This is a genomic window from Rhodanobacteraceae bacterium (assembly GCA_016713135.1).
In the GTDB taxonomy this organism is placed as follows: Bacteria; Pseudomonadota; Gammaproteobacteria; order Xanthomonadales; family SZUA-5; genus JADKFD01.
Genome location: JADJPR010000001.1, coordinates 403,701 through 519,043, shown reverse-complemented (window position 1 = coordinate 519,043; position 115,343 = coordinate 403,701). Strand labels below are relative to the sequence as shown.

Genomic DNA, 115,343 nt, shown 5'->3' with positions numbered 1-115,343 from the left:
GCCCGCGGCCACCGCCTGCGGATCGCGATCGAATGCCACCAGCCGCCCCTCCTGGCCCAGGCGCGTGAACAGCGCCCGGCTATGCCCGCCGCGGCCGAAAGTGGCATCCACGTATCGGCCCTCCGCTTTCACCGCGAGGGCGTCCAGCGCCTGCTCCAGCATCACCGGCCGGTGGCCGGTGGCAGCGCTTCCAGCCCTCTTTGTCTCCATCAGCGTCATCTCGGCGGCCCCTTAGAAACGCAGCTGCCGCATGTCGTCGCTGATGTCCTTGTCGTCGATCGGCTGCTCCAGCCGCGCGCGCTGGGCCGATTCGCTCCACAGCTCGAAACGCGAACCGATGCCAAGCAGCACGCCTTGCTTCTGCAGCGCCGCGACCTGGCGTGCGGTGTGCGGCAGCACGAAGCGGCCGTTGCCATCCAGTTCCACGTGCGCCGCCGCACCCACCAGCTTGCGCTGCAGGTCGCGGTGCGCCGCATTGAAACTCGACAGCTGCATCACCTGGTCGCGCATCCGCTCCCACTCCGGCCGCGGAAACAGCCACAGACACTCGCGCTCGAAGGGGTTGTAGGTGACCACGAGGCAGTTGGCGCAGAGTGCCGACAGCTGCTCACGGTACGACGTCGGGATGGCAAGCCGCCCCTTGTCGTCGATCGCCACCGTGGACTCGCCGTAGAACACCCGCCACCTCTCCCCACAAAAACCCACAATTCACCATGTATCACCACTCTACGGCCGGTGCGTTGAAGGGTCAAGGAAAACCCCTTGTGGGACAAGCACTTAACGATATTGAGGTAGATTCGAGGAAAGTGCTCTAAGTGATTGAATTGGCGAAAGGACATCCCTGGGGCCGAGCTTGGTGATCTCTGCACCGGCCGATCCGTGGCGACGAATGGTAGTGGGAGCTGCCGCACAGTTCGGGCAGCGTGCGGGCAGACTCCAGCCGTCTCCCTGGCCTGGGTCGCCGTAGCCAATCCGCGGCCAGCCCGCTGCGGCTGGATCTCAGCGCGCTGCGCACACCCGATCGGCCCTAACATCCCCTCCCCCGGCACCCACAGAGAACCCCCAGGCATGCCACCCATCCGCGCCCAGGTCGCCCAGGCGCTACGCGCCGTCGCCGGCGGCCAATCGCTGGATGTGGCGCTGACCACCCTGCAGGGTGGTGAGCGCGACCTCGGATTCGCGCGTGCGCTGCTGTACCAGAGCCTGCGCCATCACTATTCCGCGAGTGCGCTGGTTGCGCGACTGTGCCAGCGCGCACCCAAGCCGGCGATCGCCGCGCTGCTGCGCGCGGCGCTGACTGAATTGCGCTTCCTGGCGACCCCGCCGCATGCCGCGGTCGGCGAGAGCGTGGCGGCGGCGCGCGCGATCGAGGCCGGCGCCGCCGGTTTCGTCAACGCGCTGCTACGGCGCTTCCTGCGCGAGCGCGAGTCTCTGGAAGCGGCCATCGCCGGCGACGACGAGGTGCGGCTGGAGCATCCGCGCTGGCTGCTGGAGCACTATCGCCGCGACTGGCCATCCTCAGTCGATGCGCTGTGTGCGGCGGGCAACCAGCCCGGCCCGATGTGGCTGCGGGTGGATCCACGCAGCGGCGCGCGCGAGGCCTACCAGGCGGAGCTGGCTGCCCTGGGGATCGCCACGAGCGCGCCGGAAGCGCCCGCATGCGCGCTGCGCCTGGAGCAACCGGTGGCGGTCGAGCGCCTGCCCGGGTTCGCCGAAGGGCGGGTCTCGGTGCAGGATGCCGCGGCGCAGTGGGTGGTCGAGGCGTTGGCCCCGCAGCCGGACATGCGCGTCCTGGATGCCTGCGCCGCGCCGGGCGGCAAGACCGCGGCGCTGGCCGAGCGCGTGGCCGGGCTCGAGGTGCTCGCGCTGGAGGTCGATGCACAGCGCGGCGAACGCCTGCGCCAGACCCTGGCGCGCTGTCGCGTGGACGCGCAGGTGCGTATCGCCGATGCCGCACGCCCGGCCGGCTGGTGGGACGCCAGGCCCTTCGAGCGCATCCTCATCGACGCGCCCTGCACCGGCACCGGGGTGATCCGGCGGCACCCGGACATCAAACTGCTCAGGCGCCCGGGCGACGTGGCCCAGCTCGCCGCGCAGCAGGCGCGGCTGCTCGATGCACTCTGGCCTTTGCTCGCCCGCGGCGGACGTCTAACCTACGCCACGTGTTCCATCCTCTCCGCCGAGAACCAGGCCCAGATCGAGGCCTTCTGCCGGCGCACGCCCGACGCGCGTGTGCTGCCGCTGGCGCTGCCCGGCTTTCGCGACACCGGGTCCGGGCTGCAACTGGCGAGCGGCGCGCAGGACTGCGACGGATTCTTCTATGCCTCGCTGGAACGCTCGGCCTGACCGCGGCCGGCGCGCTCCAGGCGCAAAACCTGTCGATCCGTCGCGCCGAGTCGGTCGCCAGCAGTGCGCCCGTGCTGCAGCTCTCAATGCAGGTGGAACTCGGCGCCCGCGCCACCGACGCGCTCGAAGCGGGCCTGGTGCTGGCCTTCGACGTCGATTGGGAACTGGCCGATGGCCGCCGCCTGCGCCAGCCGCTGGCGCTGCGCTTCTCGCCCCTGCTGCGCAGCTACCAACTGGCGCAGGGCACCGACCCGCCGCAGGCCTTCGCCCTGCGCAACTCGCTGCTCTCGGCAATGGAAAACGCGCGCCTGCGCTTTGAAGGCGACCCACCCTGCCAGGGCGACTGCGGCGGCCGCGTGCGCGTGCGCCTGAACCCCGCAGCGCTGCCGGCGCCGCTCCGGTTGCAGGCGCTGGTCGATGGGGATTGGGATTTCGATAGCGGGTGGCGGGAGCTGGAGAGCGGGGCACGGGGCAGGGGACAGGGGGTGCGGCCCACGGCGGTCGACCAGTTCGACCCGGAATTCGCCCCGGCGCGCCTCGAGACCCGGTTTTCGCACCGTGATCCATCCCCCTGCCCCCTGCCCCCTGCCCCGCTTCTCGCTTCCCCGCCATGAACCTCTGGAAACGCGCCCTGCCGCTGCTCGCGCTCGCGGTGCTCGCGATCGGCGCGGTGTACCTGTCGGGGCGCGATGCGGACGTGGGTCCGGCGATGGGCAGCGAGTGGAACTTCGTGCTGGCCGCGATGGGCATGGCGCTGGCGCTGCTGCTCGGGTCGCTGGCGTTGGAGGCCTGGCGCCTGGCGCGCGATGTGCGCAGCCGGGCACCCGGCGCGCGCCTGTCGTGGCGCTTGCTCAAGCGGCTGGCGCTGCTGGTGCTGCCGCCGCTGGGCATGCTGTTCGTGTTCGCGCTGCATTTCGTGCACGGCGCGGTGGACGGCTGGTTCCGGGTCGATGTCGCCGCGGCGTTGGATGACAGCCTGACCGTGGCGCGGCGCGCGCTGGACCTGTCGCAGGAGCAGGTGGTGGCGCGCCTGCGGCTGCACGGACGGCGCATCGAGAATGCCGAGGCCGGTGCCGACGACGCCGGCCTGGCCGAGGCGCTCGACGACCTGGACGCCCTGGAACTGGCGATCTACGACCCGCAGCGGCGCCTGCTCGCGCGCGCCACCGCGGATCCGCGCTTCCTCGCACCGAGCCAGCCCGAGGACGGGCTGTGGCGCGCCGCGCGCAATGGCGGCGAGGCCTCCAGCATCGACCGCAGCGGCGAGGTGCTGACGATCCTGGCGCTGTACGACCTGCCCGGGCGCGACGAGCTGCTGCTCGGCCGCTTCGCGCTCGACAACGAAGTGGCGACGCTGGCGCAGGCAATCGAGCGGCATTACTACGACTACCAGCAGCTCGCCTTCCTGCGCGGCGCGCTCAAGTACACCCTGTCGGTGGTGCTCTCGGTGGTCCTGATCGCCGCGGTGCTGTTCGCGCTCTACCTTGCCTTCGCGCTCGCACGCGGGCTGGTCGATCCGCTGCGGCGGCTGGTGGAAGCCACCCGCGCGGTGGCGCAGGGCGACTACCGCATCACCGTGCCGGAGCTGACCGACGACGAGCTCGGCGGGCTGGCGCGCGCCTTCAACCAGATGGCGCGCGAGCTGGACGAGGCCAACCAGCGCCTGCTGCGGGCCGCGGGCGATGCCGAAGCCGGCAGGCGCTATTTCGAGGGCGTGCTCGACCGCATCTCGTCGGGCGTGCTCAGCCTGGATGGCGCCGGGCGCCTGCGCACCTCCAATGGGTCGGCGCAGGAAATCCTCGGCGTCGATTTGTCGCCGTGGAACGGACTGCCGATCGAGCGCCTGGGCAAGGCCGATCCGCCGCTGCAGCCGCTGGTGCAGCGACTGGTCGAGGCGCTCGCGCGCGAGCCCGGCGACTGGCGCGAGGAAGTGCGGGTGCAGCGCGGCCAGGTCGAGCAGCGCCTGCTGCTGCGCGGCGCGCGGCTGCCGGGCGGCGACGGCGAGGTCGGCGGCCTGGTGCTGGTGTTCGACGACGAGTCCGAATACGCCCGCGCCACCCGCGATTCGGCCTGGTCGGAGGTCGCGCGCCGGCTGGCGCACGAGATCAAGAATCCACTGACCCCGATCCAGCTCGCCGCCGAACGCCTGCGCCGCAAGTTCCTCGAACGCCTGCCGGAGGCCGACCGCGAGGTGCTCGACCGCTCCACCCACACCATCGTCGCCCAGGTCGAGGCGCTCAAGGCGATGGTCAACGCCTTCGGCGACTACGCGCGGCCGCCGCGGCTGGAACTCAAGCCGGTACGCCTGTCCAAGGTGATCCGCGAAGTGGTCGACCTCTACAGCGGCGACACCGCGCGTGTGGACATCCGCCTGCGCACGCCTGAGGACGAGCCACCGGTGCGCGCCGACATCGGCCGCGTGCGCCAGTTGCTGCACAACCTCCTGCGCAACGCCGAGGAAGCGCAAACGGACGGCCGCGCCCAGGTGGACGTCTCTCTGCACGGCGCCGCCGAAGGCAGCCGCAACTACCTGGAACTGGACGTCCGCGACCACGGCCCCGGCATCCCCGACAGCCTGCGTGACCGCTTGTTCGAGCCCTACACCACGACCAAGACCAAGGGCACCGGCCTCGGGCTCGCGATCGTCAAGAAGATCGTCGAGGAACACGGCGGCCACATCCGCGTCGACAACATGAGCGACGGCGGCGCGAGGTTCAGGGTGCGGTTTCCGCTGTAGTGGAGAAGTGGCGGGAGGTGAAGCGGGGCAGGGGGCAGGGGACCTGCACCGGGCTTCGGTGATGGATCAAAGTGGAGCGAAGGATCCGGTGCGCACGTATTCACGCCACCGCCTGGACCCGCACCGCCTCAAGGCCCATCCGGGCCCCAGTCCATTTCCCCTGCCCCGAGGGTGAAGGGGTGAGGTGAAGCGCGGCAAGGGGCAGGGGACCTGCACTGGGCTTCGGTGATGGATCAAAGTGGGGCGAAGGATCCGGTGCGCACGTATTCACGCCACCGCCTGGACCCACACCACCTCGGGGCTTTTCAGGCGCCAGTCCATTTCCCCTGCCCCGCGGGTATAGGGGGTGAGGTGAAGCGCGGCAAGGGGCAGGGACCTGCACCACGCTTCTGTCATGGACAACAGTGGGGTGAAGGATCGCGCGCAGGTTTCGCGCCGCCGCCACCTGGATCCACACCACCTCAAGGCGCCTCAGAGCGCTAGTCCATTTCCCCTGCCCCGCTTCACTTCCCCCGCTCCACCCGCCTCACGCCTTCTTCGGCAGCCACCCGATGTCCACCCGGTTGCGCTTCGGATCGTCGGCATCCACGCGCACCGGGATGTCCTTGCGCTCGCCGATGAACTGGGTGGGGTCGTACCACAGGTTCTCGCTCTCGAAGACATGCACCGCCTGGGTCACCGGGTGCTGCCATTGCGCGCGGATGACCCAGGGCGAGCGGCCGTTGACCTTCAGGTTGTAGTTCTTGTCGACCTCGCTGATGCGCGCCTGGATGGTCATGCCGCTGTGCTCGAGCCAGGCGTACATGCGCGCGCGGCGGATCTCGGACACCAGGAAGCCGGCGGCGACGCCGCCGAAGACCAGCGCGAACAGGCTGAAGATCAGCGGCAGGAACCACTGCTCCATGAAGCTGCCGATGCGCCCCTCTTCCGGCTGCTGCGGACTGTAGTAGACGACGACCTTGTCGCCGATGTCGTAGCCGCGGCTGGAGGAATTGACGCTGCCGCGGATCTCGTGGCTGGCGGCGATGCCGCCCTCGGGCGCCGGAATGTCGTAGCGCACCCGCGGCGAGTACATCGTGCCGCCCTTGCTGCCGCGGCTGGTGACGAAGCCGACCACCGTGCCCTCGGCCTGCACCGCTTCGGCGCGGAAGGCCAGCAGGTTGCGCACGATGTAGAAATCGGCAATACCCATGCCCAGGCCGACCAAGCCGAACACCAGGATGAACAGGCGGGAGACATTCATGGTGCAGGCACGCGCCGCGGGGAAAGTCACCTTAGTCTACGAAAGCCATCGCTGCGCAGACCGGTCTGGAGTCTCATGACTGCCAAACGCGCCGAATTCGACCAGCTGGTCCGCCGACTGTCGCCGGAGCTGTACCGTTTCGCCTGGTGGCTGTGCCACAACGAGGCGCAGGCGCAGGACCTGGTGCAGGAGAGCTTCCTGCGCGCCTGGCGTTCGCTGGCCGATTTGCGCGACGAAAAGGCCGCAAAGGCCTGGCTGATGACCATCGTGCGGCGCGAACACGCGCGCCAGTTCGAACGCAAGACGCCGCCGCTGGACGATATCGCCGACGTGGTGGTGGAGGACCGCGACAATCCGAGCGCGCACGAGCTGAGCGAGATCCAGCAGATGCGCGAGGCGATCGCCGGCATCGAGGAGAAGTACCGCGAGCCGCTGCTGCTGCAGTTGGTCGGCGGTTTCAGTTGCGAGGAGATCGCACAGCAACTCGGCATCACGGCCTCGGCGGTGATGACCCAGCTGTTCCGCGCACGCGCCAAGCTTGGCGCGGTGATGCGCGGCGAGGTGCAGGGGAAGGTGCATGGATTGCTCTGAGTTCCGCCGTCAGTTGCTGATCGACCCGCGCACGCCGGGAATGGCGGATGCGGCGCAACAACGTGTGTGCGACGACGCACCGCAGCGGCTGGCCGAGGCGCTGGCGCTGGAACAGCGGATCGACGCGGCGCTGGCGGTGCCGGTGCCGGCCGGCCTGGCTGAGCGCGTGATCGCCGCGCTTCCCGCGCGATCCGCGCCATCGCCGCGGCGCTGGTGGCCGCTGGCGCTGGCGGCCTCGCTGCTGCTCAGCGCGCTGCTCGGCTGGTCCTGGCTGCGCGCGCCGGCCGGCGGGCAAGGACTGATTGGCGACAGCGTCGAACACCTGTCGCATGAGCCCTACGCACTGACCCGCACCGAACGGGTCCCGCCGGCGCTGGTGGGGCGCATGTTCGCTGAAGCCGGGCTGCGGCTTGCGCCGGATCGGCTCGCCCTGACCTACCTCAACCGCTGCCCGCTCGGCGCGCGCATGTCGGTGCACATGGTGATGTCCGGCAGCCAGGGTCCGGTGACCGTGATGTACGTGCCGGGCGAGCGCACGGAGCGCATCGACACGCGCTACGAGATGGTCGCCGTGCGCACCCTGCCCTATGCGAACGGCGCACTCGTGCTGCTGGCCGAAAGCAACCGCGACTTCGACCGCATCGAGCACGCCTGGCATGAGGCCGGCGGCGAGGCGGTGGCGGGCTTGTGAAGAGCGGTGTTGGTATGGGTTGTTGGTGGGTGTTGGTGTTGGAAGGAGCGGCGTGCGGGCCTTTCGCTTCAACCAATACCAACACCAACAACCAACACCTGCTCTCATCCCTCCAGCCACCACTCCCGCGCCAACTGTGCCTCCTCACAATTCCCCCCCGGGCCCACGCGGTCGACGATGAGGAAGTCGCCACCGGCATCGAGCGCGATCAGCGGGTGGTGCCAGCAGCCGCGGTGGTACTGCACGCCCTGGCCGCGGTCGGCGAGGAAGGCGCGCGGGATGTGCTGCGGTGATTCCGCAACCACGACCAGCCAGCGCACGGCGCCGAGCGGCACGAAGGCCTGGCTGCCGAGCGGATGGCGCTCGAGCATGCGGATCGGCAGCGGTAGCGCCTGCGGCTGGGCGCGCGCCAGGCTGATCGCGGCGACGCCGCCATCGAGGTCCACCCTGGCCAGCGCGTGGAAGCGCGTGGTGGTGCCCTGGTTGATCGGAAACACCTTGCGCGCGGCCTCGGCGTGGATCACCTCGCCGAAGGGCGCGAAGGCCTCCGGCGTCAGCGACTCGACTGCCAGCCGCGCGCTCACGCCGGCCGCCCGCGCAGGCGCAGGCGCGAAACGCCGCCATCGGGGTGGATGTTGAAGCGCACATGGCTCACGGCGCCGAGTTGCAGCAGTTCGCGACGGTAGTGGTGCTGGTGGTCGGCCTGCAGCTTGTGCTCGGGCAGCAGCGTTGGCCAGAACATCGATTGAGTCACCAGTGATTCGGGCGTGCCGCCGGCGACCATCGCGGCCTGGAGCGAGCAGCGGTCGGGGAAATTGCCCTTGAAGTGCGCGGTGTCGACCTCGACCGCCTCGATGGTGCCCGGCCGCGCCAGCGCCAGCACGCACCAGTCGTGGCCCGGCTCGCGGCGGCGGCGGGTCTCCCAGCCATCGCCCATGTTGACCCCGCGACCGGGCAGCAGCAGCGCCGAGGCGAGGCCGAAATGCTCGTTGTTGGCGGCCACCACGGTGCCGCCGTTCATCGCCGACACCAGGTCGACCAGGCCGTCGCCATCGGGGGCGGCGTCGAACTCGGGCACGCCGTACAGGCGCAGCCGCGCCAGCCCGCCATCGGGGTACAGGTTGACGCGCACATGGGTGCAGCGGCGCGCGCCGTCGAGGGAGAAGTAGTGGTGCCGGTTGCCACCCAGGTTGGCCGCGGGGAGCAAGGGGAACCAGTCGCCGTCCGCGGTGGGCTCGACGTGCTGCGCATCGCGCCCTTCGATCGACGCCGAGGGCGGGAAATTGCCGGTGAAGTGACTGGTGTCGAGATCGACTCCGACGATCACCCCGGGCCGCGCCAGGCGCACGACGCACCAGTCGTGCCCCGGACCGCGCTTGCGCCGACTCTCCCAGCCGTCCATCCACTTGCCGTTGTCGTCGTACTTGCCGGGGATGAACTGCGCCGGCTCCGGATTCAGCATGCGCTGCTTGTCGGCGAAGAAATCATCGCTGGCGATCAGCGCCTGCGCCCCGAGGCGCGCATCGGCGAGGTTGACGAAGCGACGGGTGAACGCGGGCGCATCGGGATCGACGGGGTGCAGGGCCATGGCGGTTCGTGTGGTGAGTTGACTGGCCAGTATCGCCCCGCGGGCAGGCGAATGGTGACGGGCCGGTTGTTGGTTGTTGGTTGTTGGTTGTTGGTTGTTGCGAAGCTCGCACCCCGGCAGACCTGTGCGAGTCCCAGTCTTCCTACCGATGCGCTCATTCGCGCATCAAACTGTCGCGTACCCATGCCCGCTCTTTGGTCCGCAAAGGACGCAATGAAGGCAGAAGCCTCCTGGGTTGCGCAGCATCCCCATGCCCCGCATATCCGGTAAGCGATTTGGCTCTACTTTGCGTCCTTTGCGTCCTTTGCGGATAAATGTCTTTTGTTTCATAAGCAACCGCGGCCCCGTCAGAATTCCTGCCCGAGCGGATGCACCGTCAGCTCATCCACCAGCACGCTGCCGGGCTGCAGCACGCTGTCCAGGATCAGCCGCGCGAGCGCGGCGGGATGCAGGCTGGCGGCGGGGTCGCGGCTGCCTTCGATGCCGCCGCCGAAGCCGGTGTCGATGATCCCTGGGTTGACCAGGCTGACCTTGATGCCGGCGTCCTTGACCTCGCGCAGCAGCGAGTGGCTGAAGCCGGCGAGGCCATGCTTGCTGGCCACGTACGCGGCCATGTTGGCGAGCGGCCGGCGCGCGAGGTCGGAGCCGATGTTGACGATGTACCCGGCGCCTTGCGCGCGCATCCGCGGCAGCACCGCGTGGCAGATCTGCATCACCGCGCCGAGGTTGACCTGCAGGATGGACCGCAGTTCGGCCTCGGAATGGTCGGCGAATGGCTTGTAGCTGCCGATCCCGGCGTTGTTGATCACGCCGTCGACCCGCTCCACCTGGTGTAGCGCCGCGTGCAGCGCGGGTGTCAGTGCGGCGGCGTCGCCGAGGTCCAGCGGCAACGCGCGAATGCGCCCGGAGGGGTGCGCCGCCATCCCGGCCAGCGCGGCAGCGTCCCGCGCGCAGGCGAGCACCGCGAAGCCGCGCTCGGCCAGTTGTAACGCCAGTTCGCGGCCCAGGCCGCGGCTGGCGCCGGTAACGAGCCAGGTCATTGCTTCAGGTACTCCTTCAGTTGCGCCAGCGCATGGCGCTCGGGCGGATTCAGCTCGTCGTGGGTGGCTTCGAACAGGCCGGCCGTGCGGCTGTGGATGAGTGCCTGTGCTTCGGCTGCACGCCCGACGCCACGATAGGCCAGCGCGAGGTACCAGGCGGCCATGGCCTGCGCTCGCTCGCTCTCTTCGGCGTCGGCAACGGTGGCTTCGAGCAACGGGATCGCCCGGCGATACTCGCCGGCGGCGGCCAGTGCGCGGCCGAGCAATCCCTCCGCGACAAGCGTGTCTCCGTGGTCGGGCCCGAGCAGGCGTGAGCGCTGCGCATGGGCCTCCTCGGCCAGGCGCAGCCCTTCGCTGGCCTTGCCGCGAATGATCTCGAAGTCGGCCAGGTTCAGGCCGGCGGTGTAGACATCCGGATTGTCCGGCCCGAGCGCCGCCTTGCGCCGCTCGTAGCACTCGCGCGTGATCGCGGCGGCGCCTTCGATGTCGTCCGCGTGGGCCAGGAAGGCACCGAGGTTGAGCATGCTGCGCAGGGTCTGCGGATGATCGCGCCCGAGCGAGCGGGTGCGCAGTTCGAGGACCTCGCGTGCAATCTTGATCGCCGGCGCCAACTCCCCGGTCCGCGAGAGTGTGATCGCCAGGCTGTTGCGCGCCTGCAGTGTCTGCGGGTGCTGGTCGCCCTGCACCTGCCGGCGCAGCTCGGCGGCGCGCCGGTGCAGCGGAAGCGCGCGCGCGAACTCGCCCTGCATTCCCAGGTTGTTGCCGAGCAGTTCGATCGCCGCGATGGTACGCGGACTCTGCTCGCCGAGACGCCGTTCGAGCGCAGCCATCGCGCGTTCGAACAAGGGTGTCGCGGCGGCGTGACCATCTTTGCGCGCCACCAGGGCCGCCTGCACTTGCAGCGCCGCAATCGTCTCGGGCGCATCGGCACCGAAGCGTGCCTCGTAGGCCTTCAGCAGGTCCGCACCCATGCGCACGCCGTCCGCCAGTTCGCCCATCTCCAGTGCGCGGGTTTCGGATTGCAGCATTCCCGCATCCAGCGCCACCTGGGCACCCGCTTCGCCGGCCTCGCGAGCGTCGGCGATGAGCCGAGCCAGTGCGGGCAGGTCCTCGCGCCCGCGTCCGAGTTGCTTCATCAGCTGGGCGCGCAACAAGCGCGCCGACAGGGGTTTCGGATGGTGCGGGCCGAGCAGAGGTGCGAGGTCAGCGAGGGCCAGGTCCGCGGCATCGAGTGCGGCCGCGTAGGCGCCCGCGGCAAGGTAAGCGTTGGCGATGGCGATGCGCAGCTCCGCGGCCACTTGCGGTTGATCGGCCAGCTCACTGGCGACCGCCTGCAGCCCGCGTCGCAACAGCTGCGTGTCGATCAGCTGGCGTGCGGCCTCGGTGGGGTTGGCGAGCGCCAGGGAGCGTTCGAACTCGGTCAGGCGCGCGGGCGCCTCGGGGTTGCCCTTCAGCGAGGCCGCCAGTTGCTGCTGCAAGCTGGCCTTCAGCGACAGGCCGAGCTGCGCCGGATCGAGTCCGCTCAGCATCGATTGCTGGAACTCGCTGACACGCTCCAGCTCGTGCTGGCGTGCGGCCGCCAGGTCGCGCTCCTGGCGCGCCTGCAGCAAGCCCCAGGTGGCGGTCGCGAAGCCCGCCGCCAGCGTCAGGGTCAAGGCGCTCGCTACCCCGACCTGCAGCCGGTTGCGCCGCAGGTACAGCCGCGCGCGGTGGGTGCGCGTGACCGGTCGGGCCCGCACCGGGCGGTGCTCCAGCCAGCGTTGCAGCTCGTCCACCAGCTCCGCCACCGACTCGTAGCGCGCATCGTGCTCGCGATGCATGGCGCGCGCGACGATCGCATCGAGGTCGCCGGCAACATCGCGCGCGCCGCGTGGATCGTCGGTCAGGCGCAGGCGTTCGCTCGGCGGCATCACCGGATGCTGGTCGAAGTGCCGCCGCAGCTCCTCGCTGCTGCTCTCGCTGAACTGGCTGGCGAGGAAGGGCGGCGCGCCGGCCACCAGTTGGTACAGCACCACGCCGAGCGCGTAGACATCGCTGCGCGCATCGACGTCCGCCTCGACCGGCCCATAGCGCACACCCGCCTGCTCCGGACTCATGTAGCCCGGCGTGCCGGCCAGCGCGAAACTGTTGCGTTGGCCGGGAATGCGCACGGCCGACACCGCCAGGCCAAAGTCGATGATCTTCGGATGCGGCTTGCCATCCACCTCGCTGACCAGCAGGTTGGCCGGCTTCAGGTCGAGGTGCAGGATGTGCTTCTGGTGCGCGTGCTGCACCCCGCGGGCGGCGTCGATGAACAGCCCCAGGCGCGCGCGCAGGTCCAGTCCATGGATGCGGCAATAGCTGGTGATCGGCTCGCCCGGCACGTACTCCATCGCCAGGTACGGGAAACCGTCGGCGGTGGCGCCGGCCTCGAACACCTGGGCGATCGCCGGATGGCTCATGCGCGCCAGCGCCTGGCGTTCGATCTCGAAACGCACCGCCGCGTGGTCGCTGGCGAGGCGGTGCTGCATGAACTTGAGCGCCACCTGGCGCTGCACCGGGTGCAGCTGATCGGCGAGGAACACCTGGCCCATGCCGCCCGCGCCGAGCAGGCGCTTGAGCTCGAATGGCCCGATGCGCTGGCCCACCTGCAGCTCCGCCGCGAGGGTGTCGCTGCGCTCGGCGTCCACCTGGGTCAGCGGCACGCCCGCGAGGCTGGGCAGGGGCGTCGGACGGGTCGGCGGCTGCGATTGCGATTGGGTGCTCAAGGCGCGCAGGTCCCGCGGTTGTGCGAGCGTCGGGCTCAGCGTTCGGACAGCTGCCAGCCCTGGCCGTGATCGTAGCTGGAGTCGTTGTCCGGGTGCAGCCGGTGCGGACCGAAACAGAGCAATCGCAAGACGGCGGCGGGCCGCAGGTGCCAGCTGGCCCAGGACAGGGGCGAGTCGCCGTGCGCGTCGGTACGCGCCGGATCGGCGCCGGCCGCGAGCAGGCACTCGATGGTCGACGCATCGGCGAAGGCGGCCGCGCGATGCAAGGGAGTCTCGCCGCGCGTGCGGCTATCGCGCATGAAGGCGCCAGTGTCCACGCCGGCCATCGTCGGCGCGTTCGGGTCCGCGCCCGCGGCCAGCAGCGCACGCACGATCCGCAAGCGCCGTGGGCGGTTGGCGCGCGACAGCGCGAGGTGCAGCGCGGTCTCGCCAGTCGCCGGATCGGCATGGCGCGGATCCGCGCCCTGCTCCAGCAGGAACTCGACCAGTTGCCAGTGACCGTGGAAAGCTGCACCGCCGAGATCCAGGTTGGCGCCGAGCGAATCGATGCGTGCGCCGTGCATCAGCAGCAGGCGCAGGGCGCTGACATCGCCATGGTGCGCGCACCACTGCAACAGGCTGGCGCCGCCGATCTCGATGTCGGCCGCGCCCCCGGCCGCGAGGTGCTCGTGGACCTTGTCGGTGCGTCCGTCCGGGATCATCGCCAGCATCTCGCCTCCACCGCTGCCGTGCTGCGTCGACATTGCCACGATGGTGCGCGCGCGGCCAGTGCGCGCCGCGCCGCTACTGCGCGAAATCCCCCGCGAGCGCCTTGTACAGCGCCGCCAGGGTGGTCGCGCGGCGGGTGCTGGCCTCGGCCAGGCGATCCTCGAAATCGAGCAGGGAACGCTCTGCGTCGAGCACTGCGAGGTAGTCGCTGGCACCGGCGTCAAAACGCAGGCGCGCCAGGTCCGCCGCCTTGCGGCTTTCGCTGACCGCCAGTTCCAGCGCCTGCGCCGATTCGTTCGCCGCGCGGTAGCCGGCCATCGCGTTTTCGGTCTCCTCCAGCGCCTTGAGCCAGGCTTCCTGGTAGGCGGCGATCGCGCCGTCGGCGCGTGCGCGCTGCGCCAGCACGCGCTGGCGCACCCGGCCGAAGTCGAGGAAGCTCCAGCTCAGCGACGGCCCGAAGCGCCAGCGCTGCGCCTCGCTGTCGCCGAGATTGCGCAAGGACTGCGCGGTGGCGCCGAAGCCGCCGAGCAGGGTCAGCTTGGGATAGAACTCGGCGGTTTCGACGCCGATGCGCGAGACCTCGGCAGCCAGCGTGCGATCGGCTTCGCGCACATCCGGCCGACGCGCCAGCCATTGCTCCGGCGTGCCCACCGGCACCATCGCCGGCAGTTGGGGCAGCGCCTTGGTCGGCGCCAGTTGCTTGCGCAGGCTGGCCACCGGTTGCGCCGTGAGCACCGCCAGGCGCTGCTCCTGGCGCACCACCTCGGCCCGGGTCAGCGGCACCTGCGCCGCCACCGACAGGCCGAGCGCATTGGCGCGCGCCACGTCCAGCTCGGTGCCGCGGCCGGCGTCCAGCTGCTTGCGCAGGATGTCGAGGTTTTCGCTCAGGTTGGCCAGGTTGCGCTGCTGCACCGCGAGGCGCGCCTGCGCACCGCGCCAGGCGAAGTAGGCCTGCGCGGTCTCGGCCACCACCGACAGCCGCATCGCATCCAGCGCCGCCGAGCGCGCATCCACCTCGCGGTAGATCGCCTCGCTCTGGCGCCTGAGCGAACCGAACAGATCGATCTCCCAGGAGAGGTCGAAGCCGGCGCGGTAGGTGTCGGTGCGCTGCTGGTCGGCCGGGATGAACGGGTCCTCGCCCGACGGATCGCTGCGCTCGGCATCGGCACCCGACGTGGTCGTCGGGAACAGGCTGTAGAAGCTCAGGCCGGCCAGCGAACGCGTCTCGTCCAGCCGCGCCAGCGCCTGCGCGATCGAAGTGTTGGCCGCGAGCGCCCGCGCGATCAGCGCATCCAGCTCCGGCTCGTTGAAGGACTTCCACACCTGCGTACCGACCGCCGTGTGCGGGAAGGCCTCAGCCTGCGCCTGGTCGAAGCGCGGCGCGATGTCCGCATCCGGACGCACGTATTCGGGGCCGACGTTGCAGGCGGCGAGGACGAGCGATGCAAGTCCCAGCCCCAGTGCCCGGGCCGGGCTGCTCTTTTTGTCCGCAAAGGACGCAAAGAACGCAAAGGAAAAGCGTCCCCGGCGATCGACTGGCGGACTCGGTAAGTTATCCATGCGCTGCTGCTCTCTTTGCGTCCTTTGCGTCCTTTGCGGACCCATGCTCTTCACCGGAAAGCCGTTTCCAGCGCGTAGCTCAGCCATGACCCACCTCCGCCCGCGCCGGTGCTGCGCCGCGCTCCGCCCACTTGCGCAACACCACATAAAACACCGGGGTGAAGAACAGGCCGAAGAAGGTCACGCCGAGCATGCCGGCGAACACGGTGACACCCATGACGTGACGCACTTCGGCGCCGGCGCCGCTGGCGAAGACCAATGGCAGCACGCCCATGATGAAGGCGAAGCTGGTCATCAGGATCGGGCGCAGGCGCAAATGGCAGGCTTCGATCGCGGCGTCGACGATGCCCATGCCCTCCTCTTCCAGGTCGCGCGCGAACTCGACGATCAGGATCGCGTTCTTGCACGCCAGGCCCATCAGCACGACCAGTCCTATCTGGGTGAAGATGTTGTTGTCGATGAAGGTCGGCGGCACGCTCATTGGCGGCGGCAGGATCCAGCCCATGCCGATCGAAATGCCGAACCAGGTCCCGCTGATGAAGTTCAGCAGCCAGATGCCGCCGATGGCGCTCAGCAGGCACATCGGCACGATCAGGATCACCGCCAGCGGCAGGGTCCAGCTCTCGTACAGCGCCGCCAGCACCATGTAGACCAGCAGCACGCACAAGGGGAACACCAGCAGCGCCAGCGAGCCCTGGGTGGCCTCCTGGAAGGTGAGGCCGGTCCATTCGATCTGCATGCCCTGCGGCAACATCCCGGCGGCCATGGTCTTGATCTGTGCGATGGCCTGCTGGCTCGACATCAGCGCCGGGTTGATGCCGGCCTGCAAATCGGCCGCCGGATAGCCGTTGTAGCGCACCACCGGGTCCGGACCGAAGCTCGGGGTCACCTCCACCAGCGAGCCAATCGGCACCATCTGCCCGGCCGCGTTGCGTACCTTGATCCGCGAGATGTCCTCGACCTGGTCGCGGAAGTCCGCGTCGGCCTGCGCATAGACGCTGTAGGTGCGTCCGAACAGGTTGAAGTCGTTGACGTAGGCGGAGCCGAGGTAGACCTGCAACGCGGTGTAGATCTCGGTCAGCGCCAGGCCCTGCTCCTTGGCCTTGATGCGGTCGACGCTGGCATCCAGCTGCGGCACATTCGCCTGGAAGGAGGAGAACACCGCGTAAGGATCAAAACCGGGCGTGCCGCGCAGCGCGCCGGACAGCGCCTGCACCTGGTTGTTGAGCTCGCCATAACCGGCCGCGCTGCGGTCCTGCACATAGGTTTCCACGCCCGCCGAATTGCCCAGGCCGAGCACCGGCGGCGGCAGCAGGGCGAAGGCCAGGCCGTCCTGGATCTGCGAGAACTGGCCGTTCAGCATGCCTGCGATCTCGGCCGCGCTGATGTCGCGCTCGTTCTGCGGCGTGATGCCGACGAACATCAGCCCGGCATTGCTGGTGTTGACGAAGTGCACCGCATTCAGGCCCGGAAACTGGACCACGCTCTCCACCCCCGGCGTGGCCAGCGCCATCTCGCCCATCCGGCGCATCGCCGCCTCGGTGCGCTTGAGCGTGGCGCCCTCGGGCAACTGCAGCGCGGCGAACAGGTATTGCTTGTCCTGGGTCGGGATGAAGCCGGACGGCACCAGGGTGAAGGCATAGGCGGTCAGGCCGATCAGCAAACCGTAGACCACCATCAGCCGCGGCGCACGCGCGATGGTGTGGCCGATGCGCCCGGAATAGCGCCCGCTGGCGCGCTTGAAGCGCGCGTTGAACCAGCCGAAGAAGCGGCCGAACACGCGTTCGATGAGCTTTCCGAGGGCGTCCTTGCGCGCGCCGCGCGGTTGCAACAGTACTGCCGACAACGCCGGGGACAGGGTCAACGAGTTGAAAGCGCTGATCAGCACCGAAGCGGCGATGGTGATCGCGAACTGGCTGTAGAACTGGCCGGACACGCCGCCGATGAAGGCCAGCGGCACGAACACGCTGGCGAGCACCAGCGAGATCGCGACGATCGGCCCGGAGACCTCCTGCATCGCCTTGTGCGCGGCATCGCGCGGCGTCATGCCGTCCTCGATGTGGCGCTCGACGTTCTCGACCACCACGATCGCGTCGTCGACCACGATGCCGATCGCCAGCACCAGGCCGAACAGGGTCAGCACGTTGATCGAGTAGCCGAGCAGCCAGAGTACCGCGAAGGTGCCGATCACGCTGACCGGCACCGCCAGCAGCGGGATGATCGATGCACGCCAGGTCTGCAGGAACACCACCACCACCAGCACCACCAGCGCCACCGCTTCCAGCAAGGTGGTCACGACCGACTTGATCGACTGGCGCACGAACACCGTCGGGTCGTACATCACGCTCCACTCGACGCCCTGCGGAAAGCCCTTCTGCAGTTCGGCCATCTTGGCGCGGATGGCATCCGAGAGTTCGATGGTGTTCGCGCCCGGCGCCTCGAAGATCACGATCGCCGCGGCGTTCTGGTTGTTCAGCAGCGAATTGATCGTGTAGCTGTTCGAGCCGAGCTCGATCCGCGCGACATCCCTCAGCCGCGTGATCTCGCCCTGCCGGCCCGCCTTGAGCACGATCTCGCCGAATTCCTCGACCGTGTTCAAGCGACCCTGCGCATTGATCGAGAACTGCATCGCGCTGTCCGGATGCGGCGGCCCGCCGATGGTGCCGGCGGAGACCTCCAGGTTCTGCTCGCGGATGGCGCCGATGATGTCGCCGGCGGTCAGCTCGCGCGCCGCGGCCTTGTCCGGATCGATCCACACGCGCATCGAGTAATTGCCGGCGCCGAAGGCAATCGCCTGGCCGACGCCTTCGATGCGCGCCAGCTCATCGCGCACCCGCAAGTTCGCGAAGTTCGACAGGTACAGGCCGTCGTAGCGCTGGTCCGGGCTGGTGACGTGCACCACCATGGTCAGGTTCGGCGAGGACTTCACGGTGGTCACGCCGAGCTGGCGCACGCTTTCGGGCAGGCGCGGCAAGGCCTGCGCGACGCGGTTCTGCACCTGCACCGTGGCGAGGTCGATGTCGGTGCCGCCGCGGAAGGTCACCGTCAGCAGCATGGTGCCGTCGGAGCCCGCGGTGGACTTCATGTAGATCATGCCTTCTACGCCGTTGACCGCCTCCTCGATCGGCGCGGCGACGGTCTCGGCGATGGTCTTGGGATTGGCGCCCGGGTAGATCGCGGTCACCTGCACCGACGGCGGCACCACATCCGGGTACTCGCTGATCGGCAGGTTCGGAATCGCCACCGCGCCGGCGAGAAACACCAGCAACGACAGCACCGCCGCGAGGATCGGGCGGTCGACGAAAATCTTGGAAAAGTCGGCGTGGGCCATTGGGGGACTCGATGTCGTGGGGCTCAGCGGCGCAAGAGCGGGGCGGGGGTCAGGGGGCAGGGGACCTGCTGCGCGGCCCCATCAGACCTTGAGGCGATTCGATTTCGGGCGATGCAAGCCAGCGCACCTCGCGCGCCGGGACCGAAGCCGCCCGGCAGGTCCCCTGCCCCCTGACCCCTGCCCCGCTTCTGGCACTTCACATCCCACCCGCCTGCGCACCCTGCGCCGCCGCCTGCTCCACCACCGTGTTCGGCGCGTCCATCGGCACCTCCACCGGCTGCAGCGGGGCGCCGGGGAAGAAGATTTTCTTCATGCCGTTGACCACCACTCGGTCGCCCGCGGCGAGGCCGGATTCGACAATGCGCAAGCCGTCCACGCTGCCGCCGAGGACCACATCCTTGCGCTGCGCGCTGTTGCCCTCGCCGACCACGTAGACGTACTTGCGGTCCTGGTCGGTGAGCACGGCCTGGTCGTGGATCAGCAGGGCCTGGCGCTCGGCGCCGCCGGTCAGCTGCACCCGCGCGAACAGCCCCGGCGTGTAGCGGCGTTCCGGGTTGGCCAGTTCAGCGCGCGCACGGATCGTGCCGCTGGACGGATCCAACTGGTTGTCGACGAAGTCGAGCACGCCCTCGTGCGGGTAACCTTGCTCGTTGGCCAGGCCGATGCGCACCGCGCGGCCGATCACCTTGCCCTCGCCCTGGGTGCGCAGGGAAGGGGCGTTCGTCGCCCTCGAAATAGACCTGGATCGGGTCGAGCGAGACCATCGTCGTGAGCAGCGCGCTGGGATCGACCAGGTTGCCGGTGGTGATCATCGCCGCGCCCACACGCCCGCTGATCGGCGCGGTGACCCGGGTGAAGTCGACGTTGAGGCGCGCCTGCGCCGCGGCGGCCTGCATCGCGGCGACATCGGCCTTGGCCTGCGCCAGCTCGGCCTCGCGCTGGTCCCATTCCTCGGTGGACATCGCCTTGGCCGCGACCAGCTTGCGCCCGCGCTCGATGTCGCGCTCGGCGCGCACCACGCGAGTCTGCGCGCGCTTGACCTCGGCCTCGGCGCGGGCAAGCGCGGCGCGGTACTCGCGGTCGTCGATCTCCACCAGCAGATCGCCCTTGGCCACCTCGGCGCCCTCGGTGAAGGCGATGCGCGTGATGTAGCCCTGGATGCGTGGGCGGATGTCGACCCGCTCGACGGCCACGAAGCGGCCGTTGAACTCGTCCCATTCGGTCACCGGGCGGTTGACCACCTCGGCGACATTGACCGGGGTCGGCGGCATCTGCATGCCGCCCTCGGGCGGGCCGCCGCTCCCGCCGCAGGCGGCGAGCAATGATGCGGCGATCAGGACAGCGGGTTTCAGGATCCGGGTCATGGTGTGTTCTTCGTGGTATGCGTATCGATTGGAATGGGTGACGCCGAGGTGCTCAGCGGCGTGCGCGCGCCCGTGGCGCGGGGACCGGTGCGAGCGGCGCGGGCGTGGCGGGCACCCACGCCAGGTCCACTGGCGCGCCCAGCTCCGCGATCACGCGCGGACGCTGTTCGGACGGCACTTCGCTGCAGCCGAAGAATTCACTCCAGAACATGCCCGCAGCCGCCAGCTTGAGGATGGCGACGCGGATGCCGGCCTCGTCCCAGGTGCGGCCCGCGCACTCGGCCTGATGATGGCAGCGGATCGGATCGAGCAAGCCCGGATCGTGCGCGACTGCGCTCAGCATGCCGGCAACAAAGCGCTTGCGATCGGCGTCCGGCTGGCTCCAGGCGCGGATCTGGGCGATCAGCTCGGCGGCTGGGCCGTCGCCCGCGGCAGTACGGAACCTCGCTTCCTCGGCCTTGCCCTGCTCCAGGTCGCGCTCGATCAGCGCGCGCAGCAATTCGTCCTTGGTGGCGAAGTGGTAGGTGATGCCGCCGCGCGAGATTCCGCTTTCCTGGACCAGTTCCTCGAAGGTCAGGTTGGCTGCTCCGCGCGCCTTGACGATGCGCTCGGCGGCATCGAGTACCTTCTTGCGCGCTCTCGGTGGCCTGGACATGGCTATTTCTATACAGAACGTTCTGTATCGGAATACTGCTCCGCATCGGCCTTGAGGACAAGCTGCCGAAAGTCATTCGTCGCGGCCGTTCCCCACCGGGGTGGCGACCCGTCAAGTCACACTTTCGATAGCTGGTGTGGAATCGCAAACAGGTTATGCTCGGGGCAACCGCCTGTCGCCGTACCCGGCAGGCATGCCTGATCGCCATGCGGATTCGGGGGGTTGCGCCATGCTGCAAGGTCGCGTCGCACGCTGGATGGTATTGGGCTCGCTGCTGGCGAGCACTCCGCTGCTCGCGGACGAGATCCGCATCCGCGCAGATCCCTGGCTGCCCTACAGTGGCGGCTCCGAGATGAACCCCGGCGGCTACATGGTCGACATGGCGAAGGCGATCGCCGAGGCCAACGGCCACACGATTCAGTACCGCACCATGCCCTGGGCCAATGCGCTCGACGTGGTGCGCTCCGGCAGCGCCGACTGCGTGGTCGGCGCCTACAAGTCCGATGCCGAAGGATTCGAGTTCCCCGATGTGGGCTGGGGCCCGTCGGGCAACGTGTTCTGGGGCCTGGCCGAGCAGAAATGGCGCTTCGACGGCGTCGCCAGCCTGGACACGGTCAAGATCGGCATCCTCGAGGAATACAGCTACGGCGATGAGCTGGATGCCTACATCGAGCAGCACAAGGGGGACGCGAACCGGCTCGAGGTGGTCCCGGCGGTGGGTCGCGGCATCGTGCGCCTGCTCGCCCGCCTGATCGGGCGGCGGGTGGACACCATCATCGAAGACCGCAATGTGCTCGCCTACGCGCTGGAGCAGGCCAAGATGGAACCCGGCCGGGTGATCTCGCTGGGCGAGACCGGCGAGCCCGAGGAGGTCTACATCGCCTGCACCCCGGCGGATCCGCGCGGACGCGCCTATGCCGACATGTTCGGCAAGGGCACCGCGCAACTGCGCGCCAGCGGCAAGCTCGCTGAGATCCTGAAGAACTACAACCTGAAGGATTGGGAAGGCGCGGAGCGCTAGGGAACCTCTGAAGTGTTCCCTGGGCCGCGCGCCGGGACCCACCTCAACGCAGCTCCACTCGCTTGCGATTGTCCGCAGGCACCCGGTCGATCAGCTTGTTGTAGGGGTCGATACCGGCCTCGTAGGGCAGTTCGTCGACCACCAGCTCGACCTTGAGCTCGCCCTCGCGCACGCGCCTGCGCTCGAGCAGCAGGACCTTTTCGTCGGACTCATCCGCGCCGGGCTCGCGGGCGAACACACCGATCTCGATCCAGTCATCGAGCGCGCCCGCGGTCTCCTTGCCGAGGCCGTCGGAGTACAGCTTGGAGGCCTTGAGTTCCAGGTTGAGCACGTACTTGCCATCGCCGCGTCGGCTCGCGGTCGCCGCCAGGACGCGGTTGTCGTAGAAGCTGATCTTCTCGAACAGGTCGGCGATCAGCTCCGCATGCTGCGGGCCCGCCTCGGCACGGATGTAGTCGAGCAATTCCAACGAGTTGGTGTAGGGCGGCTGCTGGAAGGCCTTGTCCCGGAGGAGGCGCGCCAGCGCCCGGTTCAGCGCGGCCTCGCCGATCTCCTCGCGCAGGCGGTAGAACACCAGCGAGCCCTTGCGGTAATGAATGTAGGGCTGGTTCTCGACGCGGTACAACGGCAGCTCCTCGACCACCTCGCCGCCGCGGTTGGACAGGTAGTTGTCGAGTTCGTAGCGCAGGAACTTGCGCATCTTCGCGCGGCCGTACTTGCGCTCCATCACCATCAGCGCCGAATACTGTGAGAGCGATTCGCTGAGCATGGTGGAGCCCTGCTGGTTGGCGCCGATCACCTGGTGCGCCCACCACTGGTGCGCGACTTCGTGTGCGGTGACGTAGTAGACGTAGTCCAGTGCCTGCGCATCGCGCAAATCGGCAATGAACCCGCTCGATTCGGAGAACGGGATGGTGTTGGCGAAGCTCTGCGCGAAGCGCGCGTAGCGCGGGAACTCGAGGATGCGCACCTGGCGGTGCTGGTAGGGCGAGAACTCAGCGGTGAAATAGTCCAGCGAGTCCTTGACCCCTTCGATCATGCGCTCCACGTTGTAGGGGTGCGCGGCGTCGTAATAGACCTCGATCGGGATGTCCTTCCAGGCATCGCGGCGCACCTGCCAACGCGCCGAGAGATATGCGAAGAAGGGCAGCATCGGCCGGTCCATCGCGTACTCGAAGCAGCGCCGGCCGTCGCGCTGGAACTCGCGCACCAGGTAGCCCGGCGCCAGCGCGATCTGGTCTGGCGCGGTGCATACGCTGGTGGCGAATTCGATCCAGTCGGCATCGTCGCTGATGTAGGTGCTGCCGCGCGCAGCGACGTCCTCCAGCTTCGGCATGCGCCGGGGTTCGCCCAGGCCGCGCTTGCGCCGTTCGTTGCGGTCCACGATCTGCCGCCGGTGATCGTAGCCGAAGCCCGGGAACACGCTGGAGTTGAAGAAGCTGCCGTTGTCGACGATGGCGGTCTGCAGGATGTTGTTGCCGAAGCCGCGCTCGCCCCCGGCGATGGTGAAGCCCATCGCGAGTTCCGCGCCCGGCTGCAGAGGATCGGCGAGGCGGTAGATGCGATAGCCGAGCGGCTGGTCGAACTTGAGCAGCTGCGCGCCAGGCAGCCGCAGCTCGGTCAGCCTGATCTGTTCGGGCAGCACGATGTGCAACTCGGCGATCGGCGCGGCATGCGGGTTATGCAAGCGGTATTCGCCACGAATGGTCGCCTGGCGCGACTCGGGGCGCAGGTCGACATCCGCGCGGACCGCACGGATGCGCGGTTGCGCCAAGTCCTGGAACTGCGCGTACTCGCGCTCATAGCGCGCCTGCAGGTCGAGCGCTTCATCGCCCGGGCGATAGGTGTTCAGGACGTTGGTGTTGTAGCCGATCCAGGTGCCGCTGGCGGCCCACGCGACGCCGGTCAGGGCCAGCGCAACCCCCAACGGCCCGCGCAACTGGCGTCCGGCCAGGCGCAGGCGTTCGCGCCAGGTCGCCACCTGTCCGCGGGTCCACAGCGCCGCAGCCAGCCACAGCAACATCAGGGTGAACAGCACCCAGTAGCCCGAGAACCAGGCCCAGCCGGTCAGGTAATGACCCCAGCCGTTCATCGCCGAGTACGGTGTGCCTGGGGCACCTGCGAAGTTGTACAGATTGTGGTCGTAGTTGAGCAGGCCGAGCACGGTCTGCGCCAGGAACACCAGGATCACCACCAGGTAGCCGACGAACTTGTGCTGGGTGTAGACCATCAGCGCCAGCGAGAGCAGCCCGATGAGCACGAACGGCACCACGCCAATCGCCAGCGCCGAGAGGTACAGGCCTGGCTCCAGCCGGGTGTAGCCATTGACCAGTTGGAACAGCATGCCGCAGGCCGCGTTGACCAGCGCGAACACCAGCACCACGGCCAGCAAGGCGCCGCACTTGGCGGCCAGTGGCACGAAGTTGGGCACCGGCATGGCATCGACCACGTCCGCCAACCGCGCCTGGCGTTCCTTGAAGATCAGCTCGCCGGCATAGAACACGACGATCAGGAACAGGAACAGGCTCATGTTGCCGCGCATCACGTCGAGCATGATGTAGGTGACCGGGTACACCTCGGTCTCGAACATGCGCTCGGTGAAGCGGGCGTTGTTGAGGAACAGGATCACCGCGAACAGCAACATCACCAGGAAAGGCACGCTGCGCAGCACGCCGAGGGTGTCGAACACCAGTTGCTGGCGGAACATCGCGAAGGCGCTGCGGGCATCGAAACGTGGCGCCGCTGAGGACATGGCCGGCAGAGCCGCCATTAGCGCCGGCGAAGCTGCCACCGGGGCGACGGGCCTGGTGGGCTTGCGCGCGGGCCCGGTGCCGCTGCGGGTGGGCGAGAACAGGCGCAGCATGGCGTACACCATGGCCAGCGCGAGCGCGCCCCACAGCGCGCGGTTGGCGAGCACGAATCCAAGCAGCTCCGGCAACCGCGTGTTGCGCTCCTCGGTGCTCCAGTAGCGCATCGCGCGGCCCATCGCGCGCAGGCCGAAGGGATCCACCAGCGCCGCCATCCAGACATTGTCCAGCCCCTGGGTCAGTGCACCGGCCATGATCCACAGCACGAAAAAGGCCAGCAGGCCGAGGTAGACCGCCAGCAGGCTGCGCGTCAGCGCCGCCAGCAAGGCCAGCAGTGCGCCGGCGAACAGCAGGTTCGGCAGCACGATGACGCCCAGCGCCCAGGCATAGGGCTGCAGCGAGAAGGGGCCGAGCCGCTGCGGGTCGATCCAGGGCATCGCCTGGCCGAGCATCATGCCGGCCGCGACCGCGAGGTAGATCAGCAGGCAGGCCGCGCTGCCCGCCACGAAGCGCCCGAGCAGGTAGTCGCGCGCCTTGACCGGGCTGGCGAAGAACAGGTCAGCGGTGCCGAGTTCGTAATCGCGCAGCATCGCCCCGGCGATGAACATCGCGATCAGGAACATGCCGAGCAGCGAGAACACGCCCATCGTGGTGACGATGGTGGACGGCGCATTGCGCCAGACATTGCCGATGGCGCCACCGACCTGCACCGCATCGGACGCGGTGGCGCCGAAGGCCAGCAGGCCGAAGACGCCGGCGACCACCCACAGCAGCGGCTGGCGCAACTGGAAGCGCAGCTCGAAGCGGAAGAACTCTGCGAACATGCCTCAGGCTGCCTTCTGGTGGGCGCGCAGCCGCTGGAAATAGACGTCTTCCAGGTCGGGCTCGATCTGCTCGAAGCCTTCCTCCGGCTGGGACTCGCTGTAGACATGGATCACCGGGCGTCCGCCAACCAGCCGGGTGGACAGCACGTTGTGCGCGGCCTGGTAGCCTGCCAGTGCGTCCTTCGCGACCACCTTGCGCCAGACCCGCGCCCGCAAGGCCTCGATCGCCTTCAGCGGCTCGCCGGTCTGCAGCACCTCGCCGCGCGAGATGATCGCCATGCGCGGGCAGAGGTCGGTGACATCCTCCACGATATGGGTGGACAGGATCACCACCACCTGCTCGCCGATTTCGGCGAGGAGGTTGAGGAAGCGGTTGCGCTCCTCCGGATCGAGACCGGCGGTCGGCTCGTCGACGATGACCAGCCTGGGCTGCCCGAGCAGCGCCTGGGCGATGCCGAAACGCTGGCGCATGCCGCCCGAGAAGGTCCCGAGCTTGCGCTTGCGCGCCTCGTACAGGTTCACCTGGCGCAGCAGCGCGTCCACCACTTCGCGACGCTCGCGCCGGTTGGGGTAGCCCTTGAGCACTGCGAAATGGTCCAGCAGATCCTCGGCGCTGACTTTCGGGTAGACCCCGAAATCCTGCGGCAGGTAACCGAGCAGGCGGCGCACCTCGTCCTTCTGCTTGAGGACATCCAGGGTGCCCAACTGCACGCTGCCGCTGTCCGCCTCCTGCAACGTCGCCAGCGTACGCATCAGCGAGGACTTGCCGGCACCGTTCGGTCCGAGCAGCCCGAACATGCCGGTGGGAATATCCAGGCTGACCTGCTTGAGTGCCTGCACACCGTTCGGGTAGGTCTTGCAGAGTTCGCGGATCCGGAGCACGCGGATTCCTTGGCGGTTTCACATCCGGCCAAGACTGCGCCGGTCCGGCGCCGGGCAAATGGGCATCAAGTCATGACCTGCCGGAGGTCATGCCGTGGATTGCGGGCGCCGGTTCTGGCGCCACCTCGGCAAGCCGATTCAGCCAAGCTGGCAGGACCCTGGGAACCTCTGAACAAGTCTCGCGGCTCGCGATACTGGTTCAGAGGTTCCCTTGGCGAATACGCACACCTGATTCGTACCAATCCTCATCGCCGATGGACCGGCGATGCGAAAAGCGTTCGGACAAGGTCCGGACCCACAGATGCCGCGAGCTTGCTGTGCGTGGGTTTGGACCTAGTCCGAACGCTGTTGCTCTTGGGGCGCTCCCGCGATGAGGATTGGTACGAATCAGGTACGCACGAAACCGGATCGCAGAAACGACAAGGCCCGCGGTTGCGGGCCTTGTCGCTTGCAGCGTTGACGCGGGCGATCAGATCGCCATCGATTCCAGCGACTTGCCGGCGGCAATCGCGTCGCGCACCCACACCGGCTGCTTGCCACGACCGGTCCAGGTCTGGCTGGCATTCTCCGGGTTGCGATACTTCGGGGCCACCGCCTTCTTGTCGCCGCCCGCAGCGCGCGGCGCACGCGCGCCGCCAGCGAACAGTTCGTAGATATCGAAGCCGGCATCGCGCGCCTGCGCTTCGAGGGTGCGGCGCAGTTCGGCGAACTGCTGCTTCTTCACCACTTCGATACGCGCCTTCGCGTCGACGATCAGCTTTTCGAGTTCGGCGACGTTGAGGCCGCTCAGATCAATTGCCATGTTTCACCTCGTATTCGAGAAATTGGTTGGGGCTCACGCCGGAGCGGATATTGCGCCTGATTAATCCGAATGAAAAGGGTATTTACAATGAGTCACTCCAAGTCCCCTGGGCATCGATTCAGATTCGCCCGCCGAGGACCGTACGGACTTCCAGAAGTTCCGGGAAGAATGTGAGATCCAGTGCGCGCTTGAGGAAAGCCACGCCGGAGGAACCACCGGTTCCGCGCTTATAGCCAATCACGCGCTCCACCGTTTTCATGTGGCGGAAACGCCAGAGCTGGAAGCTCTCCTCGACATCGACCAGCTGCTCGCACAGGTGATACTCGGACCAGAACTGGTCCGGGTCCTGGTAGATCCGCTGGAGCACCGGGATCAGCATCGGCTCGCGCTGGTGCGGGCGCGCGACATCGCGCTCGATGCAATGTGCCGGGATCGCATGGCCCGCACGCGCGAGGTGGCGCAGGAATTCATCGTACAGGCTGGGCGATTGCAAAACCGCGCGCAGGCGTTCGCGCTGGGCCGGGGCGTAATCGAATACCGGCAGCATGTCCGCATTCTTGTTTCCCAGCAGGAATTCGATGATGCGGTACTGCAAGGACTGGAAGCCGCTCGCCGGGCCCAGCACGTGGCGGAACTGCATGTACTCCGAAGGCGTGAGCGTCTCCAGCACGGCCCATTGTTCGAACAACTGCTTCTGGATGTGCTTGACCCGCGCGAGGATCTTGAGGCAGGGGCCGAGATCGTCGCCGCGCAGGCGCGCGATCGCCTCCTCGAGTTCGTGAATGACCAGTTTCATCCACAATTCGGAGGTCTGGTGCTGGATGATGAACAGCATTTCGTCGTGGTGCGGCGGTTGCGACAGGGGCTGCTGTGCATCCAGCAGGCGATCGAGCAGCAGGTAGCCGTCGTAGGTCACGCGATTGGTCAGGTCGCGGGTGATCCCGCTTTCCAGCGGGCGCAGGTTGTCGGAAGCGCTCATGGCAGGGGCCGGGTAATGGGGTGGCGCGAGGCTGCGCTCGCGCCAGCGGCGCGTCAACGAATCTCGCGGATCAGGCGGAATCCACGATCGACCGCGGCGCTCTCTTCGCTTTCAACGCTGGCAGCGCGATCCAGTTCGCCATCGCGCCAGCCGCTGCCCAGCGCCAGCCGGCCGACACAAACCAGCTTGCTGGCGTCCTTGTCGTCCTTGCGGAACAGGTTGCCGATCGAAGTGCCGAGGCGTTTGACCGCACCGACTTTCTGGTATTCGCAATCGCTGGTCCATTCGCGGACATTTCCGGCGAGGTCCGCCGGCATTCCCGGCGCACTGGCGAAATGCCCGCCCGGCGCGGTATGCCGATAGCTGTCGCCGCAGTTCGGATTCTCGCCGCGCAGGTTGGCGCAGTTGTCCACCCGTGCCGCTGCATTCAGACCGCGCCACTCGGCGGCCGTCGGCAGGCGATATCGACGGCCCGTGCGCTGGCTCAGCCAGGCTGCAAAGGCCACCGCGTCCGCGTGGCTGACGCAGACCACCGGATCATTGCCTGCCTGCTGAAATCCCGGCTCGCGCCAGTTCACGTTGCGCCCGCCCTCGCGACAACTGGCGGGGCGACGTCCGCTGGACTCGACGAACTTCAGATAATCGCTGCGCGCGATCTCGAAACGAGTCACGGCGAAGGGGTCAGCGATTCCAGCCACGCGCCCCCCCGGAATCAGCAGCAGTTCCGGCCCGTCGCCGTCGCGGAAGGGCACGCCACTGGCGGGAAAGCCAGCGACCAGATCGACCACTTCGGCGAAAGCCGGCGAGCGCACCGGCAGCATCGCCGCCAGCTCCACCTCGTGCGCCGCACGCGCGCGATCGCGCGCGGCGCGCGCCGCCTCCAGCGCCGGCTTCCAGCGCGCCTCGAGTGTTGCCATCAGCGCCTGCACCGGCGGCAGCTGGGTCGCCTGGCTGCCGCGCACGAAAGCGCTCCAGTGCGGCAGTTGCGCCGCCAGGCTCGCGTCGTCAACCGCGCCGAGCGCGGCACTCGCCTGCTCCAGCAGGCGATCGCGCAGGTCCACGGCCGCAGCGTCCACCGGTTCGCTGGCGAATAGCGGCAACAGCAGGGCGTCGGCACTGTCCGCGCTACCGTCGAACCAGCGGCGTGCGGCGATCGCTGCGTCTGCGCGACCCAGTGCCGTGTCCGCATCCAGCGCGACCACTCCGTCGACTGCCTGCACCGGCAGGGTCTCCTGCGGAGTGCGCAAGATCCACCAAACGCCGACGCCGAGCGCCACCAGCAGCGCCGCCGCAATCCCCAGCAATGCCGGCGAAGGGGCGGCCAGACGCGGGGTGGATCGTGCCGGGGCCTGTGCGATCTGTTCCAGGGCCGCACTCATCGCCGCGGCGTCGGCGTAGCGCTGTTCCGGCGCCTTCGCCAGCGCGCGATCGATGAGTGCCTGCCAGTGCGACAGCCGCGGAGGCAGCCGCGGCACCGGTTCCTGCTGGTGGCGCAGCGCCACCTGGAGGAAATCGTCGCCAGTGAACGGCGGGTAGCCGGTCAGCAGTTCGTAGGCCAGGCAGCCCACGCTGTAAAGGTCGCTGCGGCCATCGACCGGATCGCCGCGCGCTTGCTCCGGGCTCATGGTTTCCGAGCTGCCGACGGTGCGCCCGTGCGAGGTCAGGCGCTCGCGATTCGCGACCTTCAGGGCTACGCCGAAATCGGCCAGCAGTGGCTTGCCGCGCGCATCGAACAGCACATTCGCCGGCTTGACGTCGCGGTGCACCACGCCCTTGGCATGCGCGTGGCCGAGCGCATCCAGCACCGCCGCCAGCACCCGGCGGATCTCGCTCTCGGCCATCGGCTTTGGCCGGCTGGCCAGATCGCCGTGCTCGAACAGCGGCATCACGTAGCAGGCATCGCCCTCTTCGGTTCGCGTGACCTCGTAGATCGCGACGATATTGGGGTGGTCGAGCGCCGCGATCAGCTTGGCTTCCTGCTCGAAGCGCTGCATCAGCTCGGGCGCCTCGCGGCCGTAGGCGCGCAGCACCTTGATCGCCACCGGACGATCGAGCGCCAGCTGGCGCGCACGGTACACGGTGGCCATGCCGCCGGAGCCCAGCGCCGCCTCGACGGCGTATCCGGGGATGCGCGGGAGATCGGGATGTTGCGTCGTCGACATGCGGGATTCCGGACCCTGCAGCGGCTGGCGACCGCGCCCTTGGGGGAACCAAGCATAGGCGCAGGCGGTCGCTTGCGGTGCGCGGCGGCGGCGCCGCCGCATTCCGGCTAGACTTTTCGCATGCTCCGATACCTCTACCCCGTCTTCGCGCTGTGCCTTTGGGCCACTCCGGCACTCGGCGCGACCATCTACAAGTGCCGCCAGGCCGGCGGCGTGGTGAGCTATCAGGATTCCCCCTGCCCCGGCCGGCAGATCGGTGTGCTGCGCACGCCGACGACCGCCGCCCAGGCGCGTGCCGCCGCGACGCCCGCACCTGCGGCGACGGCCGCATCCCCGGGCACCAGCCGGGCCCGCCCGGCAGCCACTGGCCGCGCACCGCGGCCCTCGTTCAAGTGCGTGCGGCCCGACGGCAGCATCTATTTCACCGGCGACGCGCGCCCGCGGCGTACCCTGATCGACCTCGACCGGGCGCGCCAACTGCTGCCGTTGGCGAATGCGCCGGCGGCGCCGCCGGGCAAGGCCTGGGCCGAGGACCAGTGCGCGGCGGCGACGCGCGCCGACACCTGCCAGTACTACCGCGAGCAGATCGCGGCGAACGACGCGGCGCAACTGAAGGCGCGCAGCGACGAGCTGCGCAAGCTCACCCGCGAGGGCCAGCGCCTGAAGGCGATCTTCAACCACCGCTGCGGATGAAAGACCTGGTCGACCGCCTGTTCGCCCTGCCGTGGGCCAGCTTCGCAGCCGAGGTCGCGCTGCGCCTGGCACTCGCGGCGCTGGTGCTGATCGGCGGGCTGTGGCTGTCGCGGCTGGCGCTGCGGGTACTCGCGCGCGTGCTCGAACGCATGAACGTGGACGCCATGCTGCGCGAATTCCTGCGCAACCTGGCCTCGGGCGCGATGGTGGTCGTGGTGGTGGTCGGCGCGCTCGACCAGGCCGGCGTGCCGATGACCTCGATCCTCGCCGCGCTCGGCGCCGCGGGCCTGGCGATCGCGCTGGCACTGCGTGACTCGCTGTCGAACCTCGCCGCCGGGGTCATGCTGATCCTGCTGAAGCCCTTCCGCGCAGGCGATCTGATCGGCATCGGCGGCCAGACCGGCAAGGTGGAGAGTCTGCGCCTGATGCACACCGTGCTGCTGACCCCGGACAACTGCGAGCTGATCCTGCCGAACAACAAGGTCGCCAGCGAGGCGATCCTCAACTACACCGCGCGAGATACCCGGCGCATCGACCTGGTGGTTGGCATCGCCTACCGCGACGACATCGGCCGCGCCTTCCGCATCATCCGCGGGGTGCTCGACACCGACCCGCGCGTGCTGCGCGATCCGCCGCCGCAACTGCTGGTCGACAAGCTCGCCGAGAGCAGCGTGGACCTCGCCATCCGCCCCTGGGTCGCCACCGGCGACTACCTCGACGCCCGCGCCAGCCTGCTGCGCCAGCTCAAGGAAACGCTCTCCGCCGCCGGCATCGACGTGCCCTTCCCACAACGCGAGTTGCGCGTGGTCCACGAGAACGCGCCCACGCCAGCGGAGCAACTGGGGGCAGCGGCGGACTAGTGTGGTGTTCCGTAATTAAGTTGAAGAAATTTCCGATGCATTTTGGCTCGAGGCCAGGCGATAGGAGGGTGAAAGCCGGCGGCTTGCGCGGCATGCCGCGCGCCGGCTTGGACGCCCGCAACTGGTTGCGGGCGGGAACCGGCGGTCATGGCAGGGCTATGGCGACGACGAACAACGACGCATTCGGGGCAAACGGCGCGGAAATAATTCATCGAATCAATGGCAGGGGACACTAGGGGCGGGTGTGGGCCAGTTGTTGGTTGGTCCTGATTCGTACCAATCCTCATCGCGGGAGCGCCCCAAGCGCAACAGCGTTTGGACATGGTCCAAACCCACGCACAGCAAGCTCGCGGCATCTGTGGGTTCGGACCTTGTCCGAACGCTTTTCGCATCGCCGGTCCATCGGCGATGAGGATTGGTACGAATCAGGTGGTTGGTTGTTGGCGGCAAGACCCGCAAGCCGTCAACCCGTGGGAGCCGACGCTGTCGGCGATCGTTCCGGCGGCCGCCAGGAAAGGATCGCGGCTGAAGCCGCTCCCACAAGTTCTCCGGCCGCCAGCTCCTGCCGCCGGCAACCGACCACCAGCAAGCGATGACCGGCGTCGATCGGCGGCCTCCGGCCGATCAGCCGGGGCCCTCGACCAAAATCCTGCCCTCGGCTTGACCTGAGCCCACCCGCTGCCCCTGCTTCGACCCTATCATCGGGCACCTTTTCGAGGAGGAACCCCATGAGCACAGGAGCCCCCGTAGTCCCCGCTGACGGCGCCAAGATCACCATCGACGACGCCGGCAAGTTGACCGTCCCGAACAACCCGATCATCCCGTTCATCGAGGGCGATGGCACCGGCCGCGACATCTGGCGCGCCAGCGTGCGCGTGTTCGATGCGGCGGTGGCGAAGTGCTACGGCGGCGCGCGCAAGATCCACTGGATGGAGGTCTACGCCGGCCAGAAGTCGAACGACGAGTTCGGCACCTGGCTGCCGGAAGCCACCGTGCAAGCCTGCCGCGACTACCTGGTCTCGATCAAGGGCCCGCTGACCACGCCGATCGGCGGCGGCATCCGCTCGCTGAACGTCGCGCTGCGCCAGATGCTCGACCTGTACGTCTGCCTGCGCCCGGTGCGCTGGTTCAAGGGCGTGCCGAGCCCGGTCAAGAACCCGGGCAAGGTCGACATGGTGATCTTCCGCGAGAACTGCGAGGACATCTACGCCGGCATCGAGTTCGAACAGGGCACCGAGGCCAACAAGAAGATCCTCGCGCTGCTGAAGGAACACTTCCCGAAGGAATACGGCAAGATCCGCTTCCCGGAATCCTCCGGCATCGGCATCAAGCCGGTCTCCAGGGACGGCTCCGAGCGCCTGATCCGCGCCGCCATCGAATACGCCATCACCAATGGCCGCAAGTCGGTGACCCTGGTGCACAAGGGCAACATCATGAAGTTCACCGAAGGCGCGTTCCGCAACTGGGGCTATGCCCTGGCCGAGCGCGAATTCGCCGACAAGGTCTACACCTGGGACCAGTGGGAGCGGACCAAGGCCAAGCAGGGCGAGGCCGCCGCGAACGCCGAGCAGAAGGCCGCGATCGCCGCCGGCAAGGTGGTGATCAAGGACGCAATCGCCGACATCACGCTGCAGCAGGTGTTGACCCGCCCCGAGGAGTTCGACGTGATCGCCACGCTGAACCTGAACGGCGACTACCTCTCCGACGCGCTCGCCGCGCAGGTCGGCGGCATCGGCATCGCGCCGGGCGGCAACATCAACTACATGACCGGCCACGCGGTGTTCGAGGCCACCCACGGCACCGCGCCGAAGTACGCCGACCTGGACAAGGTCAACCCGGGCTCGGTGATCCTGTCGGGCGAGATGATGCTGCGCTACATGGGCTGGACCGAAGCCGCCGACGCGCTGATCCACGCGATGGACGTGGCCATCGGCAACAAGGAAGTCACCTACGACTTCGCGCGCTTGATGGAAGGCGCCACCGAGGTCAAGTGCTCCGAGTTCGCCGATCGCCTGATCGCGGCGATGTGATGCATTGAAGGGCCGGCGGCGCTGATGGCGCTGCCGGTCTTTGTGGAACAGATGGCTGGTTGTTGGTTGCTGGTTGTTGGTTGTCGGCAGCAACGGCCGGCGACCCTGGATCCCGTGGCGGCTTGTGCCGCGATCTGTTGCGGCGAGCCGTCGGGATGATCGTGGTCAGGGTCCGCCGCGACAGTTCCGCGAGAATGGAGTCCCTCCGGCTGGAACCGACAGCCGATCACTGACAACCGGATTCACTGCCATGCCCAAGTCCCTCAGAATCATCGTCCTCGGCGGCACCGGCTTCGTCGGCCGCTCGCTGGTGCATGCGCTGCAGGCCGCCGGCCACCGGGTCGACGTGCTCAGCCGCAACCGCGAGCTGCAGCGCGAGCTGGGGGTCTACCCGAATGTGCGCACGCTCTCGGCCAAGGTCTACGACAGCGCAGCGCTGGCGCGGCATTTCGCCGGTGCGGATGCGGTGGTCAACCTGGTCGGGGTGCTGCAGAACAACGGCTTTGGCGGCAAGGACTTCGAGCGCGCGCACCTGACGCTGACCGAGACGGTGATCGCGGCGATGAAGCAGGCGGGCGTGGCGCGCCTGCTGCAGATGTCTTCATTGCGGGCCGGCGAGGGCGACAGCCATTACCTGCGCTCGCGCGGGCAGGCGGAGGCGAAGGTCAAGGCCTCGGGCCTGGCGTGGACGATCTTCCAGCCCTCGGTGATCTTCGGGCCGGGCGACGGGCTGTTCTGCCGCTTCGCGCCGCTGCTGAAGATCGCCCCGGTGCTGCCGCTGGCGCGCGCCGGCGCGCGCTTCCAGCCGGTCTACGTCAAGGATGTCGCCCAGGCCTTCGTGCGCGCGCCGGAGCGGACCGACAGCGTCGGCAAGAGCTATCCGCTGGTCGGGCCGAAGACCATGACGCTGGCCGAACTGGTGCGCTGGACCGCGCAGATCCTCGGCGTGCGCCGGCTGGTGCTGCCGCTGCCCGGTCCCCTCGGCTATCTGCAGGGGCTGGCCTTCGATCCGCTGCCGGCGGGCTTGAAGCCCTTCTCCAGCGACAACTACAAGTCGCTGGCGCTGGACAGTGTCAGCGAGCGCAACGGACTGGCCGAACTCGGCATCCGCCCGACCCCGATGGAACTGGTGGTGCCCGAGTACATCGGTCGCAGCGAACACCAGCGCGATCTCGACCGCTACCGCGCGGTGCGCTGAGGGGGTCCTGTCGCCCCTGCCGGCGAGTTTGTTCGCGTATCGCTCTGTGACCTGCGCAAGATTGCGGTCTGTATTTCTGGACGCGAAGGACGCAAAGGACGCAAAGGAGATCAAATGCGTATCATCGCTTTGATATCCGCGGCATTCGCTCTCTTTGCGTCCTTTGCGTCCTTTGCGCCCTTTGCGTACTCAGTCACAGGGTCGTCTTTCTCTCAGCATAAATACCCTAGATCCAAATACTTAGGACATTTCTGATGAGGTGCGCCTGCGGCGCGCGCCGCGGCGTATGCTTGGGCTTTCCGCCACGGAGCAGCGCCATGGGCATCCTCGATTTCGTCAAGTCGGCCGGTGAGAAGGTGTTCACCGCCGCCACCGCGGGCAACACCGCCGGCGCGCTGGCCGACCACCTCAAGTCCAAGGGCCTGATGAGCTCCGATGTGATGGTGGAGTACGACCCGGACCACGCCACGGTCAAGGTCAAGGGCAAGGCCGCGACCCAGGCGGACAAGGAAAAGCTGCTGCTCGCGCTGGGCAACGTCGAAGGCGTGGAGAAGGTCGACGACGGCGTGGTCGCGGAGCAGGAAGACGGGGCCGCGACCTTCTACACGGTCAAGAAGGGCGACACCCTGGGCGCCATCGCCAAGGCGCATTACGGCAAGGCGGGCGCCTACATGAAGATCTTCGAAGCCAACCAGCCGCTGCTGAAGGATCCGGACCGGATCTACCCGGGACAGGTGCTGCGCATCCCGGCGGCCTGAGGACTCCATGGTCTTGCGCTGCTTGCTCGCCGCGTGCCTGCTCGCGTTTGCCGGCGCGGCGCAGGCCGAGGCGGAGTGGGAGCCCTTCGTCGAGCCCTACAACCAGGTGTTCCCCAGCCTGGAACTGGCCACCGCGACGATGGAGCCGGATCCGGAGGAGGACGATCCCGCGGTGGTCGGCGACGAGCAAGGGCTGATCGGTGTACAGATCGATGGCGCGCGCGCCGGCGCGCGTTTCGCGCTGACCGTGCGCGTCCCCGGCCTGGCGCGTGACAGTCGCCTGAGCGGGCGCATCCCGGAGGTCGCCGAGAGCGTGGTGCTGGCGCCGACCATCGCCTGGGACTACGCCCTGCTGGCCGGCATCCGCCAGTCGCGGCCGGCGACGGTGGAGTTCGAACTGTCGCTGGATGGCGCGCCCGCCGAGACCCGCACCCAGCGCGTGCGCGTGCGCTCGGTCAACGACGCGCTGTACTTCATCGACGAGGAGGCCGACGAGGACGACCTCGACTTCAACTGGCTGTTCGCCGCCTACGTCAACGAGGAACACCCGGCGGTGCAGCAGATCCTCAAGGAAGCGCTCGACGCTGGGGTAGTCGACAACTTCAGCGGCTACCAGGAAGGCGATCCAGACGACGTACTCAAGCAGGTCTACGCGGTCTGGCACGTGCTCCAGTCGCGCGGCATCCGCTATTCCAACATCACGCGCACCGCCAGCGAGCACGCCAATGTGATGAGCCAGCACGTGCGTTTCATCGACGAGTCGCTGGCGATGACCCAGGCCAATTGCGTCGATGGCAGCGTGCTGATCGCCTCGGTGCTGCGCAAGATCGACATCACGCCGGTGCTGGTGCTGGTGCCGGGCCACATGTTCCTCGGCTTCGCGCTGGACGAGGAAGGCGAGGAATGGGCTTACCTCGAGACCACCATGCTCGGCGACACCAGCGCCAGGCGCGTGGGCGGCGGCGGCGGCGGCCGGCCCAAGCCCGGAGGGCCGCAGCGCGCGCCGGTGGCGAGCAACGTGGACGCGTCGCTGGCGAGCTTCGAGGCGGCCATCGCCGAGGGCCAGCGCCAGGTGGATGAGGCCGGCGACGCCTTTGCCGACGAGAACGACCTCGACCACCAGATGATCGACATCCAGGCCGCCCGCGCGCTCGGGGTGATGCCGATCACACGGTGAGCCGGGAGCGGAAGAGCGGGGAAAGGGGCAGGGGGCGGGGGATGGGGACCGTCGCCCCGTCCAGGCGGTTTCGTATCCTTGCGATCGGGGGTTTCCGGATTCCAGTCCGCGGCGTTGAACGGGCGGGCGGATAGGTCTGGGCCCTTGCCCCGCCTTACCCAAGTCCGCCACACCGTCTGGGCTTGGATCGAAGTCGGTCCCCTGCCCCTTGCCCCCTGCCCCGCTCTTCCGAACCCGCCGCATCGAAAGGTCCGGAGCCAGAGCTCGTCCCCGCCCGCACAACCCCCATCCCGGTCCTGCGCAGCGCTAACATCGCCACACCCACCGCTGCTGGAGTCCTGCCATGTTGCGTCGTCGTGTCACCCGGGTCGACCCGGTCTCGGCTTCCCGCGTATTCGCGCTGCTGCTGTTCGTGCAGGGCTTCGTTCTGGGCGCGCTGGCGTTGGGGCTGCGGCTGGCGGGCATCGACCTGCCGCTGCCGCTGACACCGCCGGCCGGGGGCAACACGATCACGCTGCTGCTGTGGACACCATTGACCTTCGGCGCGGTCGGGGCGATCTCCGGCGGCATCCTGGCGATCATCTACAACTGGGTGGCCAAGCGCTTCGGCGGCATCGAGTACGAAATGGAAAAGAGCCTCTGAGCGCCGCGCGATGGTCGACCGCCAGCGCCTGATCGAATCGCTGTTCGCCGCCGCGGCGCTCAGCTTCCTCGCGATCGGCTGTTTCCTGGTGCTGCGCCCTTTCCTGTCGGCGCTGATGTGGGCGGTGATCCTGTGTTACGCCAGCTGGCCTGCCTACCACTGGCTGGAGCGACGCCTCGGCGGCCGGCGCTCGCTGACCGCGGTGCTGATGACGGTGGCGGTCGCGGCAATCCTGGTGCTGCCCTTCGTCATCGTCGGCTTCACCCTGGCGGACAACGTCAGCGACTGGGTGACCGCGGTGAAGGCCTGGGCGGCCGACGGCCTGCCACCGCCGCCGGCCTGGGTGGCCAACCTGCCGATGGTCGGCGACGAACTGGCGGAAAAGTGGAACGCGCTGGACACCGGCGCAGGAATGGCCGAAGCCGCGCGCCTGGTGCTGAACCCGGTACGCGAGGCGGTGATCGCCGGCGGCGCGGTGCTCGGCCGCGGCACCGTCGAGATGGGTCTCTCGGTGTTCATCGCCTTCTTCGTGTTCCGCCGTGGCGACGAGCTGGCACTGGGCTTGCAGCAGGCGCTGACACGGCTGATCGGCCCGCGCGCGCGGCAGTTCATCGCGGTCGCCGGCGGCACCATCCAGGGCGTGGTTTACGGCATCCTCGGCACCGCGCTGGCGCAGGGTCTGCTGGCCGGCATCGGTTTCCTGATCGTCGGCGTGCCAGGCGCGATGTTCCTCGGCCTGCTGACCTTCTTCATGTCCCTGATCCCGATGGGCCCGCCCTTCGTCTGGGTGCCGGTGGTGGTCTGGCTGGTCTCTGGCCAGCACTGGGCGGCCGCGGTGTTCATGGCGATCTGGGGCATGTTCGTCATCAGCGGGATCGACAACATCATCAAGCCCTATCTGATCAGCCGCGGCTCGCAGATGCCCTTCGTGCTGGTGTTCCTCGGCGTCATCGGCGGCATCGTCGCCTTCGGCTTCCTCGGCGTGTTCCTGGGTCCGGTGCTGCTGGCTGTGGGCTACACCCTGCTGCTCGCGTGGAATCGCGGCGAGCGCATCGAGGGCGAGGGCGGCGCGGAGGTCGCGAGCGCCGACATCACGATCGATCGCAGCGACGCGACCTGAGCCGCGATCAGTTTCCGAGTGCAGCGCGCGCTGCCGGCAAGGCTGCCTGCGCCCAGCGCCGGTAGTCGATGCCGGACGGGTGCAGGCCGTCGCCCGCCAGCAGTTCCGGGCGCTCCCCAGCCTCGCGCGTCAGCGGGGTGATGTCGACATAGGCGACGCCGGCACTTGCGCACACCTCGCGTGCGGCGGCGTTGTAGGCATCGATCTCACGCGCCACGGTCGCCGCATCGCGGCCCATCCCCGCGGCGAACGGAGTCACGCCCCAGTCCGGGATCGACAGCATCACGACGCGCCGCGGCTGCCCGCCGGCGTAGCCGATGGCAAGGGCGAGGAGCGCGCGCAGCTGAGTGCGGTACTCGTCCAGCGGGCGGCCGCGGTACTGGTTGTTGACCCCGATGAGGAGAGTGACCAGCTGGTATGGCGGCGCCGGACGCGGCGCGTGCTCACCGGCGGCCATTTCCACCGCTTCGTCGCGTTCGACCGCGTCCAGCGCCGCCGACAGTTCGTCGGTGGTCCATCCGGTGCGCGCGACGATGTCCGGGTTGGCGAGGTCCGCGCCCTGCCCTCGCAGCAGCTGCGCCAGCTGGTTCGGCCAGCGCTCAGCCGCCGGCACCGACTCGCCGATGGTGTACGAGTCCCCGAGCGCAAGGTAGCGCGCCGGCAGCGCGGGTCCGGCGGCGAGCATCGAGAGCAGGGAGAGGGTGGCGAGGGTCATGGGGCGACGAGCCGAGCCGCCCGCGCCCTTGAACACCGCGCGGCATGGATTGGAGGGCACGAGGGCATGAGGGCACGAGGGCACGTCAAAGCCGGGCTGGAACCGACAGGCCTCGCGCCCTCGTGCCATTCCCCTGCCCTTGAGCCCTGCCCGTCGCGCTCGCACCGCTACAAGGACTGCCGCAGGATTCAGCGCCTCAAGCCACCCGCAGCCGCGACTTCTCGGCCAGCTCGGCGACAAAGCCGTCGATCTGGTCGATCACGCGTTCCATCACTGCCGCCTCGGGGAGCAGGGTGATGCGGAAGTGGTCGTGATAGGAAACATTGAAGGATGACCCGGGGACGATCAGCACCTGGCGCTGGTCGAGCAAATCGTAGGCGAACTGCTGGTCGTCGAAGCCCGGCAGCTCGCGCGTATCGACACCGACGAAGCCGTACATCGCGCCCATCGGGGCAACCACCTTGAGGTAGCGGCTGCGCGCCACCGCGCGCAGCAGCGCGGCGCGGGTCTCGTACAGGCGCCCGCCCGGCTGGCACAGCGCGGTGTGGGTGTCCGGGCCGCGCAGCGCCGCGGGAATGGCCCATTGGCCCTGCACATTGCTGCACAGGCGCAGCGCGGCCAGCAGGTCCAGGCTCTTGAGGTAGTCGCGCGCGGCCTGCACCTTGCCGCTGGTGACCATCCAGCCGACGCGATAACCGCAGGCGCGGTGCATCTTGGACAGCCCGCTCATGGTCACGCACAGGGTCTCGCGCACCAGCGGTGCCATCGCGTGGAACTGCGCGCCATCGTACAGCAGGCCTTCGTAGATTTCGTCGCTGAACACCACCAGGCGGTGCTTCTCGGCCAGCGCCGCGATGCGCTGCAGCAGCGCCTGCGGATACACGGCCCCGTTCGGGTTGTTCGGGTTGATGATCACGATGGCGCGCGTGCGCGGCGAGATCATGCGCTCGATCTCGACCGGGTCCGGCAATCCCTGGCGCTCCGGCGGGCACGGGTAGTGCACCGGCTGACCGTCGTTCAGGATCACCGCGGCGGTCCACAGCGGGTAGTCGGGCGCCGGCACCAGCACTTCGTCGCCCGGATTCAACAGCCCGCGCAGCGCCATGTCGATCAGCTCGCTGACGCCGTTGCCGACGAACACATGGGTCTGGTCGACCTCGCGCACGCCGCGCGCGTGCATCACCTCGACGATCGCCTCGCGCGCCTCGGTCAATCCGCCCTGGTGGCAGTAGGCCTCACTGTCCTTCAGGTGGGTGGCGATCGCCTCGCGCACATGCGCCGGGGCCTCGAAGCCGAAGCGCCCCGGGTTGCCGATGTTCAGGCGGATGATCGATTTCCCCTGCTGCTCCAGATCGAGCGCGCGGGCGTGCAGCGGGCCGCGGATGTCATAGCGGACATCGGCGAGACGCTCGTTGTGCGGAATCGGACGGAGCACGGCGGTTAGATTTTCGTGAAGATGAGTATCAGCGTACTCCGGCGGCGCTGGAATGCTCAAGGCAAAAACCGGGCGTTCGCGAGCAATTCCGCGGCATGCGAGCATCCGCGGATGTTCGAGATCATCCTTTTCCAGCCAGAAATCCCGCCGAATACCGGCAACGTCATCCGCCTGGCCGCCAATACCGGGGCCCGGCTGCACCTGATCGAGCCGCTTGGATTCGCGCTGGACGACAAGCGATTGCGCCGCGCGGGCCTGGACTACCACGAGTACGCCAGCCTCAAGACCTGGCCGGACCTCTACCAGTGCCTGGCCGCGCTGGGGCAGCCTCGCTGCTTCGCGCTGACCACGCGCGGCACACGCAGCCCCTACCAGGTGGCGTTCGCGCCGGGCGATGCGCTGCTGTTCGGCTGCGAAACCCGCGGCCTGCCGGATTCGATCCGTGCCGATTTCCCTCCCGAGCGCCTGCTGCGCCTGCCGATGGTGCCGCACTCGCGCAGCCTGAACCTGTCGAATGCGGTCGCGGTGGTGGTGTTCGAAGCCTGGCGCCAACTCGGCTTTCCAGGCACCGCCGAATGAAGGACCCCGCGCGCTTGCCCCGTTGCAGCGCGCGGGGCCTTCCCCCACAGCTAGACCCCCAGGCCCGGACTGCGAGGTGCAGCATCGCAAGGTGCGTGCCAGCAGGACGCCGGGCGACGTGCAGTGACTAATTCATTGAAATGACATGGTTTTCAAACAAGGGCGCAGGCAACATGGGCATGTTGCGCTGCACAATCCGCGTGCATCGGGGCCGGGCGTGCGCCATCCGGGCGCACGCGATGCCCGGGAGCGGGTCCACCCGGCCGCCGAAGCGAAAGGAGCCCCGCCTGCAGGTGAGTGCACGCCAGATCGGCCCGCGCGTCAGCTCAGGCGACCCTTGCGCGGGCTCAGCTCTGGCGCTTCATCGACTGGAAGAACTCGTCGTTGGACTTGGTGTTCTTCATCTTGTCGAGCATGAATTCGATCGCCGCGATCTCGTCCATCGAGTGCAGCAGCTTGCGCAGGATCCAGATCTTCTGCAGCGCCTCGGGCGGCAGCAGCAGTTCCTCGCGGCGGGTTCCGGAGCGGTTGATGTTGATCGCCGGGTAGACGCGCTTCTCGGCGATGCGGCGTTCCAGGTGCACTTCCATGTTGCCGGTGCCCTTGAACTCCTCGTAGATCACCTCGTCCATCTTCGAGCCGGTCTCGATCAGCGCAGTCGCCAGGATGGTCAGCGAGCCGCCCTCCTCGACCTTGCGCGCGGCGCCGAAGAAGCGCTTCGGGCGCTGCAGCGCGTTGGCGTCGACACCGCCGGTGAGCACCTTGCCGGAGGCCGGGACCACGGTGTTGTAGGCACGCGCGAGGCGGGTGATCGAATCCAGCAGGATGATCACGTCGCGCTTGTGCTCGACCAGGCGCTTGGCGCGCTCGATCACCATCTCGGCCACCTGCACATGGCGCGCGGCGGGCTCGTCGAAGGTGGAACTGATCACCTCGCCGGTGCGCACCATGCGCTGCATCTCGGTGACTTCTTCCGGGCGCTCGTCGATCAGCAGCACGATCAGGTGGCTTTCCGGGTGATTCGCCATCAGCGCCTGGGCGACGTTCTGCAGCATCATCGTCTTGCCGGCCTTCGGCGGCGAAACGATCAGCCCGCGCTGGCCCTTGCCGACCGGGCTCATCAGGTCCATCACGCGCCCGGTGATGTCCTCGGCCGAACCATTGCCACGCTCGAGCACGAACTTCTGGGTCGGGTAGTAGGGCGTCAGGTTCTCGAACAGGACCTGGTTCTTCTTCGACTCCGGCGGCTCGTCGTTGATGTCGTCGACTTTGAGCAGCGCGAAGTAGCGCTCGCCTTCCTTCGGCGGGCGCACCTTGCCGCGGATGTAGTCGCCGGTGCGCAGGTTGAAGCGGCGGATCTGGCTGGGGCTGATGTAGACGTCGTCCGGGCCGGCCAGGAAGGAGCAGTCCGGTGCGCGCAGAAAGCCGAATCCATCCTGCAGGATTTCCAGCACGCCCTCGCCGCCGATCGATTCACCGGTTTTCGCATGGGCTTTCAGGATCGCGAAGATCACTTCCTGCTTGCGTGCCCGGGCGACGCCCTCGAGCTGCATGGCATCGGCGATTTCCAGGAGTTCTTCGACAGTCTTGCGCTTCAGTTCGGTCAGATGCATAGGAGTTGTAGCGATGCGCCTTGAGGCTGGGCGTGGAGGAGGGAGTTGCGCATTGCACGGAACGCGCGATCGGGCAATCGCCAGCGACGCGGGCGCGTCGATCGGAATGCACGGGATTACGGAGCAGGCGGCGCTCAAACCATGCCGGCGAGCGCGATGACCTTCAAGCTAGCACGATGTTTGCGGCGAGGTCTAGCTTGGGGAGGCGGGAGATTGGCGTAGGCCGGTGTATCGCGCAGCGATTCACCGGCGGGGCAGCGCCGGGGAACGCTGCGCGTACCCCGGCCTACCGCTTCGCCGCTCAGATCGCCTTGGCGACAAACTGCGCCAGCTGGCTCTTGCTGATCGCGCCGATCTGGGTGGAATGCACCTGGCCGTTCTTGAACAGCATGAAGGTGGGCAGCCCGCGGACGCGGAACTGATTGGCGATGGCCGGGTGCGCCTCGACGTTGACCTTGGCCACCTTCAGCTTGCCGGAGAGTTCGCCGGCGAGTTCCTTGAGCAGCGGTTCCATGCGTTTGCAGGGCTCGCACCATTCGGCCCAGAAATCGACCAGCACGGGCGTCTCGGACTTCAGGACCGAGGCTTCGAAATCGCTGCTGCCGAGTTGGGAAATCGCGTCGCTCACTTGCGGTGCTCCAGCTATACAGAGTGTTATTGAGATAAACTCGCGCCCGCCAGCGAGCGTCGAATGCGGCCTCACCGTCGCATGCGGCAATCCGCCGGCAGCGTCGGGACCACCCAAGTGTGGTGACTCCGGCGCCGCTTTTCAACCCGTTGTGTACCGCCCCGGCGCCGCCCTGCGGCCAGGAGGACAGGCTCAAAGTGTTGATCGAAAAGGATTTCCCGGTGCTCTGCGCAGCTACTGACAGACTCCGGACATTGCCGCGCCGCAAGGTGCCCACGGGCGCCGGGTGCCGGCGTCACGACATGGATCGTATGGATAGATGACCGAGCGCACACTCACAGATCTCGATTTCGACAGTTTCGGGCTGCACCCGAGCCTGTCCCAGGGCCTGCACCAGGCAGGTTTCACCCGACTCACCCCGATCCAGGCGCTGACCCTGCCTGAGACCCTGCAGCATCACGATGTCGCCGGCCAGGCGCAGACCGGCACCGGCAAGACCGCTGCCTTCCTGGTCACCCTGATGCAGCGGCTGCTGACCACCGAGGCCAAGCCCGACCGCCGGATCCAGGATCCGCGCTCGGTGATCCTCGCCCCCACCCGTGAACTGGCGATCCAGATCCACAAGGACGCGATGCAGCTGGGTGGCCTGACCGGCTTGCGCATCGGCCTGGTCTATGGCGGCGTCGACTACGAGAAGCAGCGCGCCCAGTTCGCCGAAGGCTGCGATGTGCTGATCGGCACGCCGGGCCGGCTGATGGACTACCTCAAGCAGCACGTGTTCAGCCTGCGCTCGGTGGAGGTGGTGGTGCTGGACGAGGCCGATCGCATGTTCGACCTCGGCTTCATCAAGGACATCCGCTACCTGCTGCGCAAGATGCCGCCGCCGGGCGAGCGCCAGGGCCTGCTGTTCTCGGCGACGCTGTCGCACCGCGTGCTGGAACTCGCCTACGAGCACATGAACGAACCGAAGACGCTCAAGGTGGAGACCGACTCGGTCACCACCGCGCGCGTCTCGCAGCGGGTCTATTTCCCCGCCAGCGACGAGAAACTGCCACTGCTGATCGGCCTGCTGTCGCGGATGGACGCGCCGCGCACGATCATCTTCGTCAACACCAAGGCGGCCGCCGAGCAGGTGCACCTGCGCCTGGAGAAGCACGGCTGGCCGAGCGCGATCCTCTCCGGCGACGTGCCGCAGCAGAAGCGCCAGTCGCTGCTCGGGCGCTTCCAGCGCAGCGAGGTGGCGATCCTGGTCGCCACCGATGTCGCCGCGCGCGGGCTGCACATCCCCGACGTCAGCCACGTGTTCAACTACGATCTGCCGCAGGATTGCGAGGACTACGTGCATCGCATCGGCCGTACTGCGCGCTTCGGCGCCAGCGGCGATGCGATCAGCTTCGCCTGCGAGCGCTACGCGATCAGCCTGCCGGATATCGAGACCTACATCGGCCAGCGCATCCCGGTGGAACCGATCACCAACGATTTGCTCGCCGATGTCGCCCCGCTGCGCATCAGTCGCTCGCGCGACGGTGGCGGCAAGGGCCGTGGCGGCCCCGGTCGCGGCGGTCCGGGCGGCGGTCGCCGTGATGGCGGGCGCAGCGGCGGTGGCAGCAGCGGTAGCGGTGGACGTCGCGGTGGTGGCGGCGGTGGCCGCGGCCCGCGCCCGCCGCGCAGCGAAGGCAGCGCCGACGCAGCCGCCACGCCAGCGGCCGCGCCGCCGCCGGCCGCATCCGGCGAAGGCTGACTCCGATGAGCGCCGCCGCCAGCCTGCCACGCCTGACCCAGAGCCGGTGGTTGCCGGCACTGGCGATCGCGTTGTCGCTGCTGTGGATGGCGCAGAGCCTGACCCGGCTGCTGTGGCAATGGCTGGCGCCGGCGGAGGACATCGAGGTGGTCGATGCGCCGGTGGCGGCCCAGGCGCCGCTGCTGCAGAGCCTGCCACTCGGCCAGTTCCATCTGTTCGGCACCTCGGTGGATCCGGCCAGCGGCGCCTACGCCGATGCGCCGGACACGGCGCTGAACCTGACGCTCAAGGGCACCAATTCGAACCACGAGCAGCGCCTGGCGCGCGCGGTGATCGCCGACGAGCAGCAGGCGGAGAAGGTCTACAAGGTGGGCGACACCTTCCCCAACGGCGTGCGCGTCGAGGCGATCTACCCGGACCGCGTGGTGCTGAATGCCGCCGGGCGCATCGAGGTGCTGCGCCTGCGTCAGCTGCAGGGCGGCGGCGTGCGCGGCGGCAATGGCGCAGCGCCCGCACCATCGGTCGCCACGCCCGGCGCCTCCGGGCTGGTCGGCCTGAACGAGATGGCGCCCTCGGCCCCGGGCAGCGTCAACCCGATGGTCGCAGCTGCGCCGATCGACTGGGAAGCGGTGCGCCAGCAGGCGATCGCCGATCCCGGCAGCATCGCCAAGGCCTTCAGCGTGCTGCCGGTGATGGTCGACGGCAAGCTCGCCGGCGTGCGCGTCAGCTCCAACACCTACGGCGAGCAGCTCGCCCAGGCGGGCCTCAAGCCCGAAGACGTCGTCACCGCGGTCAACGGCCGCAAGCTCGACAGCATCGAGTCCGGCTACGCCGCACTCGAATCCCTCAAGACCGCCGGCTCGGTGACCCTCACGGTCAGCCGCGACGGTGCCGAAAAGACGCTTCCTGCGATACGGATGCCGCAATGACAAGCCGTGAAAAGTCAAACGTCAAACGTCAACTGGACGTCGCCATGCCGCAGCCCATCGCCCGCCCGTTGACCTTTCGCGTTTCACGTTTCACTGAAGCGGGTCAAACGTCAAACGTCAAACGTCAATTGGACTCCCCCCCCCGCCGCCGCCCCCCCCCCGCCCTTTGACGTTTCACCTTTCACGTTTGACCCAGGCGTTGATGCTATCGCTGGCCCTTGCCGCAACGCCCGCACTTGCCCAGTCACCGGCCTACGATGCCGGCGAGCCGGCGCCTGCGCTGCCCGGCCAGCAGGTGCTGAACCTCAAGGACGCGGACATCAACAGCTTCATCGGGCTGGTGTCGGAAGCCACCGGCAAGAACTTCGTGGTCGACCCGCGGGTCACCGGCAAGGTCACGGTGATCTCGCAGTCGCCGCTCGGCGAGGACGAGTTGTACGAGGTGTTCCTGTCGGTGCTGCGGGTCAATGGCTTTGCCGCGGTGCCGGCGGGCAAGATCGTCAAGATCGTGCCGGAGCAGGCGGCCGGGCAGGATGGCGGGATCGACTCGGGCAACAGCGACGCGCTGGTCACCCGCATCATCACGCTCAAGCACGTGACCCCGGCGGACATGTCGCAGGCGCTGCGCCCGCTGCTGCCGCAGGGCGCCAACCTGATCCCGCATCCCTCCTCCTCCAGCCTGATCATCACCGACCGCGCCGGCAACGTGGCGCGCATCGAATCGATCATCCAGCGCCTGGACAAGGCCAGCGAGAGCGAGATCGACGTGGTGCCGCTGACCCATGCGAACGCGTCCGAGGTGGTGCGCACGCTGGTCGCGCTGCAGCCGGCCAACGACGCCGCCGGCAACAAGATCGCCGCCGACGAGCGCACCAACTCGGTGCTGATCGCGGGCGACAAGGGCCGCCGGCTGCGCCTGCGCGCGCTGGTGACCAACCTCGATACGCCGCTCGGCGAGGGCGACTCCACCCAGGTGGTCTACATCCGCTATGCCGATGCCGAGCAACTGGTGCCGATCCTCGAAGCCTCGCTGCAGAGCCTGCTCGGGCAGGACGCGGCGACCGCCGGCAAGGAAGGCCAGACCACCAGCTTCATCCGCGCGCACAAGGACACCAATGCGCTGGTGATCACCGCGCCGCCGGCGGTCACGCGCGAGTTGCGCAACGTGATCCGCCAGCTCGACATCCGCCGCGCCCAGGTGCTGATCGAGGTGATCGTCGCCGAGGTCAACGACCAGACCGCGCGCGAGCTCGGCATCCAGTGGCAGGCCACCGACGACGATTTCACCGACCGCGGCTTCATCGGCGGCACCAATTTCCCGGGGTCCAGCGGTAATGGCGGCATTTTCGGCGTAGCCCAGAACCCCGGGCTGCTGGCCGGCGCCAGCGGCCTCAACATCGGCTACATCCTCGGCACGGCGCAATTGCCGGGCAGCGACACCGAATTCATCCGCATCGGCGCGCTGGCCAAGGCGCTGACTGGCGACTCCAGCACCAACGTGCTGTCGACCCCGTCGACGATCACCCTGGATCACCAGGAAGCGATCCTCAGCGTCGGCCAGGAAGTGCCATTCCTGACCGGCCAGTACGCGTCTACCGGCACCACCACCTCGGGGCGGCGGCGGCTCGCGGGCAACCAGGCCGGCGTGGTCAACCCGTTCCAGACCATCGACCGCAAGGAAGTGGGCCTGAAGCTGCGCGTCACCCCGCACATCAACGAGGGCGACGCGGTGATCATGGACATCGACCTGGAAGCCTCCAGCCTGGCGCCGAACACCGCCGGCGCAGTGGACCTGATCACCAACACGCGCAAGCTGACCACCCGCGCGCTGGTGCCCGACGGCGGCCTGCTGGTGCTCGGCGGCCTGACCAGCGAGGAGTTGCGCGAATCGGTGCAGAAGGTACCGGGTCTGGGTTCGATCCCGGTGCTCGGGAATCTGTTCAAGAACCGCAGCACCACCAAGGAGCGCCGCAACCTGCTGGTCTTCCTCAAGCCCACCATCGCGCGCGACGGCATCACCGAGGCGGCGATCAGCAGCGAGAAGTACAACTACATCCGCAGCGAACAGCTCCGCGCGCGCGAGCAGAGCGACGGCCTGCTCGGCGAGGAACACATGCCGGTGCTGCCGGAGTACGAGGACTTCCTCAAGCAGGGGGTGCCGGCGGAGCCGCCGAAGCACTAGTGGGGTGGCGAGCTGCGCGGCACCATCCGGGCGACGGAATCGGGTCGGAGATTTCTGACACGGATCCACGCAAGACGCTGACTGCGGCCGGTGCCGGCCTTGGCCAATGCTGCGGCATCCGGTCGACGCAGTCTCTCAACCCGCGCGGTCCCCGGCGCCGCTCATTCGCTCCAGCCTCCGCTCCAGATGCGCGAACCTCTCCAGCATGTGGGTGTAGATCTGGTCGGTCTTTTCGTGCAGGTGCGCCACTTCGAGCTCGGCCTTGACGTTGACCTCGTACTCGATGTCGGAGCGCACACGGTCCTTCGCGCTCTGGCGGGTCTGGCTGATCAGCACGAAGCAAGACAGGAAAATGGCCTCCAGCGAAACGATCATCGTCAGCAGGCCGAAGGGATAAGGATCGAAGGCCGGGATGCCGAGCGGCAGGGTATTGATGCCGATCCACACGGCGAACCATGTCGCGTTGAGCAGCAGGAAGGCGAAGCTGCCGCTGAAGGCGCTGATCGCATCGGAGGCCCGCTGGAACAGCGTCAGGTTCTCCTCGGCCTCCACGTTGGCATTGCGCGAGACGCGCGAGCGCAGCAACTCGTCGGCCTTGCGCGTCATGTGGCTCATCGCCGCGAGCAGGCTGAGCGCGGCCTTGGGCGTGGTCTGGAACAAGCGGAGCAGGCTTTCGCGGTTCAGCGCCAGGAGTTGGCAGTCGGTCAGCGCGCAGGCGGTGGCGGTGCGCGGACCGTGGTCCAGCAGAGCCATCTCGCCAAACACCTGGCCCGGGCCAGCGGTTGCCAGCGCGATCTTCTGTCCGGCGCGGTCCTTGATGTAGAGCTCGATCTCGCCGCGCTTGATCACGTACATCGCCTCGCCCGGCTGGCCAGCGCGGAACAACTCGGTGCCGGCAGCAAGTTCGCGCCCGTCGATGAACTGCGCCAGGCGCGTCCGCTCCTCGTCGTCGAGGTGCTCGAACAGTTCCACATCCGCCAGCAGTTCCGGGGTGCAGGCCATGGCTGTCTCCGCGCGTGTCCCCGCAGTCTATGCCGAGCACGCGGCGGATCGCGAGCGCCGTCCGCCCGCGCAACACGCTGTGCGCATCCGGACAATGGCGCGCGACTGCGACAGCGGAATCCGCGTCAGCGCGGGCCTGCAACCGCTGGCACGTCGCGTGCATCCATCGCCACGACAATCGCCGACGGCAACCCGCCATGCACCTGCTGAACCTGCTGCTCCATGCCCTGCGCCAATGGACCCGCCGCCCCTGGCTCGGCACGCTGGCGGTGCTGCCGCTGGCACTGGCGATCGCCGCGCTGACTGCGCTGTTCACCGTGGTCAATGTGAGCCTGCTGCGTCCGCTGCCCGGAATCGCCGCGCCTGACGGGCTGGTCGAGATCGGGCGGCCAGGGGGCGGTTTCGGCTCCCTCTCCTATCCGGATTTCCGCGACATTGCGGCGCAGTCGCAGTCGCTGACCCAGGTCTATGCGTGGAGCATGGCGCCGCTCTCGGTGCGCCCGGATGGCGCGGCGAATGCGGGCAACAGTTTCGCCTTCCTCGTCAGCGACAGTTACTTCAGCGCGCTGGGTGTGCGCGCCGAGGCCGGCCGGTTGCTGCAGCCGGGCGACATGACCCAGTCCGGCGACACCCCGGCGGCAGTGATCTCGCACGCCGCCTGGCAGCGGCTGTACGGCGGCGACCGCGAGATCGTCGGGCGCACGCTCACGATCAACGGCAGCGCCTTCGCCATCGTCGGCATCGCCGCTCCCGGTTTCCGCGGCCATATCGCCGGCATCGCGCCGGAATTCTTCCTGCCGCTGACCCGGCGCAGCCTGATCCGTCCGAGCGGCGAGAACCTGGTCGACAGCCGTCTGGCGCAGTGGCTGATGACCGGTGGCCGACTGGCCGAGGGACGCACCCTGGGCGAGGCGCAGGCGGAGCTCGCCACCATCGGCGAACGCCTGACCAAGGTGCGCCTGGAACTGGGTGAGGACGAGCGCTTCCCGCTGCGCCTGACCGCTACGCCGCTGCGTCCGCTGCCGGCCGCGGCGATGCGCGGCGTGCTGATCTTTGCGGGTGTGCTCGGCGTGCTGGTCACCACCCTGCTGCTGGTGGCCTGCATCAATGTCGCCGGGCTGAGCCTGGCGCGCGCCGAGGAACGTCGTGCCGAGCTGGCGGTGCGCCTCTCGCTCGGCGCCTCGCGCTGGCAGCTCTCGGCGATGATGCTGGCGGAATCCCTGCTGCTGGCGCTGGCGGCCAGCGGGCTGGGCGTGGCGCTCGCCTGGGCCGGCCTCAGGCTGCTGCTTGCGGTGCCGCTGCCCATCCCGTTGCCGCTGCATTTCGACCTCACCCCGGACGCGCGCGTGCTCGGCTTCGCCGCGCTGCTGACGCTCGTCACCGCCGGTGCCTGCGGCCTGCTGCCGGCCTGGCGCGCGGCCAGCAGTCGCCTCGCCGGTGAGATGAAGCGCTTCCGCGGCCAGCGCGCGCAGCAGATCCTGTCGGTGCTGCAGGTCACCGCTACGCTGGTATTGCTGGTCGGCGGCGGCGCGATCCTGCGCGCCACCCAGCAAAGCGAGGTGACCGATCCCGGCATTCGGGTGAGCGGCGTGCTGACGCTCGAATTCGACCTCGCCACCAGCGGCTATGCCAGCGAGCGCGCGGTGCCGACCGCCGAGCGCCTGCTCGAAGCGGCGCGCGGCCTGCCCGGCGTCAGCGATGGCACGCTGGCGGCGGTGGTGCCGCTGACCCTGTCGAGCATGTCGCTCGGCAACATCCAGGGCGAGGGCTTGCCGCCGGACGGGCTGTGGCCGGATACCAACGTGGTCTCGCCGGGCTTCACCCGCGTGCTCGACATCCCGCTGCGCGGTCGCGACTTCGACAGCGGCGATGTCGCCGGGCGTCCGGCGGTGGCGATCATCAACCGCTACCTCGCCGGACAGATCTTCGGCGAGGCCGATCCGGTCGGCCGCCGCTTCTCTTACGGCGAGGACGACGATCGCCGCGAGCTGACCGTGGTCGGCGTGATCGAAGACAGCCAGTACGCCTCGATCGGCGAGGCGCAGCGCGGCTACCTGCTGCTGCCGCTGGCGCAGCAGCCGATGAACGGACTGAACCTGCTGCTGCGCAGCGACCTGGCGCCAGCGCAGGCCGCCGCCGCGCTGGCCACGGCGATCCGCCGCATCGATCCAAATCTGCCGCCGCCGCAGGTCTTCCGGCTGGCCGACCAGGCCGCCATCGCGTTGCTGCCGCAGCGCATCGCGAGTCTGGTGATCGGCAGCCTGAGTGCAATCGGTCTGCTGCTGGTGTCGCTCGGCCTGTATGGGCTGCTGAGCCAGTTCGTGCATGCCCGGCTGCGCGAGTTTGGAGTGCGCCAGGCCTTGGGCGCGGCGCCGGCGCAGATCGCGCGCGAGGTCCGCAGCCGTGGCTTGCGCCTCGTCGGCGTCGGCGTCCTGCTGGCGCTGCCCCTGTCACTGCTGGTGCTGCAACTGGTCGCCGGGCTGTTCGTGGGCGTGAACGCGCTCGATGTGCCGCTGCTGCTCGCCGCCGGTGCACTGCTGCTCGGCATTGCCAGCGTCGCCTGCCTGCTCCCGGCCCGCCGCGCCGCGCGCATCGCGCCGTCCGCGGCGCTCAGGTACGAGTAGACGCCCCCACGCCAGGAAAGGAGCGTGGAACGCAAAGGACGCAAAGGGAAAAGAAAGGACGCAAAGAAGAGCCAGCGATTACCTGACTGGATCTGGGGCGTGATTCGGGCTGCCGCAATCCTTGAGCTTTCCTTTGCGTCCTTTGCGTCTTTTGCGTTCCACGCTCTTCTGGGTCTCTGACGCGTCGGCGTCGGCCGGGTCCCGGCGTCACCCGGCCAGCGGGTTCTTCCAGCGCAGCCCCGGCATGCGCGCGAAGTCGGTGTCCGCGCTGTGCAGCGTGGCGCGGTATTCCAGCGCCAGCGCAGCGATTTGCAGGTCGGTGGTCAGCCGCCCGGCAACACCGAGCGCGGCGGCCAGGCCGAGCGCGTGGCGCACACTGCCCGGCGTGCCGTAGAGCACGCGCACACGCGGCCAGTCCAGCCAGCCACGGACGATGGCCAGCGCGTCTGCGGTAGCCAGCGGCGCCGACAGGATCCCGCGCTGGGTGGTCACCCGCAGGAAGCCGAACAGCACCGGCTCGGGCAAACCAATCTCGACCGGCCCGTTCATCAGCCCTTCCCACCATGCGCGCGCGGCCGCGTGCTGCGGCACCGCCGCGTTGTAGGCGTACAGCAGCAGGTTGAGGTCGACCGCGATCATCCGATATCGCCGGTGGCCGGCAGCGGCAGTTCCTCGTCCAGCAGCTGGTTGACCTTGGTCAGGTCCACACCTGGCGCAACCGGCGCGTGGAAGGTCTTCACCACGTACGGTACCGGCGCCTCGCGCACGCAGGATTCGAACCCGCGCCGCAACGTCTCGTTGAGGACCTGCTTGAACCCCTTGCCTTCGGCCGACATCCGCAGCTCCAGCAGGCGCGCGAGGTCCGGGTCGATGGTGACGGTGGTTCGCATCGTGATGTCGTCGCCAGTACTACTTGTGATGACTTGATGCTAGGTGTCGAGGATCATGAGTGCAAGTGGACGCGGGAGAGGGAGTGGGGAACGGGGAATCGGGAATGTCGAAGGTGGCTGCCGGCCGGGCTGGATGCCTTCACGGAAAGGCGCGCGGAGCGTCAGGTCGCCCGTTCCCTGCAAGTCGTCTCTTGTTCACCATTCCGGGTTCCCCGCCCTCCCATCGCCGCCGGAAATCCACGACAATGCGGCGGATGGACGAGACCGAACAGCCGACCGAAGAAATCACCCTGCTGCTGGGCGATGCGCGCAAGGGCAGCGCGCTGGCGCAGGAACGGCTGTACGCGCATGTCTACCGCGAGTTGCACCGCCTGGCGGAGCGCCAGTTGCGTGGCGACCGTGAACATGGCGGCGCCACCTCGCTGGTGCACGAGGCCTTCTTCAAGCTCTCGCGCGCGGCGACCGAGTTCAACGACCGCCAGCATTTCTTCGCCACCGCGGCGCGCGCGATGCGCCAGATCCTGATCGACCGCGCGCGCGAGCGCCAGGCCGAGCGGCGCGGCGGCGGGGTGCGCGCGCAGACCCTCGAAGGCATTGCGCTGGAAGTCTCCGCCGGCGGCCACGACGAAGAGCTGCTGGCGCTGAACCAGGCGCTGGACCAGTTGGCGGAACTCGACCAGCGCCTCGCGCAGGTGGTCGAGATGCGCTTCTTCGGCGGCCTGGAGCTGAGCGAGATCGCGCCTTTGCTGGATGTTTCCGAGCGCACCCTCAAGCGCGACTGGCGCCGCGCTCGCGCCTTCCTCTACCAGGTCCTGAACCAGGGCAGCGAGTTGCCGCCCGAGCCATGAGCGAGGATCCGCGCGCACAGCGCTGGGCCGAGGTTTCGCGCCACTTCGATCAACTGATCGATCTGTCCGCGGCGGCCCAGGAGCTGGCGCTGCACGAACTCGCCGAGCGCGATGCCGAGTTGGCCGCGGAAGTGCGCGCGATGCTCATCGCGGACGCGCGCACCCAGGGCCTGCTGGAACAGCGCGAGGATGTGCTGGCGCCGATTGCCGCCGATGCGCAGCCGGATTTCGGCACCAGCTGGCGGGTACAGAAGCTGCTCGGCCGCGGCGGCATGGGCGAGGTCTGGCTGGCCGAACGGCGCCACGGCGATGCGGTGCAGACCGCGGCGCTCAAGCTGCTCAAGCGCGGCATGGATTCCGAGGCCCTGCTGCAGCGCTTCCTGCAGGAGCGGCGGATCCTCGCCAAGCTCAACCATCCGGCCATCGCGAGCCTGCTGGACGCGGGCGTTACCGCGGACGGACGGCCCTTCCTGGCGATGGACTACATCGCCGGCATTCCGCTGACCCTGCATGTGCGCCAACAGGCGCTCGGCCTGGAGGCGCGCCTCAAGCTGCTGGCCGAGGTCGCGCGGGTGGTCGATTACGCGCACCGCCAGCTGGTGGTGCACCGCGACCTCAAGCCGAGCAATGTGCTGGTCGACAGCGAGGGCCGTCCGCACCTGCTGGACTTCGGAATCGCCAAGGTGCTTGGCGACGACACCGATGTGCTGGTGCAGACCGCCACCGGCGTGCGCGTGCTGTCGCCCGCCTACGCCGCGCCCGAGCAGGTGCGCGGCGAGGAGGTCGGGGTCGCCGCGGATGTCTACGGTCTCGGCGTGCTGTTGTACGAGCTGGCCGTGGGCCGGCTGCCGCATCGGCGCAGCGGGCGCATGGAGATGCTCGCGCAGGAGGTCACCGGCGAGCGCGCAACCCGCCCGAGCATCGCCGCGGCGGAGCTGGAAGCGAGCGTCGAACTGCCGCCGCTGTGCGAGCGCGTGGGCTGGAGCCGGCGATTGCGCGGCGATCTCGACACCCTGATCCTCAAGGCGATCCACCCGGAGGCCGAGCGCCGCTATGCCTCCGCTGCGGGACTTGCCGACGACATCGACCGCTTCCTCACCGGGCGCCCGATCCGCGCGCTGCCGGACAGCCGCGGCTACCGCTTGCGCAAGTTCGTCGCGCGCCACCGGGTCGGCGTGGTCGCCTCCGCGCTCGGGCTCGCCGGCCTGCTGCTCGGCTTCGCGGTGGCGGTCTGGCACGCCAACCGCGCGCAGCAGATCGCCAGCGCGGCGCAGGCGGCGCAGGCACAGCTGGCCGGGCAACTGGCGCATTCGGAGCGCATGCGCGGCTTCCTGCTGCGCCACCTTATCCGCGCGGGCGAAACCTCAGCGCCACAGGCGCGCATCGGCGCGCTGAACGCGCTCGCCGCGCGGCTGGACGCGGAGCTGGCCGACGACGCAGCGGCCCAGGGCGAGTTGCGCGTGGCGATCGGCGAGGCGCTGGCGGCGCTTGGCGAACGCGAAGCGGGCGAGGCGATGATCGCCCGCGGTCGCGGTCAGCTGCGCACCGAACCGCGCTGAGCCGAGCGATGCAGCGTAGCCCGGTGTGTGCGCGGAGCGCATTCACCGGGTGCTTGCCGCAAGTACCCGGAGAACGCGCCATGCGCGTACTCCGGGCTACGCACGCGCTCAACCCACCGGCTGGCAGGCTGTGCGCCCGAGGATCGACGCGGTGGCGATCAGTTCCTCCAGCAGCGCCATCGACACCCGCCCGGACACCGCGTAGGGATCCAGCACGGCGCGCTCGGAGTACTTCAGCAGCAGCGACGGGTTGACCTTCGCCAGGTTGACCTGGCCCATGGTCCAGCCGGCAAAGCGGCGCTCCGTGACTTCCTCGTAGTGCAGGATCACCACATCCCGGTGCCGCGGATCGCGCGCGATCTGGTTGTACAGCGCGTTCACCGCCTCGCGGCCGCCTTCCAGCACCTGCAGGAAGACCTCGCCGCCGTGGCACAGGATGCCGGTGATGCCGCTTTCCGGATTGTGCCGGCGCGAGGATTCGAGGATCGCCTCGATCGCCTTCGGCGTCGGCGTGCCCTGGGTGCGCGATGCGTAGAGAAGTCGGACGAGCATGGGGTGGGGCCTTGGAGGGGTCGTCGGGGCGTCAGTTGCAGCTAAAAGGCGGGGCAAGGGGCAAGGGGCAGGGGAAATAGACCGGCGCACGCTCGCGGCAGAATCGCAACGACAGGCGACCGAGCGCGAGGAAGCCTGCCCATGCGACGGTCTCCACCCCCTGCCCCCTGACCCCTGCCCCGCTTCATCACGCCCCCCGCTGCCGGTTCAGCAAGCTCAGGAATTCGCGCCGCAGCGCGGCGTCCTTGAGGAAGGAGCCGCGCATGACGCTGTTGATCATCTTCGAATCGGTGTCCTTGACGCCGCGCCAGTGCATGCAGAAGTGGTCGGCTTCCATCACCAGCGCCAGGCCGTCGGGCTGCATCATGTCGTACAGCAGGCTGGAGAGCTGGGTCACCGCCTCTTCCTGGATCTGCGGGCGGCTCATCACCCACTCGGTCAGGCGCGCGTACTTGCTGAGGCCGATCAGGTTGGAGTGTTCGTTCGGCATCACACCGATCCAGACCTTGCCCATGATCGGGCACAGGTGATGCGAGCAGGCGCTGCGCACCGTCACCGGACCCACGATCATCAGCTCGTTGAGCTGCTCGACATTCGGGAACTCGGTGACCGGCGGCGCCGGCACATAGCGGCCGCGGAAGATCTCGTTCAGGTACATCTTGGCGACGCGGCGCGCGGTGTCCTGGGTGTTGTGATCGCTCTCGGTGTCGATCACCAACGCGCGCAGCACGCCTGACAGGTGGGCCTGGACCTCGTCCTGCAGTTCGTCAAGTTCGCCGGGCTGGATGTAGGCGGCGATATTGTCGTTGGCGTGGAAACGCTGGCCGGCCGCCTTGATCCGTGCGCGGATGCGCTCGGACGCCGGTACGCCGACGTCGGCCGGCGAATCGCTGAGCTGGTTCTTCTTGGCCATGCCGGAATCCGCATTGGGCTGGACGGGAATGCTGGCAGATTGCGCGATCGGGTGCGAACGGCCGGTGAGGGAAGCCCTATGCTCGGCGGTTGTCGCCGAGCCGCACGCACGCCCCTCCGATGCCCGCATTCGAATACCAGGCCCTGGACGCCGCCGGACGCACCCACAAGGGCGTGTTGCAGGGCGATACGCCCAAGGCCGTGCGCCAGTCGCTGCGCGACCAGGGGCTGATGCCGCTGGAGGTGGCGGAAGTCCGCGAGCAGGCGCCGCGGCGCGAGTTCAAGGATTTGTTCGGGCGCGGCGTGTCGGCAGCCGACCTGTCGATCCTGACGCGCCAGTGGGCCACCCTGGTGCGCGCCGGGCTGCCGCTGGACGAGGCGCTGTCCGCGCTGGCCGAGCAGAGTGGCGACGTGCGCGCGCGGCGCATGCTGGTGGCGGTGCGCAGCAAGCTGATGGAGGGTCGCACCCTGGCTGACAGCCTGGGCGAGTTCCCGGAAAGTTTCCCCGAGCTGTACCGTTCCGCGGTGGCGGCGGGCGAGCAGTCGGGCAAGCTCGACCGGGTGCTCGAACGCCTGGCGGGCTTCCTCGAAGAACGCCGCGAACTCGGCCAGCGGGTGGTGGCGGCGCTGATCTACCCGGCGCTGCTGTCGCTGGTGGCGTTCGCGATCATCGCCGGCCTGCTCGGCTACGTGGTGCCGCAGGTGGTTGGGGTGTTCGAGCAACTGCAGCAGACCCTGCCTTGGCCCACGCGCATGCTGCTGGCGCTGAGCGCCTTCGTGCGCGTCGCCGGACCCTGGCTGCTGCTGGCGCTGGTCGCCGGTGCAATCGCCTTCCGCGCGGCGCTTGCCCGGCCGGCCTTCCGCAGCCGCTGGCACGCGTTGCTGATGCGCCTGCCGCTGGTCGGCGCGCTGCTGAAGGCGCAGGACACCGCGCGTTTCGCGCGCACGCTGTCGATCGCCACCGCGGCCTCGGTGCCGCTGCTGGAAGCATTGCGCCTGGGCGGTTCCACCCTGACCCTGCTACCACTGCGCGAGTCGATCGCAGCCGCAGCGGCGCGAGTGCGCGAGGGCGGCAGCTTGAGCCGCGCGCTGGCCGAGAGCGGCCGCTTCCCGCCGTTGTTGACGCGCCTGGTCGGCAGTGGCGAGAAGAGTGGCGAACTGGAGCCGATGCTGGACCACGCCGCGGACCTGCAGGAGAAGCAGGTGCAGGGCGCGCTCGGCGCCTTCGTCGCCATCCTCGAACCACTTCTGATCGTCGCCATGGGCGGCATCGTGCTGTTCATGGTGCTGGCGATCCTGCTGCCGATCTTCGAAATGAACCAGATCATTCGCTGAGCCCGGACGAGGCGCGGCAGCGCGCGCTATCCTCGGACCGTCTTTGTTTTCCGGATGCGCCCGATGGCGGCTCCCAAGCGACCCATCCGCCCCGCGCCGGCAGAGCGCAAGAGCGGGCCTCCGATCTGGGTCAAGATCCTTGGCGGCAGCCTGCTGCTCCTGGTGGGTGCGCATTTCTATCTGCTGTACCAGATCAATCAATTCGCCGACGGCATCGTGAACACGGCCAACATGTTCGCCAATGCCAGCCACCAGGGCGGCTACTACACCTGGGACGGCAACCTCGGCATCAAGCGGCTGCGGATCGAGTCCAGCACCGGCGAACGAGCAGCGCTGACGATGCAGGCACTCGAGCTGGAAACCCCCGGCTGGTGGTGGATCCTGCAACTGGCCAATCCGCTGGAAGGACGCGCTGGTCGCCTTTCGCGGGCGACCAGCCTGCTCGGAGACCGCAGCGGCTCGCTGCTCCCCGCGACCGATCACCTGCACCTGCACCTGCGCGGCTTCGAGCTGGACATCAACGATTTCCTGCCGCCTGGATTACCGGATGTCGGATTCTCCACGGGTGCCTTGTTCGAAACCGAGGGCTGCACCAACCTGCGCTATTTCGTGCCACTGCAGCTGACAAGCGACCTGCGCCTGCCCTACGCCGGCGCCAATCTCAGCTTGGGCTACCATGCCGCCGGGCCGGAACAGGTGGTGATCGAGTTCGTCCACGACGTGCCCGGTGTCTCGCAGCTGCGCGTCGAAATGGACTGGAAGACCGGCGATCCACGGCATTTCCTCGAAACCGACGGGGAAAACGAGAGCCCCACGGCATTGCGCCTCAGTGTCAGCGACAACGGCTTCGTCGCCGCACGCAACCGCTGGTGCGCCGAACAGGCACAGGTGGATCCCGAGGAATTCCAGCGCCGCCACATCACCACCGTGCGCCGCATCCTCGAGGTCTACGGCCTGCGCCTGAGTCCGGAGGCCGAGACAATCTACTCCTCCTACGCGAGAGAGGGCGGCTCGTTGGGACTGCAGGCCACTTGGCCGAACTCGGTTTCAGCGGCCACTCTTGCCGCGTATTCGCCGCAGCAACAATGGGAAATGATGCAGCCGAAAATCTGGCGGAATGGAGGCGTACGCAAACCCCTCGTACTGGAATTCGTGCCATCGCGCCCGTTGCCCGCTGCCTACAGCGGCAGCGTTTACGATCTGCTCGCTCGCAATGCGGACATCGCCGACGCAGCGTCGGCGACGTCGCTGGCGGACTTGGGCGCGCGGATCAGTGCGCTGGCTCCCGCGACCACCGAAGCTCCCACCGAGGCTGCGTCGGAACCGGCCGCCACGGAAGCGGCACCGCGGCCACGACCGCGGTCGCAGGAACCCCAGCCCACGCCCATCGGGCTGGCGACCGAAAACCTGATCGCTGCGATCGGCGAACGGGTGGCAATCGAAACCGACGACGGCCGTTCGCGCATCGGCACCTTGGTGGCGGTGGAGCCGAAAACCCTGACGATCCGCATGAGCGTCAGCGGTGGCAAGGCGGATCTCTCCTTCAGTCGCGAGCGAATCCGCGCGGTGATCGCGAATCCGTCAGCACGTCGCTGAGGATTTGTGAAACCCGGCATAACGCGAAATCGCGACGCTTGACGCGGACACACCGGCGGGAGTAACAAGGAGGCGCTTCACGATCACCACGTCGAGGAGTCCGCCATGAAATGTCGCACAGTCATCATCATCGCAGGCGTCGCGATGGCGCTTGCCCGGTGTGCCAGCACCAGCAGCCAATACGCGCAGCAATCGCGCCACGCCCCCACCAGCGTCGATAGCGACATGCAGTACATCGCCGACGTCGAAGCCGAAGCAAGCCGGCGCGGCGTCGATGTCTACTGGGTGCACCCACCGAAGAGACGAGCGCCGATCGACCAGTAAGCGCTCCGCGCCAGCAGGTCAAACGCAAGGACGCAGAGAGCGCGGAACACCACGCTAGGGCCGGTGCTCGCGCTGGAGATATTCCTGGCTCTGCATCTCGATCAGCCGGGAAGCGGTGCGCTCGAACTCGTGGCGCAGGCGCTCGCCACGGTACAGCTCGGTGGGCAGCGCGGCAGCGCTCAGGATCAGCTTCACGCCGCGGTCGTAGAGTTCGTCGACCAGGTGCACGAAGCGCCGGGCTTCGTTCTCGTCGTTGCTGCCGAACTGCGGCACATCGCCGACGATTACCGTCGGGAAGCTCTGCGCGATCTCGATGTAGTCGGCGGCTGCGCGCGCGCCGCGGCAGATCGCGTCGAAATCGAACCAGATCAGATCGCCGGCGCGCCGGCGCACCGGGATCTCGCGGTCGTTGACGAGTACGCTGCCGCGCTTGTCGCAGGCGGCAGTCGCCAGTCGCGCGTAGGCACTTTCGAGCTGTCGCGCGGCCGCTTCGCCGAGCGGCTGGTGGTACACCGGTGCCTGGTTCAGCGCGCGCAGTCGGTAGTCCTGCGGGCTGGTCAGTTCCATCACCTTGCAGTGCTGCTCGATGGCGGCGATTGCCGGCAGGAAACGAGCGCGCTGCAGACCCTCGCGGTAGAGGTTCTTGGGCGCGGTGTTGCTGGTCGCGACCAGGGTCAGGCCGCGCGCGAACAGGTGCTCCAGCAGGCGCCCGAGGAGCATCGCGTCACCGATGTCGCTGACGAAAAACTCGTCGAAGCAGAGCACCCGCGCGCGCTCGGCGAAGTGCTCGGCGACGATCGCCAGTGGGTCCTCCTGGTCCTTCAGCTGCGCCAGTTCCGCGTGCACCCGGCCCATGAAGCGATGGAAGTGCAAGCGCTGCTTGCGCGGCGTGGCGAGGCCATCGAAGAACAGGTCCATGATGAAGGTCTTGCCGCGGCCCACCCCGCCGTGCAGGTACAGCCCGCGCACCGGCGGGGGCTTGCGGAAGCGGTCCACCAGGCGCTGCCAGCCGCTGCGCGCGCCGTCTTCGCGCAGTTCCTCGTGGATGCGGTTGAGTTCCGCCAGCGCCTTGCGTTGGTGTGCATCGTCCTGCCAGTGGCCGTCGGCCACGCCGGCCTGGTAACGCGCCAGCGGGGAATCGGCGGCCACGCGCATGGCCTCAGGCCCGCGCCAGTTCAGCGCCGAGGCGTTCGCGCATCTCGACCAGCCTGGTGTGGAAGAAGTGACCAGTGGCCGGGAAGCGCAGCATCCGCACCGGCGGCTGCACCTGCTCGAAATGCTCGAACACCAGCGCCGGATCGACGATCTCGTCGGCCTCGCCCTGGAGCACGATCCACGCGCACGGCGGACGCGGCAACGCGCGGAAGGCGAAACGCCCAACCGGCGGCGCCACGCTGATCAGCAGTTCCGCACCGAGTGCTCCGGCCATGCGTGTCGAGACATAGCTGCCGAAGGAGAAGCCTGCCAGCCACAGCGGCGCGCGCGGCGCCCAGCGGCGCGCCAGCGCCACCACCGCCGCCAAATCATCGCCCTCGCCATGGCCGTCGTCGAACTGTCCGATGGAGGCACCGACCCCGCGGAAGTTGAAGCGCAGCGTCGCCGCGCCCGCATCCTTCAGCGTGCGCTCGAGCATCGTCACCACCTTGTTGTCCATGGTGCCGCCGTGCAGCGGATGCGGATGGCAAATCACCGCGATCCGCGCGGGGTCGGCGCTGCCATGGCTCGCCACCACCTCCAGAGTGCCGGCGGGACCGTCGATGTGCAGCTTTTGCGGGGTTTCGGGCCAGTGGGTGGGCGTCATGGATTGCAGGTGTCTACGTAAAATCAGCGCCCGCCATGGCTCGGCGCTGTCCGAGGAATCGATCAATGTGTCCGCAAAGGACGCGAAGGACGCAAAGGAGAGCGAACCCGGTCAATCGCGGCATTTGCTCTCTTTGCGTTTTTTGCGTCCTTTGCGGACAAAAGACAGTTCGTCCGAAGTGCGGATGGGCAATCCGGTGTCAGGTCCCCTCCACCACCACCTCCACGCGCCGGTTGCGCGCGCGGCCTTCGGTGGTGGCGTTGTCGGCGATCGGCCTGGCCTCGCCCTGGCCGACGGCCTTGAGCCGGGCCGGGTCGGCGCCGAGGGCGACCAGCGCATCGCGCACGGAAGCCGCGCGGCGTTCGGACAGGGCCAGATTGGTGGCGTCGGCGCCGCGGTCGTCGGTATGCCCTTCGATCTGCACCGGCTTGCCCGGATAACGATTGATGAAGTCGAGCACCGGCTTCAAGTTGCCGCGCGCCTCGGCCTTGAGGTCGGCCTGCCCGGAGGAGAAGAACACGTCGCCCAAGGTCAGCACCTGGCCGCGCTCGGTGGCGACCGGGCGCAGCAGCGCGAGTTGCTGCTGCAGGCTCTGCGCCTGCGCGGAAGCCAGCTCGGCCTCCTGGCGCGCGAGATTCGCCTCGCGTGCGCGCGCCTCGGCCAGACGCCGGGCCGCTTCGGCTTCCTGGCGCGCCAATTCGGCGTCGGCGCTGACCTCCAGGCTGCGTTCGCGTTCGGCCTCGGCTTCCTCACGCAGGCGGTCCGCCTCCTCGGCACGCGCCAGCGACTGCAGGCGCAGCTTCTCGGCCTCCAGGCGCGCCAGTTCGGCATCGCGGCGGCTGGCTTCGAGCATGATCGACTTGTGCTCGTCGTCGAGCGCGGCGAGGCGCTCGCGATCGCGCGCGGCGGCCACCGCGGCGGTGTAGATCGCAATGCGCAACTCGGCCATGTCGGCCAGGTGCTTGCGCATCTCGCGATCGCTCTTCGGCAGTGCCTGGATCGCCGCGATGGCGTCATCGACGCGCGCCGATTCCAGGGGCGCACGGGCGCGATCGTCGGCCGAATCGAGGGCCCGCCAGTCGGCCTGCAGGCGTTCGAAATCGAGGTCCCGCTTGGGCTGCGCGGCGCAACCGGCCAGGGCAATGGCGACCGCCAGGGGCAGAAGTGCGCGCATCACGGCACCTGCCCTTCGCCGAGCAGCTCGCGGCGCAAGTTGGCGTTGTCGGTTTCCTTCTGCTGCACCTCGGTGCGCAGACGCGCCGCGGTACTCTTCACTGTCGCCAGCTCGGCGCGCACCTCGGCTTTCTGCAGCGTGAGGCGCGCGATGCTGTGGTCGCGCGTCTCGATCAACGCTCGCCCGCCGTCCACGCCCTCGCGCGCCATCTTGTAATCCACTGGCGCATAGTCGGCGGCACCCGCCTTCTCGGCTCGCGCCAGCGCATCGCGTGCGCGGTCCAGCTCCAGGGTGGGTACCGGCGCGCTGGCGCATGCACCCAGCAGCGCGGCCAGCAGGAGGAGCGCGAGGCGGCGCATGGCCGTCACGTAAACAGGCGTAGCATCTGGCATTGCATTTGCACCACGATCAGACTGGCTCGGTATTGTGGGCAGCCGCACCGGGCATCGCAACCGATCCGCGAGGAGTCACGCATGGATATCGGCTACTTCCTGAAGTTGATGACCGAGAAGAACGCGTCGGACATGTTCCTGACGACAGGCGCGCCGGTGAACATCAAGGTGGAAGGCAAGCTGTACCCGCTCGGTAACACCGGTCTGCCCAGCGGCATGGTGAAGAAGATCGCCTACTCACTGATGGATGAGGGCCAGGTGCCGGCCTTCGAGCGCGACCTGGAGCTGAACCTCGCGATCGCGGTGAAGGACGCTGGCCGCTTCCGCATCAACGTGTTCAAGCAGCGCGGCGAGATCGGCATGGTGATCCGCGCGATCAAGAGCGAGATCCCGAGCTTTGAGCAGCTCAAGCTGCCACCGATCCTGAAGGACCTGATCGTCGAGCCGCGCGGCCTGATCCTGATGGTCGGCGCCACCGGTTCGGGCAAGTCGTCCACGCTCGCCTCGATGCTGGACTACCGCAACAGCACCACTGCCGGGCACATCCTGACCATCGAGGACCCGATCGAATTCCTGCACAAGCACAAGAAGTCGATCGTCAACCAGCGCGAAGTGGGTCTGGACACGCGGACGTACCACAACGCGCTCAAGAACGCGATGCGCGAGGCGCCGGACGTGATCATGATCGGCGAGATCCTCGACACCGAGACCATGGAGGCGGCGATCGCCTTCTCCGAGACCGGTCACCTGTGCCTGTCGACGCTGCACTCCAACAACGCCGACCAGACGATGGAGCGCATCCTCAACTTCTTCCCGGAAAGCGCGCACAAGAACGTGCTGATGAACCTGTCGCTGAACCTCAAGGCGATCGTGTCACAGCGCCTGGTGATCGGCAAGGACGGCCGTCGCCTGCCGGCGGTGGAGATCCTGCTGAACACCCCGCTGATCCGCGACATGATCCGCCGCGGCCAGGTGCACGAGCTCAAGGAGGCGATGGACCGCTCGCTCGCCGAGGGCATGCAGACCTTCGACCAGGCCCTGTTCCGGCTGTACAAGGAAGGCAAGATCGAACTGGAAGAAGCCCTGCGCAAAGCGGATTCCCGCGACGGCCTGGCGCTCAAGATCCGCCTCTCCGAAGGCGGCAGCAGCGACAACCCGGATCCGTATTTCGATCATTCGCAGTTCTGAAGAGCGGTGAGTAGGCCGCGCGGCTGCGCCGCGCTCAGTAGTGAGTGGTGAGTGGCAAAAGCCGCCGTTCGCAAGCCGCGAGCCCTCGCTCCAGACTTTCGCCCGGCACGTTTCACCCGTCCGGCGCATCCTCGCGGCCGACCGCTTCTGCCACTCACTACTCACTACTCACTACTTACTGCTTCCCACCATGTACGTCTTCGCCGCCCCACCCACTCCCTCCGTCCCCATCGCCGGCCGCGCCGAGCGCTTTCCGGTGCACCGGATCTACTGCATCGGGCGCAACTATGCCGAGCATGCGAAGGAGATGGGGGCGGTACCGGAGAAGGGCACGCCGGTGTTCTTCATGAAGCCGGCCGATGCGGTGGTGACCGACGGGCGCGATCCGCGCTTTCCGCCGGCCACCTCGAACCTGCACTTCGAGGTGGAAATGGTCGCAGCGCTGCACAGCGGTGGGCGCGACATCGCAGTGGCCGATGCGCTGACGCATGTGTACGGCTACGCGGTGGGCGTCGACCTGACCCGGCGCGACCTGCAGGCCGCGGCCAAAGCCAAGGGCAATCCCTGGGATACCGCCAAGGGCTTCGACGACAGCGCGCCGGTGTCGCCGCTGGTCCCGGCTGATGGGCGCCACCCGGTGGCCGTGCGCCTGCGCCTCGCCGTGAATGGTGACCCGAAGCAGGACACCAGCGTCGCCGACATGCTGTGGCCGCTGCCGGAGATCATTGCCGAACTGTCGAAACTGTATGAACTGCAGGCCGGCGACCTGATCTTCACCGGCACACCGGCCGGCGTGGGCCCGCTGCAGCCGAGCGACCGTGTCCAGTGCAGTTTGGATGGCTGGGCCACACTGGAGTTCGGGTTCAGCGCCTGATGGGCAGCTGGCTGCTCGCGCACGAAGGCCCGCTGCGCCTCGGCATCTTCCTCGGGCTGTTCGCCCTGCTGGCCGCATTGCAGGCCTGGCGCCCGCTGCGCGGGGTACGCGCGCCGTGGCGCCGCTTTGGGCGACACCTGTGGCTGGCGCTGTTGGGCTCCGCGCTGGTGCGCCTGGCCTTTCCGGTGGTTGCCGTGGCAACAGCCGCCTGGGCACAGGCGCGCGGCATCGGGCTGCTGCAGGTGGTGGCGCTGCCGGCTTGGGCGCAGATCGTCGCCGGGGTGGTCCTGCTGGACCTGGCGATCTACTGGCAGCACCGCGTGTTCCACCGGGTGCCGCTGCTGTGGCGGCTGCACCGCATGCACCACAGCGACACCGAGTTCGAGGTGTCCACGGCGATCCGCTTCCATCCGCTGGAGATCGCGCTGTCCATGCTGATCAAGATCGGCGTGGTCGCGGCGATCGGGGTGCCGGCGGTGGGCGTGCTGCTGTTCGAGATCCTGCTCAACGCCACGGCGCTGTTCAGCCACGCCGACCTGCGCCTGCCGCCCGCCCTGGACCGCGCCGTGCGCAGCGTGCTGGTCACCCCGGACATGCACCGTATCCACCATTCCGTCGTGCAGGCCGAGACCAACAGCAACTATGGCTTCTGCCTCTCGCTGTGGGACCGGATGTTCGCCAGCTACCGCGCCCGCGCGACTGGCGACGACCGCCTGATGCCGATCGGCATCGAACGCTTCCGCGACGCCCGCGAGCAATCCTGGTGGCAGTTGCTGGGTCAGCCCTTCCGCTGATGCGGGCAGTGGGTCGGATCGCGACGCGTAGCCCGGTGGTACGCGCGCAGCGCGTTCCCCGGGTACTTGCGACAAGTACCCGCTGAGCGGCTGGCGCCGCACAACGGGCTACACCTCCCGACGCTTCCGCGGGGATCCGCGTCCCCCCGCCTGTCAACGTGTCGTGGTCTGGTGCGTTGAAGCTATCGATCTGATCGCCTGGGGAGGGCAGACAATGGGGCGGACTTGCCGGATGGGGTTGCTGCTGCTGGCAATGCATGGCGCAGCGAACGCGGCCACCGATTGCGACAGCGCCGTCGGGTTTCCGATTTACCAGAACATCGAGTGGACGACCCTGTACGACACGCTGACTACCGAATCCTCGTGCACCCAGAACTGCCACAACGGGACTTCGCCCGCTGGCGATCTGAACCTCTCCAGCCAGAACCTGGCGATCTACTTCCTGGTCGGCCAGCCGAGCAGCCAGAATCCGAATGTGCAGCGCGTGATTCCCGGTGATCCACAGAACAGCCTGTTGTTCCAGAAGGTCGCTTGCGCGGGGCCGGATGTAGGCAGCCGGATGCCGCCGGGCGGCCATTTGCCGCTGCAGTGGCAGGCGATGGTGTATGACTGGATCGAGCAGGGGGCTTACGGGGAGAACCCCGAGGACCCGATCCCGCGCGACTATATTTTCCGCGATTCGCTGGAGTTCTTGCGGCGCTGACCCAGCTCAGACAGCCCCGAGGTTGCGCAGGCGCGTCAGTTCCGCGGCGTCGATCGCGAGCACTTCACCGAGCACGTCGGCGGTGTCCGCCCCCAGCAGCGGCGGCGCCTGCCGGTACTCGACCGGCGTGGCCGAGAAGCGCAGAGGATTGGCGACTTGCGGCACCTGCCGGCCGCTGGCATGTGCCAGGTCGAAACGCATGCCGCGATGCTGGACTTGCGGATCGGCGAACACCTGATTGAGCGTGTTGACCGGCGCACAGGGGACGCCGGCGGCTTCCAGTTGCCTGAGCCAATGCGCCACCGGCTGCGCGCGCAAGAGGGCATCGAGGTCGGCGATCAGCGCCTCGCGATGAGCCACGCGCGCGGCGTTGGTGAGGTAGCGCGGGTCGTCGGCCAACGCGGCGGCGCCGACGATCTCGCACAACTTGCGGAACTGGCCATCGTTGCCGACCGCCAGCATGAAATGACCGTCGGCGGCGGCCATCACCTGGTAGGGCACGATGTTCGGATGCGCGGTACCGCGCCGCTGCGGCACCGCGCCGCCGACCAGGAAGTTCAGCGCCTGGTTGGCAAGCCAGCCGACCTGGGTGTCGAGCAAGGCCAGATCGATGTGCTGGCCCTGTCCGGTGGCCTGCGCGTGCCGCAGCGCGGCGAGGATGCCGCTGGCGGCGTACATGCCGGTCATCAGGTCCGCGACCGCCACGCCGACTTTCTGCGGCCCGCCGCCGGGCGCGCCGTCCGGCTCGCCGGTCAGGCTCATCAGCCCGCCCTGCGCCTGGATCGCGGCGTCGTAGCCAGCGCGCTGCGCGTAGGGCCCGGTCTGGCCGTAGCCGGTGATCGAGCAATACACGAGGCGCGGATTCAGCGCCTGCAGCGAGGGCCAGTCGAGGCCGTACTTCGCCAGCCCGCCCACCTTGAAGTTCTCGACCAGCACATCGGCCTTGCGCGCGAGCGCGCGCACCAGTTCGGCCCCGGCCGGCTGCGTGAAGTCGATCGCCAGCGAGCGCTTGCCGCGGTTGGCCGACAGAAAATACGCCGACTCGCCACCCTCCCCGCCCAGCCACGGCGGGCCCCAGCTGCGCGTGTCGTCGCCGCTGCCCGGCTTCTCGATCTTCCATACCTCCGCGCCGAGGTCCGCCAGCAATTGCGTGGCCCAGGGCCCGGCGAGGATGCGCGAGAGATCGAGGATGCGGATTCCGGCGAGGGGTGGCATTGGAATGGTCGCGACAAAAGCGTAATAGTCCGCAAAGGACGCAAAGGACGCAAAGGAAAGCGGAAGGTGATGGGTGGAATGCGGAGCACGGGCAGCGATCGCCAGCATCTGCTGGCAGCTCTTCTTTGCGTCCTTTGCGTCCTTTGCGGACAAAATGAACTCTGATCCTGCCCCATGTCCCGTCTGCTGGTCTTCCAACACGTCGCCGCCGAGCCGCTCGGAACGCTGGATCCGCTGATCCGGGCGCGCGGGCATCGCATCCGCTTCGTCAATTTCGAACGCGATCCGGATGCGCAGCCGGAGGTGGAGCGTTATCGCGGGCTGGTGGTGCTCGGCGGGCCGATGAATGTGGAAGACCGCCAGCACCGCGCGCACCTGCTGACCGAGCTGCGTGCGATCGAGCGCGCGCTGCGGCTCGGCCGTCCGGTGTTCGGCATCTGCCTCGGGGCGCAGTTGCTGGCGCATGTGCTCGGGGCGCCGGTGCGCCGGCATGTGCAGCCGGAGATCGGCTGGTACCAGCTGCATTCGACCGACCTGGGACGCAGCGACCCGGTGTTTTCACCGCTCGGCGAGGCGCATCCGGTGTTCCAGTGGCACTCCTACACCTTCGATCTGCCCTCGGGCGCGCAGCAACTCGCACGCACGCAGAGCTGCGAGCAACAGGCCTTCCGCTATGGCGAGTCGGCCTACGGGGTGCAGTTCCATCCTGAGGTCGACCAGGCGCTGATCGAGCGCTGGCTGGCCAACGCGGCCTATTGTCGCGAACTGGAATGCGCGGGTCTGCCGCACGATGTCGCCACCATCCGCGAGCACACGGCCGCCCATGCCGAGTCCCTGCGCGCGCGCGCCGAGCCACTGTTCAACCGCTTCCTCGACCTGGTCGGGCGGCCGGCCGGGCGGACCGTGCTGCCATCGCGCTGAGCAGCCAGGCCGTCGTCACCAGCGCGACGATCAGCCAGTAGGCGAAGGCATAGCCGCCATCCGCGCCCGCGTGCAGCGCATTGGTCGCCCAGGCGCCGAGGCCGCCGAGGCTGGCGTCGACCAGGGTGATCACGCCCATCAGCTTGCCCGCATGTGCCAGCCCGAACTGGTCCACCGCGCGCAGCTGCACCAGCGTGAACAGGCCGCCCCAGCCTAGCCCGAGCAACGTCGTCGCCAGACTGGTTCCCGTGGCGTCCATCCGCGCCAGCAGCACGCAGCCGGCCAGCATCACCGTCAGGTTCAACAGCAGCGCACGCGGTCCGGGGACATGGTCCGCCACCAGGCCGAACAGGAACTTGCCCGCCAGCGCCATGCTCATCAGCCAGGCGAAGCCGGCGCTCGCCTGCTGCGGCGTGGCGCCGAGGTCGATCAGGTGCAGCCGCAGGCTCGCGATCACCCCGAGCATTGCGTAGAAACACAGTCCGGCGATGGCCGCCAGGGTCCAGAAGGCCGATGTGGCCAGCGCGCGCCGCCAGTGCGGATCGGCCGTGGCAGTCGTCTCACCAAGCAGATCGCGACCGGTGCCCGCAGGTGCGCGCGCCAGCCAGATGGCGATCGGCCACAGGGCCAGTGGCGTGAGCGCAGCCCACTGGAAGGCGCGGGACCAGCCCTGCGCGGCGATCAGATCGCTGAACAAGGGCGTCAGCAACATGCCGCCGACGCTGGTGCCGACCACCACGATGCCCAGCGCCAGCCCGCGGCGCGCGTGGAACCAGCGCGAGACCATGATCACCGCGACGTTGACGCCGCAGCAGACCAGGGCCAGCGCAAACCCGGCGTGGATCAGGTACACCTGCCACAGCGCGGCAACCTGCGAGTAGGCCAGGTAGCCGGCCGACAGCAGCAGGCTGCCCACCGCCAACAGGGGCCGCGGGCCGAAGCGGTCCACCAGCGCGCCGGCGAAAGGCGCGGCGAGGCCGGTGCCGACCAGCGTGATCAGATCGCGCAGCTTGAGCTCGCCGCGGGCCCAGCCGAATTGCCCCAGCAACGATTCGTCGAAAGCGGTGATCCCGGAAATCACCAGCCCATTGGACACGCACAGCACGCCCAGGCCGCCAAATGCGACCAGCCAGGGCCACCACCTTCCCGCGCGCGAGCTCACCAGGCCTGGTACCCGGCTTCCGGCTCGCGAACCGAAGGTGGATCGAACGCAAGCCCGGCGTACACCGCGTCCAGGGTCAAGGGACGCGCGGTGCAGGGCAGCGCGATGTCCCGCCCGTCGCTGATCGCCTCATAGGTCCACAGCTCACCCGCCCGGCGGTAGACCTCGATCAGCGGTTCGTCCTGCGAGACCAGCACATAGGCCTGCAGGCTGGCGATCTCTCGGTAGGCGCGCAGCTTGGCACCGCGGTCGATCGCCTCGGTGGTGGGGCTCAGGACCTCGGCGACCAGGCAGGGCGCGGATTCGATCGATTCGTCGGTCTGTCCTGCGCAGCTCAACATCACGTCCGGGTAGTAGTAGGCACGGCGAGTCCGCAACTTCACGTCCGCGATCGTCACCCGGCAGTCGCTCTTCTGCCGCCACAGCAAGTAGAGGTTGCCGGCGATCCGGTTATGCCGGATCGACGCCCCCGACATCGCATACACCTGCCCATCCACGTACTCGTGCTTCATCGGTGCCTGCGCTTCCTGCGCCAGGTACTCGGCCTCGCTCAAGTGTTCGTGCTTTACGCTGTGCATGTCGGCGCCGTCCAGGCTCACACTGCGAGAGTGTATCCCTGCCCACCGGAAACGACGAAGGGCGCCTCGCGGCGCCCTTCGCTTTCACTTTTCACCTTTTACTTTTGACCGCTCTCGACTCAGTACACGTCCTTCACGGTGTTGTGCACGTTGAACTTGCCGGTTGGCGTGATCATCCCCGGACCCTTGATGACCTTCTTCAGCTTCAGGGTCTTGTCGTCGATGACCACGATCGCGCTCTCTTCCTTGGCGCCGCTCCACACCGAGAACCACACCTCGTCGCCAGCCGCGTTGTACTCGGGCTGCACCACGCGCTTCGGTCCCGGGCCGAGCTTGGCCCACTGCGCGATCGGCAGCACCTGGTAGCCCTTGGCCAGATTCTTGACGTCGAACACCGCGATGGTCTGGCTGATCTTCGGATCGGGGTTCAGCGGGGTGTCCACATACAAGTGGTTGCTCTTCGGATGGGTCTTGACGAACAGCGATCCACCGCCCTGTCCCTTGAGCACGCCCACGCGTTTCCAGGCGTTCTGCGGGAATTTCTCCGGATCGGTGCCGATCAGCGTGATCTGGTCGTCGCCGAGCGCGCTGGTGACCCAGACCGGGCCGAACTCGGGATGCATGAAATTGGCGCCGCGGCCTGGATGCGGGATCTTCTCCGCGTCGACCAGGTTGACCATCTTGCGTTCCTTGGAGTCCACCACCGCAATCTTGTTCGACTGGTTGGCCGCCGTCAGGAAGTAGCGGTGGGTGCTGTCCCAGCCGCCGTCATGCAGGAAGCGCGCAGCGTTCAGCGTGGTGATCGAAAGGTTCTCGATGTCCGAGTAATCGACCAGCAGGATGCGCCCGGTTTCCTTGACGTTGACGATGAACTCCGGGTGTTCGTGGCTGGCGAGGATCGCAGCCACGCGCGGCTCCGGGTGGTACTCCTGGGTGTCCACGGTCATGCCGCGGGTGGACACGATCTTCAGCGGCTCCATCGTCGGGCCGTCCATGATCACGAACTGCGGCGGCCAGTAGGCACCGGCGATCGCGTACTTGTCCTCATAGCCCTTGAACTTGCTGGTCTCGACCGAGCGCGCCTCCAGGCCCACCTTGATCTCGGCGACGATCGCCGGCGGATTCATCCACAGATCGATCAGATCGATCTTGGCGTCGCGGCCGATGGTGTAGACGTAGCGCGAGGAATTGGACATGCGCGAGATGTGCACCGCGTAGCCGGTCTTCAGGGTGACCACCGTTTCCTTGGTGTCGCCGTCGATCAGGGCCACCTCGCCGGAATCGCGCAGGGTCACCGCAAAGAAGTTGTCGATGTTGCGCTCGTGCATCTTCTGCGTCGGGCGCTCGGCCACCGGGACCAGCACCTTCCAGCTGTCGCGCATCTCCTTCATGCCGAATTCCGGCGGGCTCGGCGGATCGTGCTGCAGGAAGCGGGCCATGATGTTGACCTCTTCCTTGGTCAGCTCACCGCTGGTGCCCCAGTTGGGCATGCCGGCCGGGGAGCCGTAGTTGATCAGCGCTTCCAGGTACTGGGTGCCCTTGGCGCGGGTGATGTCCGGGGTCAGCGGCTTGCCGGTGGCGCCCTTGCGCAGCACGCCGTGGCAACCGGCGCAGCGCTGGAAGAAGATCTCGGTGGCGCGCGCGAATTCCTGCTTGCTGATCGGCGGCGCATCCGGATTGACCACCATCTCGATGCCGGCGGTAGGCACTGCCGAGGCGCCGGCCTGGTACTTCATCTCGCCTTCCTTGGTACCCGGATGGCGCGAGCCCTGCGACGGATCGGTCGACACCGCAAGCGTCTTGCGCGCGGCGGCGACATCGGCTGCGCTGACCTTCGGTCCCGAGTTGCCCCAGGCGGTGTAGACATAGCTGACGATGTTGGCAATGTCGCCATCGGCGATGTGGCTCATTGCCGGCATCACGTTGTTGTACTCGACGCCATTGACCACCAGCTTGCCGCTGATGCCCTGCAGAATCGAGGACAGCACCTTGGTCTTGTCGTTCTTCTGGAGGAAATCCGAACCCGCCAGCGGCGGGAAGGCACCCGGCAGTCCGGTGCCGGTCGGCTGGTGGCAGGCGGCGCAGTTGGCCAGATAAGCAGCCTCGCCGGCCTGGTTGCCCTGCTTGGGCAGGCGTTCGTTGACGACGTCGTTGGCGGCCATGGCGGTTCCGCCAATGGCCAGTGCCAGCAGGACGAACAAGGGCTTGCGCGTTCGCATGTGAAGACCTCCGGTGAGTTTCAAAAAGTAATAACTTGAGTGTAAGGCTGCGCCCGCTGACGCTGGCGAAGAATGACATGAGTCAAGCGTCAGTCTCATTGTTCTTGCTCAACCAAGCTCGGTCGCGCTTGTCCCCTCCACCGCACCCGCGCGAGACTCGGACAGTCGACCTGCCGGATGCACCGATGTCCACTCCACTTCCAGCGCGCACGCTTTCGGACGCCGATCTCGCCGATGCCTGTGCCACCGATTTGCGCGATGCCTTCGCCGACTACAACGCCCGCTTCCGTTCGATCACGCAGCGCGCCAAGCGGCGCTTCGAGCGGCGCGAATGGACCGCGGCGCGGCTCGACGCGATCGAGCGCATCGAGCTGTACGACGTCTGCGTGGCGGAAACCTCGCGACGACTGGAGTCGGAGCTTGGCGGGCGTGTCGGCGACCGCGGCCTGTGGTCGCTGGTGCGCAACCGCTGCGCCGCGCTGATCGCACCGCTGGTCGACCAGGAACTCAACAAGACCTTCTTCAACACGCTGACGCGGCGCTTCTTCAAGACCCGCGGCGTGGACGCGGCGATCGAGTTCGTCGCGCTCGACATCGAGCCCACCGACCGCCTGACCCATCCGGTGCCGCGCCTGACCTACAGCGCCACGATCTCTCCGGCGGAACTCGGCCAGCGGGTGCTCGCGGGCTTCCGCTTTGAGGTGCCCTATGCCGATCTCGCTGGCTGCGGGGCGCGCATCGCCGAGGCGATCGCGGCGCAGTTGCCACGCTGGGAAGGCGAGCCGAAGCTGCGCGCGGTGGAGATGCTGCAGACCGTGTTCTACCGCGAGCGCCGGGCCTACCTGGTCGGCCGGGTGTTTGGCGAGCGCGAGTTCGCGCCGCTGGTGATTGCGCTGGTGCACGAGGACGGCGGCCTGCGCGCCGACGCGGTGATGGTGCAACGCGACGATGTCTCGGCGCTGTTCGGCATCACCCGCAGCTATTTCCAGGCGGACCTGGAAACCGTGGGCGATGCCGTGGTGTTCCTGCGCACCCTGCTGCCGAAGAAGCCGGTCAACGAGATCTACACCGTGCTCGGCCGCGCCAAGCAGGGCAAGACCGAGCGCTACCGCCACTTCTATCGCCATTTCGAGGCCACGGACGAATTACTGACCCTGGCGGATGGCGAGAAGGGCCTGGTGATGGCGGTGTTCAACCTGCCGAGCTACCCGCTGGTGTTCAAGATCATCCGCGACCGCTTTGCGCCGTCCAAGCTGATGACGCGCCAGGATGTGGTCGACAAGTACCAACTGGTGTTCAAGCACGACCGCGCCGGACGCCTGATCGATGCGCAGGAGTTCCGCTTCCTGCGCTTCCCGCGCGCACGCTTCGCGCCCGAGGTGCTGGAAGACCTGTTCGACACCTGTCGCTCCAGCGTGATCGAGGACGGCGACGACCTGATCATCACCCACATGTACGTCGAGCGCCGGCTGCGCCCGCTGAACCTGTTCCTCAAGGAGTCGCCGCCGGAACTGGTCGAGCGCGCGGTACTCGACTATGGCCTGGCGATCAAGGAACTGGCGGCCAGCAACATCTTCCCCGGCGATCTGCTGCTGAAGAACTTCGGCGTCACCCGCCACGGCCGCGCGATCTTCTACGACTACGACGAACTCTGCCTGGTCACCGAGTGTCAGTTCCGCGAGCTGCCGACCCCGCGCGACGAGGACGAGGAGATGCACCACGGCGCCTGGTACTACGTAGGCGACGACGATGTCTTCCCCGAACAGTTTACCGAGTTCCTCGGCCTGCCGCGCCGATTGCGCGAAGCCCTGATCGCACGCCACGGCGAGATCTTCACCGTCCCGTGGTGGCACGCGACCCAGGCCAAGCTCAATGCCGGGCAGTTCTTCGACATCCCGCCGTACCGCGACGAGGTGCGGTTGCGCTGAGGCGGGTTTGGGGGATGCTCCGCTGCATGCGGGCTTAGCTGCTAGCCTGCGCACCCCGATAACGCCGACTCACCGCATGCCGCTGGACCGCTCCCGTGTTGCCCAGGCCTTCTCGCGCGCTGCGGGCGACTATGAGCAGACCGCCGTGCTGCAACGACTGGTCGGCGACGAACTGTTGTCACGGCTGGCAGTGGCGGCGACCGAACCCGCCCGCGTGCTCGACATCGGCGCCGGCAGCGGCCGGTTGAGCGGGCTGCTCAAGAAGCGCTGGCCCAAGGCCGAGGTGGTTGCGGTCGACCTGGCACTCGGGATGCTGCGCGAGGCGCGCCGGCACATCGGCTGGTTCCGGCCATTCCGCCGGGTGGCCGGTGACGCGCAGGCGCTGCCCTTTGCCGACGCCTCGGTGGATCTGGTGGTCTCCAACCTGTGCCTGCAGTGGTGCGATCTGAAGGCTGCAGTCCACGAATTCCGGCGCGTGCTCCGGCCGGCCGGGTGGCTGCTGTTCACCAGCTTCGGCCCGGACACATTGAAGGAATTGCGCGAAGCCTGGCGCGCGGCCGACGAGCGCCCGCATGTGCATGTGTTCCTCGACATGCACGATGTCGGCGACGCCGTGCTCGCGCAGGGCTTCGTCGACCCGATGTTCGATGTCGAGCGTTACACCCTGACCTATCCCGACGCGCGCGCCCTGATGCGCGAGCTGAAGACCATCGGTGCCGGCAATGCACTCGGCGAGCGCAGGCGCGGTTTGACCGGCCGTGCGGCATTCGCGCGAATGCTGGATGCTTACGAGGCCTTCCGCAGCGACGGCCGCCTGCCGGCAAGCTACGAGGTGATCTTCGGCCAGGCGCAGGCGCCGCAGGCGGGCGCGCCCCTGCGGGGGCCACGCGGCGACCTGGCGAGTTTCAGCGTCGAAGCGATGCGCGCGCGGCTACGCCATCGGTGAAGCCAGAAGCGGTGTTGGTGTGGGTTGTTGGTGTTGGAAAAAGCCGGCCGCCGGAAGTCCGTCGAATTGAACGCCACGGAAACGTCTCTGGCCGGAAGCCCTGAATTCGCCTCGAATTCGCTGCTACCAACACCAACAACCAACACCAACACCGCTTCACTGACACTAGTTGACCATCTCGTCCTGGTCGAACATCAGGTTTTCCAGCCAGGAATAGGCGGCTTCCTGGTCAGGCTGGTTGAACAGCACCATCAGGATGATCCATTTCAGCTCGTGTTCGTCGACTTCACCGACATCGAGCGCGATGACGCGGTCGAGGACCAGCTCGCGCTGGGCGGGTGAGAGCACGCCCTGCTGTTCCAGGAACATCAGAAAGCCCTGCGCCTCGACGTCCAGCCGTTCCAGCTCCTGCGGGGCAAGCACGCGGATCGGACCGCCGGCGTCGAGGGTCTGCGGATCGCAGGCCGGACGCAACTCGGCGAGTTCGTCCAGCCAGTCGAAGGCCTTGCTGATTTCCTGCGGGGAGAAACCGACTTCGAGCAGTGAGCTCTGCAGCGAGTCGCGATCCTGGTCGGCTTCAGGATCCTCGATCATGAGGTTTTCGAAGAGATACAGCAGCACGTCCAGAATGTTCTCTTTCATCATCCTCATCCGGCGCAGCGGCTGTAGGTACCGCCGGGATTCGCGACCACTTCCCCCTCCAACTCCATGCGCAGCAGCATGCTGGAAAGGGCAGGGACGGTCAATCCAGTGCGCTCGGCGAGCGCATCGATGCCCACCGGGTCGTAGCCCAGGGCCGCGTGCAGGCGGCGATAGTCCGCGTCTTGCGACAGCGCACCCACGCGCATCCTGGCGGGCACGGGCGATTCGCTCACCGGATCGGCAGGCAGGGCGGCGCGCAACTGGCCGAGCATCGGCGCCAGTTCGTCGACCACTTCCTGCGCGGTCTCGACCAGCTTGGCGCCATCGCGGATCAGCTGGTGGCAGCCCTTGGCCAACGGGTTGTGGATCGAGCCGGGGATCGCGAACACCTCCCGGCCCTGCTCACTGGCCACTCGCGCGGTGATCAGCGAACCGCTGCCGAGGCTGGCCTCGACCACCAGGGTACCCAGCGACAGGCCACTGATGATGCGGTTGCGCCGCGGAAAGTTCTCGCGCCTGGCGGGCGTGCGCGGCGGAAACTCGCTGACCAGCGCGCCGTGTTCCACGATCCGCCGCGCCAGCGCGACATGCCGAGCCGGATAGATGCGGTCCAGTCCGGTACCGAGCACCGCGATGGTCTGGCCGCCGGCATCCAGCGCACCCTGGTGCGCGGCTGCGTCGATACCGGCGGCGAGCCCGCTGGTCACCGCGAAGCCGCGACTGGCCAAGGTCGCCGCAAAATCGCGCGCGGTGGCGAGGCCACCCGCGGTGCCTTGGCGGCTGCCGACCACCGCCAGCTGGGGCAGCCATAGCGCATCGACGTCACCGCGCACGAACAGCAGCAGCGGGGCCCCCGGGATACCGCGCAACAATGGCGGATAGCGCTCGTCGGAGCAGGTCAGCAGCGCGACATCGTTGGCCGTGAGCCATTGCAGGTCGAGCATGGCCTCGTCCCGCGCTCGCGCCACCGCCTGTGCCCCCAGCGCGTCGACCGCCATCCGCTGCACGGCCAGCACGATGTCGCCGCTGACCGCGGTCAGTGCCCGCCAGGCTTGCGCGGCGCCGGTCGCGCAGGCGCGGTGCAGGGTCAGCCAGTCGAGCCGGGTGTCAGGCACGGAATCCTCGGGCCATTGGGTGGAGCGGCGGATTCTCGCATCTGCACCGCCCGAAACGACGACGCCGCCCATCCGGGCGGCGTCGGGGCGAGACTGGCGTGATGCGGCGTCAGAGCTGCGTTGGTGCGTCCAGTCGGGCGCCGAGGAACACTGGCCTGACGCCGTTGACCACAAGGCCGTAGCTGATGCGGTCAAAGGAACGGAAGATCATCACGTGCCCGATGAACTCGTCGGGTAGCGTGACTTTCTTGTCGCGCGGATTGACCAGTGCGCGCAAGGTGCCCTGCGGGTAGGCCACCTCGTCCTGGACGGTTTCGCCCGGCTGGTAGATCGAATAGACCTCGCCCACCTCGACGCCATCCTGCGCACCGCGCGACAGGACGATGACATCGTTGGGGCCCGCATAGTCGAAGGTGCCGGCGACGCCAATGACACGCGCGCCGATGTCGGCATTGGCGGGTGCACGCGGGTAGAAATTCAGCGGGAATGGCGACTCTTCCACCGGCAACAGCAAATCGCCCTTCCGGATCTCCATGTCGGTGTACGTCACGTACAGGGTAGCCGGATCGCCAAGGCGGGACACCGTGGCGGTGCCGATTTCCATGACCTCATAACCCAGCTTCTCTGCGCCGCGCTCGGAGACCCATTCGCGCAGGCTCCAGTGCCATTGGTCGGACGTGCTCCAGGACATGCGCTCCACCTTGCGCTTGTCCTTCTGCCAGAACCAGCCGGCGGGGACGTCGGTATAGACCACCGTCGGGCGCACCACGGTGTACTTCTGGCCCATCGCCAGGTCGCCATCGAAGCGGCGCGCGTAGACCAACTGCTCGTCGGCACCAACTACCCGATTCTCCTCGACCGCGGCGACGTATGGCGCGGACTGGTACTCGTCCTCGCTCAGCACCCGCGGGCGCGCCAGGAAGCTGCGGATCGACGCCAGGGGCAAAGGCGGGATCGCCTCGGTCTCGCCCTCGTCGCGCACCTTCGGCCCGACATCCGCGGGTTCGCTCGCGGGGGGCTCGCCATTGACCATCAGTCGTGGCTTGCCGTCAATGTAGACCAGGCTGATCACATCACCCGGATAGATCAGGTGCGGATTGGCGATCTGCGGATTGGCCTGCCAGATTTCCGGCCAATACCAAGGGTTTTTCAGGAACAAGCCTGAAATGTCCCACAGCGTATCGCCCTTCTTCACCGTATAGGTGTCGGGATGGTCAGTACGAACTTCCGGGCCGGTTGCAGCAACCGAAGCGGAGAACAGCAGTGCGGCAACAACTGAAAGTGCTTTTTTAAGCATGGCAGCCATCTGCCTGATTCCCGAGGGCTTCGAGGAGTTTAGCCGAAGAATGCGTCGGTGGAAACGAGCTTTGCTGCACAAATACGAGAAAGAGGCGCGGAGGCATGCAGCCGGTGGCTTCGGAGGGGAGCGAAGGGTCGCGGGGAACCCCTGAACCAGCATGGCGAGCCGGGTTGCGAGTCGTTTGCCGCCACGCGCAGTCTGAAGTTCGTAGCCTGATCACGAAGCAAAGAGCCGGAACGACGCAGCGGATGATCCTGGCCGCAGCCCGTCGGGACCGGGCTGAATCGGCCGCGAGACTGGTTCGGAGCTTCCGTTCCGGCAGGGGTTGGCATGCGCCGCGCCCGCCACTCCAGCAGCCGGGGCCCTGCGATTGCGCATGACGTCGACCGCATTCCCGCCGGCGAAAGCTTCAACCTACGAACTATTTCGTATTGCATGGACTGCATGACTGCTGGTCCTTTTCCATTGTGCACGAAATTGGCTACGATGCACGTCGTCGATGCAGGACCCGGCCGCATTGGTGCGGCCTGCGGGCGTGGGATTCGATGACGATCCGTGGGAACGCAGTGCAAAGAGAGGAAGGAAGTGGCCAGGAACGACGTCCAGAAGCCCACGGAAGCAGAGATCGAGTTGCTCAAGGTGATGTGGGAACGTGGCCCGTGCAGCGTGCGCGACATCCACGAGGCGCTGCAGACGGCGGAACGCCAGACGGCCTACACCACGACCCTCAAACTGCTGCAGGTGATGCACGCCAAGGGGCTGGTCATCCGCGACGAATCCCAGCGCGCGCACCGCTTCGCCGCGACCGTGTCACGCGAAGCGACCGAACGCGCCTTCGTCGGCGCGTTGATCTCCAAGCTATTCGATGGCTCAGCCACCCGGCTGGTCATGCAAGCGCTCGGCAACGACCCACGCGCCAACGAAAGCGAACTGGCCGAGATCCGCCGGCTGCTGTACAAGATCGAACAGGAACGCGTGTGAGGGACCGCGGGAGATCGCGGCTGAAGCCGCTCCCACAGCCTCGCAGACCGCAGACTTGTGGGAGTTCCGGTCGCCCCTGCCGGTGCGCTTATTCGCGCATCGAACTGTCGCGGACCAGTGCCCGTTTTTTGTCCGCAAAGGACGCAAAGGACGCCAAGAAGGCAAGAGCGTCTTGGGTTGCGCAGAGTCCCCATGCGCCCGCAACCGCCTATGGATTCGGCTCTGCTTAGCGTCCTTTGCGGAAAATGTCATGTATTTCAGAAACTTGAATCATGTTCGGCGGGAGCCGCCGCAACGTCTCGCAGACCGCGGGCCGACTCTGTCGGCGATCGTTGCGGCAAGCCGTGGCGGGCCCCGCCCTGCACTGCCGTCCACCCACCATCCACCGCTACAATGGGATAACTTGAATCCCGCGCGGCGCGCCCCCAACACCGCACCATGGCCCTGCTCCCCATCCTCGAGTTCCCCGATCCCCGCTTGCGCACCGTCGCCAAGCCGGTGGAGACCTTCGACGCCGATCTGCAGAAGCGGATCGACGACATGTTCGAAACCATGTACGCGGCGCCGGGCGTCGGTCTCGCAGCGACCCAGATCGACTGGCATCGCCAGCTGATCGTGATCGACGTCAGCGAGGAAAAGGACCGTCCATTGGTGCTGATCAATCCGCGCATCGTCGAGAGCGAGGGCAGCCAGTCCTGCCAGGAAGGTTGCCTGTCGGTGCCGACGGTGTTCGCCGACGTGACCCGCGCCGAGCGTGTGGTGGTGGAATTCCTCGACCGCCACGCGCAGACCCAGCGTGTCGACGCCAGCGGCTTGCTGGCGATCTGTATCCAGCACGAGATGGACCACCTGGCCGGCAAGGTCTTCGTGGATTACCTGTCGCCGCTCAAGAAGCAGATGGTGCAGCGCAAGCTGGACAAGCGCCGCCGCCAGCAATCCGCCGCCTGAGCGCGCGGCCAGTATTCCCGCCGAGGCGCTCATGACCCTGCGCGTGGTATTCGCCGGCACGCCGGACTTCGCCGTGCCCTGCCTCGACGCCGTGCTGGCCTCGGGTGCGGAGTGCGTCGCGGTCTACACCCAGCCGGACCGCCCGGCCGGACGCGGGCGCCAGTTGCAGGCCAGCCCGGTCAAGCAGCGCGCGCGCGCCGCCGGGATCCCGGTGGAGCAGCCGGAAACCGTGAAGGACGCCGCGGTCCAGGCGCACCTGGCGGACTACCGCCCGGACCTGATGATCGTGGTCGCCTACGGCCTGATCCTGCCGCGCGCGGTGCTGGCGATTCCGCCGCACGGCTGCTGGAATGTGCACGCCAGCCTGCTGCCGCGCTGGCGCGGCGCGGCGCCGATCCAGCGCGCGATCCTGGCCGGGGACACCGAGACCGGCGTCGACCTGATGCAGATGGAAGCCGGCCTCGACACCGGCCCGGTACTGCTGGAGCGGCGCACACCGATCCACCCCGACGACAACGCGCAGCGCCTGCACGACCGCCTCGCGGCGCTCGGCGCCGAGGTGCTCGCGGAGGGTCTGGCGCGGCTGCAGGCGGGTCAGTCGCTGGTGCCGCACCCGCAGCCCGCCGATGGCATCACCTACGCCCACAAGCTGGACAAGGCCGAAGCCTTGCTCGACTGGCGCGAGCCGGCCGCGGTGCTCGACCGCAAGATCCGCGCGTTCAACCCCTGGCCGGTCGCGGAGGCCGACATCGGCGGCGAGCGGGTGCGTATCCACGCCGCCGAACCGGTCGATGCCCAAGGCGAGCCCGGACAGCCAGTGCGCGCCTCGCGCAGCCGCCTGGCGATCGCGTGTGGCGAGGGCGCACTCGCCATCCTCAAGCTGCAGCGCGCCGGCGGGCGGGTCATCGACGCGGCGGACTATGTCAACGGCCGGCCGGAACTGAAGCGCTGAGACGCCCTTTTCACGGCGTGGGAACGACCCGCGCAGCGATCTTCAGGTGCACCCGGTCCGCCAGGGTGCGCCGATACCCGGTCATGCCGAAGCGCGAGCGCTGCAGGTTGCCAGCCACGACCACCGTGCACGCCGATGGCAGGCGCAAATCGCAGAGTCCGCGATCAAGGTCGAAGCGCACGCGCCGGGTGGTCCCGCGCAAGCTCAGGTCGCCCGGTAACGCACCGTGCCGACCGCCGTCGATCGCGAAAGGATCGGAACGGAATTCGATCCACGGATGTCGATCCGCGTCGAAGAATTCGGGCGAGAGCAGCAGGCGCACATGCTCTGGATCCTGCATGCGCACACTGGCGGCGCGAATACGCACGCTGATCACCGCGCTGCCCGCCTCCGGGTCGATGTCGATGCGGCCATCGACATCGGCGAACTCACCATGCCGCCGCAGCAGCCACAGCGCCACAATCTCGAATTCGACCCGGGTATGGGCGCGATCCAGTTGCAGCAGGGCCGGAGGAACTAGGCCGCCGTCAACGATTTCCGCGGACCATCCGTTGGCGCAGATCGCCGCCCCACACAACCAGAGCAGGAGGCGCGGCATCGAACACTATGGCCACCAGAACTCGACGAGCTCGGCGCAACCTGGCTCCAACGGCCCACTGCTGCGCAGGCGCAAACGCGCGATCGCGCCGGTCGGCATGCCGCGGCCGTCGGTGCTGCGGCCATCTGCGAGCAACGTCACCAGCGTCTCGAGCCCAGGATTGTGACCCACGACGACCAGCGGCGAAGCCGGACGATGGCGGTCGATCAGGGTAATCAATTCGCCAGGCGTCGCTTCGTAGATGCCGGGCTCGTCGATCAACTCAAGGTCGGGTTGCTGCATCTGCAGCGCAGACAGGGTCTGGCGCGTGCGCAACGAGGGTGAGCAAAGCACCTTCGCCGGGCGCATCTGGCGCTCCCTCATCCAGCCTGCGGCCGCCTGCGCCTGGGAGAACCCGAGCGTGGACAGCGGCCGGTCTACATCGCGTCCGCTGGCCGCGTCGCGCTCCGCGTGCGCGTGTCGCACCAGGATCAATTCCTCACTGCCCATGGCGCATGTTCCTTGTGGTTGCACTCAGAGTCTGGCGCGCCACCGGAGCGCGAACAAGGGGCGATTGTGATCGATGGTCACCGAGGGCGGAATCGTGCCCGAGGCTCGCGCTCACGGAACTTGCAGGGACGTAGCCCGGAGTACCGCGCAGCGGTTCTCCGGGTGCTTGCCGCAACTTCCCGGAGAGCGCGCGGGGCGCGTACTCCGGGCTACCCGACCGCGCTTCCCTGGATCAGCCGACACCGTTGCGGACGGGCGAGCCTGCGCTTCTTCCAACACCAACAACCCACACCAACACCCGCCGATTCCCCGCCCACCGTCACTCCGCTCCTGGCTGTACCGGCGTCAGGATCGAGATCGGGATTTCGGTACGGTTCCAGTTGCCGCTCATCGGCGCCGGCAGTGTGAAGCCGGTGCTGAGGGTGCCGGAGTTGGGCGCCACCCAACTGCGGCGCATGGTCCCGGCAGACTGCTCGGAGTCGAAGAAGTCGAACCATCCGCAGCTGGGGCAATGCACGCGGAAGGACTTGGTCGGCAACGCCGCGGTGTCGCTGGCGAGACCGTCGGTCAACACCCAGCGCGGCTGGCCCGCCGCGTCGTACAGGTAGGTGGTGATGAAGTCGCGCGCGACACCGCCGGTGACGTAGCTGTCGTAGGTCTGGCCCCAGCCGTCCTCCAGTGCGTAGAACCAGGTGCCGGTACGATTCGGCGAGGCCGCAACGAGACCCTGGAAACCGTGGCTGAGGATCTCGGTGCCGCCTTCCAGGGTGCTGTCGAGGAAATAGTTGAAGACGATCTTCTCGGCCGAGACGAACTGCACCGTGGCGTTGCCGACGGCCTCGCGCTGGACGCTGAAACCCGTGGCCGAGGTGTCGCGGGTGACGCGCAGGATCGGCGCCACCACCTGGTTGTCCTGCACCCGGCCCTGCACGATGTACCAGATCGGCGTGCGATCGGCCGCACCGGTGTACCAGGCGGCGAAGAACACCGGCAGCTGGCCTTGCACTGGGACCACGTGCGAGACCAGGCCGTTGCCGGGGCGGCGCGGATTGAAGAAGGCGCCCGGGCGCAGGTTGACGTTCGGCGGCACGCTGACGGCGCAGTTGCTGCTGACATTGCAATTGCCGTCGGCGCCGACCAGGAATTCTCGCGTGCTGTTGAGGAAATTGCCGGACTGGTCGTCCACGCTGCCGGCCAGGCCAATGCGGTAGCGGCTGCCGCAGCTGGTGGTGGGGTCGATGGCGAAGAAGGTCGAGACCTGCTGGGTCGCACCCGGCGCCAGCGCGCCAACCGCGATCAGCGGGTTCTCCATCCGCAGCTTGCCGAGGTCGGCGGAGGCCGGTGGCAGGTTTTGCGGATGGTAGAAGCACACCGCGCGTGGCGCGCTGACCTCGGGCTGGTCGCAGCTCGCGTTCAGCCGCCGGCCACTGGCGGATGGATCGGCGATACCCACGGTGGCGCCGTCGCCATTTCCGGGAATCTGGTTGCGGTACTGGTAGACGATCTGCCAGGTCTGCGGATACACCACCGCCTGAAAGTCGAAGTCGCCGGTCGGCGTGGCGCCGCTGCCGGAGTAAAGGCCCATGTCGTTCCACTGGAATACCAGGCAGCGCTGGTTGGCCGGGGACACCTCCGACGGCCGCGGGCACTGCGCGTAGCTGGCCCAGCGCAGGCTGCCGGCGACCAGGTCATCGTGCAGAACAGCGAGGCGACTGCCGTTGTCGTCATTGGCGAAGTTGCCATCGCAGCGGTTCTGGAAATCGCCACCGGTGGTCGCCGCCGAGGTGCCGATATAGCCATTGGTGCTCATGACCAGCTGCGACACGGTCTGGCCGTAGAAGTTGAAACTGCCATTGACAGCGGCGAGGTCGAGCACGCCGGTGCGGCCATCGTCATCGGCGGACACGCTGCTGGCCGCCGTCAGTTGCAGCGCCGGCACCTGGTTGGTGATGTCGATGAACTGGTATCCGCACTGCGCACCGAGGGTGCTGTCGGTCACGCGATAGCCGAAGCTATCGCTGGGCGCGCTGGACACGCTGTCGCTGGTGCTCTTGGTGAACAGCGACAGCGCCTCGGCACCGCTGGCGCGCTGACCGGCATTGGTCAGGTCCGCCGTCAGGCGCCAGCGCTCGCCTGGCTCGATGGTGGCATCGCCATCACCGCAGACTTCGGCTGGCTGGCCGAGCGAGGACGCCAGGCGGATGCGGTGCCCGATCACGCTCACGGCGCGCTGCGCAGTGGTGGTGCAGCCGCTGCTGTCGCTGACGCGCACGCTGGCATTGAACTGGGTCTCGCGGTTGTAGCGCGCCACCAGGGTGTTCGCGGTGGCGTCCTGCTTGTCGTAGACGCCATCACCGTCGATATCCCAGGCATAGCGATAGCCGCCGCTGCCGCCGGTGGCGGTCGCGGTATAGGTCAGGTCACTCCCGGCCGCCACCGGGTCGGCGCTGGTGGCAAGGGTGACGACGGGCGCATCGCAGGTTCCCCGGCCATCCAGGGTTTCCAGGTTCGCCGCCGCCGGGTCCAGGTGGTCGGACAGGCGCGAGCCGGCGCTGCCGCCGCCGGCCCACGAGGTGAACAGCCGGCCGTAGTAATCGGCGTCGTTGTTGCCGCAGGCAGCGAAGCCGCCATGCAGGGTGCCGACCAGGCGCTTGTCCGCGTTCCAGATGCCGCTGCCCGACGAGCCGCCCTCAGTGGTGCCGGCATCCCAGTCGAACACTTTCAGGTGGGTCGTGGCATTGCCGCCGGGGGTCGGCTCGTAATCGCTGATGGTCAGCGGATCGTTCTCGAAACTGATGCGCTTCTCGTGCCCCTGCGGGTGGTGGATCGCCACTGCCGAGGACGGCGCGGCATTGCGCCGGTCCCAGCCGGACCAGTAGGCGTCGGCTGCTGCCGGCGGTGCCTGGCTGAGCCGCAACAAGGTCATGTCCGAGGGCGCATAGGTTGCCACCAGGCTGGCGCCGCTTTGCGAGGCAGTCGCCAGCGAGAGCGGCAGCGAGCTGCCGTTGGCGCCGGTGTTGACGACACGGCAGGTGGGACTTTCGTATTTCCAGTACACCACCAGGGTGGACGCCTCCGCCGCGGTGGCGAGGCAGTGGTTGGCCGTGAGGAACAGGGGATCGCGGTCGCCATTGCCGCGGTTCACCAGCTGCCCGGTGCACAGGAAGCTGCTGCCGCCGCTGCTGAAGGTGTAACGCCCCACCGAGCGGATCTGCTCGCGCCAGGCATCGCCCTCGGTGCAGATGGTGTCGATGTTGCAGCTGCCGGATTTCACCGCGTCCGCAGCGGTGCGGTAGCCATGACTGACATGGCCGAGCTCCAGCGCCAGCAACGCGCGCTTGTCGGCCGGCAGCACCAGTTCGACCAACGCGTCGGCGCCCGGTACCAGCGGCAGCGCGAGGCCGCCCTCGCGCGGATTGTGGGCGTCGGTGTAGGGCCCGTGCACCACGCTGCGCTTGGCGTCGCTGAACCAGAGTTCGGCGCCTTGCGGCAGGCGCCAGCGCTTGAAGTAGACGTCGACGCTGACCGCGGCGTCGGCGCGGATCGGCAGGCGCCACAGCCAGCGTCCATCGGGCAGCTGGCTCCAGTGGCCACCCACATTGCCCTCTGCGCCGAGCTTCACCGAGTCCACCGGATGCGCCAGCGCGTAACGGAATGGCGCCGGACGGTCCTGCGCGCGCAAGTCCTCGAGATCGATCTTGGCGCGGTCGAGCGCATCGAAGCGCAGCACCGCGGTCTGCGGCACCGGCGGCAGATCGAGCCCGGCCGGCGGCGTCGCCGCGGAGGCGGCACCACTGAAGAGCAGGGCGAGGAACAGCTTCGACAGACGCATGCGAAACTCCGACGGCGGAACGGCCAGGCGCGAAGGTTAGCGCTCAAGCGCGCGGCAAACCATGCGTTGCGTCTGAACGCCGCCGATCAGCCGTCCCGGTGCGCCTGAGGCGCCGCGGACGTCGCGGCGCCAATACCCGCGCAGGCCGCGCAGTGCAGCTGGCCGCGCAATGGCTGCTCCACCCCGTTGCTGACCATCCCGCGCGCCTGGCCAGGCCATGGCGGTGCAGCACGCGCTCGTACAGCGCCTCGCGGTAGTCGAACAGCTCGTCCGAGATCACCAGTGATGCGGCGGCCACGACGACGAGCATCCGCGCCGGCTGGCGCACCTATACTCGGGCCATGCCCGTCCTTTCCCCACAGCGCCGCCTGCACGGCGCGGTCGCGGTCCTCGCGGCCCTCGCCTGCGTGGCCGGCGCCGTGCGCCTGGCGCCGCCGGCGGCGTGGCTGCTGTGGCTGGCGCTGCCGCTGCTGGCCTATGCGCGGAGCGCCAGCGACGCCGTGGCGCTGGCGCGCTGGCGGGGCGCCGATGGCCGGCGCCGCGTCGCACTCGCGCTGGCCCTGCCCCTGGCCGGCGGCCTGCTGTGCGATTTGCTGCTCGGTCCGCTGCTGGGTGCGCTGCGCGCCCCAGACCGGCTGTACCCGATCCTCGGCCTGAGTGCGCTGCTGGTGGGGATGCTGGTCGCGCAGTGGCGCAGTTGGCCGTGGTTCGGACTGCTGTTCCAGGCCGATCTGCCCGCCGCGGCGGACGACGCGAGCCTGTGGCGCCGCCTTCGCGAACGCGCCCGCGAGCTGACGGTGGTGCCGGATGCCTTTTTCAGCGATGGTTTGCCGGTGGCGGCGGCGCTGCTGCTGGTGCTGGCCGCGCCGGCGCTGCTGCCGCTGTGGCCGGCGGACTGGCCGCGTTGGCTGCTCGCACTTGGCCTGCTGGCGCTGCTGGCCACCGCGGTGGAGCTCGTGCTGCGTTGCACCGCGAGGGCATTGGCGCGGCCGCAACCCACGGCGCACCTGCCCTCCTTCCTGCTCGTCGGCAACCGTGGCAGCGACGAGATCACCGATCCCGATCCCTGGTACGGGCCGCCACCCGAACCCACCCTGCCGCCGGGGCCGGATCACGACTTGCTGCTGGCGGCACGCCGCGGCGATGGCGAGGGCGTGCGCGCCGCGCTCGCCCGCGGTGCCGATCCGAACGCCGCGCCGCCGCCGGAATCGGTCGATCAGCGCAGCGCCCTGATCGCGGCCGCGACCGCCGCCGACCGTGGCGCGCTGCGCGCGCTGATCGCCGCCGGAGCGCAGATCGACCGCGTCTGCGGCGGACTCACCGCACTGCTTGCCGCCACCCGCGACAGCTACGCCGGGCGCATCGACGCGGTGATGACGTTGCTGGCCAACGGCGCCAACCCGAACCTCACCGACGACGCCGGCAACACCCCGCTGCACCTGGCCGCGCTCACCCGCGATGCCGGCGTGGCGCAGAGCCTGCTGGATGCCGGCGCGCGGCTGGATGCGATCAACCGCGACGACATGACCCCGCTGGCGCTGGCCAGCGAGGCGGGCAACTGGGTGGTGGTCGAGTTCCTGCTGAAACGCGGGGCGCATGTCGATGTCGACGGCGCCACGCCGGCGCTGCTGTTCGCCGCCGCGGTGGATGGAGACGATCCCAAGGGCGTCAAGCTGCTGCTGAAGGCGCGCGCCAAGGTCAACGCACGCGGGCCGCAGGGACGCAGCGCGCTGATGGTCGCGGCACTGGCGGACAATGCCGAGATCGCCGAGGCGCTGCTCACCGCCGGTGCGGACCTGGCCGCGCGCGACGACGCCGGGCGCGACGCGCTGCTCGAGGCGGCGCGCGCCGGCGCCCGCCGCGTGCTGCAGCGGCTGGTATTCCACCGCCCCGATGCGCACGCCCAGGACGCCGACGGGCGCGGTGCGCTGCACCTAGCCGCGCAGGCCGGCAATGCCGACGGCGAGACCCTGAAGGTGCTGCTGGCGCTCGGCTGCCCGGCCGACGCGCGCGACGCGCGCGGCATGAACGCAGCCGACATCGCCGCAGCGGCCGGGCGCTGGCCGCTGGTGCGCATCCTCGACCCGGCCTATCCGCTGCCAAGTGCGCACATCGCAGACGAGCACGAGGATCCACCGGCGGAGCCGGAGCGTATCGAACCCGATCCACCCGGCCGCCTGTTGGTGCGCGCGGCGATGCAGGGGCGCTTCCCGCTGTACCAGGAATTGCTCGAGATCCCCGGCATCAGCGGCGCCGAACTGGCCGAGGCGCTGCGCGCGGCGCTGCCGCACCAGGATCGGCGCTACGTCGAGGCGGTGGTCGACAGCGGCCACGATCCCTTCGCGCGCGATGCCAGCGGCTGGTCGCTGTGGGAGCGGCTGTGCGCCGAGGCCCCGGCGCCGCTGGAGCTGCTGCAGGCGCTGCTCGACCGCGCGCCGCGCCACCCCGCTGCGGCTGGCGTATTGCTGCCCGGCCTGTGCCTGATCCCGCAGATCGGCGAGGGCGAGGAATGGATCCAGCTGCGCGAGACCGCGCTGGCAACCGGCGATGTGCACGCCAGCGATGTGCACGGCAGGCCGCTGCTGCTGGCCGCGCTGGCGCAGCTGCCGCTGGCCTGGATCGAGCGCCTGATCGCCGCCGGCGCCGAAGCGCGGGTGCAGGATGCCGACGGCCACAACGCGCTGACTGCGCTGGCCTGGGCGCGGCGCGACGACGCGCGCGAGATCGCGCCGCTGCTGGTGCGCGCCGGCGCCGACCCGGCGCGCCGCGCGCGCGACGGCACCACCGCCGCCGGGATTGCCCAGCTGACCGGCCAGGACGAACTGGCGCGGCTGCTCGACTGGCCGCCCGGCGCCCACCCGGGCGTGGCGCTCGACGGCCGCGCGGTGGCCGCCGCCGGCAAGCGTGGCGACCTGGCCACACTGGACCGCCTGCTGACCCTGGGACTGGACATCGACGGAGTGGACGAACAGGGCGCCACTGCGCTGCTGCACGCCGTCGGCACCGGGCAACTGGAGTTGTGCAAGGCGCTCGCCGAGCGCGGCGCCGACTTGCGCCGGGCCAATCGCGCGGGCGTGTCGCCACTGGCGGCGGCGATCCTGGCGAACAAGCCCGCGCTGATCGACTGGCTGCTCACGCGCGGGGTGGAAGTGGAGAGCGTGGTCCTCGGCCGCATGACCCCGCTGGGACTCGCCGCCGCCTGCCTGCGCCAGCCGCTGGTCGACAGCCTGCTGCAGCGCGGCGCCGATGCGGAAGGCCGCGCCGCGCCGGAGTCGCCGCTGCAGGCGGTCCTGGCGCTCATCGAGGACCCCGCGCGGCCACTGGCAGCGATCCAGGCGGTGGTCACGCGCCTGCTCGAAGCCGGCGCGAACCCCGACCGCCCCGACCGCGACGGCCGCACGCCGCTGCACCGCATGCTCGGCGCCGGTCGCGTCGAGCCCGTGCTGCGCGACGAAGCCCGGCTGCAACCGCTGCTGCAGACCCTGCTGCAGGGCGGCGCCAATCCCAATGTGCAGGACGCCGACGGGCGCACCCCGCTGCACTGGTGCTGCCGCCACGGCCTGGTGCTGTGCGGCGGCTGCCTGCTGGAACTCGGCGCCGACCCGCGCGTGGCCGACGCCAACCGCCAGCTGCCGATCGATCTGCTGTCCCCGCGCTACCGTATCCACCTCGGCCCCGCCCTGCGCCAGGCGGCCGAGGCGTGGAACCGGCAGCGCGGACCGCGTTGAAAGCAGTATTGGTGTGGGTTGTTGGTGTTGGTAGGAGCGGGTTGTTGGTTGTTGGTTGTCGGTTGTTGGCAGCGAAGCTCGCACGCCGCAAGCCTGTGGGAGCCGACTCTGTCGGCGATCTTTCCCGGCGGCTGCCATGGAAGCTCGTGGCTGGAGACACTCCCACCAACAGCAGGGTTACCGGCTCCTACCAACACCAACGACCCACACCAACACCCGCCTTCAAGGCCAACACCAACTCCCAACGCCAACGCGGCCCAATCCACCCACCCCGGAACCCCAGCCATGCCCCTGCCTCCCAAACGCCGCGGTCCGCGGCCACCGCAGCGCGACAGTGCACCGAAGGAATCGGGCGTGTACCGCCATCCGGATGCAGTTCGCGCATCGCCGCCGGCGCCGAAGCGCGAGGAGCGCGGGGGCAGCGAGCGTGGGCCCGCACGGCGGGATGATCGCGCGCCGGCGCGCCGCGACGAGCGCGGTCCAGCGCGGCGCGATGAGCCGCGCGCCTCGCCCTGGGGCGGGTTGCGCACTGATTCGGCGCCAGCGCGCGCGCGACCGGCGCCACGGCCGGCGCCTGCCGCCATCGAAGAATCCGCTGCACCGCCGCACCCACGCCAGGAGCAGCGCAAGCGCGAAGTGCGGATCCATGGCCGCGCAGCCTGTCTCGCAGTGGCCGAGGACCGCTTCGAGGCGATCCGCAAGCTGCACTGCAATTTGCAGCGCTCGAAGGAGCTGGCGCCGCTGTTGTCGCGGCTGGCGCAGGCGCGGATCGGCTACAACGTGGTCGACGATGCGGACCTGGAGCGCCTCGCCGACAGCCAGCACCACGAGGGGATCGTGCTCGACATCGAGCGCATGCCGCAGCCCAGCCTGCAGCGATTGCTCGACCAGCTCGGCCGCCAGAGCGGCCCGGCCTGCCTGGTGGCACTCGACGGCGTGGGCAACCCGCACAACTTCGGCGCGATCCTGCGCAGCGCGGTGCACTTCGGCGCGCGCGCGGTGCTGGTGCCCTCGGGCAGCTCGCTGACCCTGGCCGGCGCGGTCTACCGCGTGGCCGAGGGCGCCGCCGAGCGCGTGCCGGTGGTGCGCTACGACGACCTCGCGCAGCTCAAGGGCCACGGCTTCAGCCTGGTCGCCACCAGCGGCCACGGCGAGCGCCGGCTGTATCGCGACGACCTGCCGGCACGTTCGGTCCTGCTGTTCGGCGCCGAAGGCCCGGGCCTCGCCCGTCCAGCGATGGAGATCGCCGACGCCCGCTGGCAGATCCCGGGCAGCGGTCGCGTGGAAAGCCTCAACGTCGCCCAGGCCGTGGCCGTGGTTCTCGGCGAGTGGTGGCGCGCCGCGCGCGGGTGATTGGTCGTTGGTGTTGGTTGTTGGTGTTGGTGTTGGTGTTGGTGTTGGTTGTTGGCAGCGAAGCAGAAGCAGCGCCGCGGGAGGGGCGCCCTCCAAGGGTCGGCGGCCGCGGGCTCCTGGACGGCGCCGCTCCTGCGGCGCCGCTGTTGCCGTCGACAACCGACAACCGGCTCCGGCACCTCAGCCCAGCGTCGCCACCACCTCGCGCGCCCACACTGCGCAAGCTGCGGCATTCGGGTGGTAGCCATCCTCGGCGAAGGCGGACGGATCGTCCGGCACCGGCGTCGGCACATGCACCGCGGCGTGTGCGACCGCGACTTCACGCCCCACGGCGTCCAGTCGCGCGGCGCGCCAGCCGAAGGCCTGGCGCAGCGGAACCGGGAGCGCAGGAAAGCGGTCCATCGGTGGCACCCCCGCGAGCACGAGTGTGGCCTGTGGCGAGTGCGCCCGCAGCCCGGCCAGCAGCGCCCCAAGCTGCGCGCGCCAGGCGCGGGCGGTGGTCAGCCGGGTGACGTCGTTGACGCCTACCGAGACGAACACAACGTCGGCTGGCTGAGCCGGCAGTGCCTTCAGTTGCCGCAGCAAGTCGCGACTGCTGGCGCCGTTGTCGCCGAGCGCCTGCCAGGCGACCCGCGACCCGCGCGCCGCGAGCGCGCACGCGAGCTGGCCCGGCATCGCATCGGCCAGCTGCGCCACGCCCACCCCGGCGATGATCGAGTCGCCCACCAGCAACAGCCGCAACGGCCTGCCATCACCCACCTCGCCCGAGGTCGCGCCCGCCGCCGGCGGCAGGCGCCGCGCGGTGCGCTTGAGCCACAGGCCCTGCGGCAGCAGCAGCGGCAGGGAGAGCCAGAAGAGGGGGCGTTTGAGCATGGTGGCGGGGGTTGTGGGCTGGCCGGTGGGTCTGTGGCCGGTTGTTGGTTGTTGGTTGTTGGTTGTTGGCGGCAAGAGCTCGCACTCCGCGGGCCTGTGGGAGCCGACTCCGTCGGCGATCTCACCGTCGGCAGGCTACAGAAGATCGCGGCTGAAGCCGCTCCCACTGGCTTCCGGATCACCGGCTCGCGCTGCCAACAACCGACAACCGACAACCGGCGACTCGCTCGCCCGGGAGCCGAGCTCCAGAACCCCGCCGCTAGCCGCCAGACAACCCGAACAGCCGCCGCTTCACCCGGATCAGCGACGAGATCTCGTCGTCGCCGCGGCCTTCGGCCATCAGCGTGGAGTAGTCGCGGTGCGCCGCATCGACGGTCGGCAAACGGGTGCCGAGGGCGGCGGCCATCTGCTGCACGATGCCGAGGTCCTTGTGCAGCAGGCCGAGCTTGAAGCCGATGTCGAAGCGGCCTTCGAGCATGCTCGCCCCGCGCTTTTCGAGGAACCAGCTGTTGGCCGCGCCAGCGGTGAGCACCGCGAGCAGTTGCTCGCGCGGCAGCCCGAGCGCCTCGCCGAAGGCCAGCGCCTCGCATACGGCCTCGGCGATGCCGCCGATCATGACCTGGTTGACGGCCTTGGTGGCCTGGCCCGCGCCGACCGCGCCCATCCGGGTGACGCGCAGCGAAAACGCCTCGAAAGCCGGCAGCGCGCGCGCCAGCACCGCCTCGTCGCCACCGACCATCACGCTCAAGCGACCGTTTTTCGCACCCTCGACGCCGCCGGTCAGCGGCGCGTCGAGGAAGTCGACGCCGATCGCCTTGAGTTCGGCGGCCAGGTCGGTAGCGGTCTGCATCGACACCGTCGAAGTGTCGACCACGATGCTGCCCGGCCGCAGCCCGGGCTTCAGCGCTGCGACCACCGCGCGCACATCGGCATCCGCCGACACGCAGACGAACACCAAGTCCGACATGGCGGCGACTTCCGCCAGCGATTCCGGCGCGGCGACCGACAATTCCGCAGCCAGCGCGGTGGCGCGCTCGCGGGTGCGGTTCCACACCGCGGCGAGTAGCGCGCGGGCGGCCAAATGACGCGCCATCGGCGCGCCCATGGCGCCGAGGCCGGTGAAGGAGCAGCGGAGCATGGTGGGGTCCTTGGATGTTCGAAGAGCGTCAGCTGAAGCGGGGCAAGGGTCAGGGGGCGGGGGATGGAGATGTTCGCATCATCCGACCAAGTCGCTGACTACCAGCACCAGCAGCAACGGTGCGCCGAGGGTTAACGACAGTCTCGAAAAGGTTGGCCCCCCTGCCCCTTGCCCGCTGCCCCGCTTCAATCGCCTCACTCATCATGCAAATACGTGTACCCCACCAAGCCCGACTCCAGCGCCTCGGCGACGCGCTTGGCGTCGACCGGGTCGAGGCTGGCGGCGGCGATCTTGGCGCGGTAGGCCATGCGCAGATGGTCGATGTCGTAGCCGACATAGCGCAGGATCTCGTCGGTGGTGTCGCCCTGGCGCGCGGACTCGAGCTCGAAGCCGGATTCGCCCACGCGGACGCTGACGCTGTCGGTGTCGCCGAACAGGTTGTGCATGTCGCCGAGGGTCTCCTGGTAGGCGCCGACCATGAACACCCCGAGGTGGTAGCGCGCCTCGCCCGGCGCGTGCACCGGCAGGGTGGCCGCGAGGTGCTCGCTGTCGACGTACTGGTCGATGCGGCCGTCGGAGTCGCAGGTCAGGTCCTCGAGCACGGCGCGGCGCGTCGGGCGCTGGTCGAGCCCGCCGAGCGGCATGATCGGGAAGATCTGCTCCAGCGCCCAGATGTCCGGCATCGACTGGAACACCGACAGGTTGACGAAGAACTTGTCGGCCAGCTTCTCGGTCAGCTCGTCGATCGCCTGCTGCTGGCCGCGGCCGTCGTGCTGCAGGCGCGCCAGCACCGCGTGCACGATGGCGTAATAGACATCGTCCAGCGCAGCGCGCTCGGCCAGCGACATCGCGCCGAGCGCGAACAGGGTCTGGCCTTCCTGCTGGTAGTGCTGCGCCTCGTGGTAGACCTCCAGCAGCGGGCGCCGGTCGAGGTCGCCGTAGAGCTCGTGCAAATGGCGCAGCGCGCTCGAATGCGCGTGCGCGCCAGCCGCCGGGTTGCCTTCCGGCATGCGCTCGACCTCGTTGACGTCGGTGACCAGCACCGCGTGGTGCGCGGTCATCGCGCGGCCGGATTCGGTCAGCACCCGCGGCGCGGCCAGGCCGTGCTCGGCGCAGGCTTCGGCCAGCGGCGCGACGATGCTCTGCGCGTACTGGTCGAGGCCGTAGTTGATCGAGCAGAAGCTGCGCGAGCGGGTGCCCTCGTAGTCCACGCCGAGGCCGCCGCCGACATCGACATGCGTGATCTGGTGGCCGAGCTTGGACAGTTCGACGAAATAGCGCACCGCCTCGCGCATGCCGTTGGCGATGTCGCGCACATTCGAGATCTGGCTTCCCATGTGGAAGTGCAGCAGCTTGAGCGCGTCGCCGAAGCCGGCTTCCTTGAGCGCAGCTCGACAGTTCCAGCACCTGGCGCGGCATCAGGCCGAACTTGGCCTTGTCGCCGCCGGTGTTCTGCCATTTGCCGGCGCCGATCGACACCAGGCGCATGCGCACGCCGAGCAGCGGCTCGACGCCCAGGCGACGCGCCTCCTCGATCACCAGCTGCAGCTCGTTGGCCTTCTCGATGACGATGTAGACATCCAGGCCCAGCTTGCGCCCGATCAGCGCCAGGCGGATGTACTCGCGGTCCTTGTAGCCATTGCACACCACGGTGCCGCCGCGGCTCATCGCCAGCACGGTCATCAGTTCCGGCTTGCTGCCCGCCTCCAGACCGAAACCGGCATCGCCGCTCTTCACCAGCTCGGCGACCACATCGCGCTGCTGGTTGACCTTGATCGGGAAGATCGCGGTGTAGCCGCCGGCGTAGTGGCGCTCGTCCATCGCGCGCTGGAACGCCGCCTGCAGCCGGTGCAGCCGGTGCCCGAGGATCTGCGGGAAACGCACCAGCAGCGGGATCCGCAGGCCCTGGCGCTGCGCCTGCGCGATCACCGCGGGAAACGACACCGCCGGACCGTCGGCGCCAAGTGGCCGCACCACCACGTTGCCGGCCTCATCCACATCCACATAGCCCTCCGACCAGTGCGGCACGCTATAGGTGCGGCGCGCGTCGGCAATCGTCCAGGCAGCGGTCATTGGCGGGGCCCGTGGGGAATTTGAGGGGCGCGCAGTCTACTAGGTGTGGGTTGTGGGTTGTGGGTTGTGGGCAGCGAAGCTCGCACGCCGCGGCTCTTGTCGGGCCGCCGCGCCAAGAGATCGCGGGCGAAGCCGCTCCCACGGGCTGGCGGCATGCAGTCTTTGCCCGCAACCCACAATCAGGCACGTCAGCCCGGCGCCTTGGGCTCCGGCTCAGCGTCCGACTCGGGATCCGGCTCCGGAAGGACTTCCGGCTCGTCCACCAGGTCCAGCCCCAGGATGAGGGGGTCGTGGTCCGAGGAGCGGAATGGGTCGGAGCGGAACATGCGGGCGTCAACGGCGCGCGGGCGGTCCTCGCGGTTGTAGTCGAAATCCGGCATCTCGTCGGCGTTGATGTGCCAGACTGCGGCCGCGCGAACCTGGGCAGCGAGGGTGGCGCTGGCCAGCGCGTGGTCGAGGCTGCCGGACAGGCCGTCATAGACGAAACTGTAGTGCCCGGCGCCATCGGCATGGCCCAACTGTGCATAGCCTGCCTCGCGCAACAGGCGGATCGGGTCTTCCTGCGAATAGCTGTTGAGATCGCCGATCACCAGCATGTCGGGGTCGCCGCTGGCGGTGGGGTCGGTCGCCAGCCAGTCGGCGAGCGTGCGCGCGGCCTCGATGCGCGCGCCGTTCCAGCAGCCCTGGCCGTCGCCGCGGTCCTGGTTGGAAGAGTCGGCGTCCTGGCAGCCGCCCTTGCTCTTCCAGTGGTTGACCACCACGGTGAAGCGCGCGCCCAGCTTGGCGACCTCGAAGGTCTGCGCCAGCGGCGCGCGGCTGCCGCGTTCGAAGGGGCCGCTCGTCAGGGTGGCCGCCGGACCTGCCGGGGTGAGCTTGCGCGGTCGGTAAATGATGCCGACGCTGATCTGGTCGCCGCCGAGGCGCTCGCCGGGGGCGCGGATGTAGTCGTACTCGCGCGGACGGCCGCGCGCCTGGTTCAGGCGGAAGGTCAGTTCCTCGATGGCCGAGCGCTTCTCGTAGCCGTCGTTCTCGATTTCGAGCAGGGTGTAGAGATCGGCATCCATCGCCTTCAGCGCCGACAGGATCTTGGCGCGCTGGCGGCTGAGTTCCTCGGCGTCGCTGGCGCCGCGCTGGGTGGGAAAGCCGCCGCCCTTGCCGTCGCCATTGAAGTAGTTGAGGACGTTGAAACTGGCGATGCGCACGCCGCCGGCCACTTCCGGCGCGCTCTCGGGGCGTGCCGCCTGGACCGCCTCGATGCGCTCGGTGGGGTGCAGGCGGTAGCTGCCGCCGCGCTGGTCAAGTACGCCGGTGATGCCGGAGATCTGGGTGCCCACGCGGAAGGGTGCATCGATGCTCGGCTGCCCCGGCAGCCAGGACACGCGCTCGGGCGCGGTGTTCGCGATGCTGCCGTCGTCCAGCAACAGCCGCGCACGTTCGTTGTCCATCGCCAGCGCACGCGCCTGCTCGCCTGGCGGGAAGCGCTCGGTGGGCACCCACTGGCGACCGGTCAGGCCGATCAGCATCTCGCCACGCGACAGCAGCGCGTAGTTGGAGAGCACCGTGGCAATCGGCTCGATCACGATGGCCATGCTTTCCAGCGCTTCCCAGTCCTCCGCCACCAGCGGCGGCTCCTCGATCAGCGAGGGCTGCGGCAACTCATCGACCTTGCCGCAAAACTGGAAGGAGCTGAGCTCGACCAGCGCGGTCAGGATGGCCTCGCCGTCGCCGATCTCCGCGACGCGTCCGTGCACGCGCACGATGTCGCCGCGCTCCACGTTGGGCCGCGCGCCGTCGATCTGCACGAACAGGCCTTCACTGGTCATCGGATCGCCGTCGCGGTCCGGCTGCTGTGCCTGCAGAAACACCCCGCCGAGACCATCGATGGCGTCGGCGATCACCACCGCTTCCACGGTGGCCATCTGGCCGGCCTGCGGGCTTTTCAGCGCCGGCCCCTGGATGCTGCTGATCGCGTCGGCCGGAGCACCGCAGACGGCTGGCTGCACCAACGTCTCGGTGCCGATCGGCGTGCCGTGGCGATCGCAGGCGGCACCTGCGCCGGCGGTGAGGATCGCAGTTGCCAGCACACGCGTGAAGTTCATCGATTTCCCCTGGCTGGAAACCAGAACGCCGCCTCGCGGGCGGCGTTCCGGACTTGCGTTGCTTGCCTGCGGCTTACTGCACCTGGCCGACCATGTGCTCGACCGCGGCGCGCACCTGCTCGTCGGTCAGCGACGGGTTGCCGCCCTTGGCCGGCATCACGCCCGCGGCGCCCTGGAAGCCCTCGACGGCGTGCTTGACCAGCGTGTCGACACCCTGCGCCATGCGCGGCGCCCAGGCGTCCTTGGTCATCATCGGCGCGCCACCGGCGCCCGAGTTGTGGCAGGCGCCGCAGAGGTTCTGGTAGATCACCGCGCCATCCAGGGTGCCGCCGTAGGCCACCTGGCTGGCCAGCGCCTTCTGTCGCGCTTCCTCGGCGGCGGCGATGGCCGCGCGGCCGGTGTCGCCGGCATTGACGCCACCGATGGGTGCGAGGCGTGCATTGGTCTCGGCGCGCTGGGCCGCAACGCGCTCGCGCTGGATCGGATTCAGGTCTTCGTCTGCCACCCCGGACGCGGCGGCGCTGTAGCCGTAGAAGCGGTCATTGATGTAGTGCGCGACGATGATCAGCAACAGTGCGAACACCATCAGCCCGATGATCAGTTGCGCGAAATGCTTCAGGAAGACCGCATCGTACTTGGTCACGGAGTTTGCCCCTTGGAATCCGAATGCAATGGGCCGGGCACCTCGCGGGGCGCTGGCCAAGGGCGCGGAGTATACGAGGCGGCGCGCCCGCTTGCAGCCCGGCGAGTGTGCCAGCCCTTCGCGGCTCTCCCCGAAGCGCCTATCCTGTCGTGATCGGTCAGGAAGCGCATATGGCAGCCAGTCATATCTTGGTGGTGGACGACGAGCCGGACATTCGCTCGCTGGTGCAGGACATCCTGGCGGACGAGGGCTATCAGGTGGAAAGTGCCGCCGGGGCCAGCGCCGCGCGTGCGGCGCTGCGCACCCGCCGCCCTGATCTCGTGCTGCTGGACGTGTGGATGCCGGACACCGACGGCATCTCGCTGCTGCGCGAATGGAGCCAGGGCGGCCGCCCGCCGATGCCGGTGGTGATGATGAGCGGCCACGGCACCATCGAGACCGCGGTCGAAGCCACTCGCCTCGGCGCCTACGACTTCATCGAGAAGCCGATCTCGCTGGCCAAGCTGCTGCTGACCGTGGAGCGCGCGCTCGAGGCCACCCGGCTGCAGCAGGAGAACGAAGGGCTCCGGCGGCGCCTGCCGGAGCTGCAGGAGCCGATCGGCCAGAGCCGCGCGATGCAGGATCTGCGCAGCCAGATCGAACGCGCGGCGCAGACTGAGGCTTGCGTGCTGTTCGAGGGCGAGCCCGGCACCGGCAAGCAGGTGCTCGCGCGCTTCCTGCACGAGCGCTCCACCCGCCGCGACCGCCCCTTCGTGGTGGTCAGTGGCGGCGCATTGATGAAGCCGGATGCCGCGCGCGATCTGTTCGGCGTCGAAGAAGGCGGCGAGCTGCGCTACGGCCTGATCGAGCAGGCGCAGGGCGGCACGCTCTACCTCGACGAGATCGCCGCGCTCGGCAGCGAGCTGCAGACGCGCCTGGCGGCGGCGCTGGCCGAGCGCCAGTTCACCCGCGTCGGCGGCCAGGACCAGGTGCCATTGCAGGCGCGCATCGTCTCCGGCAGCAGCAAGGACCTCGCGCGCGAGGTGGCCGAAGGCCGCTTCCAGGAGGCGCTGCTGTACCAGTTGCGCGTGCTGCCGATGCGCGTGACCCCGCTGCGCGAGCGCCCGGAGGACATCCCGGAACTGGTGCGCATGCTGGCCGAGACCTTCGCCGACCGCGACCAGTTGCCCTACCGCCGCTTCACCGTCGCCGCGCAGAACCGCCTGCGCCAGTACCCCTGGCCCGGCAATGTGCGCGAGCTCTCGAATTTGGTGCAGCGATTGCTCATCCTCGGCCAAGGCGACGAGGTCGACCAGGCCGAAGTGGAAGTCGCGCTCGGCCCGCAGCGCGGCGAGCGCCCGCGCGGCGACAGCGGCCTGGCCATCGACCTCGGCCTGCCCCTGCGCGAGGCGCGCGAGCAGTTCGAACGCGAATACCTGGTGCACCAGCTCAAGCTCGCCGGCGGCAGCGTCGGCAAGCTGGCCAAGGCGGTCGGCCTGGAGCGCACCCATTTGTACCGCAAGCTGCGGGCGCTGGGCGTGGAGTTGAAGGATGGGGATTAGCACTGCGAGGGCACGGCGGCCATTCGCGAGGGCACGAGGGCACGAGGGCACGAGGGCACGTGAAGGCAGTGACGTCGCGAGGTCGCCCTCCTCGGGCTCCGCGTGGGTCAGCGCGTACGCTGCTTTGCGCCTTTTCGTGCCCTCGTGCCCTCGTGCCCTCGTGCCCTCGTCGTCGCGGAGCGGCACATGAACATCCTCATCCTCGGCGCGGGCCAGGTCGGCACCTCGGTCGCCGCGGCGCTGGCGCGCGAGAACAACGACATCACGGTGGTCGATACCGACACCGAGAAGCTGCGCGAACTGTCGGAGAAGATCGACCTCAGGGTGGTCTCGGGCTTTGCCGCGCACCCCTCGGTGCTGGCGCGCGCGGGGATCGAGGATGCCGATGTGCTGGTCGCGGTGACCTCCTCCGATGAGGTCAACATGATGGCCTGCAAGGTTGCGGCGACGCTCTACCGCACGCCGATGAAGATCGCGCGGGTGCGCTCGCTCGAATACCTGCGGCACCCCGAGCTGTTCGCCAGCGGCTCGGTGGCGATCGACCACCTGATCAGTCCCAGCCAGCGCGTCTGCGATTACATCGAGCGGCTGATCGAGTACCCCGGCTCGCTGCAGGTGCTGGATTTCGCCAATGGTCGCGCCCAGTTGGCGGCGATGCGCGCGGACCAGGACGGCGCGCTGGTGGGCCACCAGGTGCGCGATCTCGCAATGCACCTGCCGGCCGGCAGCCCGGTGCGCATCGCCGCGGTGTTCCGCCACAAGCGCGCCATCGCGGTGGACGGCGACACCGTGATCGAGCTGGGCGACGAGGTCTTCTTCCTGGCCGACAAGAAATCCATCCGCGCGATGATGGCCGAGTTCCACCGCATCGAGCGCCCGGCGCGCCGGATCATCCTGGCGGGCGGCGGCAACATCGGCCTGGACCTCGCGCGCCAGTTGGAGAGCCGCTACAGCGTCAAGGTGATCGAGCGCGGGCGCGAGCGCTCGCGCCAGATCGCCGAGTCGCTGGAAAACGCCATCGTGCTCACCGGCGACTGCGCCGACGAGGATTTGCTGCGCGAGGAGAACATCGACCAGACCGATGTGTTCTGCGCGCTGACCAACGATGATGAGGCCAACATCCTCTCGGCAATGCTGGCGAAGAAGCTCGGCGCGCACCGCGTGATCTCGCTGATCAACCGCCCCGCCTACGCGGAACTGGTCGAGAGCGGGATGATCGACACCGCGGTCTCGCCGCAGCAGATCACCCTCGGCGCGCTGCTGTCCTTCGTGCGCCAGGGCAATCTGGTGCGGGTGCATTCGCTGCGCGGCGGCACCACCGAGGCGCTGGAAGCAGTGGCGGTGGGATCCTCGGCCACCTCGCGCGTGATCGGGCGCACCATCGAGCAGATCCCGCTGCCGAAGGGCGCGGTGATCGCCGGCATCGTGCGCGGCGACCGCGTGCTCGCCGCGCACCACGACACGATCATCGAGACCGACGACCACGTGATCCTGTTCGTCACCGACAAGCGCAGCGTGCGCCAGGTGGAGTTACTGTTCCGCGCGGGGGCGCTGAGCGTGTGATCGCCGCGAGGGCACGAGGGCATGAGGGCAAGAGGGCACGTCAGAGCCGGAGCTCGCGCCGATCGGCTTTGGCGGGCCCTCGTGCCTTCGTGCCCTCGTGCCCTCGATGCAAATACGTAGGCTCCGCATGACCGCCGCCACCGGCCTCGACTACCGCGGCACCAGTGCCGCACGCCTGGCCACTGCGCTTCGCGCGATCGGCAATGTGCAATTGATCGTCGCGCTGACTCTGCTGCCGTCGATCCTGCTCGCCTGGTGGGACGGCGACGACACCGCCAAGTACTTCACCGAGGTATTCGCGCTGATGCTGGGCCTCGGCGGCGGCCTGATCCTGATGACCCGCGGCAAGCGTGCGGAACTGCGCCTGCGCGATGGCTTCCTGGTGACGACTGCGGTGTGGCTGATCTCGGCACTGCTGACGCCGCTGCCGCTGATCCTGGGCCCGCCGCACCTGGACCTCGCGGATGCTTTCTTCGAAGTCGTCTCCGGTCTGACCACTACCGGGGCCACCACCATCGTCGGCATCGATGAACTGCCGCGCAGTGTGCTGCTGTATCGCCAGTCGCTGCATTTCCTCGGCGGCATGGGCATCGTGGTGCTGGCGGTGGCGATCCTGCCGACGCTGCGCATCGGCGGCGCGCAGCTGACCAAAGGGCGAAACCAGCGGGCCGAACAAGGATTCCAAGCTGACGCCGCGCATTCGCCAGACCGCGGCGGCGCTGTGGCTGATCTATTGCGGTCTCAACGTGCTCTGCGCCTTGGCCTACTGGCTCGCCGGAATGAACTGGTTCGACGCCATCACCCATTCCTTCGCGACCATTTCCACCGGCGGCTTCGCCAACTATGACGCGAGCATTGCCGCCTTCGACAGCCCGCTGATCGAAGCCATCGCGATGGTGTTCATGATCCTCGGCGCAACCAATTTCGCGCTGCACTTCCTGGCGTGGAATCGCGGCAGCTTCACGGTTTACGGACAGGATCCGGAATTCCGCGCCTTCCTCTGGATCATCGGCATCTGCACCCTGATCGTGACCGCCGGGATTTTTTCCGCGCAGGTCTACGGCTCGCTGCTGGAACACCTGCGCCACGCGGCTTTCCACGTGATATCGATGTTCACCTCAACCGGATTCACCACCACCGGATTCGCGCACTGGCCTGGCTTCGTCCCCGCCTTCATCATCCTCATCACCTTCCTTGGCGCCTGCGCGGGCTCCACCGCCGGAGGGCTCAAGACCATCCGGGTGATGATCATCGGCCGCCTCGCCTGGCGCGAGCTGATGCGCGTGATCCATCCGCGCGGCCAGTTCGTGGTCAAGGTGGGCGACCAGGTGATCGGCGAGCCGATCCTCGCGGCGATCGCCGGCTTCGTGACGGTCTACGTGCTGTGCTACGCGCTGCTGTCGCTCGCGGTCGCCGCGACTGGCGTGGACCTGCTCACCGCGTTCTCGATCGTCGCCTCGAGCATGCATAACGTCGGTCCGGCGCTTGGCCTGGCCACGTCCACGGTGCGCGATCTCAGCGACACCGCCATCTGGCTGTGTTCGCTCGCGATGCTGCTGGGGCGCCTGGAAGTGTTCACCGTGCTGGTACTGCTGACGCCGGCCTTCTGGCGCGAGTGAGATGAGCTCGCGCACCGGGCCGATCATCCGCGCCATCGGCCACGTGCAGTTGCTGTCCGCGCTGCTGGTGCTGCCTTCGCTGGGCCTGAGCCTGTGGGACAAGGACGGCGCGGCGCTGGCCTTTCTCGAGAGTTTCCTGGTGCTGTTCGGCGTCGGCCTTCTGATGTACCTGCCGACCCGCCGCTCGCGCGCGGACCTGCGCCTGCGCGACGGCTTCCTCGTCACCAGCGCCGTGTGGGCCATCATGTCACTGGTGATGGCGTTGCCGCTGATGCTGGCGCCGCCCTACCTGGATTACTTCGACGCACTGTTCGAGGTGGTCAGCGGCCTGACCACCACCGGCTCCACGGTCATCCTGGGGCTCGACCACCTGCCGCGCAGCGTGTTGCTTTACCGCGCGATGCTGCAGTTCTACGGGGGTCTGGGAATCGTGGTGCTTGCGGTGGCGGTGCTGCCTTCCCTGCGGGTCGGCGGCATGCAACTGACCAAGGGCGAGATCACCGGCCCGGTCAAGGACACCAAGCTGACCCCGCGCATCCGCGAGACCGCGGCGGCGCTGTGGACCATCTACCTCGGCCTGAACATCGCCTGCATCCTCGCCTACTGGGCCTGCGGCATGAGCTTTTTCGACGCCGTCTGCCACGGCTTCACCACCGTGGCGACCAGCGGCTTCGCCAATTACGACGCCAGCCTGGGCTACTTCGACAACCCGGTGATCGAGGTGGTCGCGATCATCTTCATGTTGCTGGGCAGCGCCAGTTTTGCGCTGCACTACGTGGCCTGGCGCCGCGGCAGCGCCAGCGTGTATGCCGCCGACGGCGAATTCCGCCTGATGATCCGCATCGCCGTCGTACTGTCACTGGTCGTGGCCCTCGAACTCCTGCTGCGCGGGGTTTACTCCAGCAGCGGCGAGACCCTGCGCCACGCGGCCTTCCAGGTCGTCTCCGGCCTGACCACCACCGGCTACACCACCAGCGGATTCGCCCACTGGCCGGGCATGGCGCCGGCGCTGGTGGTATTGGCCGCCTTCATTGGCGGCTGCGCCGGATCCACCGCCGGCGGCATCAAGCTGGTGCGGGTGCAGATCGTCGCCCGCCTCGCGCTGCGCGAACTGATGAAACTGGTCCATCCGCACGGGCGCTTCCCGGTCAAACTCAACCACAGCATCGTCCCCGACGAAATGATCAACACCGTCGCCGCGTTCGTCACCGTGTTCTTCGTCAGCCTGATCGTGTCCGGACTGGCGATCGCAGCAACCGGTGTCGACCTGTTCACCGCCTTCGCCGCCGCCGCCTCCTGCATCACCAACCTCGGCCCCGGCCTCGGCGGCGTCGCCATGCACTTCCAGGACATGAACGACGCCGCCCTGGTGATCTCCTCGCTGACCATGCTCATCGGCCGCCTGGAAGTGTTCACCGTGCTGGTGCTGCTGACGCCGGCGCTGTGGCGCGAGTGAAGGGAGAGCAGTCAAAAGTAAAATGTGAAAAGTGAAAGGTGAGAAGCCGGGCGGCGGCTCTTCTTTTCACTTTTCACTTTTCACTTTTCACTTTTCACTTTTCACCCACGCACAAACTTCCCCTGCAAGGACCCGCCCCATGTACACCCTCTACTATGCCCCCGGTGCAGCCAGCCTGGTCGTCCACTGGCTGCTGATCGAAATCGGCGCGCCGCATGAACTGGTCAAGCTGGACCTGGCCGCGAAGGAGCAGAAATCCGCCGAGTACCTGAAGCTCAACCCGGCCGGCGTGGTGCCTACGCTGATCGTCGATGGTTCCCCGGTGATCGAGTGCGCGGCGCTGACGCTGCTGCTGGCCGAGCGCCACCCGGAGGCGGGCCTGGAGCCCGCGCGCGGCACGCGCGAGCGCGCCGCCTACCTGCAGTGGGCGGTCACGCTTGCGAATACCCTGCAGCCCGCGTTCCGCCTGTGGTGGTACCCCGCCGAGGGCGCCGGCGAAGGCCACGAGGACGCCACCCAGGCGCTCGCCGGCGCGCGCATCGCCGCGGTGTTCGACCGCCTCGACGCGCACCTCGCCGCGAACGGCCCGTACATCTGCGGCGAAAAGATCAGCGCCGTCGATTTCTACGCGACCATGCTGATGCGCTGGTCGCGCAACATGCCCAAACCCGGTCACACCTGGCCGGCACTCGGCGAATACGCCGCACGCATGAAGGCAAGGCCGAGCTTCACGACCCTGTATGAGCGCGAAGGGCTGAGCGAGTGGGCGTGAACCGGACTTCGCGGCCGACACCAAGCCCATTTCGGCCGCAGAGCGACCCGCGAGGAACACTGCTGGGTGCTGCGTCTTTCAGCGATCTGTTTCTGGTAGCCCGCGGAGAGGATCGCGGCTGAAGCCGCTCCCACAGGCCTGCAGCAACCCGGATCGACGAGTAAATCCGACAAAGCTTGCTTGGAACTGCGATAGCCCGCTTGCCATGCCGAGCTTGCTCGGCACCGGATGCCATCAAGCCAGGATTCCCCGCGCGAGCATCACCCGCACCAATGCCGCGCTGGCCTGCGCGGTGACCTGGTCGGCGTCGCCGCTGGCGTCGACCAGGCGCGCGTAGGGCTCGTCGGCGAAGCTGCGGTAGACCTCGCGGCAGTGCTGCAGGGTAGCGATGGCCTCGAAGGCATTCGGTCGGTCGCCGCGCGCGCCGATGCGTGCGAGGCCGACGTCGACCGGCAGGTCGAGGATCAGCAAAAGGTCCGGCGGCGGCGCGAAGGCTTCGTTGTCGGCGCGGATTTGCTCGGCCGACAGACCCGGGCCGGCCTGGTAGGCGATGCTGCTGAAGTAGTAGCGGTCGAGCAGCACCACAGCTCCGCGGGCGAGCGCCGGCAGCACCAGGGTGTCGAGGTGTTCGCGGCGGTCGAGCAGCAGCAGCTGGTGCTCCTCGTGGCGGCTCAGCCGACCGCTGGCCGCGCTGTCGCGCAGGCGCTTGCCGTACTGGCCGTAGGTCGGCTCGCGGCTGGCCACGCATTCAAACCCGAGCGCCTGCGCCAGCAGTTGCAGGCGCCGGATCTGGGTGGACTTGCCGGCACCGTCGATGCCTTCGAGCACGACCAGCAGGCCGCGGTGGGAGTCGGTCATGGCTTTCATCGGGATCGTGATCGCGCGGATTCTACGGCCTCGGTCCCCGCCACCCGCACGTGGGCTGCAGGCGGCGGTCGGAGCCCGCTCCGGACGGCCGCCCCTCACCCGTCGCCTGCGGCGCCACCCTCTCCCCGCGCGCGGGGAGAGGGAACCATCGTCGCGACTCCCGCGTCCCGACTCCCGTGCTCCGTGCCGTGCCCCGTGCCCCGTGCCCCGTGCCCCGTGCCCCGGCTGCTACGCCACCGGCGTCGCCTTGTCCAACTCCTCGATCTCGCGCGTCAGCGCTTCGGGGCTGCGGGTGAAGCCGGCCAGCAGCTTGTAGAAGGCCGGCACGACGAACAGGGTCAGCAGGGTCGCCAGCGACACGCCGGCGACGATGACGAGGCCGATGGTGAAGCGGCTGTTGGAACCGGCGCCGGTAGCGAGCGCCAGCGGCAGCGCGCCGATCGCGGTGGCGATGGATGTCATCAGGATCGGGCGCAGGCGCAGCACCGAGGCCTCGATCACCGCCTCGCGCACGCTGCGCCCGTGGTCGCGCAACTGGTTGGCGAATTCGACGATCAGGATGCCGTTCTTGGTGGCGATGCCGATCAGGATCACGATGCCGACCTGGCTGTAGAGGTTGAGCGTGGCGCCGAGGCCAGTGCCGCCGAACAGCGGCGCCAACTGGCCCCAGCCGAACAGCGCCAGCAGCGCGCCGAGCACCGCGAGCGGCACGGTCAGCATGATCACGAAGGGGTGCACGAAGCTCTCGAACTGCGCCGCGAGCACCAGGAACACCACCAGCATGGCCATCGCGAAGGTCAGCAGCACGGTGGTGCCGGCGGTGCGGTAGTCGCGCGATTCGCCGCGGTAGTCGATCTGCGCGGTCGGCGGCAGCTCCTCGCGCGCGATCTGCTCGAGGTCGGCCAATGCCTGACCCAGCGAGTAGCCTGGCGCCAGGCGCGCCTGGATCGTGATCGAGCGGATCCGGTTGAAGCGGTCGAGTTCGCCGGAGTCGGCGATCTCGCGCAGGGTCACCACGTTGCCCAGCGGGATCAGCTCGCCGCTGCGGTCCGAACGCACATAGAGGTTGGTGAGGTCAGCCGGGTCCGAGCGGTCCTCGCGACTGGCCTGGAGCATCACGTCGTACTCCTCGCCGTCGCGCTCGAAAGTGGTCACGCGGCGCGAGCCGAGCATGGTCTCCAGGGTGCTGCCGATTTCCTGCACCGAGACGCCAAGATCGGCGGCGCGCTGGCGGTCGACCACCACGCGCAACTGCGGGCGGGTTTCCTTGTAGTCGCTGTCCACACCGATCAGCCCCGGCAACTGCTCGGCACGGCGCAGCACCTTGTCCTGCCACTGCGCCAGGGTGGCGTAATCCGGCCCGCCGATGACGAACTGCACCGGCTGGTTGCCGCCACCGCCGCGCGCCAGCCCGGTGCGCATGGTCACCTGCGCGCGCACGCCGGGAATCTCGTCCATCTTCGCCTGCAACCGGCGCTGGATCTCGAAGGCCGGCGGGCGCTCGCCCCAGGGCGCCAGGAACAGGATCGCCATCGCCGTATGCATGTCCTCGCTGGTGGCGCCGCCCATGCCGCGCGGCGCGCGCACCAGCACGCGCGAGGCCACGCCCTCGTCGATCAGCTGCATCAGCGGCGCCTCGATCTTGAGCGCCTGCTCGACGGTGTAGTCGAAGCCCGCCCCCTCGGGTCCGTTCACCGTGATGAAGAAATTGCCCTGGTCCTCGGGCGGCGTGAGTTCCTTCGGAATCGCGGTGTACAGCCAGGCGCTGGCGGCCACTGCGCCCAGCACCAACGCGCCGAGCAGCCCGGAGCGGCCGACGCTGCCTTCGAGCATCCGCCGGTAGCCGGCCTCGATGCCGCGGAAGCGGTTGTCCACCCACAGCGCCAGGCCACGGTGGCCGTCGCTCTTGACCAGCAGCTTGCTGCACAGCATCGCCGACAGCGACAGCGCGACGAAGGAGGACACCGCCACCGAAGTGGACAGTGCCACGCCGAGTTCGCGGAAGAGCACGCCGAGGTTGCCCTTCAGGAAGGCGATCGGCAGGAACACCGCGATCAGCACCGCGGTGGTCGCGATCACCGCGAAGGCCACCTGGCGCGTGCCGCGCTGCGCCGCAATCAGCGGTGGCTCGCCGAGGTCGACGCGTCTCTGGCAGTTCTCCAGCACCACGATGGCGTCGTCGACCACCAGGCCGATGCACAGCACCAGCGCCAGCAGCGTGATCAAATTGATCGAGAAGTCGAAGGCATACAGGCCGATGAAGGTGGCCACCACGCACACCGGGATGGTCACCGCCGGAATCAGTGCCGCGCGCCAGCTGCCGAGGAAGAGGTAGATCACGCCAATCACCAGCGCGACGGTGATGGTCAACGTGAACCAGACCTCGTGGATCGAGCGGTCGATGAACACCGAGGAATCGAAGGCCGTGACCAGCTGCATCCCGGCCGGCAGGTTGCCCTGGATCCGCTCGGCCTCGGCGCGCACCGCCTGGGCCACGGTCACGGTGTTCGCGGTGGACTGCTTGACGATGCCGAGGCCCACCTGCTGCTTGCCGTTGCCGCGGAACAGGTTGCGCCGGTCCATCGAGCCGAGTTCGACCTTGGCGACCTCGCCGAGGCGCACGATATGACCGTCGCGGCCCTTGGCCATCGGCAACTGGGCGAACTGTTCCGGGCTGCGGTAGCTGCGGTTGATGCGCACGCTGAAATCGCGCTGCGCCGCCTCGACCACACCGGCCGGCAGTTCGACGTTCTCGCGCCGCAGCGCGGCAGCCACATCGGTCACCGTCAGCCCGCGCGCGGCGAGCGCCTCGCGATCCAGCCAGACGCGCATCGCGTAGCGCTGGCGCCCGCCGACGATCACGCTGGCGACGCCCGGCATGGTCGACAGGCGGTCGACCAGGTAGCGCTCGGCGTAGTCCGAGAGCTGCATCGCGTCCATCCGGTCGGATGCGAAATTGAGCCACAGGATCGGCTGCGCGTCGGCGTCGATCTTGGCAACCTGCGGCGGATCGATCTCCTGCGGCAGATTGCCGAGCACGCGGCTGACCGCGTCGCGCACGTCGTTGGTGGCGGCCTCCAGGTCACGCCCGAGCACGAACTGCACGGTGACCGAGGAGCGCCCGTTGTCTGACGAGGACTGGATGGTCTCGATGCCCTCGATGCCGCTGATCGCGTCCTCGACGATCTGGGTGATGCGCGACTCGACGATCGAAGCCGCCGCGCCGCGGTAAGTGGTGCTGACCGAAACCACCGGCGGATCCACGTCCGGCAGCTCGCGCAGCGGCAAGTTGAGGAAGGCGGCGATGCCGCAGACGATCAGCAGCAGGCTGGAGACGATGGCCAGCACCGGCCGGCGGATCGAGAGGTCGGACAGCACCATGGCCTCAGCCCTCCGTCGGCGCGACGATGTTCACCGCGATGCCATCACGCATGCGCACCAGGCCATCGGTGACCACCCGATCGCCCGCGGCCAGGCCCTCGACGATCTCGACCTCGCCGGTGCGGCGCGAGCCGATGCGCACCTCGATCTCGTGCGCGATGTTCTGCGCGTCGACGCGGTAGACGAACATGCGCTCGCGCAGCGCCGACAGCGAGACCTCCGGCACCGACAGCGAGTTGCGCGGGCGGTTGATCACTTCCACGCTCATCAGCATGCCGGGCTTGAGCAGACGCTCCGGGTTCGGGATCTGGGCGCGCACCACGATGGCGCGGGTCAGCGGATCCACGCGCGAATCGAGCGAGGTGACCACGCCCTTGAACACCTGCCCGGGGTAGGCGGCGCTCTTCGCGTCGATCGCCTGACCCGGCGCGAGGGCGGCGAGGAAGGTCTCGGGCACCGAGAAATCGAGTTTGATGGTGGTGATGTCGTCCAGCGTGGTGATCACCGTGCCGGGTTGCACCAGGGTGCCCGGGCTGACCGTGCGGAAGCCGAGCACGCCGGCGAAGGGCGCGGTCACCACGCGGTCGGACAGGCGCACGCGGATGGCTTCCATGCGGGCCCGCGCAGAGTCGCGCGCCGCCAGCTGCTGGTCCACCTGCGACTGGGTGACCGTTCCCTGCTTGACCAGCCCGCGCAGGCGTTCGTACTGCTTTTCCGCCTCGGAGTAGGCCGCCTGGGCTTCCTTGAGCTGCGCCACCTCGGTGCGATCGGTCATCTCGACCAGCACGGCGCCGGCCTCGACCTGCTGGCCGTCACTGAAATTCACGCGGGCAACGGTCTCGGCGGTCTTCGCCGTCAGCGTCACCGATTCGTTGGCGCGCGCGGTACCCAGCGCCTGGATGCGGTCGACCCACTCCGACGCCGCGACGGTGTGGACCAGCACCGGCTGCGGTTTCTGCGCCTGCGCGCCTGCAGGGGCCTGTGGTTGCCCGCCGCACGCCGCCAGCAGGGCCAGCATCCCGATCGCGCCCGACCACCCCACAAAATGCTTCGCCATTGCGTCCATGCCCGCCCGTCTTCACGTCCGTGAAAGAGGGCGCGAGTGTAGCCGCGGCAAGCGTGAAGGGGGTGCAAGCGGATTCGCTTCGGCGCGCGCGGGAGGCGGGTGGGCGCGGCGCGCGGCGCTGCCGCGGACCACTGAACGATTCCGGTTGTGGGTTGTGGGTTCTGGGTTGTGGGCGGCGAGAGCCGGCGGCCGGGCAGCCATCGGCGAAGTCGTCGACCTGACCTTGGACCGCGGCGCGCAGCTTCGCTGCCCACAACTCAGAACCCACAACCCACAACCGACGCGAGCAATTTGTTGGCGAGGATTCTGCGAACTGCCAGCCCGCTCGATCGGCACGCACCCGACCGGCGGCGGCGCAGCCCGCGGGCTGCTGCCAGCCGTCGATCGATGTCCGGTTCTGGCCCGGGGGATCCGGGCTGGGGTGACCGCTTCGGGCCTGGGTCAGGCGCGGTGTTCCCAGAGGAAGGTCAGGCGATCTTTCGCCCTGAGTTTTTCTTTCTTCAGCGTGTGCAGCGTCATGTCATCCATCGGACGCACGCCGAGTTCCGCATCGAGCACCTGTTTGTCGAGATCCTTGTGGCGGTGGTACAGGCGCTTGAACTCGTCGCTGCGTTCGATCATTGCCTGAACATCGTCGGGGTTCTGGTTTTCGAACATCTCCAACCCTCCTCCTGCGTGATGAAACATGGAACGGAATGCGCGCACGGCCGCGCGCCGCGGGTGCGGTGCGTGTGAGCCGTCGGGGAGTGCGGACCGATGCTCGTCGGGTGCGCGCGGGCGGCCTTCGTTGCGAAGGAATCCACCTGCTGTCGCGCGTTGCATCGGACCATGAAGCCCTCGGATTGCCGTGGGGCGCAGGGCCACATTACTCCCGTTGCCGGGGCAGGGCAAGCCGCAGCCGTGATGGCTGTCAAGGCCCCGTGATCCGCGTCCGACGGCGCTCTCGGGGCGCGACTGCTAAGATCGCGGCCAACTTTCCGCGGCACTTCCCATGTCCGATTCCACGCCCCGCTGGCCGACTCCGCTGCTGCGCCTGCTCGATGGCGCACTGAACCGCCTGTTGTCGCTCGACAGCTCCGCTGCGGGCGCCATCGCCGCGTTGGAGGGCCGCAAGGTGGCGCTGCAGCTCAAGCCCTGGCCGGCGCCGATGCAGATCGCGGTGAGCGGCGGGCGGTTGGTGGCCAGCGATGCGCAGGCGCCGGACCTGTCGATCAGCGCCACGCCCGGCGCGCTGCTGGCGCTGGCGGCCGAGCGCGGTGGCTTCGAGCTGCCGGCCGGGCGCATCGACATCTCCGGCGACGCCGACCTGGCGCGCCGGGTGCAGAAACTGGTCGGCCAGCTGGACCCGGACTGGGACCGTCCCTTCGCGCAATTCTTCGGCGAAGTCGCCGGCCACCAGATCGCCAAGGGCCTGCGAGGCGCGCTCGCCTGGGGCCGCGCAACGGCCAGGGCGATGGTGCAGAACAGCGCCGAATACCTGCGCGAGGAATCGCGCGACCTGGTCGCGCCGGGCGAGATGGCGGACTTCGTCGACGATGTGGACCGCACGCGCGACGACGTGGAACGCCTGGAGGCGCGCATCGAGCGCCTGGCACGGGTGAAGCGATGAGGCACGAGGGCACGCGGGCGAAGGCGGTGGAGGGCACGAGGGCGAAGGCTTTGGAGGGCACGAGGGCACGAGGGCACGAGGGCACGCGAAAGCGCGCCCGAGGAATGCCGTTGGCCACCCGCAGGTCCGGCACGATCGCGTCGCGAGCACCCGCCTTCACGTGCCCTCGTGCCCTCGTGCCCTCGTGCCCTCCAGACCATTTCGCGGCAATGGCGGCATCGCCATGAAGCTCTCCGCCTTCCGCCGTCTGCTGCGCATCAGCCGCGTGCTGGTGCGTTATCGTCTGGACGAGGTGACGCCGGCGGCGCGCCTGTTCCGTCCGCTGTCCTGGGTGCGCGTGTTCACCGGGGTTGCACCGGGCGCGGCGCAGATGGGGCGCGGCGAACGCCTGCGCCGCGCGCTGGAGGAACTCGGGCCGATCTTCGTCAAGTTCGGCCAGATCCTGTCGACCCGGCGGGACCTGTTGCCGCCGGATGTCGCCGACGAACTGGAGAAGCTGCAGGACCGCGTGGCGCCCTTCCCGGGTGCGCAGGCACGGGCGCTGATCGAATCCGAACTGGGCGCGCCGATCGCCACCCACTACGCCAGTTTCGACGAAACCCCGCTGGCCTCCGCCTCGATCGCACAAGTGCATGCGGCGACCCTGCACGACGGCCGCGAAGTGGTGATCAAGGTGCTGCGCCCGGAGATCGGCAAGCGCATCGACGAGGACCTGGCGCTGCTGCGCGCGGTCGCGGGCATTGCCGAGAAGCGCCTGACCCACGCCGAGCGGATCCGCCCGAAGGACGTGGTCGCCGAGATCGAGCGCACCCTGCGGCTGGAGCTGGACCTGATGCGCGAGGCAGCCAATGGCAGCCTGCTGCGGCGCAACTGGCTGGGCTCGCCGGAGATGTACGTGCCGGAGATGATCTGGTCGCTGACGCGCACGCGCATGATCACGATGGAGCGGGTTTACGGCATCGCGCTGAATGACCTCGACGCGCTGCGCGCGGCGGGCGTCGACTTCGAGAAGCTCGCCGAACGCGCGGTGCGCCTGTTCTACACCATGGTGTTCCGCGACAACTTCTTCCACGCCGATCTGCATCCCGGCAATGTGCTGATCTCGCGCGAGCACCCGGCCGACCCGCAGTTCATCGCGCTCGACTTCGGCATCATGGGTACGCTGCCGCCGGCGGACCAGCGCTACCTCGCCGAAAACTTCATGGCGATGTTCACCCAGAACTACCGGCGGATCGCAGAGCTGCACCTGGAAGCCGGCTGGATGCCCGCGCACATCCGCATCGACGACCTCGAAGGCGCGGTGCGCGGGGTTTGCGAGCCCTACTTCACCCGCCCGTTGTCCGAGATCTCGCTCGGAGAGGTGCTGCTGAAGATCTTCGCGGTGGCGCAGACCTACCAGCTGACCATCCAGCCGCAGCTGATCCTGCTGCAGAAGACCCTGCTGAACATCGAGGGACTGGCGCGCAACCTGTTCCCGAAGCTGGACCTGTGGGCGGTGGCCAAGCCGGTGCTGGCCGGGATCATGGCGCAGAAATACGGCTTCAACGCCGCCGCGCGCGAAGTGCGCGAGCGGCTGCCTGGCTGGATCCAGAACGCGCCGGAGATCCCGCGCCTGCTGCACGAATACCTCAAGCAGTCGGTCGCCGGCGAGCACCAGCTGCGCATGCGCTCTCCGGATATCCAGCGCCTGATCACGGTGACCCGCCAGGGCCAGCGTCAGACCGTGCTGGCGATCCTCGGCAGCGGGTTGATGATCGTCGCCGGCATCCTGTTCGCCTTCGAGGCCGGCGGCCCCAGGGTGCTCGGCGTGCCTGGCGCTGCGGGCCTGGCGGCGCTCGGCGCCGTATGGGCCTTCCTCGCCGCCTGGCCGCGCCGGGTGGGCAAGTAGCCGGCCGGCGCTCGCTGGTGGCTCGAGATCAGCCCCCGCTCTTCCACGAGTCGACGTACCCACCCCACTCGATGGTCTCCGCGACCTCGCTGACCACCAGCTCGTCGCGGGTGTCGATCATCACCGCATACTCGTCGGTGGCGTCCTTGGTCTGCTTGAACGCGCGGGTCAGCGCCTTCGGGTGCGGGCCGTGGGTGAAGCCGCAGGGGTGCAGGGTGATCATCCCGGGGTGGATGTTGTCGCGGCTGAAGAACTCGCCGCGGTGGTAGAAGATCACTTCGTCGTAATCGTCGTTGTTGTGGAAGAACGGGATCTTCAGCGCACCGGGATCGGTCTCGAAGGGGCGCGGGACGAAGGTGCAGACGACGAATCGATTCGCCACGAAGGTGGTGTGGGCACTCGGCGGCAGGTGGTAGCGGTGGCTCATCAGCGGACGGATGTCCTTGACGTTGATGCGCACCGGGAACAAATCGCCGTGCCAGCCGACGGCATCCAGCGGATTGAAGGGGAAGGTCATCGTGGTCAGCGCATTGCGGCGCTTGATCACCACGCGCCACTCGCCCTGCACCTGGCGCTTGAACAGGTTGTCGATCGAGGGCGCGTCCAGCATCGCCTGGTCGAAGATCGCGTGCGGGCCGACCAGTCCCTTGTCGGGCAGCATGTAGCTGGAATTGGTGGCTTCGATCAGCAACAGGTCGAGCGGGCTGGTCACTTCCAGGCGCCAGGTGGTCGAACGCGGCAGCACGATGTAGTCGCCGGCCTCGATGGCCAGGTGGCCGTAGTCGCAGAACAGGTGACCGGAGCCGTTGTGCACGAACAACAGTTCGTCGCCGTCCGCGTTGCGCACCAGGTGGTCCATCGACGACTCGCAGCGCCAGGCGCGCAAGCGGCAGTGGGCGTT

The 115,343-nt window shown here is 68.4% G+C and carries 93 protein-coding genes and 2 pseudogenes (2 of these 95 cut by a window edge); 44 read left to right on the top strand and 51 right to left on the bottom strand.

Features of this window, described 5'->3' with window-relative positions; genetic code table 11:
* Together rsmH and mraZ are read right to left on the bottom strand one after the other, a co-directional pair.
* A protein-coding gene (rsmH, locus tag IPK27_01940) for a 16S rRNA (cytosine(1402)-N(4))-methyltransferase RsmH (GenBank protein ID MBK8066416.1) crosses the window boundary here: on the bottom strand, positions 1-219 show its beginning. 726 nt of this gene lie to the left of the window's left edge; the window shows 219 of its 945 coding nt (coding positions 1-219); the start codon lies at positions 217-219; its stop codon lies beyond the left edge, outside the window.
* Between the two features lie 12 nt (positions 220-231).
* Positions 232-678, bottom strand: coding sequence for a division/cell wall cluster transcriptional repressor MraZ (mraZ, locus tag IPK27_01935; GenBank protein ID MBK8066415.1), 447 nt, complete (start codon positions 676-678; stop codon positions 232-234).
* Between the two features lie 390 nt (positions 679-1,068).
* Here mraZ and rsmB point away from each other — a divergent pair, with 390 nt between their 5' ends.
* From rsmB to IPK27_01920, 3 genes are all read left to right on the top strand, one after another.
* On the top strand, positions 1,069-2,346 hold the full coding sequence (gene rsmB, locus IPK27_01930; GenBank protein ID MBK8066414.1) for a 16S rRNA (cytosine(967)-C(5))-methyltransferase RsmB: 1,278 nt from the start codon (positions 1,069-1,071) through the stop codon (positions 2,344-2,346).
* 71 nt (positions 2,347-2,417) lie between these two features.
* Positions 2,418-2,960 carry a DUF4390 domain-containing protein gene (locus IPK27_01925; protein ID MBK8066413.1) on the top strand — a complete coding sequence of 181 codons (543 nt, stop codon included), beginning with the start codon at positions 2,418-2,420 and terminating at the stop codon, positions 2,958-2,960.
* Positions 2,957-5,083: a HAMP domain-containing protein gene (locus IPK27_01920; GenBank protein ID MBK8066412.1), complete on the top strand. Its 2,127-nt coding sequence runs from the start codon at positions 2,957-2,959 to the stop codon at positions 5,081-5,083. The genes IPK27_01925 and IPK27_01920 overlap by 4 nt, the downstream gene beginning before the upstream one ends.
* 526 nt (positions 5,084-5,609) lie before the next feature.
* Here the strand turns inward: IPK27_01920 and IPK27_01915 are convergent.
* Positions 5,610-6,326, bottom strand: a complete 717-nt coding sequence (locus IPK27_01915) for a DUF3592 domain-containing protein (GenBank protein MBK8066411.1) — start codon at positions 6,324-6,326, stop codon at positions 5,610-5,612.
* A 75-nt stretch (positions 6,327-6,401) separates the two neighbouring features.
* Here IPK27_01915 and IPK27_01910 point away from each other — a divergent pair, with 75 nt between their 5' ends.
* Complete coding sequence (locus IPK27_01910) at positions 6,402-6,917, top strand: sigma-70 family RNA polymerase sigma factor (protein MBK8066410.1); 516 nt, start codon at positions 6,402-6,404, stop codon at positions 6,915-6,917.
* Entirely contained in the window at positions 6,904-7,608 is a 705-nt protein-coding gene (locus tag IPK27_01905; GenBank protein ID MBK8066409.1) for a DUF3379 family protein, read from the top strand. Before IPK27_01910 ends, IPK27_01905 begins: the two co-directional genes overlap by 14 nt.
* Before the next feature lie 104 nt (positions 7,609-7,712).
* On the opposite strand, the gene IPK27_01900 is transcribed toward IPK27_01905, so the two are convergent.
* The 9 genes and pseudogenes from IPK27_01900 to IPK27_01860 all read right to left on the bottom strand — a co-directional run bounded on the left by IPK27_01900 (position 7,713) and on the right by IPK27_01860 (position 20,601).
* Positions 7,713-8,192 carry an ureidoglycolate lyase gene (locus IPK27_01900; protein MBK8066408.1) on the bottom strand — a complete coding sequence of 160 codons (480 nt, stop codon included), beginning with the start codon at positions 8,190-8,192 and terminating at the stop codon, positions 7,713-7,715.
* The gene (gene alc, locus IPK27_01895; protein ID MBK8066407.1) at positions 8,189-9,196 is read right to left on the bottom strand and encodes an allantoicase; all 1,008 of its coding nucleotides are present in this window, start codon (positions 9,194-9,196) and stop codon (positions 8,189-8,191) included. The genes IPK27_01900 and alc overlap by 4 nt, the downstream gene beginning before the upstream one ends.
* Before the next feature lie 347 nt (positions 9,197-9,543).
* Positions 9,544-10,236 (bottom strand): SDR family NAD(P)-dependent oxidoreductase, encoded by a 693-nt coding sequence (locus IPK27_01890; protein ID MBK8066406.1) that lies wholly within the window; start codon positions 10,234-10,236, stop codon positions 9,544-9,546.
* Positions 10,233-12,983, bottom strand: coding sequence for a serine/threonine protein kinase (locus tag IPK27_01885; protein MBK8066405.1), 2,751 nt, complete (start codon positions 12,981-12,983; stop codon positions 10,233-10,235). Before IPK27_01885 ends, IPK27_01890 begins: the two co-directional genes overlap by 4 nt.
* 35 nt (positions 12,984-13,018) lie before the next feature.
* Positions 13,019-13,726 (bottom strand): ankyrin repeat domain-containing protein, encoded by a 708-nt coding sequence (locus IPK27_01880; protein ID MBK8066404.1) that lies wholly within the window; start codon positions 13,724-13,726, stop codon positions 13,019-13,021.
* A gap of 40 nt (positions 13,727-13,766) precedes the next feature.
* Positions 13,767-15,251 carry an efflux transporter outer membrane subunit gene (locus tag IPK27_01875; GenBank protein ID MBK8066403.1) on the bottom strand — a complete coding sequence of 495 codons (1,485 nt, stop codon included), beginning with the start codon at positions 15,249-15,251 and terminating at the stop codon, positions 13,767-13,769.
* Positions 15,252-15,330: 79 nt separating this feature from the next.
* Positions 15,331-18,582, bottom strand: a complete 3,252-nt coding sequence (locus tag IPK27_01870; protein ID MBK8066402.1) for an efflux RND transporter permease subunit — start codon at positions 18,580-18,582, stop codon at positions 15,331-15,333.
* Positions 18,583-18,778: 196 nt separating this feature from the next.
* Positions 18,779-19,946 (bottom strand): annotated as a pseudogene (locus IPK27_01865) (efflux RND transporter periplasmic adaptor subunit).
* 52 nt (positions 19,947-19,998) lie between these two features.
* A complete protein-coding gene (locus tag IPK27_01860; GenBank protein MBK8066401.1) occupies positions 19,999-20,601 on the bottom strand; it encodes a TetR/AcrR family transcriptional regulator in 603 nt (200 codons plus the stop codon).
* Positions 20,602-20,830: 229 nt separating this feature from the next.
* On the opposite strand from IPK27_01860, the gene IPK27_01855 reads away from it, so the two are divergent.
* Complete coding sequence (locus IPK27_01855) at positions 20,831-21,622, top strand: transporter substrate-binding domain-containing protein (protein MBK8066400.1); 792 nt, start codon at positions 20,831-20,833, stop codon at positions 21,620-21,622.
* 43 nt (positions 21,623-21,665) lie between these two features.
* On the opposite strand, the gene IPK27_01850 is transcribed toward IPK27_01855, so the two are convergent.
* From IPK27_01850 to IPK27_01830, 5 genes are all read right to left on the bottom strand, one after another.
* On the bottom strand, positions 21,666-25,253 hold the full coding sequence (locus IPK27_01850; GenBank protein ID MBK8066399.1) for an ABC transporter permease subunit: 3,588 nt from the start codon (positions 25,251-25,253) through the stop codon (positions 21,666-21,668).
* A gap of 3 nt (positions 25,254-25,256) precedes the next feature.
* Complete coding sequence (locus IPK27_01845; GenBank protein ID MBK8066398.1) at positions 25,257-26,135, bottom strand: ABC transporter ATP-binding protein; 879 nt, start codon at positions 26,133-26,135, stop codon at positions 25,257-25,259.
* A 469-nt stretch (positions 26,136-26,604) separates the two neighbouring features.
* Entirely contained in the window at positions 26,605-26,937 is a 333-nt protein-coding gene (locus IPK27_01840) for an H-NS histone family protein (GenBank protein MBK8066397.1), read from the bottom strand.
* 118 nt (positions 26,938-27,055) lie between these two features.
* Positions 27,056-27,916: a tryptophan 2,3-dioxygenase gene (locus tag IPK27_01835; GenBank protein ID MBK8066396.1), complete on the bottom strand. Its 861-nt coding sequence runs from the start codon at positions 27,914-27,916 to the stop codon at positions 27,056-27,058.
* 53 nt (positions 27,917-27,969) lie between these two features.
* Complete coding sequence (locus tag IPK27_01830; GenBank protein MBK8066395.1) at positions 27,970-30,078, bottom strand: SUMF1/EgtB/PvdO family nonheme iron enzyme; 2,109 nt, start codon at positions 30,076-30,078, stop codon at positions 27,970-27,972.
* Between the two features lie 120 nt (positions 30,079-30,198).
* Here IPK27_01830 and IPK27_01825 point away from each other — a divergent pair, with 120 nt between their 5' ends.
* From IPK27_01825 to IPK27_01790, 8 genes are all read left to right on the top strand, one after another.
* Positions 30,199-30,771: a DUF4124 domain-containing protein gene (locus IPK27_01825; protein ID MBK8066394.1), complete on the top strand. Its 573-nt coding sequence runs from the start codon at positions 30,199-30,201 to the stop codon at positions 30,769-30,771.
* Entirely contained in the window at positions 30,768-31,631 is an 864-nt protein-coding gene (locus IPK27_01820; protein ID MBK8066393.1) for a mechanosensitive ion channel family protein, read from the top strand. Before IPK27_01825 ends, IPK27_01820 begins: the two co-directional genes overlap by 4 nt.
* Before the next feature lie 728 nt (positions 31,632-32,359).
* Positions 32,360-33,661: an NADP-dependent isocitrate dehydrogenase gene (gene icd, locus IPK27_01815; GenBank protein ID MBK8066392.1), complete on the top strand. Its 1,302-nt coding sequence runs from the start codon at positions 32,360-32,362 to the stop codon at positions 33,659-33,661.
* Between the two features lie 250 nt (positions 33,662-33,911).
* Positions 33,912-34,859 (top strand): complex I NDUFA9 subunit family protein, encoded by a 948-nt coding sequence (locus tag IPK27_01810; GenBank protein ID MBK8066391.1) that lies wholly within the window; start codon positions 33,912-33,914, stop codon positions 34,857-34,859.
* 317 nt (positions 34,860-35,176) lie between these two features.
* Positions 35,177-35,617, top strand: coding sequence for a peptidoglycan-binding protein LysM (gene lysM / locus IPK27_01805; GenBank protein MBK8066390.1), 441 nt, complete (start codon positions 35,177-35,179; stop codon positions 35,615-35,617).
* A gap of 7 nt (positions 35,618-35,624) precedes the next feature.
* Positions 35,625-36,794, top strand: a complete 1,170-nt coding sequence (locus IPK27_01800) for a hypothetical protein (GenBank protein MBK8066389.1) — start codon at positions 35,625-35,627, stop codon at positions 36,792-36,794.
* Positions 36,795-37,137: 343 nt separating this feature from the next.
* On the top strand, positions 37,138-37,437 hold the full coding sequence (locus IPK27_01795; protein MBK8066388.1) for a hypothetical protein: 300 nt from the start codon (positions 37,138-37,140) through the stop codon (positions 37,435-37,437).
* Between the two features lie 10 nt (positions 37,438-37,447).
* Positions 37,448-38,557 carry an AI-2E family transporter gene (locus IPK27_01790; protein MBK8066387.1) on the top strand — a complete coding sequence of 370 codons (1,110 nt, stop codon included), beginning with the start codon at positions 37,448-37,450 and terminating at the stop codon, positions 38,555-38,557.
* A gap of 7 nt (positions 38,558-38,564) precedes the next feature.
* On the opposite strand, the gene IPK27_01785 is transcribed toward IPK27_01790, so the two are convergent.
* Positions 38,565-39,242, bottom strand: a complete 678-nt coding sequence (locus IPK27_01785; protein ID MBK8066386.1) for an SGNH/GDSL hydrolase family protein — start codon at positions 39,240-39,242, stop codon at positions 38,565-38,567.
* A gap of 226 nt (positions 39,243-39,468) precedes the next feature.
* Entirely contained in the window at positions 39,469-40,812 is a 1,344-nt protein-coding gene (locus tag IPK27_01780; GenBank protein MBK8066385.1) for an aminotransferase class I/II-fold pyridoxal phosphate-dependent enzyme, read from the bottom strand.
* 6 nt (positions 40,813-40,818) lie between these two features.
* On the opposite strand from IPK27_01780, the gene IPK27_01775 reads away from it, so the two are divergent.
* Positions 40,819-41,286 carry a tRNA (cytidine(34)-2'-O)-methyltransferase gene (locus IPK27_01775; protein ID MBK8066384.1) on the top strand — a complete coding sequence of 156 codons (468 nt, stop codon included), beginning with the start codon at positions 40,819-40,821 and terminating at the stop codon, positions 41,284-41,286.
* A gap of 347 nt (positions 41,287-41,633) precedes the next feature.
* Here IPK27_01775 and rho read toward each other — a convergent pair whose 3' ends face one another.
* Complete coding sequence (rho, locus tag IPK27_01770; GenBank protein ID MBK8066383.1) at positions 41,634-42,899, bottom strand: transcription termination factor Rho; 1,266 nt, start codon at positions 42,897-42,899, stop codon at positions 41,634-41,636.
* Between the two features lie 301 nt (positions 42,900-43,200).
* The gene (gene trxA / locus IPK27_01765) at positions 43,201-43,527 is read right to left on the bottom strand and encodes a thioredoxin (GenBank protein MBK8066382.1); all 327 of its coding nucleotides are present in this window, start codon (positions 43,525-43,527) and stop codon (positions 43,201-43,203) included.
* Positions 43,528-43,846: 319 nt separating this feature from the next.
* Between trxA and IPK27_01760 the strand changes: the two genes are divergently transcribed.
* The 3 genes from IPK27_01760 (at position 43,847) to gspD (ending at position 48,379) form a co-directional block, all read left to right on the top strand.
* The gene (locus IPK27_01760; GenBank protein MBK8066381.1) at positions 43,847-45,268 is read left to right on the top strand and encodes a DEAD/DEAH box helicase; all 1,422 of its coding nucleotides are present in this window, start codon (positions 43,847-43,849) and stop codon (positions 45,266-45,268) included.
* A 5-nt stretch (positions 45,269-45,273) separates the two neighbouring features.
* Positions 45,274-46,197, top strand: coding sequence for a PDZ domain-containing protein (locus IPK27_01755; GenBank protein ID MBK8066380.1), 924 nt, complete (start codon positions 45,274-45,276; stop codon positions 46,195-46,197).
* Positions 46,198-46,399: 202 nt separating this feature from the next.
* Positions 46,400-48,379: a type II secretion system secretin GspD gene (gene gspD, locus IPK27_01750; GenBank protein ID MBK8066379.1), complete on the top strand. Its 1,980-nt coding sequence runs from the start codon at positions 46,400-46,402 to the stop codon at positions 48,377-48,379.
* Positions 48,380-48,514: 135 nt separating this feature from the next.
* Here the strand turns inward: gspD and IPK27_01745 are convergent, their stop codons facing one another.
* A complete protein-coding gene (locus tag IPK27_01745) occupies positions 48,515-49,381 on the bottom strand; it encodes a DUF1003 domain-containing protein (GenBank protein ID MBK8066378.1) in 867 nt (288 codons plus the stop codon).
* 197 nt (positions 49,382-49,578) lie between these two features.
* On the opposite strand from IPK27_01745, the gene IPK27_01740 reads away from it, so the two are divergent.
* On the top strand, positions 49,579-52,005 hold the full coding sequence (locus IPK27_01740; protein ID MBK8066377.1) for an ABC transporter permease: 2,427 nt from the start codon (positions 49,579-49,581) through the stop codon (positions 52,003-52,005).
* A 207-nt stretch (positions 52,006-52,212) separates the two neighbouring features.
* On the opposite strand, the gene IPK27_01735 is transcribed toward IPK27_01740, so the two are convergent.
* Both IPK27_01735 and IPK27_01730 read right to left on the bottom strand, forming a co-directional pair.
* The gene (locus IPK27_01735) at positions 52,213-52,644 is read right to left on the bottom strand and encodes a PIN domain-containing protein (GenBank protein ID MBK8066376.1); all 432 of its coding nucleotides are present in this window, start codon (positions 52,642-52,644) and stop codon (positions 52,213-52,215) included.
* Complete coding sequence (locus tag IPK27_01730) at positions 52,641-52,895, bottom strand: antitoxin (protein ID MBK8066375.1); 255 nt, start codon at positions 52,893-52,895, stop codon at positions 52,641-52,643. The genes IPK27_01735 and IPK27_01730 overlap by 4 nt, the downstream gene beginning before the upstream one ends.
* Positions 52,896-53,149: 254 nt before the next feature.
* Between IPK27_01730 and IPK27_01725 the strand changes: the two genes are divergently transcribed.
* Together IPK27_01725 and IPK27_01720 are read left to right on the top strand one after the other, a co-directional pair.
* Positions 53,150-53,743, top strand: coding sequence for a sigma-70 family RNA polymerase sigma factor (locus tag IPK27_01725; GenBank protein ID MBK8066374.1), 594 nt, complete (start codon positions 53,150-53,152; stop codon positions 53,741-53,743).
* On the top strand, positions 53,740-55,302 hold the full coding sequence (locus tag IPK27_01720) for a serine/threonine protein kinase (GenBank protein MBK8066373.1): 1,563 nt from the start codon (positions 53,740-53,742) through the stop codon (positions 55,300-55,302). The genes IPK27_01725 and IPK27_01720 overlap by 4 nt, the downstream gene beginning before the upstream one ends.
* Positions 55,303-55,410: 108 nt before the next feature.
* Here the strand turns inward: IPK27_01720 and IPK27_01715 are convergent, their stop codons facing one another.
* Positions 55,411-55,854 (bottom strand): BLUF domain-containing protein, encoded by a 444-nt coding sequence (locus IPK27_01715; GenBank protein MBK8066372.1) that lies wholly within the window; start codon positions 55,852-55,854, stop codon positions 55,411-55,413.
* A 187-nt stretch (positions 55,855-56,041) separates the two neighbouring features.
* A complete protein-coding gene (locus IPK27_01710; protein MBK8066371.1) occupies positions 56,042-56,767 on the bottom strand; it encodes a GTP cyclohydrolase I in 726 nt (241 codons plus the stop codon).
* A 119-nt stretch (positions 56,768-56,886) separates the two neighbouring features.
* On the opposite strand from IPK27_01710, the gene gspF reads away from it, so the two are divergent.
* The 3 genes from gspF (at position 56,887) to IPK27_01695 (ending at position 60,021) form a co-directional block, all read left to right on the top strand.
* Entirely contained in the window at positions 56,887-58,101 is a 1,215-nt protein-coding gene (gene gspF / locus IPK27_01705; GenBank protein MBK8066370.1) for a type II secretion system inner membrane protein GspF, read from the top strand.
* A 63-nt stretch (positions 58,102-58,164) separates the two neighbouring features.
* Positions 58,165-59,697: a hypothetical protein gene (locus tag IPK27_01700; GenBank protein MBK8066369.1), complete on the top strand. Its 1,533-nt coding sequence runs from the start codon at positions 58,165-58,167 to the stop codon at positions 59,695-59,697.
* Between the two features lie 105 nt (positions 59,698-59,802).
* A complete protein-coding gene (locus IPK27_01695) occupies positions 59,803-60,021 on the top strand; it encodes a hypothetical protein (GenBank protein ID MBK8066368.1) in 219 nt (72 codons plus the stop codon).
* Between the two features lie 54 nt (positions 60,022-60,075).
* On the opposite strand, the gene IPK27_01690 is transcribed toward IPK27_01695, so the two are convergent.
* From IPK27_01690 to IPK27_01675, 4 genes are all read right to left on the bottom strand, one after another.
* Entirely contained in the window at positions 60,076-61,170 is a 1,095-nt protein-coding gene (locus tag IPK27_01690; GenBank protein MBK8066367.1) for an AFG1 family ATPase, read from the bottom strand.
* A gap of 10 nt (positions 61,171-61,180) precedes the next feature.
* Positions 61,181-61,822, bottom strand: coding sequence for an alpha/beta hydrolase (locus IPK27_01685; GenBank protein ID MBK8066366.1), 642 nt, complete (start codon positions 61,820-61,822; stop codon positions 61,181-61,183).
* Positions 61,823-62,021: 199 nt separating this feature from the next.
* Positions 62,022-62,996, bottom strand: coding sequence for an OmpA family protein (locus IPK27_01680; GenBank protein ID MBK8066365.1), 975 nt, complete (start codon positions 62,994-62,996; stop codon positions 62,022-62,024).
* Positions 62,996-63,355, bottom strand: a complete 360-nt coding sequence (locus IPK27_01675; GenBank protein MBK8066364.1) for a DUF4398 domain-containing protein — start codon at positions 63,353-63,355, stop codon at positions 62,996-62,998. Before IPK27_01675 ends, IPK27_01680 begins: the two co-directional genes overlap by 1 nt.
* Before the next feature lie 114 nt (positions 63,356-63,469).
* On the opposite strand from IPK27_01675, the gene IPK27_01670 reads away from it, so the two are divergent.
* The 4 genes from IPK27_01670 (at position 63,470) to IPK27_01655 (ending at position 66,947) form a co-directional block, all read left to right on the top strand.
* The gene (locus tag IPK27_01670; protein ID MBK8066363.1) at positions 63,470-64,576 is read left to right on the top strand and encodes a PilT/PilU family type 4a pilus ATPase; all 1,107 of its coding nucleotides are present in this window, start codon (positions 63,470-63,472) and stop codon (positions 64,574-64,576) included.
* A 190-nt stretch (positions 64,577-64,766) separates the two neighbouring features.
* On the top strand, positions 64,767-65,450 hold the full coding sequence (locus IPK27_01665; GenBank protein ID MBK8066362.1) for a fumarylacetoacetate hydrolase family protein: 684 nt from the start codon (positions 64,767-64,769) through the stop codon (positions 65,448-65,450).
* Positions 65,450-66,244 (top strand): sterol desaturase family protein, encoded by a 795-nt coding sequence (locus IPK27_01660; protein ID MBK8066361.1) that lies wholly within the window; start codon positions 65,450-65,452, stop codon positions 66,242-66,244. Before IPK27_01665 ends, IPK27_01660 begins: the two co-directional genes overlap by 1 nt.
* Before the next feature lie 232 nt (positions 66,245-66,476).
* Entirely contained in the window at positions 66,477-66,947 is a 471-nt protein-coding gene (locus IPK27_01655; GenBank protein MBK8066360.1) for a hypothetical protein, read from the top strand.
* Between the two features lie 6 nt (positions 66,948-66,953).
* Here the strand turns inward: IPK27_01655 and IPK27_01650 are convergent, their stop codons facing one another.
* A complete protein-coding gene (locus tag IPK27_01650) occupies positions 66,954-68,162 on the bottom strand; it encodes a CoA transferase (protein ID MBK8066359.1) in 1,209 nt (402 codons plus the stop codon).
* Between the two features lie 174 nt (positions 68,163-68,336).
* Here IPK27_01650 and IPK27_01645 point away from each other — a divergent pair, with 174 nt between their 5' ends.
* Positions 68,337-69,083: a gamma-glutamyl-gamma-aminobutyrate hydrolase family protein gene (locus IPK27_01645; GenBank protein MBK8066358.1), complete on the top strand. Its 747-nt coding sequence runs from the start codon at positions 68,337-68,339 to the stop codon at positions 69,081-69,083.
* On the opposite strand, the gene IPK27_01640 is transcribed toward IPK27_01645, so the two are convergent.
* The 3 genes from IPK27_01640 to IPK27_01630 all read right to left on the bottom strand — a co-directional run bounded on the left by IPK27_01640 (position 69,022) and on the right by IPK27_01630 (position 72,985).
* The gene (locus tag IPK27_01640) at positions 69,022-70,245 is read right to left on the bottom strand and encodes an MFS transporter (protein MBK8066357.1); all 1,224 of its coding nucleotides are present in this window, start codon (positions 70,243-70,245) and stop codon (positions 69,022-69,024) included. The genes IPK27_01645 and IPK27_01640 overlap by 62 nt on opposite strands.
* On the bottom strand, positions 70,242-70,823 hold the full coding sequence (locus IPK27_01635) for a Uma2 family endonuclease (protein MBK8066356.1): 582 nt from the start codon (positions 70,821-70,823) through the stop codon (positions 70,242-70,244). The genes IPK27_01640 and IPK27_01635 overlap by 4 nt, the downstream gene beginning before the upstream one ends.
* A 119-nt stretch (positions 70,824-70,942) precedes the next feature.
* A complete protein-coding gene (locus tag IPK27_01630) occupies positions 70,943-72,985 on the bottom strand; it encodes a c-type cytochrome (protein MBK8066355.1) in 2,043 nt (680 codons plus the stop codon).
* Positions 72,986-73,227: 242 nt separating this feature from the next.
* Here IPK27_01630 and aceK point away from each other — a divergent pair, with 242 nt between their 5' ends.
* Together aceK and bioC are read left to right on the top strand one after the other, a co-directional pair.
* Entirely contained in the window at positions 73,228-74,970 is a 1,743-nt protein-coding gene (gene aceK, locus IPK27_01625) for a bifunctional isocitrate dehydrogenase kinase/phosphatase (GenBank protein MBK8066354.1), read from the top strand.
* A 76-nt stretch (positions 74,971-75,046) separates the two neighbouring features.
* Positions 75,047-75,916 (top strand): malonyl-ACP O-methyltransferase BioC, encoded by an 870-nt coding sequence (gene bioC / locus IPK27_01620; protein ID MBK8066353.1) that lies wholly within the window; start codon positions 75,047-75,049, stop codon positions 75,914-75,916.
* Between the two features lie 165 nt (positions 75,917-76,081).
* Here the strand turns inward: bioC and IPK27_01615 are convergent, their stop codons facing one another.
* Genes IPK27_01615 through IPK27_01605 form a run of 3 tightly spaced genes read right to left on the bottom strand, consistent with a single transcriptional unit; the run spans position 76,082 to position 78,979 of the window.
* Positions 76,082-76,558 (bottom strand): DUF494 domain-containing protein, encoded by a 477-nt coding sequence (locus IPK27_01615; GenBank protein MBK8066352.1) that lies wholly within the window; start codon positions 76,556-76,558, stop codon positions 76,082-76,084.
* Positions 76,559-76,563: 5 nt separating this feature from the next.
* Positions 76,564-77,745 (bottom strand): DNA-protecting protein DprA, encoded by a 1,182-nt coding sequence (gene dprA / locus IPK27_01610; GenBank protein MBK8066351.1) that lies wholly within the window; start codon positions 77,743-77,745, stop codon positions 76,564-76,566.
* 37 nt (positions 77,746-77,782) lie between these two features.
* Positions 77,783-78,979: a LysM peptidoglycan-binding domain-containing protein gene (locus IPK27_01605; protein ID MBK8066350.1), complete on the bottom strand. Its 1,197-nt coding sequence runs from the start codon at positions 78,977-78,979 to the stop codon at positions 77,783-77,785.
* 636 nt (positions 78,980-79,615) lie between these two features.
* Here IPK27_01605 and IPK27_01600 point away from each other — a divergent pair.
* The 3 genes from IPK27_01600 (at position 79,616) to IPK27_01590 (ending at position 81,854) form a co-directional block, all read left to right on the top strand.
* Positions 79,616-79,954, top strand: a complete 339-nt coding sequence (locus IPK27_01600; protein ID MBK8066349.1) for a BlaI/MecI/CopY family transcriptional regulator — start codon at positions 79,616-79,618, stop codon at positions 79,952-79,954.
* Positions 79,955-80,392: 438 nt separating this feature from the next.
* Positions 80,393-80,902 carry a peptide deformylase gene (locus IPK27_01595; protein MBK8066348.1) on the top strand — a complete coding sequence of 170 codons (510 nt, stop codon included), beginning with the start codon at positions 80,393-80,395 and terminating at the stop codon, positions 80,900-80,902.
* A gap of 31 nt (positions 80,903-80,933) precedes the next feature.
* Positions 80,934-81,854 carry a methionyl-tRNA formyltransferase gene (locus IPK27_01590; protein MBK8066347.1) on the top strand — a complete coding sequence of 307 codons (921 nt, stop codon included), beginning with the start codon at positions 80,934-80,936 and terminating at the stop codon, positions 81,852-81,854.
* 10 nt (positions 81,855-81,864) lie between these two features.
* Here IPK27_01590 and IPK27_01585 read toward each other — a convergent pair whose 3' ends face one another.
* The 4 genes from IPK27_01585 to IPK27_01570 all read right to left on the bottom strand — a co-directional run bounded on the left by IPK27_01585 (position 81,865) and on the right by IPK27_01570 (position 87,083).
* Positions 81,865-82,452, bottom strand: coding sequence for a YceI family protein (locus IPK27_01585; GenBank protein ID MBK8066346.1), 588 nt, complete (start codon positions 82,450-82,452; stop codon positions 81,865-81,867).
* A gap of 6 nt (positions 82,453-82,458) precedes the next feature.
* Positions 82,459-82,941, bottom strand: coding sequence for a histidine phosphatase family protein (locus tag IPK27_01580; GenBank protein ID MBK8066345.1), 483 nt, complete (start codon positions 82,939-82,941; stop codon positions 82,459-82,461).
* A gap of 319 nt (positions 82,942-83,260) precedes the next feature.
* On the bottom strand, positions 83,261-86,773 hold the full coding sequence (locus tag IPK27_01575) for a trypsin-like peptidase domain-containing protein (protein MBK8066344.1): 3,513 nt from the start codon (positions 86,771-86,773) through the stop codon (positions 83,261-83,263).
* Between the two features lie 43 nt (positions 86,774-86,816).
* On the bottom strand, positions 86,817-87,083 hold the full coding sequence (locus IPK27_01570; GenBank protein ID MBK8066343.1) for a hypothetical protein: 267 nt from the start codon (positions 87,081-87,083) through the stop codon (positions 86,817-86,819).
* A 31-nt stretch (positions 87,084-87,114) separates the two neighbouring features.
* On the opposite strand from IPK27_01570, the gene IPK27_01565 reads away from it, so the two are divergent.
* Complete coding sequence (locus IPK27_01565) at positions 87,115-90,501, top strand: ankyrin repeat domain-containing protein (protein MBK8066342.1); 3,387 nt, start codon at positions 87,115-87,117, stop codon at positions 90,499-90,501.
* Positions 90,502-90,786: 285 nt separating this feature from the next.
* A complete protein-coding gene (locus IPK27_01560) occupies positions 90,787-91,854 on the top strand; it encodes an RNA methyltransferase (protein MBK8066341.1) in 1,068 nt (355 codons plus the stop codon).
* 180 nt (positions 91,855-92,034) lie between these two features.
* On the opposite strand, the gene IPK27_01555 is transcribed toward IPK27_01560, so the two are convergent.
* The 5 genes and pseudogenes from IPK27_01555 to IPK27_01535 form a co-directional block, all read right to left on the bottom strand.
* Positions 92,035-92,727, bottom strand: a complete 693-nt coding sequence (locus IPK27_01555) for an SGNH/GDSL hydrolase family protein (protein ID MBK8066340.1) — start codon at positions 92,725-92,727, stop codon at positions 92,035-92,037.
* A 259-nt stretch (positions 92,728-92,986) separates the two neighbouring features.
* Positions 92,987-93,865: an NAD(P)-dependent oxidoreductase gene (locus tag IPK27_01550; protein MBK8066339.1), complete on the bottom strand. Its 879-nt coding sequence runs from the start codon at positions 93,863-93,865 to the stop codon at positions 92,987-92,989.
* A 194-nt stretch (positions 93,866-94,059) separates the two neighbouring features.
* A pseudogene (speA, locus tag IPK27_01545) lies at positions 94,060-95,938 on the bottom strand (biosynthetic arginine decarboxylase).
* Positions 95,939-96,126: 188 nt separating this feature from the next.
* Complete coding sequence (locus IPK27_01540) at positions 96,127-98,037, bottom strand: ExeM/NucH family extracellular endonuclease (GenBank protein ID MBK8066338.1); 1,911 nt, start codon at positions 98,035-98,037, stop codon at positions 96,127-96,129.
* Between the two features lie 73 nt (positions 98,038-98,110).
* Positions 98,111-98,680 carry a cytochrome c5 family protein gene (locus tag IPK27_01535; protein MBK8066337.1) on the bottom strand — a complete coding sequence of 190 codons (570 nt, stop codon included), beginning with the start codon at positions 98,678-98,680 and terminating at the stop codon, positions 98,111-98,113.
* 170 nt (positions 98,681-98,850) lie between these two features.
* Here IPK27_01535 and IPK27_01530 point away from each other — a divergent pair, with 170 nt between their 5' ends.
* The 6 genes from IPK27_01530 (at position 98,851) to IPK27_01505 (ending at position 105,631) form a co-directional block, all read left to right on the top strand.
* Complete coding sequence (locus tag IPK27_01530) at positions 98,851-100,221, top strand: sigma-54-dependent Fis family transcriptional regulator (protein ID MBK8066336.1); 1,371 nt, start codon at positions 98,851-98,853, stop codon at positions 100,219-100,221.
* Between the two features lie 186 nt (positions 100,222-100,407).
* Entirely contained in the window at positions 100,408-101,784 is a 1,377-nt protein-coding gene (trkA, locus tag IPK27_01525; GenBank protein MBK8066335.1) for a Trk system potassium transporter TrkA, read from the top strand.
* Positions 101,785-101,911: 127 nt separating this feature from the next.
* Positions 101,912-102,631: a hypothetical protein gene (locus IPK27_01520; protein MBK8066334.1), complete on the top strand. Its 720-nt coding sequence runs from the start codon at positions 101,912-101,914 to the stop codon at positions 102,629-102,631.
* On the top strand, positions 102,564-103,403 hold the full coding sequence (locus IPK27_01515; protein MBK8066333.1) for a hypothetical protein: 840 nt from the start codon (positions 102,564-102,566) through the stop codon (positions 103,401-103,403). Before IPK27_01520 ends, IPK27_01515 begins: the two co-directional genes overlap by 68 nt.
* Position 103,404: 1 nt before the next feature.
* A complete protein-coding gene (locus IPK27_01510) occupies positions 103,405-104,859 on the top strand; it encodes a potassium transporter (GenBank protein MBK8066332.1) in 1,455 nt (484 codons plus the stop codon).
* 139 nt (positions 104,860-104,998) lie between these two features.
* Positions 104,999-105,631 (top strand): glutathione S-transferase family protein, encoded by a 633-nt coding sequence (locus IPK27_01505; GenBank protein ID MBK8066331.1) that lies wholly within the window; start codon positions 104,999-105,001, stop codon positions 105,629-105,631.
* A gap of 234 nt (positions 105,632-105,865) precedes the next feature.
* Here IPK27_01505 and IPK27_01500 read toward each other — a convergent pair whose 3' ends face one another.
* The 4 genes from IPK27_01500 to IPK27_01485 form a co-directional block, all read right to left on the bottom strand.
* Positions 105,866-106,468: a dTMP kinase gene (locus IPK27_01500; GenBank protein MBK8066330.1), complete on the bottom strand. Its 603-nt coding sequence runs from the start codon at positions 106,466-106,468 to the stop codon at positions 105,866-105,868.
* Between the two features lie 258 nt (positions 106,469-106,726).
* On the bottom strand, positions 106,727-109,879 hold the full coding sequence (locus IPK27_01495; GenBank protein ID MBK8066329.1) for an efflux RND transporter permease subunit: 3,153 nt from the start codon (positions 109,877-109,879) through the stop codon (positions 106,727-106,729).
* 4 nt (positions 109,880-109,883) lie between these two features.
* Complete coding sequence (locus IPK27_01490) at positions 109,884-110,936, bottom strand: efflux RND transporter periplasmic adaptor subunit (GenBank protein MBK8066328.1); 1,053 nt, start codon at positions 110,934-110,936, stop codon at positions 109,884-109,886.
* Between the two features lie 450 nt (positions 110,937-111,386).
* Positions 111,387-111,602, bottom strand: coding sequence for a YdcH family protein (locus IPK27_01485; GenBank protein MBK8066327.1), 216 nt, complete (start codon positions 111,600-111,602; stop codon positions 111,387-111,389).
* Between the two features lie 334 nt (positions 111,603-111,936).
* Here IPK27_01485 and IPK27_01480 point away from each other — a divergent pair, with 334 nt between their 5' ends.
* Complete coding sequence (locus IPK27_01480; GenBank protein MBK8066326.1) at positions 111,937-112,554, top strand: SCP2 sterol-binding domain-containing protein; 618 nt, start codon at positions 111,937-111,939, stop codon at positions 112,552-112,554.
* A gap of 223 nt (positions 112,555-112,777) precedes the next feature.
* On the top strand, positions 112,778-114,442 hold the full coding sequence (ubiB, locus tag IPK27_01475) for a ubiquinone biosynthesis regulatory protein kinase UbiB (GenBank protein MBK8066325.1): 1,665 nt from the start codon (positions 112,778-112,780) through the stop codon (positions 114,440-114,442).
* Between the two features lie 28 nt (positions 114,443-114,470).
* Here the strand turns inward: ubiB and IPK27_01470 are convergent, their stop codons facing one another.
* On the bottom strand, positions 114,471-115,343 hold the 3' portion of the coding sequence (locus IPK27_01470; GenBank protein MBK8066324.1) for a homogentisate 1,2-dioxygenase. It continues 255 nt past the right edge of the window; 873 of the gene's 1,128 nt are visible here — the last part of the coding sequence; the start codon falls outside the window, past its right edge; it ends in the stop codon at positions 114,471-114,473.

Coding starts and splice junctions, on each gene's coding strand:
- IPK27_01710 (MBK8066371.1), bottom strand. CDS start 56,767: ATGGCCAAGAAGAACCAGCTCAGCGATTCGCCGGCCGACGTCGGCGTA.
- IPK27_01670 (MBK8066363.1), top strand. CDS start 63,470: ATGGATATCGGCTACTTCCTGAAGTTGATGACCGAGAAGAACGCGTCG.
- IPK27_01585 (MBK8066346.1), bottom strand. CDS start 82,452: ATGCCGCGCCTCCTGCTCTGGTTGTGTGGGGCGGCGATCTGCGCCAAC.
- IPK27_01490 (MBK8066328.1), bottom strand. CDS start 110,936: ATGGCGAAGCATTTTGTGGGGTGGTCGGGCGCGATCGGGATGCTGGCC.
- IPK27_01905 (MBK8066409.1), top strand. CDS start 6,904: ATGGATTGCTCTGAGTTCCGCCGTCAGTTGCTGATCGACCCGCGCACG.
- IPK27_01595 (MBK8066348.1), top strand. CDS start 80,393: ATGGCCCTGCTCCCCATCCTCGAGTTCCCCGATCCCCGCTTGCGCACC.
- IPK27_01645 (MBK8066358.1), top strand. CDS start 68,337: ATGTCCCGTCTGCTGGTCTTCCAACACGTCGCCGCCGAGCCGCTCGGA.
- bioC (MBK8066353.1), top strand. CDS start 75,047: ATGCCGCTGGACCGCTCCCGTGTTGCCCAGGCCTTCTCGCGCGCTGCG.
- IPK27_01555 (MBK8066340.1), bottom strand. CDS start 92,727: ATGCTCAAACGCCCCCTCTTCTGGCTCTCCCTGCCGCTGCTGCTGCCG.
- IPK27_01825 (MBK8066394.1), top strand. CDS start 30,199: ATGCTCCGATACCTCTACCCCGTCTTCGCGCTGTGCCTTTGGGCCACT.
- IPK27_01660 (MBK8066361.1), top strand. CDS start 65,450: ATGGGCAGCTGGCTGCTCGCGCACGAAGGCCCGCTGCGCCTCGGCATC.
- IPK27_01550 (MBK8066339.1), bottom strand. CDS start 93,865: ATGCTCCGCTGCTCCTTCACCGGCCTCGGCGCCATGGGCGCGCCGATG.
- IPK27_01795 (MBK8066388.1), top strand. CDS start 37,138: ATGTTGCGTCGTCGTGTCACCCGGGTCGACCCGGTCTCGGCTTCCCGC.
- IPK27_01530 (MBK8066336.1), top strand. CDS start 98,851: ATGGCAGCCAGTCATATCTTGGTGGTGGACGACGAGCCGGACATTCGC.
- IPK27_01580 (MBK8066345.1), bottom strand. CDS start 82,941: ATGGGCAGTGAGGAATTGATCCTGGTGCGACACGCGCACGCGGAGCGC.
- rho (MBK8066383.1), bottom strand. CDS start 42,899: ATGCATCTGACCGAACTGAAGCGCAAGACTGTCGAAGAACTCCTGGAA.
- rsmB (MBK8066414.1), top strand. CDS start 1,069: ATGCCACCCATCCGCGCCCAGGTCGCCCAGGCGCTACGCGCCGTCGCC.
- IPK27_01780 (MBK8066385.1), bottom strand. CDS start 40,812: ATGCTCGCATGCCGCGGAATTGCTCGCGAACGCCCGGTTTTTGCCTTG.
- IPK27_01740 (MBK8066377.1), top strand. CDS start 49,579: ATGCACCTGCTGAACCTGCTGCTCCATGCCCTGCGCCAATGGACCCGC.
- IPK27_01510 (MBK8066332.1), top strand. CDS start 103,405: ATGAGCTCGCGCACCGGGCCGATCATCCGCGCCATCGGCCACGTGCAG.
- ubiB (MBK8066325.1), top strand. CDS start 112,778: ATGAAGCTCTCCGCCTTCCGCCGTCTGCTGCGCATCAGCCGCGTGCTG.
- IPK27_01785 (MBK8066386.1), bottom strand. CDS start 39,242: ATGCTCGCCGCCGGACCCGCGCTGCCGGCGCGCTACCTTGCGCTCGGG.
- lysM (MBK8066390.1), top strand. CDS start 35,177: ATGGGCATCCTCGATTTCGTCAAGTCGGCCGGTGAGAAGGTGTTCACC.
- IPK27_01665 (MBK8066362.1), top strand. CDS start 64,767: ATGTACGTCTTCGCCGCCCCACCCACTCCCTCCGTCCCCATCGCCGGC.
- IPK27_01695 (MBK8066368.1), top strand. CDS start 59,803: ATGAAATGTCGCACAGTCATCATCATCGCAGGCGTCGCGATGGCGCTT.
- IPK27_01755 (MBK8066380.1), top strand. CDS start 45,274: ATGAGCGCCGCCGCCAGCCTGCCACGCCTGACCCAGAGCCGGTGGTTG.
- IPK27_01775 (MBK8066384.1), top strand. CDS start 40,819: ATGTTCGAGATCATCCTTTTCCAGCCAGAAATCCCGCCGAATACCGGC.
- IPK27_01655 (MBK8066360.1), top strand. CDS start 66,477: ATGGGGTTGCTGCTGCTGGCAATGCATGGCGCAGCGAACGCGGCCACC.
- IPK27_01720 (MBK8066373.1), top strand. CDS start 53,740: ATGAGCGAGGATCCGCGCGCACAGCGCTGGGCCGAGGTTTCGCGCCAC.
- IPK27_01880 (MBK8066404.1), bottom strand. CDS start 13,726: ATGTCGACGCAGCACGGCAGCGGTGGAGGCGAGATGCTGGCGATGATC.
- IPK27_01860 (MBK8066401.1), bottom strand. CDS start 20,601: ATGTCCAGGCCACCGAGAGCGCGCAAGAAGGTACTCGATGCCGCCGAG.
- icd (MBK8066392.1), top strand. CDS start 32,360: ATGAGCACAGGAGCCCCCGTAGTCCCCGCTGACGGCGCCAAGATCACC.
- IPK27_01920 (MBK8066412.1), top strand. CDS start 2,957: ATGAACCTCTGGAAACGCGCCCTGCCGCTGCTCGCGCTCGCGGTGCTC.
- IPK27_01685 (MBK8066366.1), bottom strand. CDS start 61,822: ATGACGCCCACCCACTGGCCCGAAACCCCGCAAAAGCTGCACATCGAC.
- IPK27_01635 (MBK8066356.1), bottom strand. CDS start 70,823: ATGCACAGCGTAAAGCACGAACACTTGAGCGAGGCCGAGTACCTGGCG.
- IPK27_01675 (MBK8066364.1), bottom strand. CDS start 63,355: ATGCGCCGCCTCGCGCTCCTCCTGCTGGCCGCGCTGCTGGGTGCATGC.
- IPK27_01820 (MBK8066393.1), top strand. CDS start 30,768: ATGAAAGACCTGGTCGACCGCCTGTTCGCCCTGCCGTGGGCCAGCTTC.
- IPK27_01735 (MBK8066376.1), bottom strand. CDS start 52,644: ATGATCGCGGTCGACCTCAACCTGCTGCTGTACGCCTACAACGCGGCG.
- IPK27_01605 (MBK8066350.1), bottom strand. CDS start 78,979: ATGGCTGCCATGCTTAAAAAAGCACTTTCAGTTGTTGCCGCACTGCTG.
- IPK27_01715 (MBK8066372.1), bottom strand. CDS start 55,854: ATGCTCGTCCGACTTCTCTACGCATCGCGCACCCAGGGCACGCCGACG.
- IPK27_01910 (MBK8066410.1), top strand. CDS start 6,402: ATGACTGCCAAACGCGCCGAATTCGACCAGCTGGTCCGCCGACTGTCG.
- IPK27_01730 (MBK8066375.1), bottom strand. CDS start 52,895: ATGCGAACCACCGTCACCATCGACCCGGACCTCGCGCGCCTGCTGGAG.
- IPK27_01830 (MBK8066395.1), bottom strand. CDS start 30,078: ATGTCGACGACGCAACATCCCGATCTCCCGCGCATCCCCGGATACGCC.
- IPK27_01520 (MBK8066334.1), top strand. CDS start 101,912: ATGACCGCCGCCACCGGCCTCGACTACCGCGGCACCAGTGCCGCACGC.
- IPK27_01680 (MBK8066365.1), bottom strand. CDS start 62,996: ATGCGCGCACTTCTGCCCCTGGCGGTCGCCATTGCCCTGGCCGGTTGC.
- IPK27_01700 (MBK8066369.1), top strand. CDS start 58,165: ATGGCGGCTCCCAAGCGACCCATCCGCCCCGCGCCGGCAGAGCGCAAG.
- IPK27_01575 (MBK8066344.1), bottom strand. CDS start 86,773: ATGCGTCTGTCGAAGCTGTTCCTCGCCCTGCTCTTCAGTGGTGCCGCC.
- IPK27_01760 (MBK8066381.1), top strand. CDS start 43,847: ATGACCGAGCGCACACTCACAGATCTCGATTTCGACAGTTTCGGGCTG.
- IPK27_01890 (MBK8066406.1), bottom strand. CDS start 10,236: ATGACCTGGCTCGTTACCGGCGCCAGCCGCGGCCTGGGCCGCGAACTG.
- IPK27_01565 (MBK8066342.1), top strand. CDS start 87,115: ATGCCCGTCCTTTCCCCACAGCGCCGCCTGCACGGCGCGGTCGCGGTC.
- trkA (MBK8066335.1), top strand. CDS start 100,408: ATGAACATCCTCATCCTCGGCGCGGGCCAGGTCGGCACCTCGGTCGCC.
- IPK27_01480 (MBK8066326.1), top strand. CDS start 111,937: ATGTCCGATTCCACGCCCCGCTGGCCGACTCCGCTGCTGCGCCTGCTC.
- IPK27_01615 (MBK8066352.1), bottom strand. CDS start 76,558: ATGAAAGAGAACATTCTGGACGTGCTGCTGTATCTCTTCGAAAACCTC.
- gspD (MBK8066379.1), top strand. CDS start 46,400: ATGCTATCGCTGGCCCTTGCCGCAACGCCCGCACTTGCCCAGTCACCG.
- dprA (MBK8066351.1), bottom strand. CDS start 77,745: ATGGGCGGCGTCGTCGTTTCGGGCGGTGCAGATGCGAGAATCCGCCGC.
- IPK27_01850 (MBK8066399.1), bottom strand. CDS start 25,253: ATGTTCGCAGAGTTCTTCCGCTTCGAGCTGCGCTTCCAGTTGCGCCAG.
- IPK27_01650 (MBK8066359.1), bottom strand. CDS start 68,162: ATGCCACCCCTCGCCGGAATCCGCATCCTCGATCTCTCGCGCATCCTC.
- IPK27_01600 (MBK8066349.1), top strand. CDS start 79,616: ATGTGGGAACGTGGCCCGTGCAGCGTGCGCGACATCCACGAGGCGCTG.
- IPK27_01515 (MBK8066333.1), top strand. CDS start 102,564: ATGAACTGGTTCGACGCCATCACCCATTCCTTCGCGACCATTTCCACC.
- IPK27_01630 (MBK8066355.1), bottom strand. CDS start 72,985: ATGGCCGCCAACGACGTCGTCAACGAACGCCTGCCCAAGCAGGGCAAC.
- IPK27_01560 (MBK8066341.1), top strand. CDS start 90,787: ATGCCCCTGCCTCCCAAACGCCGCGGTCCGCGGCCACCGCAGCGCGAC.
- aceK (MBK8066354.1), top strand. CDS start 73,228: ATGTCCACTCCACTTCCAGCGCGCACGCTTTCGGACGCCGATCTCGCC.
- IPK27_01790 (MBK8066387.1), top strand. CDS start 37,448: ATGGTCGACCGCCAGCGCCTGATCGAATCGCTGTTCGCCGCCGCGGCG.
- IPK27_01495 (MBK8066329.1), bottom strand. CDS start 109,879: ATGGTGCTGTCCGACCTCTCGATCCGCCGGCCGGTGCTGGCCATCGTC.
- IPK27_01570 (MBK8066343.1), bottom strand. CDS start 87,083: ATGCTCGTCGTCGTGGCCGCCGCATCACTGGTGATCTCGGACGAGCTG.
- IPK27_01725 (MBK8066374.1), top strand. CDS start 53,150: ATGGACGAGACCGAACAGCCGACCGAAGAAATCACCCTGCTGCTGGGC.
- IPK27_01835 (MBK8066396.1), bottom strand. CDS start 27,916: ATGAGCGCTTCCGACAACCTGCGCCCGCTGGAAAGCGGGATCACCCGC.
- IPK27_01915 (MBK8066411.1), bottom strand. CDS start 6,326: ATGAATGTCTCCCGCCTGTTCATCCTGGTGTTCGGCTTGGTCGGCCTG.
- IPK27_01505 (MBK8066331.1), top strand. CDS start 104,999: ATGTACACCCTCTACTATGCCCCCGGTGCAGCCAGCCTGGTCGTCCAC.
- alc (MBK8066407.1), bottom strand. CDS start 9,196: ATGGCCCTGCACCCCGTCGATCCCGATGCGCCCGCGTTCACCCGTCGC.
- IPK27_01855 (MBK8066400.1), top strand. CDS start 20,831: ATGCTGCAAGGTCGCGTCGCACGCTGGATGGTATTGGGCTCGCTGCTG.
- IPK27_01745 (MBK8066378.1), bottom strand. CDS start 49,381: ATGGCCTGCACCCCGGAACTGCTGGCGGATGTGGAACTGTTCGAGCAC.
- IPK27_01870 (MBK8066402.1), bottom strand. CDS start 18,582: ATGGCCCACGCCGACTTTTCCAAGATTTTCGTCGACCGCCCGATCCTC.
- IPK27_01840 (MBK8066397.1), bottom strand. CDS start 26,937: ATGGCAATTGATCTGAGCGGCCTCAACGTCGCCGAACTCGAAAAGCTG.
- IPK27_01810 (MBK8066391.1), top strand. CDS start 33,912: ATGCCCAAGTCCCTCAGAATCATCGTCCTCGGCGGCACCGGCTTCGTC.
- IPK27_01590 (MBK8066347.1), top strand. CDS start 80,934: ATGACCCTGCGCGTGGTATTCGCCGGCACGCCGGACTTCGCCGTGCCC.
- IPK27_01485 (MBK8066327.1), bottom strand. CDS start 111,602: ATGTTCGAAAACCAGAACCCCGACGATGTTCAGGCAATGATCGAACGC.
- IPK27_01800 (MBK8066389.1), top strand. CDS start 35,625: ATGGTCTTGCGCTGCTTGCTCGCCGCGTGCCTGCTCGCGTTTGCCGGC.
- IPK27_01875 (MBK8066403.1), bottom strand. CDS start 15,251: ATGGATAACTTACCGAGTCCGCCAGTCGATCGCCGGGGACGCTTTTCC.
- IPK27_01540 (MBK8066338.1), bottom strand. CDS start 98,037: ATGAACTTCACGCGTGTGCTGGCAACTGCGATCCTCACCGCCGGCGCA.
- gspF (MBK8066370.1), top strand. CDS start 56,887: ATGCCCGCATTCGAATACCAGGCCCTGGACGCCGCCGGACGCACCCAC.